Annotated in this window: 75 protein-coding genes, 1 tRNA gene and 4 pseudogenes (1 of these 80 cut by a window edge); 35 read left to right on the top strand and 45 right to left on the bottom strand. The window is 38.2% G+C overall.

Annotated elements, in window-relative coordinates; all coding sequences use genetic code 11:
• Nucleotides 1-87: 87 nt before the first annotated feature.
• The 3 genes from I5515_RS13550 to I5515_RS13540 all read right to left on the bottom strand — a co-directional run bounded on the left by I5515_RS13550 (nucleotide 88) and on the right by I5515_RS13540 (nucleotide 3673).
• On the bottom strand, nucleotides 88-1590 hold the full coding sequence (locus I5515_RS13550; protein WP_199967716.1) for a cation:proton antiporter: 1503 nt from the start codon (nucleotides 1588-1590) through the stop codon (nucleotides 88-90).
• A 230-nt stretch (nucleotides 1591-1820) separates the two neighbouring features.
• Nucleotides 1821-2720, bottom strand: a complete 900-nt coding sequence (locus I5515_RS13545) for a neutral zinc metallopeptidase (protein ID WP_199967707.1) — start codon at nucleotides 2718-2720, stop codon at nucleotides 1821-1823.
• A gap of 29 nt (nucleotides 2721-2749) precedes the next feature.
• Nucleotides 2750-3673, bottom strand: a complete 924-nt coding sequence (locus I5515_RS13540; protein WP_199967705.1) for a DUF808 domain-containing protein — start codon at nucleotides 3671-3673, stop codon at nucleotides 2750-2752.
• Nucleotides 3674-3879: 206 nt separating this feature from the next.
• Here I5515_RS13540 and trpS point away from each other — a divergent pair, with 206 nt between their 5' ends.
• Complete coding sequence (gene trpS / locus I5515_RS13535) at nucleotides 3880-4893, top strand: tryptophan--tRNA ligase (RefSeq protein ID WP_199967703.1); 1014 nt, start codon at nucleotides 3880-3882, stop codon at nucleotides 4891-4893.
• A gap of 408 nt (nucleotides 4894-5301) precedes the next feature.
• Here the strand turns inward: trpS and sucD are convergent, their stop codons facing one another.
• The 10 genes from sucD to sdhC all read right to left on the bottom strand — a co-directional run bounded on the left by sucD (nucleotide 5302) and on the right by sdhC (nucleotide 16954).
• On the bottom strand, nucleotides 5302-6192 hold the full coding sequence (gene sucD, locus I5515_RS13530) for a succinate--CoA ligase subunit alpha (RefSeq protein WP_003655479.1): 891 nt from the start codon (nucleotides 6190-6192) through the stop codon (nucleotides 5302-5304).
• 14 nt (nucleotides 6193-6206) lie between these two features.
• A complete protein-coding gene (gene sucC / locus I5515_RS13525; RefSeq protein ID WP_003655470.1) occupies nucleotides 6207-7373 on the bottom strand; it encodes an ADP-forming succinate--CoA ligase subunit beta in 1167 nt (388 codons plus the stop codon).
• 146 nt (nucleotides 7374-7519) lie between these two features.
• Complete coding sequence (lpdA, locus tag I5515_RS13520) at nucleotides 7520-8953, bottom strand: dihydrolipoyl dehydrogenase (RefSeq protein ID WP_199967701.1); 1434 nt, start codon at nucleotides 8951-8953, stop codon at nucleotides 7520-7522.
• A 61-nt stretch (nucleotides 8954-9014) separates the two neighbouring features.
• Nucleotides 9015-10205: a 2-oxoglutarate dehydrogenase complex dihydrolipoyllysine-residue succinyltransferase gene (odhB, locus tag I5515_RS13515; protein WP_003655463.1), complete on the bottom strand. Its 1191-nt coding sequence runs from the start codon at nucleotides 10203-10205 to the stop codon at nucleotides 9015-9017.
• On the bottom strand, nucleotides 10205-13045 hold the full coding sequence (locus I5515_RS13510; RefSeq protein ID WP_004639167.1) for a 2-oxoglutarate dehydrogenase E1 component: 2841 nt from the start codon (nucleotides 13043-13045) through the stop codon (nucleotides 10205-10207). Before I5515_RS13510 ends, odhB begins: the two co-directional genes overlap by 1 nt.
• Nucleotides 13046-13202: 157 nt before the next feature.
• Entirely contained in the window at nucleotides 13203-13331 is a 129-nt protein-coding gene (locus tag I5515_RS13500) for a hypothetical protein (protein ID WP_002116082.1), read from the bottom strand.
• A 283-nt stretch (nucleotides 13332-13614) separates the two neighbouring features.
• A complete protein-coding gene (locus I5515_RS13495) occupies nucleotides 13615-14325 on the bottom strand; it encodes a succinate dehydrogenase iron-sulfur subunit (RefSeq protein ID WP_003655458.1) in 711 nt (236 codons plus the stop codon).
• A 14-nt stretch (nucleotides 14326-14339) separates the two neighbouring features.
• On the bottom strand, nucleotides 14340-16175 hold the full coding sequence (sdhA, locus tag I5515_RS13490; protein WP_005310063.1) for a succinate dehydrogenase flavoprotein subunit: 1836 nt from the start codon (nucleotides 16173-16175) through the stop codon (nucleotides 14340-14342).
• Between the two features lie 12 nt (nucleotides 16176-16187).
• Nucleotides 16188-16553: a succinate dehydrogenase, hydrophobic membrane anchor protein gene (sdhD, locus tag I5515_RS13485; protein WP_003655454.1), complete on the bottom strand. Its 366-nt coding sequence runs from the start codon at nucleotides 16551-16553 to the stop codon at nucleotides 16188-16190.
• Complete coding sequence (gene sdhC / locus I5515_RS13480; RefSeq protein WP_003655453.1) at nucleotides 16553-16954, bottom strand: succinate dehydrogenase, cytochrome b556 subunit; 402 nt, start codon at nucleotides 16952-16954, stop codon at nucleotides 16553-16555. Before sdhC ends, sdhD begins: the two co-directional genes overlap by 1 nt.
• Nucleotides 16955-17451: 497 nt before the next feature.
• Here sdhC and I5515_RS17675 point away from each other — a divergent pair.
• Both I5515_RS17675 and gltA read left to right on the top strand, forming a co-directional pair.
• Nucleotides 17452-17532 (top strand): annotated as a pseudogene (locus I5515_RS17675) (hypothetical protein); the annotation flags it as partial.
• A gap of 365 nt (nucleotides 17533-17897) precedes the next feature.
• Nucleotides 17898-19172, top strand: coding sequence for a citrate synthase (gene gltA, locus I5515_RS13475; protein ID WP_004789414.1), 1275 nt, complete (start codon nucleotides 17898-17900; stop codon nucleotides 19170-19172).
• A gap of 79 nt (nucleotides 19173-19251) precedes the next feature.
• Here the strand turns inward: gltA and I5515_RS13470 are convergent, their stop codons facing one another.
• Nucleotides 19252-19737: a DUF1289 domain-containing protein gene (locus I5515_RS13470; RefSeq protein WP_199967699.1), complete on the bottom strand. Its 486-nt coding sequence runs from the start codon at nucleotides 19735-19737 to the stop codon at nucleotides 19252-19254.
• A 111-nt stretch (nucleotides 19738-19848) separates the two neighbouring features.
• Between I5515_RS13470 and I5515_RS13465 the strand changes: the two genes are divergently transcribed.
• The gene (locus I5515_RS13465; RefSeq protein ID WP_199967697.1) at nucleotides 19849-20781 is read left to right on the top strand and encodes a rhodanese-related sulfurtransferase; all 933 of its coding nucleotides are present in this window, start codon (nucleotides 19849-19851) and stop codon (nucleotides 20779-20781) included.
• A 125-nt stretch (nucleotides 20782-20906) separates the two neighbouring features.
• On the opposite strand, the gene I5515_RS13460 is transcribed toward I5515_RS13465, so the two are convergent.
• Together I5515_RS13460 and I5515_RS13455 are read right to left on the bottom strand one after the other, a co-directional pair.
• Nucleotides 20907-21431 carry a YecA family protein gene (locus tag I5515_RS13460; RefSeq protein WP_199967695.1) on the bottom strand — a complete coding sequence of 175 codons (525 nt, stop codon included), beginning with the start codon at nucleotides 21429-21431 and terminating at the stop codon, nucleotides 20907-20909.
• A gap of 74 nt (nucleotides 21432-21505) precedes the next feature.
• The gene (locus I5515_RS13455; RefSeq protein ID WP_002116495.1) at nucleotides 21506-21712 is read right to left on the bottom strand and encodes a PA3496 family putative envelope integrity protein; all 207 of its coding nucleotides are present in this window, start codon (nucleotides 21710-21712) and stop codon (nucleotides 21506-21508) included.
• Nucleotides 21713-22070: 358 nt separating this feature from the next.
• Between I5515_RS13455 and rpoD the strand changes: the two genes are divergently transcribed.
• From rpoD to I5515_RS13425, 6 genes are all read left to right on the top strand, one after another.
• Nucleotides 22071-23954 (top strand): RNA polymerase sigma factor RpoD, encoded by a 1884-nt coding sequence (rpoD, locus tag I5515_RS13450; protein ID WP_199967692.1) that lies wholly within the window; start codon nucleotides 22071-22073, stop codon nucleotides 23952-23954.
• 97 nt (nucleotides 23955-24051) lie between these two features.
• Complete coding sequence (locus I5515_RS13445; protein WP_002116017.1) at nucleotides 24052-24339, top strand: YbeD family protein; 288 nt, start codon at nucleotides 24052-24054, stop codon at nucleotides 24337-24339.
• Nucleotides 24340-24543: 204 nt separating this feature from the next.
• Nucleotides 24544-25197: a lipoyl(octanoyl) transferase LipB gene (gene lipB, locus I5515_RS13440; protein ID WP_199967690.1), complete on the top strand. Its 654-nt coding sequence runs from the start codon at nucleotides 24544-24546 to the stop codon at nucleotides 25195-25197.
• 80 nt (nucleotides 25198-25277) lie between these two features.
• Entirely contained in the window at nucleotides 25278-25811 is a 534-nt protein-coding gene (locus tag I5515_RS13435; RefSeq protein WP_199967689.1) for a hypothetical protein, read from the top strand.
• A 1-nt stretch (nucleotide 25812) separates the two neighbouring features.
• The gene (locus I5515_RS13430) at nucleotides 25813-26997 is read left to right on the top strand and encodes an iron-containing alcohol dehydrogenase (protein WP_199967688.1); all 1185 of its coding nucleotides are present in this window, start codon (nucleotides 25813-25815) and stop codon (nucleotides 26995-26997) included.
• 266 nt (nucleotides 26998-27263) lie between these two features.
• Nucleotides 27264-28649: an APC family permease gene (locus tag I5515_RS13425; RefSeq protein ID WP_199967687.1), complete on the top strand. Its 1386-nt coding sequence runs from the start codon at nucleotides 27264-27266 to the stop codon at nucleotides 28647-28649.
• Between the two features lie 37 nt (nucleotides 28650-28686).
• Here the strand turns inward: I5515_RS13425 and I5515_RS13420 are convergent, their stop codons facing one another.
• The gene (locus tag I5515_RS13420) at nucleotides 28687-29247 is read right to left on the bottom strand and encodes a flavodoxin family protein (RefSeq protein WP_199967686.1); all 561 of its coding nucleotides are present in this window, start codon (nucleotides 29245-29247) and stop codon (nucleotides 28687-28689) included.
• Nucleotides 29248-29363: 116 nt separating this feature from the next.
• Between I5515_RS13420 and I5515_RS13415 the strand changes: the two genes are divergently transcribed.
• Nucleotides 29364-29738, top strand: a complete 375-nt coding sequence (locus I5515_RS13415; protein WP_199967679.1) for a winged helix-turn-helix transcriptional regulator — start codon at nucleotides 29364-29366, stop codon at nucleotides 29736-29738.
• A gap of 67 nt (nucleotides 29739-29805) precedes the next feature.
• Here the strand turns inward: I5515_RS13415 and I5515_RS13410 are convergent, their stop codons facing one another.
• The 7 genes from I5515_RS13410 to rplU all read right to left on the bottom strand — a co-directional run bounded on the left by I5515_RS13410 (nucleotide 29806) and on the right by rplU (nucleotide 35592).
• Nucleotides 29806-30279: a tRNA (cytidine(34)-2'-O)-methyltransferase gene (locus tag I5515_RS13410; protein WP_002116042.1), complete on the bottom strand. Its 474-nt coding sequence runs from the start codon at nucleotides 30277-30279 to the stop codon at nucleotides 29806-29808.
• 44 nt (nucleotides 30280-30323) lie between these two features.
• Nucleotides 30324-31697, bottom strand: coding sequence for a siroheme synthase CysG (gene cysG / locus I5515_RS13405; RefSeq protein WP_199967677.1), 1374 nt, complete (start codon nucleotides 31695-31697; stop codon nucleotides 30324-30326).
• A gap of 67 nt (nucleotides 31698-31764) precedes the next feature.
• On the bottom strand, nucleotides 31765-33036 hold the full coding sequence (gene serS, locus I5515_RS13400; protein ID WP_199967675.1) for a serine--tRNA ligase: 1272 nt from the start codon (nucleotides 33034-33036) through the stop codon (nucleotides 31765-31767).
• A gap of 118 nt (nucleotides 33037-33154) precedes the next feature.
• Nucleotides 33155-33955, bottom strand: coding sequence for an RsiV family protein (locus I5515_RS13395; protein ID WP_199967672.1), 801 nt, complete (start codon nucleotides 33953-33955; stop codon nucleotides 33155-33157).
• A 114-nt stretch (nucleotides 33956-34069) separates the two neighbouring features.
• Nucleotides 34070-34765, bottom strand: a complete 696-nt coding sequence (lolA, locus tag I5515_RS13390; protein WP_199967670.1) for an outer membrane lipoprotein chaperone LolA — start codon at nucleotides 34763-34765, stop codon at nucleotides 34070-34072.
• 239 nt (nucleotides 34766-35004) lie between these two features.
• Entirely contained in the window at nucleotides 35005-35262 is a 258-nt protein-coding gene (rpmA, locus tag I5515_RS13385) for a 50S ribosomal protein L27 (RefSeq protein ID WP_003655414.1), read from the bottom strand.
• 18 nt (nucleotides 35263-35280) lie between these two features.
• Nucleotides 35281-35592 carry a 50S ribosomal protein L21 gene (gene rplU, locus I5515_RS13380; RefSeq protein WP_199967668.1) on the bottom strand — a complete coding sequence of 104 codons (312 nt, stop codon included), beginning with the start codon at nucleotides 35590-35592 and terminating at the stop codon, nucleotides 35281-35283.
• A gap of 443 nt (nucleotides 35593-36035) precedes the next feature.
• Between rplU and sdsA the strand changes: the two genes are divergently transcribed.
• The 8 genes from sdsA to I5515_RS13340 all read left to right on the top strand — a co-directional run bounded on the left by sdsA (nucleotide 36036) and on the right by I5515_RS13340 (nucleotide 46719).
• Entirely contained in the window at nucleotides 36036-37013 is a 978-nt protein-coding gene (sdsA, locus tag I5515_RS13375; RefSeq protein WP_199967740.1) for an All-trans-nonaprenyl-diphosphate synthase, read from the top strand.
• 14 nt (nucleotides 37014-37027) lie between these two features.
• The gene (locus tag I5515_RS13370) at nucleotides 37028-39088 is read left to right on the top strand and encodes a site-specific recombinase (protein ID WP_199967666.1); all 2061 of its coding nucleotides are present in this window, start codon (nucleotides 37028-37030) and stop codon (nucleotides 39086-39088) included.
• Nucleotides 39089-39271: 183 nt separating this feature from the next.
• The gene (locus I5515_RS13365; RefSeq protein ID WP_199967663.1) at nucleotides 39272-39883 is read left to right on the top strand and encodes a phosphatase PAP2 family protein; all 612 of its coding nucleotides are present in this window, start codon (nucleotides 39272-39274) and stop codon (nucleotides 39881-39883) included.
• A gap of 39 nt (nucleotides 39884-39922) precedes the next feature.
• Nucleotides 39923-41173, top strand: coding sequence for a multidrug efflux RND transporter periplasmic adaptor subunit AdeI (gene adeI, locus I5515_RS13360; protein WP_199967661.1), 1251 nt, complete (start codon nucleotides 39923-39925; stop codon nucleotides 41171-41173).
• A 12-nt stretch (nucleotides 41174-41185) separates the two neighbouring features.
• Nucleotides 41186-44362, top strand: coding sequence for a multidrug efflux RND transporter permease subunit AdeJ (gene adeJ / locus I5515_RS13355; protein ID WP_199967659.1), 3177 nt, complete (start codon nucleotides 41186-41188; stop codon nucleotides 44360-44362).
• Entirely contained in the window at nucleotides 44362-45816 is a 1455-nt protein-coding gene (adeK, locus tag I5515_RS13350) for a multidrug efflux RND transporter outer membrane channel subunit AdeK (protein WP_199967739.1), read from the top strand. Before adeJ ends, adeK begins: the two co-directional genes overlap by 1 nt.
• Nucleotides 45817-45926: 110 nt before the next feature.
• Complete coding sequence (locus I5515_RS13345) at nucleotides 45927-46277, top strand: YbjQ family protein (protein WP_199967657.1); 351 nt, start codon at nucleotides 45927-45929, stop codon at nucleotides 46275-46277.
• A gap of 7 nt (nucleotides 46278-46284) precedes the next feature.
• A complete protein-coding gene (locus I5515_RS13340) occupies nucleotides 46285-46719 on the top strand; it encodes a YbjQ family protein (protein ID WP_199967654.1) in 435 nt (144 codons plus the stop codon).
• Here I5515_RS13340 and I5515_RS13335 read toward each other — a convergent pair.
• The 3 genes from I5515_RS13335 to I5515_RS13325 are packed head-to-tail and all read right to left on the bottom strand — an operon-like array spanning nucleotide 46716 to nucleotide 48716.
• The gene (locus tag I5515_RS13335; RefSeq protein ID WP_199967653.1) at nucleotides 46716-47150 is read right to left on the bottom strand and encodes a nuclear transport factor 2 family protein; all 435 of its coding nucleotides are present in this window, start codon (nucleotides 47148-47150) and stop codon (nucleotides 46716-46718) included. The two genes, I5515_RS13340 and I5515_RS13335, sit on opposite strands and share 4 nt — an antisense overlap.
• Nucleotides 47151-47204: 54 nt before the next feature.
• Nucleotides 47205-48011: an SDR family NAD(P)-dependent oxidoreductase gene (locus I5515_RS13330; protein ID WP_199967651.1), complete on the bottom strand. Its 807-nt coding sequence runs from the start codon at nucleotides 48009-48011 to the stop codon at nucleotides 47205-47207.
• Between the two features lie 27 nt (nucleotides 48012-48038).
• Complete coding sequence (locus I5515_RS13325; protein WP_199967643.1) at nucleotides 48039-48716, bottom strand: hypothetical protein; 678 nt, start codon at nucleotides 48714-48716, stop codon at nucleotides 48039-48041.
• Nucleotides 48717-48912: 196 nt separating this feature from the next.
• Between I5515_RS13325 and I5515_RS13320 the strand changes: the two genes are divergently transcribed.
• On the top strand, nucleotides 48913-51810 hold the full coding sequence (locus tag I5515_RS13320) for a valine--tRNA ligase (RefSeq protein ID WP_199967634.1): 2898 nt from the start codon (nucleotides 48913-48915) through the stop codon (nucleotides 51808-51810).
• A 186-nt stretch (nucleotides 51811-51996) separates the two neighbouring features.
• Here the strand turns inward: I5515_RS13320 and I5515_RS13315 are convergent, their stop codons facing one another.
• From I5515_RS13315 to I5515_RS13305, 3 genes are all read right to left on the bottom strand, one after another.
• The gene (locus I5515_RS13315) at nucleotides 51997-52599 is read right to left on the bottom strand and encodes a hypothetical protein (protein WP_199967627.1); all 603 of its coding nucleotides are present in this window, start codon (nucleotides 52597-52599) and stop codon (nucleotides 51997-51999) included.
• A 184-nt stretch (nucleotides 52600-52783) separates the two neighbouring features.
• Entirely contained in the window at nucleotides 52784-53788 is a 1005-nt protein-coding gene (locus I5515_RS13310) for a molecular chaperone DnaJ (RefSeq protein ID WP_199967626.1), read from the bottom strand.
• A gap of 124 nt (nucleotides 53789-53912) precedes the next feature.
• On the bottom strand, nucleotides 53913-54818 hold the full coding sequence (locus I5515_RS13305) for an AEC family transporter (RefSeq protein WP_199967625.1): 906 nt from the start codon (nucleotides 54816-54818) through the stop codon (nucleotides 53913-53915).
• Between the two features lie 115 nt (nucleotides 54819-54933).
• On the opposite strand from I5515_RS13305, the pseudogene I5515_RS13300 reads away from it, so the two are divergent.
• Nucleotides 54934-55248: pseudogene (locus I5515_RS13300) on the top strand (LysR family transcriptional regulator); the annotation flags it as partial.
• 466 nt (nucleotides 55249-55714) lie between these two features.
• Nucleotides 55715-57436, top strand: a complete 1722-nt coding sequence (locus I5515_RS13295; protein WP_199967738.1) for an acyltransferase family protein — start codon at nucleotides 55715-55717, stop codon at nucleotides 57434-57436.
• 2 nt (nucleotides 57437-57438) lie between these two features.
• Here the strand turns inward: I5515_RS13295 and I5515_RS13290 are convergent.
• Nucleotides 57439-58011 (bottom strand): annotated as a pseudogene (locus I5515_RS13290) (AEC family transporter); the annotation flags it as partial.
• A gap of 115 nt (nucleotides 58012-58126) precedes the next feature.
• Between I5515_RS13290 and I5515_RS13285 the strand changes: the two are divergent.
• From I5515_RS13285 to I5515_RS13275, 3 genes are all read left to right on the top strand, one after another.
• Nucleotides 58127-59011 carry a LysR family transcriptional regulator gene (locus I5515_RS13285; protein WP_199967621.1) on the top strand — a complete coding sequence of 295 codons (885 nt, stop codon included), beginning with the start codon at nucleotides 58127-58129 and terminating at the stop codon, nucleotides 59009-59011.
• A gap of 303 nt (nucleotides 59012-59314) precedes the next feature.
• Entirely contained in the window at nucleotides 59315-60502 is a 1188-nt protein-coding gene (locus tag I5515_RS13280; protein WP_199967615.1) for an ammonium transporter, read from the top strand.
• A gap of 256 nt (nucleotides 60503-60758) precedes the next feature.
• Complete coding sequence (locus I5515_RS13275) at nucleotides 60759-61454, top strand: phosphatase PAP2 family protein (protein WP_199967613.1); 696 nt, start codon at nucleotides 60759-60761, stop codon at nucleotides 61452-61454.
• On the opposite strand, the gene I5515_RS13270 is transcribed toward I5515_RS13275, so the two are convergent.
• The 6 genes from I5515_RS13270 to I5515_RS13245 form a co-directional block, all read right to left on the bottom strand.
• On the bottom strand, nucleotides 61455-62789 hold the full coding sequence (locus I5515_RS13270) for an ATP-binding protein (protein ID WP_199967612.1): 1335 nt from the start codon (nucleotides 62787-62789) through the stop codon (nucleotides 61455-61457). It lies immediately after the preceding gene.
• A 29-nt stretch (nucleotides 62790-62818) separates the two neighbouring features.
• Nucleotides 62819-63487 carry a response regulator transcription factor gene (locus I5515_RS13265; protein ID WP_199967611.1) on the bottom strand — a complete coding sequence of 223 codons (669 nt, stop codon included), beginning with the start codon at nucleotides 63485-63487 and terminating at the stop codon, nucleotides 62819-62821.
• Nucleotides 63488-63501: 14 nt separating this feature from the next.
• Nucleotides 63502-65151, bottom strand: coding sequence for a phosphoethanolamine transferase (locus I5515_RS13260; RefSeq protein ID WP_199967609.1), 1650 nt, complete (start codon nucleotides 65149-65151; stop codon nucleotides 63502-63504).
• A gap of 181 nt (nucleotides 65152-65332) precedes the next feature.
• On the bottom strand, nucleotides 65333-66658 hold the full coding sequence (locus I5515_RS13255) for a DcaP family trimeric outer membrane transporter (RefSeq protein ID WP_199967607.1): 1326 nt from the start codon (nucleotides 66656-66658) through the stop codon (nucleotides 65333-65335).
• Between the two features lie 273 nt (nucleotides 66659-66931).
• Entirely contained in the window at nucleotides 66932-67123 is a 192-nt protein-coding gene (locus tag I5515_RS17635) for a hypothetical protein (protein WP_199967737.1), read from the bottom strand.
• 73 nt (nucleotides 67124-67196) lie between these two features.
• Nucleotides 67197-68450, bottom strand: a complete 1254-nt coding sequence (locus I5515_RS13245; RefSeq protein ID WP_199967605.1) for an MFS transporter — start codon at nucleotides 68448-68450, stop codon at nucleotides 67197-67199.
• A gap of 128 nt (nucleotides 68451-68578) precedes the next feature.
• Between I5515_RS13245 and I5515_RS13240 the strand changes: the two genes are divergently transcribed.
• The 4 genes from I5515_RS13240 (at nucleotide 68579) to I5515_RS13225 (ending at nucleotide 71636) form a co-directional block, all read left to right on the top strand.
• Nucleotides 68579-69205 (top strand): lysophospholipid acyltransferase family protein, encoded by a 627-nt coding sequence (locus I5515_RS13240; RefSeq protein WP_199967603.1) that lies wholly within the window; start codon nucleotides 68579-68581, stop codon nucleotides 69203-69205.
• 67 nt (nucleotides 69206-69272) lie between these two features.
• A complete protein-coding gene (locus I5515_RS13235) occupies nucleotides 69273-70190 on the top strand; it encodes a patatin-like phospholipase family protein (protein ID WP_199967601.1) in 918 nt (305 codons plus the stop codon).
• Nucleotides 70191-70294: 104 nt separating this feature from the next.
• Complete coding sequence (locus tag I5515_RS13230; RefSeq protein ID WP_199967594.1) at nucleotides 70295-70756, top strand: NfeD family protein; 462 nt, start codon at nucleotides 70295-70297, stop codon at nucleotides 70754-70756.
• Between the two features lie 25 nt (nucleotides 70757-70781).
• The gene (locus I5515_RS13225) at nucleotides 70782-71636 is read left to right on the top strand and encodes an SPFH domain-containing protein (RefSeq protein ID WP_199967593.1); all 855 of its coding nucleotides are present in this window, start codon (nucleotides 70782-70784) and stop codon (nucleotides 71634-71636) included.
• Between the two features lie 69 nt (nucleotides 71637-71705).
• Here the strand turns inward: I5515_RS13225 and I5515_RS13220 are convergent, their stop codons facing one another.
• From I5515_RS13220 to prpF, 3 genes are all read right to left on the bottom strand, one after another.
• Nucleotides 71706-72074: an MmcQ/YjbR family DNA-binding protein gene (locus I5515_RS13220; RefSeq protein ID WP_199967592.1), complete on the bottom strand. Its 369-nt coding sequence runs from the start codon at nucleotides 72072-72074 to the stop codon at nucleotides 71706-71708.
• Nucleotides 72075-72131: 57 nt separating this feature from the next.
• Entirely contained in the window at nucleotides 72132-73043 is a 912-nt protein-coding gene (locus I5515_RS13215) for a polyprenyl synthetase family protein (protein ID WP_199967736.1), read from the bottom strand.
• 165 nt (nucleotides 73044-73208) lie between these two features.
• Nucleotides 73209-74396, bottom strand: coding sequence for a 2-methylaconitate cis-trans isomerase PrpF (prpF, locus tag I5515_RS13210; protein WP_199967591.1), 1188 nt, complete (start codon nucleotides 74394-74396; stop codon nucleotides 73209-73211).
• Between the two features lie 379 nt (nucleotides 74397-74775).
• On the opposite strand from prpF, the gene I5515_RS13205 reads away from it, so the two are divergent.
• A complete protein-coding gene (locus tag I5515_RS13205; protein WP_199967590.1) occupies nucleotides 74776-76131 on the top strand; it encodes an amino acid permease in 1356 nt (451 codons plus the stop codon).
• A 75-nt stretch (nucleotides 76132-76206) separates the two neighbouring features.
• Nucleotides 76207-76279: transfer RNA gene (locus I5515_RS13200), tRNA-Arg, on the top strand.
• 12 nt (nucleotides 76280-76291) lie between these two features.
• Here I5515_RS13200 and I5515_RS13195 read toward each other — a convergent pair.
• The 3 genes and pseudogenes from I5515_RS13195 to I5515_RS13185 form a co-directional block, all read right to left on the bottom strand.
• Nucleotides 76292-76618: pseudogene (locus tag I5515_RS13195) on the bottom strand (protein deglycase HchA); the annotation flags it as partial.
• Nucleotides 76619-76788: 170 nt separating this feature from the next.
• The gene (locus I5515_RS13190) at nucleotides 76789-77799 is read right to left on the bottom strand and encodes an NAD(P)H-quinone oxidoreductase (RefSeq protein WP_199967735.1); all 1011 of its coding nucleotides are present in this window, start codon (nucleotides 77797-77799) and stop codon (nucleotides 76789-76791) included.
• A gap of 345 nt (nucleotides 77800-78144) precedes the next feature.
• Nucleotides 78145-78963 carry an undecaprenyl-diphosphate phosphatase gene (locus I5515_RS13185; RefSeq protein ID WP_199967589.1) on the bottom strand — a complete coding sequence of 273 codons (819 nt, stop codon included), beginning with the start codon at nucleotides 78961-78963 and terminating at the stop codon, nucleotides 78145-78147.
• A 349-nt stretch (nucleotides 78964-79312) separates the two neighbouring features.
• Between I5515_RS13185 and I5515_RS13180 the strand changes: the two genes are divergently transcribed.
• Nucleotides 79313-80113 (top strand): PaaX family transcriptional regulator C-terminal domain-containing protein, encoded by an 801-nt coding sequence (locus tag I5515_RS13180; protein WP_199967587.1) that lies wholly within the window; start codon nucleotides 79313-79315, stop codon nucleotides 80111-80113.
• 106 nt (nucleotides 80114-80219) lie between these two features.
• Nucleotides 80220-81212 (top strand): fatty acid desaturase family protein, encoded by a 993-nt coding sequence (locus tag I5515_RS13175; protein WP_199967585.1) that lies wholly within the window; start codon nucleotides 80220-80222, stop codon nucleotides 81210-81212.
• A gap of 42 nt (nucleotides 81213-81254) precedes the next feature.
• On the opposite strand, the gene I5515_RS13170 is transcribed toward I5515_RS13175, so the two are convergent.
• The gene (locus I5515_RS13170) at nucleotides 81255-82289 is read right to left on the bottom strand and encodes an AraC family transcriptional regulator (protein WP_199967583.1); all 1035 of its coding nucleotides are present in this window, start codon (nucleotides 82287-82289) and stop codon (nucleotides 81255-81257) included.
• 164 nt (nucleotides 82290-82453) lie between these two features.
• On the opposite strand from I5515_RS13170, the gene I5515_RS13165 reads away from it, so the two are divergent.
• A complete protein-coding gene (locus tag I5515_RS13165) occupies nucleotides 82454-83152 on the top strand; it encodes an NAD(P)H-dependent oxidoreductase (RefSeq protein ID WP_199967581.1) in 699 nt (232 codons plus the stop codon).
• Nucleotides 83153-83749: 597 nt separating this feature from the next.
• The gene (locus tag I5515_RS13160; RefSeq protein ID WP_199967579.1) at nucleotides 83750-85180 is read left to right on the top strand and encodes an OmpP1/FadL family transporter; all 1431 of its coding nucleotides are present in this window, start codon (nucleotides 83750-83752) and stop codon (nucleotides 85178-85180) included.
• A 59-nt stretch (nucleotides 85181-85239) separates the two neighbouring features.
• Here the strand turns inward: I5515_RS13160 and thrH are convergent, their stop codons facing one another.
• Nucleotides 85240-85337 carry the final stretch of a bifunctional phosphoserine phosphatase/homoserine phosphotransferase ThrH gene (thrH, locus tag I5515_RS13155; RefSeq protein WP_003655338.1) on the bottom strand. Its footprint extends 520 nt past the window's final position, so only the last 98 of its 618 coding nucleotides appear in the window; its start codon lies beyond the right edge, outside the window — the gene reads right to left on this strand; the stop codon is at nucleotides 85240-85242.

Below are 85337 nucleotides of genomic sequence, written 5' to 3'. Positions count from 1 at the left end.
AGAAAAGAAATGGCTCTAGTTAATATTTTACTATTACACTAAAGCCTTATTTTTTTAATTTAAATTAAAAACATTTTTAATGTTTATTTAAAAATTATCTGGACTCTCAAAACGTTTTACTTCTTGTAACTTATTTGGGTCATGCATAGTCGCAATACCATCTTCAGTTTTTTGGTCTACAAGAATATCAGGATTAAAAACTGTAATCGTTTCTCTGCCTAAGGCATCTTCACCTACGACATACTGAAACCCTCTTCGATTCATTTTATGACATAGCCTTTGATAGAATCCTTTTAGACCTTCCGTTTCTTCATTAGGGTTATAATAAAAAGCATTCATGACAGCTGGTAAACCAAGACCACAGACTATGCCGGATAACAATACACTGATAAATGTATAACCAATCAAGATACTACTATAAGGACTCAGCGCCGGGATATTGGCAACCGCCAAAATCAATGCAAGTGAAATCCCCCCTCGCACTCCACCCCAAGATAAAATGGTCAGGCTACCATTATAACTTTTCATTTTCCGCATGTTCGGGAAAAAGGCAAAAGCCATAAAGTTGGCTGCAAAACGAGAGATATGAAGAATAAAGAACGCAACAATACCGCCTAAAATCAGGCTAAAGTTTAAATCAAGGATAAATAACTCAAGTCCAATTAAGGTAAACAGGAACGAATTGATAATACCTTCTACCGTATGCCAGAAATGATTAACTTCCTGAATCTCTCGTTCTTCACGTATTTCTTTCCACTTATTACCAACGATTAAACCGCCAATTACACAGGCAATTGGTGCAGATGCATGAGCAAAAAGTGCAACTAGATATGCTCCACTCGCAAGTAAAGCTGTAGTTAAAATGAGAGATTCCATTTCGTGTTTACCACGTAATAGACGTAACACCCCTACCCCAAAAGCCCAACCAATACCAACAGCGACAACAATCTCATAGAGCAAAGCTTCCAAAGTAGCCATCAATGAGAAATGTTCGCCTTGTAAAACGTTCAATAGAGTCATGAATAATGCAATACACATCGCATCATTAAATAATGACTCTCCTTCTAGTTTAACAATTAGATGATGTGGTGCACGAATTGAACTCAGTACACCTTTGATTCCGATCGGATCGGTTGCCCCTAAAGCTGCACCCAAGAGTAATAACACTAAAATCGGTACATGGTATCCAACAAGCAATTGGAACCCATAAAGCAAGCCACCAAATAAAACGGCGCAAATTACTAAGGCAATGGTGGCCAAAATACTAATTTGTTTCCAGTAACTTCTTAAATCTGAAATCTTAAATTTAAGTGCGGAAGAAGTTAGAATAAAGCAGATCACGCCATTAATTAAAAAATCATAAAAATCGATATGACGTACCGCTTCTTCAATATTATGAATATTAATGGTAATAAACTGATTACCGTTTAGGAGGCTAGCCCCCCACTGTAAGATAAAGACAAAAATTGCCGAAACCAAAGGAACACCAATGGCTTGAGGGAAACCCAAAATACGTTTATTAAAAATCGTGGTTGCTATTGATAGTGCAAAAACCACAGTAAATGCTTGTAGTAGAAAAAAATTACCCATGAATACCCTTCTTCTGGGTCAACGACCAAATAAGAAAATTTTGCTAGGTCGACCAAACTAAACAAAATGTAGGCATTAATAATGCCATGATCATAAAAAATGAAAATTCGGATGCAAGTTTAACGAATTAAATGAACAATCTATCGATCTGTTAAATTTCTTAACATTATTTATAGTCAAAAGGATGAGCTTGGTTAATCGTTACTTTTAACAAGCTCATCCTTGTAGGTTTAGATTGAATTATTAAAAGTATCACATTGATTGATATCACCAGACTTTAAGCCCACTTGAAACCAATGCATCCGCTGCTCACTCGTACCATGGGTAAAGCTATCAGGCACAACTTGTCCAGTCGAACGTTTCTGTAAATAATCATCGCCAATTTTTTGAGCTGCATCCATCGCTTCTTCAACATCTCCGGATTCTAAAAACTGAGTACGTTGTTGATTATGATTTGCCCATATACCCGCTAAACAGTCAGCTTGTAATTCTTGGCGAACAGATAGCTGGTTACCTTCTCTTTGACTGGCTTGTGCACGAGCTTGTTGCACTTGCGAAGAAATACCAAGCAACGTTTGAACATGATGGCCTACTTCATGAGCGACAACATAGGCTTGGGCAAAATCCCCTGCCTGATCTTGACGAGAAAGCTCTGATTTATTTTGCTCACCCGATATACCCATTTGCTCACGCATATCTTTAAAGAATTCAGTATCAATATAGACCTTTTGATCTGCAGGACAATAAAATGGTCCCATTGCAGATTGAGCAGTACCACAACCTGAACGAGTCATTCCACTAAATAAAACCAACTTTGGCGGCGTATAAGTTTTTCCTAACTGTTTAAATATAGGTGTCCACGTATCTTCTGTATCAGCCAATACAGTTCCAACAAAATCTGATGCTTCTTTTTGCTCAGGTGTTAAACTTTCTGGTGCAGTTGAATTTGACTGTTGTGAAGCAGTAACTTGCTGCGTTGCCTGATAAGCCATTTGTGGATCAACGCCAAAAAATTTCCATGCGACAAATGCTACGACCAAACCAATAATACTAATACCACCTGCTTTAACACCGCCCCCACCTCGACGGTCCTCAACATTGGTACTGACTCTACGATCTCTCCAACGCATAACTTCCCTCTTCTTTTCAAATGGCCTGATTAATCAGAAGCTTTTGGCCACATTTTCTGTATTAAACTCACCACAAGCAACACAACTGCACCAGCAATCATTCCAATCGCAAAGTTCATTAATGTCGGTGTTAAAGCACCAATAATATTTCCTACAGCAGGTATAGTTTCTACATGATCAACCGTATCTTCAGTAATATGATGAAGTAAAGGAATCGTATGGTTAATAATCCCTCCACCTACTAAAAACATTGCAATAGTTCCAACAATAGAAAGTAGCTTCATTAAAAGAGGAGCAAAAGCAAGTAAACCACGTCCCAAAGATTGCTTAAAAGAAGCAGCTTGTTTTGTTAAATATAATCCCAAATCATCAATCTTAACAATCACACCAACCAAGCCATAAACGCCAAGTGTCATCACAACTGCAATAATGCTGAGTACACTTACTTTAGTCACTAACGTAGCAGTAGCCACCGTCCCTAAGGAAATAACAACAATTTCAGCTGATAAAATAAAATCTGTTCGAATAGCTCCTTTTACTTTCTCTTTTTCAAAAGTTGCCAGATCTAACTCTTCATTATTAAATTCTTTTTCTGCTTCCTCAGAGGTCGAAGCTTTTCTATGCATAATCGTATGAAGAACTTTTTCCACGCCTTCATAACATAAAAATAAACCACCTAGCATCAATAACGGGTTAATCAGCCAAGGAGCAATAATACTAATTAATAATGCTAAAGGCACTAAAATAAGTTTATTAACTAAAGAACCTTTCGCGACTTTCCACACAATAGGTAATTCACGATCTGCACGTACGCCTGTTACTTGCTGAGCATTTAAAGCCAAATCATCACCCAAAACACCAGCAGTTTTCTTTGCTGCCATTTTGCTCATTAAAGCGACATCATCTAAAATTGTTGCAATATCATCTAGTAATAAAAGTAAGCCACTTGCCATTTCTTATCCAAGTTTGTATTTATCTGGCTATTGTAAGATGAAACTTTCCAATTTCTGTAATTTTACTGAATAAATTCACATTATTATTTTAAGAAAGTTTAACCAATTGCTGACGAAATTTTTTTATTTCCCGTACAATAATGCCAATCTTTTATATTACAGGGCTTACTATCCCTGATTAAGCCAATACGATAGTGGAATAAATAATGAGTAATGTTGATCAGCGTCCAATTATTTTGACAGGCGACCGCCCAACCGGACAACTTCATCTTGGGCATTTTGTCGGTTCTTTGCGTTCTCGTGTAGGTTTACAGGATAGCCATCATCAACATCTCTTATTGGCAGATGCGCAAGCATTAACAGACAATGCAGATAACCCAGATAAAGTCCGTCGCAATATTCTAGAAGTTGCTCTAGATTATTTAGCTGTAGGTATTGATCCAACCAAAACCACAATTTGTGTTCAATCATGCTTGCCAGCACTGAATGAGCTCACCATGCTCTATCTTAACTTCGTGACGGTTGCACGCTTAGAACGTAACCCGACCATTAAGTCTGAAATTCAAATGCGTGGTTTCGAGCGTGATATTCCGGCTGGTTTCCTCTGCTACCCTGTTGCACAAGCAGCTGACATTACTGCTTTCAAAGCAACGGTGGTTCCAGTGGGTGAAGATCAGATCCCAATGATTGAACAAACTAATGAAATTGTACGTCGAATCAACCGTCAAATGGGTCAAGATCTTTTACCTGAATGTAAAGCTTTACTTTCAAATATGGCACGTTTGCCTGGTTTTGATGGTAAGGCAAAAATGTCTAAATCATTAGGCAATACTATTGTTTTAAATGCTTCTGATAAAGACATCAAGAAAGCTGTAAATGCAATGTATACAGACCCAAATCATCTTCGTATTGAAGATCCAGGTCAGGTTGAAGGAAACATTGTATTTACCTACCTAGATGCATTTGATACAAATAAAGAAGAAGTTGAAGAATTAAAAGCACATTATCGTCGTGGCGGTCTAGGTGATGGAACAGTTAAAAAACGTCTTGAAGGTGTTTTAAAAGAGCTAATCACACCTATTCGTGAACGTCGCGAAGAACTTGCTAAAGATCCTGACTACATTATGGATGTTTTACGCCAAGGCACAGATAAATGCCGTCTTATCACTCAACAAACCTTAGATGAAGTTAAAGACGGTTTAGGATTATTTAAATTCTAATCTTTTTAAAAACTAAAAGCCCTTCGGGGCTTTTTTTATACTTATTTAATCCATCACATTAACTTTTTAGAATTACTAATGTGTCCATTGTTATTCACATGCTTTTACCCTATTAACGTGAAGTAACACTTATTAACGCTAATAGCGATGAAGAATTTCTTAACTATCTATATTATTCATTATGTAGGTTACATCATATGAACCTCACGACATTTCTCCTTAAACCGAAACTGTTTTTACAGATTCGTTGTTCTACGCAATGATAACCCCAATCATTGCGTATTTTTTTGCTTAAATATTTTGTTTTCTTTAGAAATTTTATTTTTTGATTACTTATTTTATTTAATAGATAAAAAAACACCGCATCATTTTCAGATGCGGTGTTTTTTAAGATTCAAGATAAAGCGATTAAGCTAAACCTTTCTCTTTTAGAACTTGCAACATTGTTGAACCAAGCTCAGCTGGGCTACGAGTGTAAGCCATTCCCGCGCGTTCAAATGCAGCGAATTTCTCTTCAGCAGTACCTTGACCACCAGAAATGATCGCACCAGCGTGACCCATACGCTTACCTTTAGGTGCAGTTACACCAGCAATGTAACCTACTACAGGCTTAGTCACGTTAGATTTGATGAATTCAGCAGCTTCTTCTTCCGCTGTACCACCGATCTCACCGATCATGATGATTGCATCAGTATCTGGATCGTCTTGGAACAATTGAAGAGCTTCGATTTGGTTCATACCTGGGATTGGGTCACCACCAATACCGATACAAGTAGACTGACCTAAACCAAGCTTAGTTGTTTGAGCAACAGCTTCATAAGTCAATGTACCTGAACGTGAGATGATACCAATACGACCTGGTTGGTGAATGTGACCAGGCATAATACCAATCTTACATTCACCTGGAGTGATCACGCCTGGGCAGTTAGGACCAACTAAACGAGTACCGTTACCGTTAGTTTCTAAGTAGCGTTTAGCTTTAAGCATGTCGATTGTTGGAACACCTTCAGTGATCACAACGATTAGACCAACACCTGAATCAACCGCTTCAACGATAGAATCTAAAACGAATGGAGCTGGTACATAAATTACAGATGCATCTGCATTTGTTTCACGTACAGCTTCTTTCATTGTGTTGAATACTGGCAAGTCAAGGTGAGTAGTACCACCTTTACCTGGAGTAACACCACCAACAACTTTTGTACCGTAGTCTAAAGCTTGTGCAGAGTGGAAAGTACCGTTTTTACCAGTAAAACCTTGTACCAATACTTTAGTGTCTTTATTAATTAATACGCTCATGATTGATACTCCCCTTACGCTTTAACTGCAGCTACAACTTTTTCTGCAGCATCAGACAAGCCGTTTGCAGAAATTAATTTCAAACCAGATTCATCAAGTAATTTAGCACCTAACTCAGCGTTGTTACCTTCTAAACGAACAACAACTGGAACAGTTACGTTTACTTCTTGAACCGCTGCAATAATTGCTTCAGCAATCATGTCACAACGTACGATACCGCCGAAGATGTTAATTAAAACACCTTGTACAGATGTATCAGCAAGGATGATTTTGAACGCTTCGATTACGCGCTCTTTAGTTGCACCGCCACCAACGTCAAGGAAGTTTGCAGGCTGACCACCATAAAGTTTAATGATGTCCATAGTTGCCATTGCAAGACCAGCACCGTTAACCATACAACCAATGTTACCTTCTAAAGCAACATAGTTAAGATCAAATTCAGATGCTTTTAACTCACGCTCATTCTCTTGAGATTTATCACGTAAAGCAGCAACTTTAGGTAAACGATAAAGCGCGTTAGAGTCGATACCAACTTTTGCATCTACACATAAAATATCGCCATTTTCACGAACTGAAAGTGGGTTAATTTCAAATAATGCAAAGTCATTTTCAACAAATGCTTGGTAAGCAGCAGCCATAATTTTAACAAACTGGCTGATTTGCTTGTCTTTCAAACCTAAAGCAAACGCAACTTCACGCGCTTGGAATGGTTGTAAGCCAACTAATGGATCAACTTCAACTTTGATAATTTTTTCTGGAGTTTCTTCTGCAACTTTCTCGATTTCTACACCACCTTCTGTAGAAGCCATGAAAGTAATACGACGGCTAGAACGGTCTACAACCGCGCCCAAGTAAAGCTCACGCTCAACTGGGTATACGTCTTCAGCAACAATAATGCTGTTTACTGGTTGACCATTTGCATCAGTTTGATACGTTACAAGACGAGTACCAATAATGTTATTTGCAAACTCGATAACATCTTCTTTAGATTTTGCAACTTTAACGCCACCAGCCTTACCACGACCACCAGCATGAACTTGCGCTTTCATTACCGCAAATTTACCACCAAGCTGTTCGAATGCAGCAACTGCTTCGTCTGCATTGGTTGCCAAGATACCTTCTTGTACCGGCATACCATATTCTTTCAATAACGCTTTAGCTTGATACTCATGTAAGTTCATTTAGTTACCTACTTAACTTTGTTTGTTGTCTTCAATTTGCACAACATTCTCATGTTGTATATGCAAATTGCTGTCTACTCTATCACCTTGATGTTTTTTTAATCACACCATCAAATGTGAAAAAGAGCGGAGAACCGCTCTTTATTTTATTTACGCTTACGTTGAATCGCGTGAATTGCACGACCATCTACAGCAAGTGCAGCTTCATGAACAACTTCAGAGAATGTTGGATGACCAAATGTCATTAACTGAAGATCTTCAACAGAAGATACAAATTCAAGTGCGATCATACCTTGGTGTACGATATCAGATGCAGCAGGTCCAATGACATGCATACCTAATAAACGGTCAGTTTTTGCATCAGCAACGAACTTAACGAAACCAGCACCTTCACCCGCAGCTAAAGCACGACCATTTACAGCAAAACCGAATTGACCAGTTTTAACTTCATGACCTTTTTCTTTAGCTTGTTCTTCAGTTAAACCAACCCATGCCGCTTCCGGATGTGTATAGATAACAGAAATGATTGTGTCATAGTTCACTTGAGCTGCATGACCGTGAATACGCTCAACAGCCATTACACCTTCTTCCATTGCTTTATGAGCAAGCATTGGACCACGAACTAAGTCACCAATTGCATATACACCTTCTACAGAAGTTGCACAGTAATCATTTACTTCAACAAGACCACGTTCAGTCAATTTAATGCCTGAATCATCAGCCAATAAACCTTCTGCATAAGCTTTACGGCCTACACAAACGATTAATTTATCAAAAGTCTGAGTTTTTTCTTCGCCACCTTGAGTGTATTTAACAGTCACTTCACGACCATTAACTTCAGTACCAGCAACTTTAGCGCCAATACGAATATCAAGACCTTGCTTAGTTAAAAGTTTTTGGTAGTCTTTTGCCAAAGCTTTATCAGCCATTGGTAAAAATGCATCCATTGCTTCAAATACAACAACTTCAGAACCAAGACGACGCCAAACAGAACCAAGCTCTAAACCGATTACACCAGCACCAATAACACCTAAACGTTTAGGTACTTCTGGGAAGTTCAATGCGCCAGTTGAATCAACAATAATATCTTGATCTACAGGAGCTACTGGAATATTTACAGGTACAGAACCAGATGCAAGAATCACATATTTAGGTTCTAAAACTTGAGTCTCACCTTCGTGTGAAACAAACTCAACTTTTTTACCAGCAAGTAATTTACCAGTACCTTTTAACCACCCAATACCATTGCCTTTAAGCAATTGATCGACACCGCCAGTTAATTGGTCAACAACTTTGTCTTTACGAGCAAGAAGCTTAGCAAGATCAAAATTCACTTCACCTGTAGTAATACCGTGATCAGCTAAATGATGCACTGTATCTTCATAACGATGTGAAGAGTCAAGTAATGCTTTAGAAGGAATACAACCTACGTTTAAGCATGTACCACCTAAAGATGGCTTACCGTTGTGAATACGTTTTTCGATACAAGCGACTTTAAAGCCTAGTTGAGCAGCACGAATTGCAGCTTCATAACCACCAGGACCACCGCCAATAACAACAAGATCAAATTGTTGAGACATTGTTTATCTCCATGGTCCGAGATAGAGGATCGCTCTATCTCGGTAATATTATTCGAAGAAATTAAAGATCAAGGATGAGTTTAGCTGGTTCTTCTAACAATTCTTTGATTGCTACCAAGAAACCTACTGCTTCTTTACCATCGATCATACGGTGGTCATAAGAAAGTGCTAAATACATCATTGGCAAGATTTCAACTTGACCATTTACAGCCATAGGACGCTCTTGGATTTTGTGCATACCCAAGATACCAGTTTGCGGCTGATTCAAAATTGGAGTTGAAAGTAATGAACCGAAAGTACCACCATTAGTGATAGTGAAAGTACCACCAGTCATTTCTTCGATAGATAATTTACCATCGCGCGCTTTAGCAGCATAAGCACCAATACCTGCTTCAACTTCTGCATAGCTCATACGATCAGTATCACGTAATACTGGAACAACAAGACCACGATCAGAAGATACTGCAACACCGATGTCATAGTAACCGTGATAAACAATATCATCGCCATCAATTGAAGCATTTACCGCAGGATAGCGCTTAAGTGCTTCAGTTACAGCTTTAACAAAGAATGACATGAAGCCTAAACGAGCACCATGGCGTTTTTCAAACGCATCTTTATATTGCTTACGCAATTCCATGATTGGCTTCATGTTAACTTCGTTAAATGTAGTTAACATTGCAGTTTCTTGAGTTGCAGAAAGAAGACGCTCAGCTACACGCTTACGTAAACGAGTCATTGGAACGCGTTTTTCGATACGCTCACCAACAGCTACGCTTAACGGAGTAACGTTAGCAGCTGGTTTAGTTTGATGGTTTGCCACATCTTCTTTAGTGATACGACCACCGCGACCAGTACCTTGTACGTCAGCAGCAGCAATACCAGTTTCAGACAAAGCTTTACGAACTGCAGGAGCTTGACCAGATACAGCTTCAGTGCGCTCAACAACAGGAGCTGCACCAGCTTGAGTTTGAGCAACTGCTTGCTCTACTGCAGGAGCAGCCGCTGCACCAGCACCAGCTTCAAACTGAGCAATCACTTCGTCAGAAAGAACTGTATCGCCTTCACCTTTAATGATTGCAACTAAGCTACCATCTGCAGGAGCAACCACTTCTAAAACAACTTTGTCGGTTTCAATATCACAGATTACTTCATCACGTGATACAGGTTCACCCACCTTTTTGTGCCAAGTTGCGATGGTTCCATCTGCAACAGACTCTGGGAATACCGGTGCTTTAATTTCGGTTGCCATTATTGAGAATCTCCTGATTGTTCAGCTTCGATTGCCAATGCATCATTAATTAGCTGAGCTTGTTGTTTTGCATGCAAGTACGGTGAGCCACAAGCTGGTGCAGCAGAAGCTTCACGACCTGCAAAACTGATACGGATTTGTTTGCCAGATTTTAAGATATCGTCGTATAAACGAGGTGCGATAAATAACCAAGCGCCTTGGTTCTTCGGCTCTTCTTGTGTCCAAACAAGTTCTTTCACGTTTGGATATGCAGCCAAGATTTCCGCAAGACGTTGTTCTGGATACGGATATAACTGTTCAATACGTACGATTGCGACGTTAGTTAAGTTTTGTTCACGACGTTTTTCGAGTAAGTCGTAATAAACTTTACCGCCACAAAGTACAAGACGAGTTACATCTGACTTGTTAATTTGATCGATTTCGTCAATTACAGTCTGGAATGAACCATTTGCAAGCTCTTCTAAAGTAGAAGTAGCAAGTTTATGACGAAGTAAAGATTTCGGTGACATCACGATCAATGGCTTACGAATTGGGCGTACAGCTTGACGACGTAATGCATGGAAAATCTGTGCAGGTGTCGTTGGAGTGATCACTTGCATGTTATCTTCAGCACATAACTGTAAGAAACGTTCTAAACGAGCTGACGAATGCTCTGGGCCTTGACCTTCGAAACCGTGAGGTAACAACATTGTCAAACCACAAACACGTTCCCACTTAGTCTCGCCAGAAGCAATAAACTGGTCAATTACAACCTGAGCACAGTTTACGAAGTCACCAAATTGTGCTTCCCAAATAATTAAGCTCTTAGGAATTGTAGTTGCATAACCATATTCAAATGCAAGAACAGCTTCTTCAGATAATAAAGAATCGTAAATTGCAAAACGAGGCTGGTTTTCTTTGACATTGCAAAGTGGAATATATGTTGAACCATCTACCTGATTATGCAATTTTGCATGACGGTGTGAGAATGTACCACGCCCAACGTCTTCACCAGTAATACGAACAAGGTAATCTTCATCGATCAAGGTTGCGTAAGCTAAAGTTTCAGCAGCGCCCCAGTTCAATGCAATTTCACCAGTTTGCATTTTCACACGATCTTCAATTACTTTTTGCACTTGACGCTGCATAACAAATCCTTCCGGAAGTTTGCTCATGCCCTCGCCTAATTCTTTTAAGCGATTTAAGTCAAATGAAGTATCCCAATCGTCTGTGTAGTCATGGCCCAAATATGGCGTCCAATCAACAAACATTTTCGTATTTGGTTCAAGTACTAAAGCATTTGCCACATGGTTTCCGGCTTCTAAATCTGCACGGTAATCTTCAACCATTTGGTCTGCTTCAGCACGATCAATTACTTTTTGTTGAACAAGCTGATCTGAATAGAGTGTACGAGTTGTTGCTTTTTTAGCAATCACTTGATACATCAATGGTTGTGTACCAGATGGCTCATCTGCTTCGTTATGACCACGACGACGGTAACAGAACAAGTCAAGCACAACATCTTTACGGAATTCGTGACGGAAATCATGTGCTAATTGAGTAGCAAAGATTACTGCTTCAGGATCATCGCCATTCACATGGAAGATTGGCGTCTGAATCATTTTTGCAACGTCAGTACAATATTCAGTAGAACGCGCATCACGTGGATCAGAAGTTGTAAAACCAACTTGGTTGTTCACGATAATGTGTACAGTACCACCAACCGTATAGCCACGAGTTTGTGACATCTGGAAGGTTTCCATGTTCACACCTTGACCTGCAAATGCAGCATCCCCATGAACAATTACTGGTAATACATCATCACCGCCGATGTCTCTACGACGCACTTGACGTGCACGTACAGAACCCTCAACTACAGGACCAACGATTTCCAAGTGAGATGGGTTAAATGCTAATGCCAAGTGAACTTCGCCACCTGGAGTCATTACATTACTTGAGAAACCTTGATGGTATTTAACGTCGCCAGAACCTTTCTTATGAATAGCTTTACCTTCAAACTCGCCAAACAAGTCTGCAGGGTTTTTACCCATAATATTAACAAGAAGATTTAAACGGCCACGGTGTGGCATACCAATAACAACTTCTTTACAACCAACAGCACCAGCACGTTGAATGATTTCATTCACCATAGGAATAAAAGATTCACCACCTTCTACACCAAAGCGTTTAGCACCAACGTATTTATTACCTAGGAATTTTTCAAGCCCTTCTGCAGCGGTTAAACGCTCCAAGAACCCTTTCTTTTGATCATTTGTAAAATTAAGCTGACCACGAACACTTTCAAGACGTTGTTGAATCCAACGTTTTTCTTTTGTATCCACGATATGCATATATTCAACACCGATTGAACCACAATAGATTGCTTCCATTGCTTCAATCATTTCAGCAAGCGTTGCTTCGCTTTTGCCAATCTCAAGATTGCCTGTGTTGAATACTGTGTCTAAATCTGATTTGGTTAAACCATGTGCTGAAAGATCTAAATCAGGAATATCTTCACGCTTAGCAAGACCTAATGGATCTAATTTAGCTTTTTGATGTCCACGATTACGATAAGCAGCAATAAGTTGTAAAACGCCAATTTGACGACGTTCATGCTCAGTACTTACCGTACTTTGTACAACAGGTTGAACACGATTAGCATTACGTCCTAGTAATAGGAATTGCTCACGCACAGCGCCGTGTGGTTGGTCACCCTTTGGATATTTATCGAAATATTGGCGCCAGTCCTCAGCTACAGAGGTTGGGGAAGACAGGTACTGCTCGTAAAGTTCTTCAATATACGCTGCACTATCAGCGGAAAGTTCAGTGTCAAGACGCAATGCGTCAGCAACTTCTTGCATTTGTGGACCCATTTCCTATTGCAAAAAATATTACAGGCTGCCTTTTAAGCACACCCATGATGCATAATGCCAAATTGGTAAAAAAGGCATTACTTACCCAACAGGTCTTTAAGACCATGGGGCGTCATACTACCTAGAGAGGAAACTCCATAGGTAATTAATGAATCACAACACCCTCAATGGCATCATCACTCACCTTATACTCGATTAAAACCGAGCAATTTTTTGCAAATCTTTTTAGAAAAATTAACTTTAAAATTAACTTTTCTAAAATGACTTTAACCATAAAAATTAAGCACAGATCTAAGATCGTGCTACTTAAATTAATTTCACTAGTATACGCTTTTTTCACCTATAACTTTGTGGCAAATCGTATCATGTTCTTAACGAACGATTGATTTTTTTGACACATACCACCTATAAACTGGCGAAATACATATGCGATTTTATCTTTTAATATATGGTGCAATATATAAAAACCTCATCTTTTTCGACCAAAGTCTAAAGTTTACATTATAAAGTTAAAAAAAAACGCACATCAAGGATGTGCGCTTTCTATTTGTGCAGAATTAACCCGCTTGATCTAATAGCATATTACGGATGTGACCGATTGCTTTTGTAGGATTTAGACCCTTAGGACATACTGACACACAGTTCATAATACCTTTACAACGGAACAAACTGAATGGATCGTCAAGACGAGACAAACGGTCTGCAGTAGCAGTATCACGAGAATCAATAATAAAACGGTATGCATTCAACAATGCTGAAGGACCCAAGAACTTGTCAGGGTTCCACCAGAATGATGGACATGAAGTTGAACAACATGCACAAAGAATACATTCATACAAACCATTTAAGTGTTCACGCTCTTCTGGAGATTGTAAACGCTCTTTAGGTGGAGCTGGTTGGTTATTGATCAAGAATGGCTGAATCTTGTCATATTGATCATAGAATTGGTTCATATCAACAACCAAATCTTTAACCACCGGCAAACCTGGTAATGGACGAATTACGATTTTCTCTGGTAAATCATTCAGGTTTTCTAAACAAGCCAAACCATTTTTACCATTGATATTCACACCATCCGAACCACAAATACCTTCACGGCAAGAGCGACGGAATGTTAACGTTTCGTCTTGAACTTTCAATGCAAGTAATGCATCAAGCAACATACGGTGCTTATCAGTCAATTCAAGCTTGAAAGTTTGCATGTACGGCGCTTTATCCTTATCAGGATCATAGCGGTAGATTTCGAATGTACGAGTACCTCTACTCATCTTTATACTCCCGATTAGAATGTACGTGGTGCTGGCGGAATTGCATCAACAGTCAACGGTTTGAAGCGCACTGGCTTATATTCCAAACGGTTATCTGATGAATACCATAACGTATGTTTCATCCACTCATCATCACGGCGACCGTATGAATAAGTTGGGTGATCAGCTGGTAATTCATAATCAACTACAGTATGCGCACCACGACACTCTTTACGCGCAGCAGCTGAAATCAGAGTTGCTTTTGCAACTTCATACAAGTTTTCAACTTCAAGTGCTTCAACACGTGCAGTGTTAAATACTCTAGATTTATCTTTCAAGTGAATATTACGCACACGTGGCTCAAGAGCAAGAATCTCTTTTACACCCTTATCAAGCAATGCTTGAGTACGGAATACACCAGCGTGATCTTGAACGATATCACGAATTGCATCAGCAACTTCTTGAGCATTTTCACCAGAAGTTGAGTCATCCAACTTACGTACACGAGCTAATGTTTGCCCCAATACATCTGTTGGAAGCGGTGCATATTCATCACCATGATGCTTAGTTACGTAATCGATAATGTGCTCACCAGCAGCTTTACCAAATACAACCAAGTCAAGAAGTGAGTTAGTACCTAAACGGTTTGCACCATGCACTGATACACAAGAACATTCGCCAATTGCATAGAAACCTTTTACAGGTTTAGTGTAGTTGTCTGTACCCACTTCAGGTAAACACACCTGACCATGCATATTCGTAGGAATACCACCCATTTGATAATGGATTGTTGGTACTACAGGAATCGCTTCTTTTGTGATATCAACGTTCGCGAATTTTTTACCAATCTCAAATACAGATGGTAAACGCTTCATGATTGTGTCAGCACCCAAGTGAGTCATATCAAGTAAGATATAATCACCTTTTGGACCACAACCACGACCTTCTTTAATTTCTTGGTCCATAGAACGTGAAACGAAATCACGTGGAGCCAAGTCTTTTAAAGTCGGTGCATAACGTTCCATGAACGGTTCGCCGTCTTTATTACGAAGGATTGCACCTTCACCACGACAACCTTCAGTCAACAATACACCAGCGCCCGCAACACCCGTTGGGTGGAATTGCCAGAACTCCATATCTTGCAATGGAATACCAGCACGAGCAGCCATACCAAGACCGTCACCAGTGTTGATATAAGCATTTGTTGATGCACGGTAAACACGACCAGCACCACCAGTAGCAAATAATGTCGCTTTTGCTTGGAATACTGAAATGTTACCAGTTTCTTGGTCAATCGCTGTTACACCAAGAACATCACCAGCTTCGTTACGGATCAAATCAAGAGCGATCCACTCAACGAAGAATTGAGTGCCCATTTTCACGTTGCTTTGATAAAGCGTGTGCAATAATGCATGACCTGTACGGTCGGCAGCTGCACAAGCACGTGGAACTGGTTTATCACCATAGTTAGCAGAGTGACCACCGAACGGACGTTGGTAAATTGTACCGTCCGCGTTACGGTCAAACGGCATACCCATGTGTTCAAGTTCATACACAACTTTTGGTGCTTCACGACACATAAATTCAATTGCGTCTTGGTCACCTAACCAGTCAGAACCTTTTACTGTATCGTAAAAATGGAAATGCCAGTTATCTTCTTGCATATTACCTAACGACGCACCGATACCACCTTGAGCAGCTACAGTGTGCGAACGTGTCGGGAAAACTTTAGTCAGTACTGCAACTTTCAAACCCGCTTGAGCGAGTTGGTAAGATGCACGCATACCAGAACCACCACCACCAACGATAACTGCATCGAAAGTGAGGTTTTGAATATTTGAATAATCTTCTTTAGGGGTTATCGCGCCCATGATGTCTTCCTATCAATTCGCCCAGAAAATCTGGATACCCCAGATTGCGTACACAAACACTGCAATAATGACAGCCGTCGTCAGTACAAGGCGTAAACCTTTCGCTGAAGGACCCATTTGACGAGTAGTGACATAGTCAGTAAAAACTTGCCACATACCAATCCATGCGTGTGCGATAAGCGATAAAATTGCCAATAAAGAAAAAATCTTCATTGGTAATGTCATCATGAAACCAGCCCATTGTTGATAGTCAAATCCGCCTTTGCAGAGAATCCAACCCAAAAGAACAACAGTATAGGCTGCTAGTACAACCGCACTTACACGCTGGATAAACCAATCACGAGAACCTGAACCAGTTAAACCTGTAGCACTTTTCATTAGAACATAATCCATACAAAGGCTGCGATAATGGCTACCACAGATAAGATCAATGAAATTGTCGCTGCAATACGACCACTTTGCAGTTCTTCAGCAAAACCTAAATCTGCAAGTAAGTGCTTCACTCCAGCAATAAAGTGGAATAATAAGCCGGCTACAAATACCCAAACGATAAAACGTACAAGGATATTTCCAAACACGACATTTTTAACGTAGTCAAATCCTTCTGGTGAAGATAATGATTTATCTAAAATCCATAATAGAACTGGTACTAATAAGAAAACGATGACACCTGATAAACGGTGTAAAATTGATGCAATAGCCACGGGTGAGCGTAAATTTACCGCTAACACCTGACCCATGGACAAATTGACAGGTCTGTTGCTTTTCACAGCGGGCATCCTGTAGGTAGAAACTCCGACCGGAGTTTGTTGAATTAATTCCAAGGAAAGCTGGCATTGTTAGGCAAGCACAGCTCATGCCTAACCTATAAACGACACTGAATTATAAAACGCGAAGTATCAAAATACAAACAATCAACTTTCCCATTTAAGCAAAAAACAATTAAATAAGAATCATTCACAATAATATCACCCTATTAACCCTATTAAAAAGGTATACATAGTTCCATCATGTTATTGTTTAAAATAACTTTTTATTTAATTTCATTTTTTCTGAAATTTCTTTTAAATAAGTAAGTTTTAGACTAAAGATAAAGTTATAAATTCATCATATAAATAGAAAAATGTTAGTAACTCCTCATATTTTCAATAAAAGCTACAATTCAAATAAGTAAACGTACTTATATTCAACCCAAATCAGTCAACCTAAAATACATTGGAGAAAGCAATTTTTACTAGAAATAAGAGTTTTTATTATTTTAATGCAGTTCAATTAGCTATTTTTTATACAATTAAACTTAAAAAAACAGCAATATTCTTTGTCACAACTCAATAAAAATAGAGTTTTTTTTGATTAGCAATTTGAAATTACACCATGAGTTTTATGATTTTTTTAATTGGATTGGCATTTTCTACCGACTTGTCATTTTTAATCTTAATTTAAAAATTTGCTTACAATTGTACTCATCCTTCATTTTTTTTCTGCACGTTCTTGTTGAATTGACTTATTATACGATCCCGATGCAGTGATTTTACTGACTTTTTTTGCTCGGGTCTGAATGACTAACTCTCTGTGGGATCGTCATTTTTTATCCATAAGTATAATTGACAAAATTTCAGTACTCACTAATCTTATAGCAAATTTTGACACCGTCTGATTCGCACATGAGAACATTAGGATTTCGGGTCAGATCAACATTCACCAGGACAGGAGATCTATTGAATGTCTGAAGCAAATGGCAAAAAAGCCGTATTACATCTTGATGGCAAAGAAATTGGATTACCAATCTACAGTGGCACTTTAGGTCCAGATGTAATTGATGTCAGCAGCATATTGAAAGAAGGTCATTTTACTTTCGATCCTGGTTTTATGGCGACAGCTGCATGCGAGTCTAAAATTACGTTCATTGATGGTGACAAAGGTATTTTATTACACCGCGGTTACCCAATTGATCAGTTAGCGACTCAAGCAGACTATCTTGAAACTTGTTATTTATTATTAAATGGCGAGCTCCCAACTGCTGAACAAAAAACAGAATTTGATGCCAAAGTTCGTGCTCATACTATGGTTCACGACCAAGTTAGCCGTTTCTTCAATGGTTTCCGTCGCGATGCTCACCCTATGGCAATCATGGTTGGTGTTGTTGGTGCATTATCTGCGTTCTATCACAACAACCTTGACATTGAAGACATCAATCACCGTGAGATCACTGCGATTCGTCTAATTGCAAAAATTCCAACACTTGCTGCTTGGAGTTACAAATACACAGTAGGTCAACCATTCATCTATCCACGTAATGACTTAAATTACGCGGAAAACTTCTTACATATGATGTTTGCTACCCCTGCTGACCGTGATTACAAAGTAAATCCTGTTCTTGCTCGCGCAATGGACCGTATCTTTACGCTTCATGCTGATCACGAACAAAATGCTTCTACGTCTACAGTACGTCTTGCTGGTTCTACTGGTGCAAACCCATACGCATGTATCTCTTCAGGTATTTCTGCACTTTGGGGACCTGCTCACGGTGGTGCAAACGAAGCAGTGCTTAAAATGCTTGATGAAATCGGTAGTGTAGAAAACGTTGCCGAGTTCATGGAAAAAGTAAAACGTAAAGAAGTTAAACTCATGGGCTTCGGTCACCGTGTGTACAAAAACTTCGACCCACGTGCTAAAGTCATGAAACAAACTTGTGACGAAGTTCTTGAGGCATTAAATATCAATGATCCTCAATTAGCGCTTGCTATGGAACTTGAACGCATTGCATTGAACGACCCGTACTTCGTTGAACGTAAACTTTACCCTAACGTAGACTTCTACTCAGGTATCATCCTTAAAGCGATTGGTATCCCAACAGAAATGTTTACGGTAATCTTTGCTCTTGCACGTACAGTTGGCTGGATCAGCCACTGGTTAGAAATGCACAGTGCACCATACAAAATCGGTCGTCCTCGCCAGCTTTATACTGGTCCGACTCAGCGTGATATCAAACGTTAATATTCGAAAGAAAATTAATGAAAAAAAGCTGCCTTCTGGCAGCTTTTTTATTGAGGTATATTCAATTCAATCTACAAACTTATTCTTCGTCAAACACACTTAATAAGTGATGACTAATTCCATCAGCTCGGAGCCAAGCCAACTCATAACTCGCTTTAGCCAAAGCTAAAACGCGCCTTTCAAATTCAACCCATATTATTTTAACTTGAGACTCTGAAATACCTAAACCACTTTCTGTTGCCAGATGCTTATTTTTCTCACATATTTTCAAGGCATGATAAAGTTTGCGACCTTTGCTCGCTCCTTCCATCAACCGAACACGTTTACTTAAAATAAAACCTTCTACATGCTGCAAATTTGCATGAGGCAACATAGGTACTAGAATTTGATTCAATTGATCATCTAAACGCTTCCATACAGCCAAACGTTGTTCTGCTGTATAAGTATTCCATTGAATCACCTCATGGTTAAAACGACGACAACCACGGCAAACCTGATCACCAAAAACTGTTGAACAACGCCCTGCACATGGGGTGAGAGAGAGCGTTCGATGATCACTACTCAAAACAGACTCCTTAAATAAACCATATACTTTTTATGGTTTTCTCGCTTATTACAAATTTTCGCGCTAAAATGTGCGCCTTAAATTTCTATCTTAATACATTTGGAGTTTTCCATGAACGCTACTGTAGAACAGCTTGCACCTGTAGAACAGCAAGCGACCGCAGATTGGGTTGTTGCAGCACTATATCAATTTAAAGAAGTTCAAGATCCTGCCGATCTTCAACAACGCTTATTAGACTTAGTGAAAACAATTAACCTTTGTGGAACTCTGATTGTAGCAGGTGAAGGAATTAATGGTACTGTTGCTGGCGACCGCGTAGCAATTGATAGTCTCTATCAATTTTTACTCAATGAAGGTTTTGCCTCTATGGAATACAAAGAATCCCATAGTTCTGACAAGCCTTTCCGTAAAATGAAAATTAAACTTAAAGAAGAGATTGTGACTTTAGGTGTTGAGGTTAAACCCCGCGATTTAGTGGGTCACTATCTCGATCCAAAAGAATGGAATGATTTAATTGCACGTGATGATGTAATTTTAATTGATACGCGTAATGACTATGAATATAAGGCGGGTACTTTCAAAGGTGCAATCGACCCTAAAACTGAGACATTCCGCGAGTTTCCAGAATATGTTAAAAAAGAGCTAGAGCAGCATAAAGACAAAAAAATTGCGATGTTCTGTACAGGCGGTATTCGCTGTGAAAAATCAACTTCTTTACTTCTTCAAGAAGGCTTCCAAGAGGTTTATCACCTCAAAGGCGGCATCCTTAAATATTTAGAAGAAACACCTGCCGAGGAAAGTTTATGGGAAGGTGAATGTTTTGTTTTTGATGGCCGGACTGCTGTAACTCACGGTGTTGAAGAAGGCGTAAATATTAAATGTCATGCTTGTGGTTGGCCATTAACGCCAGAAGAGTCTGCTTTAACAAGTTATGAACATGGTGTTTCTTGCGTGTATTGCATCGACAAAACGACTGAAAAACAAAAAGCTGGCTTCCGTATGCGCCAGTCACAAATTGCAGCGGCAAAGCGCAAACGATTATAAGTCACTATAACCAGTTTTCAAAAGGCACTTAGATTTCTAAGTGCCTTTTTTATCTTTATAAAATTAAATTTATTACAATAAAAAACGCCCTAGAAAGGACGTTATTTATTTAATTTTTTTAAAGCTTAATTTGGCGTATGATACATCAAGTATAATTCATTCAAATTATCTGGAATTTCTTCTGCCAGTTCATCCATTAGCTGTCCATTGCGACGGAAAGATTCCATCTGTGGATCTTCTTCATCAATTCCACTAAATACCATCATTGGTAAAGTTAAATCAATTAACTGTTCTTCATGTTCAGGAGCAAACCATGCCTCTTCATTTAAGAACATTGCATCAACAAATCCCACACTCCAGTCGCCTAAGCTAGATTCAACATCAGCTTCTTCAACTTCAAATGGAAATGCAATTCCATTTTCATTTGCTAAATCTTGTCGAATTGACTCTAACCACGCCTTGATTTGCTGAATAATTTCAGCAGGAACCTTCTTATGGTTATTATCAAATAGCTCATCTAACCAACGGTCAAACTGAGGGCCTACTGCAATTGCACACAGAAAACCATGAGTTGCAGCGAAATCTAGACCATACTCATTGTGGTCTCCATCTAGATATTCACTTAATTGGTCTAAATCTAACGCACTCATTGTGTTACCTGACTATAAAAAAGAAATCTACGATAGCATAGCATTTAAGCTGACGATGCCCTATTCAGATTTGATTAGTCTTCATCATCAAGATCATCATCGTCTAAATCATAATCAAAATCTTTCAACTCACGCTCTAAACGGCGTTGAGCTAATAGATCATCGATTAATCTACGTTTTTCTAATGATTCTTTCGCAGTGATTTTGCCTGATGACTCATCAAAACCGACATCATCATCATCACCGTAGTTATCATCTAGTTCAAAATCTGTAGAAGACACTAAAACTACCTCTAATGAAAAAATGTGAATGGGTCTAGGCGCTATTTATCTCTCTTACAGAATCATGTCAAGTTTTATTTATATTTTTTTCATTAAACTGCATATTTGTACTTTTTTTCACCCGAAAAATTGTGTATTTATAAAACTGAACTATTTTTTTGATCAAGAAAAAATTCTATGATCTTTTCGATGATTTAAGCTTGAAAAAAATGATTTTAGCCCAATATTCAAAAAACAGACGTGAATTCAAAGATATTTTTTATTTAACGGTTACCGATCAAAGCCAAAACATTTCAAGCAAATTGTGCTATCATGCACGGTTTTTCACTGCCACAGATTCAACGAAGAGTAAGCAAAGATGAGCGATATGCATTCCCCTACTTCTCAAGTAGCGGCTCTGATTAGCCGAGGCAAAGAACAAGGTTACTTAACTTACGCTGAGGTTAACGATCATCTGCCGGACTCGATTACTGAAAGCGAACAGATTGAAGACATTATTCAAATGCTTCAAGACGTTGGTATTCCTGTACACGAGCGTGCACCTGAATCTGACGATACCATGTTCGGTGAGTCAACTGACACAGCCGATGAAGTTGCTGAAGAAGAAGCTGCTGCCGTACTTGCATCGGTTGAAAATGAGCCTGGACGTACGACAGACCCTGTACGTATGTACATGCGTGAAATGGGTACAGTTGAACTGTTAACCCGTGAAGGTGAAATCAGCATTGCAAAACGTATTGAAGAAGGGATTCGTGATGTCCTTAATTCAATTGCGTATTGGCCAAATGCTGTTGAAGTTGTATTAAAAGAATATAATGATTTCTTGACTGGCGAACGTCGCCTTGCCGATATTTTATCTGGCTATCTTGACCCAGAAACTGACGAAGATATTCCTGAAGTTCTAGAAGAAGAAACAGAACTTGAGGAAGAAGAAACGCCAGCAACACCAGCAAAAGAAGTTAAGCTTGACGACGATGAAGAAGATGAAGAGTCTGAAAGCGATGATGATTCTGAAGGCGAGTCTGGTCCAGATCCTGAAGTTGCAAAAGTTCGCTTTAATGAACTTGAAGCAGCATGGACTAAAACCAAAGCTATTATTGAGAAACATGGTCGTAACAGCCCAGAAGCAGATGATGCTTTAGAAGCTTTAGCTACTGTGTTTATGATGTTTAAATTTACCCCACGTTTATTTGACATCATCTCTGAAATGATTCGTGGTACACATGAGCAAATTCGTGCCAACGAACGTGAAGTTATGCGTTATGCAGTACGTCGTGGCCGTATGGATCGTACTCAATTCCGTACCTCTTTCCCTAAGCAAGAATCTAATCCAGCTTGGTTAGATGAACAGATTGCTAAAGCTCCTGCTGAGATCAAGGCGCATTTAGAAAAGGTTCGTCCGGATGTTTTAGCATTCCAGCAAAAGATTGCAGATATTGAGAAAGAACTTAATTTAAGCGTTGCTGAAATTAAAGATATTTCTAAGCGTATGGCGATTGGCGAAGCAAAAGCACGCCGTGCTAAGAAAGAAATGGTAGAAGCCAACCTTCGTTTGGTAATTTCGATTGCGAAGAAATACACCAACCGTGGTTTACAGTTCCTTGACTTGATTCAAGAAGGGAACATTGGTTTGATGAAAGCTGTAGACAAGTTTGAATATCGTCGTGGTTATAAATTCTCGACTTATGCAACTTGGTGGATTCGTCAGGCGATTACCCGTTCGATTGCCGATCAGGCTCGTACAATCCGTATCCCTGTGCATATGATTGAAACGATTAACAAGATCAACCGTGTATCTCGTCAATTGTTACAAGAAATGGGCCGTGAACCAACACCTGAAGAATTAGGTGAACGTTTAGAAATGGACGAAGTTAAGGTTCGTAAGGTACTTAAAATTGCCAAAGAACCGATTTCAATGGAAACGCCTATTGGTGATGATGAAGATTCGCATCTTGGTGATTTCATTGAAGATCAAAACATCACTTCTCCAATTGATGCTGCGACTTCAGAAGGCTTAAAAGAAGCAACACGCGAAGTACTTGAAAACTTAACTGAACGTGAAGCAAAAGTATTGAAGATGCGTTTTGGTATTGATATGCCAACCGATCACACATTAGAAGAAGTGGGCAAGCAGTTTGACGTAACACGTGAACGTATTCGTCAGATTGAAGCGAAGGCGTTGCGTAAATTGCGCCACCCTTCTCGTTCTGAACACTTACGTTCTTTCTTGGAAAATGACTAAGTTTTGAAAGCTTGAAATTTCAAAACCAAGCCCCATTTAATAGAAAGAGCTATAAACGCCTGCGATAATGCAGGCGTTTCAAATCATGAGGTAACTTATGTTAGACCGCACTCCATCTCGCGAACTACAAGAACATCTTTGGGTATTTCCGATGGATTATCCAATTAAACTTATTGGCGATGCGGGTGAAGAATTACGTGTTGCTGTAGTTGATATTTTGGTAAAACATTTTCCAGACTTCGACCACTCAACACTAAAAGTTCAAGAATCTCGCACCGGCAAGTATCATTCTTTAACAGCACAATTACGCTTTGAAGAATTAGAACAAGTTCATGCACTTTATGCTGACTTGGCTGCTTGTCCGCAGATCAGAACTGCGCTTTAATTTTAAGTTCTTCAATCAATACCACAGTCAGACATTCTTACTGTGGTATTTTTTTGGAAATTTCTAAGCCAACCACCTTCGAAAAAACCATACAAATATTTAGAATTCCTCTTATAAAATCCTTTAAAATTACGAAGTTTTCGGCTTCTATCTTGCAGATATTAACTGGGCACCGCATAAACCAACTTATAGGAATATCTTGTGATGAGCCTTGATAAACCCAACTTGATCATTCGGCAATGGAACGATTTACAAGATTATCAAAGCAAATTTGAAACCATGAAACTCTTAACAAACGAGCGTGATCAAGATACGCCTGATGAGTTATGGTTACTTCAACATCATAATGTCTTAACACAAGGCCAAGCTGGCAAACCAGAACACATTCTCATTTCATCGGACATTCCGGTCGTTCAAACTGACCGCGGCGGGCAAGTGACTTGGCATGGACCAGGGCAATTTGTGGCTTACTTCATGTTTGATCTTAATCGGCTAAAATGGAACGTACGTACATTGGTCAGTTTTGCTGAACAATTTATGATAGATATTTTAAAAAAATATGGAATTGAAGCTTACGCCAAGCCCGATGCACCTGGTGTATATGTAGATGGTCGTAAGATTGGTTCCTTAGGCTTTAAAATTCGTCGTGGCCGTAGTTACCATGGATTAGCACTCAATCTAGATTGTGCATTAGATGGATTCCAGACCATCAATCCTTGCGGCTATGCAGGCTTAGAAATGGTACGCATACAAGATTTAGTGACTCCTTATCCATCATTTGGCCAACTTTGTCAGGACTTTATTGAGTATATTAAGGCCTCTGGTCACTTTAATGACCTTAAAGTCAGATTTGAATAAATGACTTTAAGATGGAATAAAAATAGATTAGAGTAAATACTCTAAAATTGCTTTTACATAATTTTAAGAAGGGATAGCAAGTGATTTCGACAAAAGCTGTAAAGCCCACTCTGCAACTTGCCTACGTTAAGCTTATGATGGATGTCATCGGACGTGGCTTAGTCATGGCAAGTCAGGTAGATAATGAAATACAAGAGGAAATCTCTAAATTTCCAGTTCACTTTGTAATTTCAATGAATGTTTTTCCGAATGGACCAGCATTTTTTGCACGAGTGACAGAAGATAAGCAATTAGAGCTACTTAAAAGACCTGAAAAAAAACCAGACTTAACTATTACCTTTAAGCATGTAACTCATGCATTTTTGGTTTTCTCTTTTCAGGAAAGTACAGCTCAAGCATATGCTCATGACCGTATGATTGCAGATGGAGATGTATCAGCAGGGATTCGCTTTGTTCGTTGCTTAAATAGAATGGAATCTCTTATTTTACCAAAATTGGTAGCATCACTCGCAGTTAAAGAATATCCAACCGAACTCACCCTAAAAGAAAAATTTAACGAAGCTGCCAATATTTATTTAAAAGTAGCCAAGTCTTACTTCAAGCGGAGCGCATAACATGGCCAAACCATATTACGAATTTTTTTGTCCTGTAAAAGTTATTGCTGGCAATACTGCGATAGAACATATTCCGTTTGAACTTGCGACATTAGGTGCAAAGCGTCCTCTTATCATTACTGATAAAGGCGTCCGTGCTAATGGTCTGCTAAACCCTATTGAAGCTGCATTTAGTACGACTGATGCTGTCATTGGCCATGTTTTTGATGATGTTCCGCCAGACTCAAGTCTTGAAGTAGTGCGACTTGCAGCAGAAGCTTATCGTACCAATAAATGTGACGCGATTATTGCTGTGGGTGGTGGCTCTGTTATCGACACCTCTAAAGCAACGAATATTTTAGTCTCAGAAGGTGGCGATGACCTTCTTCAATATTCTGGTGCACATAACTTACCAAAACCCTTAAAACCATTTTTCGTGATTCCAACAACTTCTGGCACAGGTTCAGAAGTTACAATGGTTGCGGTTGTTTCCGATACACAAAGGAATGTGAAGTTAGCTTTCACTTCTGCATATTTAATGCCACATGCTGCGATTTTAGATCCACGCATGACCCTTACCCTACCTCCGCATTTGACAGCAATGACAGGTATGGATGCTTTAACACATTGTGTAGAGGCTTATACATGCTTAGGTGCAAATCCAATAAGTGATGCCTATGCAAGTGCTGGAATTAAAAAGATCAGTGAAAATCTATTTGATGTTTTAGATAACCCAAGTGACTCACAAGGGCGTTTAGAGCTAGCGCAAGCTTCAACGATGGCAGGTATTGCATTTTCTAACTCAATGGTTGGCCTGGTCCACTCTCTAGGACATGCTTTAGGTGCTGTTGCTCACCTGCCCCACGGTTTATGCATGAATTTATTCTTACCTTACGTGCTTGAATATAACAAGCAAGTAAATGGTCAGAAAATTGGCGAGTTATTATTACCACTCGCTGGTGCAGATATTTATGCACAAACCCCAGCAAGCCAGCGCGCAGACAGAGCAATTGCGACCATATTAGCAATGCGTGATCGCTTGTTTACTTTAACGAAGTTACCACGCACTCTACGTGAAACAGGTAAAGTAACCGAAGCACAGCTTGATGAATTGGCAGAAAAAGCACTAAATGATGGCTCAATTATTTATAACCCGAAAGAAGCAAGCTTAAAAGATATCCGAGATATCTTAGAAAAAGCTTGGTAATTCGATAAGTTAAACTCCAAAAAATCTCATAAAGGTCTGATTTATATATTAAATCAGACCTTTTTTATGATTAAGAATTTTTATTCATTATTTTATTTGGAATATATGGCAAAAAATTTGCTAAAAAATAGATGAAAGTACTGACAATTTATATCAATTTAGGATAGATTGGCGCACTTTATCTTTTTCTGTAGGGGGGATCGTTCGTCTCAAACGATCCTTAACACCAAGCTGATCCTTGATCAACGATTATGAGGATAACGCCGTTGACAAATTTATCTGGGACTAAACCAACAGGCACGCTTCAAAAGAATCTTGTGCTTTGGCATATTGTTATTATTGGTTTAGCTTACATTCAGCCATTAACGTTATTTGATACTTTTGGTTTAGTGTCAGAACGCAGTAGCGGTCATGTACCAACTTCCTACATTTTTGCATTAGTCGCAATCTTATTAACATCGATCAGTTATGGACATATGATTAAGCGCTACCCTTCTTCTGGGTCGGCCTATACGTATGCTCAAAAATCAATTCACCCTAATGTTGGCTTTATGGTGGGTTGGTCTTCTTGGTTAGACTATCTACTGTCACCGCTTGTTAATATTATCTTGGCAGATATTTATCTAAGAGCTCTTTTTCCAGGAGTAAATAACTGGTTATGGGTGATTGGTTTAACAACACTTATGACTGTTATTAATTTATTTGGTGCACGGTTTGTTGCACGTTTTAACAGTACGATTGTTGTTATTCAGCTTGGCGTAATTTTTTATTTTGTTTATCAAGTATATACCTTACTTACTCAAGGTGTATATGCAGATGGAACTTTAAATCCAGATAAAGCAGCGTTGTGGTCATTAACTCCTTTTTGGAACGATATGACGTCTGTCAGTTCTTTAATTGCTGGTGCGACCGTACTCTGCTTCTCTTTTACGGGTTTTGATGCTTTATCTTCTCTTGCTGAAGAAACAAAAGATGCAGAAAAAACGTTACCAAAAGCTATTTTTTCTACAGCATTACTTGCAGGTATTATTTTCATTGTAAGTACTTACTTCATCCAATTATATTTTCCAAGTAACCCAAACACGTACTTTAAACCTTTAGATGAATCACAACCTGTAATGGTCGCTGCAATTGGTAGTCTAATGTTTAAAACTTTGGTTTTATATTTTGCTGTAGTCGCTGTAATGGCATCAGGTATTTCTGCCCATGCGGGTGTATCACGTTTAATGTATGTGATGGGACGCGACGGAGTCATTAACAAGAAATTATTTGGTCATATCAGCCCAAAATTACATACCCCAACTTACAACATTATTATTGTTGGTGTAGTTGCTTTATCTGCTGGCTTTTTAGATCTTGAGCATATTGTTAACTTGATTAGTTTTGGTGCTTTAACTGCTTTTAGTTTTGTTAACTTCTCTGTGATTTCTCGCTATGCATTAAGAGATGGCAAGAATAAAACGCTTAAAGACATTATTAATTATATTGCTATACCAACGCTTGGTTTTGCCAGTGTGTTTATGATGTGGTTAGAGATTGATAAGCTTGCCTTACAAATTGGCTTGGCTTGGGCCGTTATTGGTGTAGGTTATCTTGCCTACAAAACCAAAGGCTTCAAATATAATGCTCCGCAACATAACGAACATGAGTAATAAAAAAGGCGCTTTAAGCGCCTTTTTTATGTTCAAATTAACCAAAAATTTTATTCACAATACTTTGTACACGTTGAGCATAAAGTTTTGCTGTTTCAAGATCGCCTGTCGGAACTTCTTCCGCACTTGCATCTGAAGGCGATTGAACTAAAAGCCCTACTGAACCACCTAAGTTATTTACATCTTCACGTGTTGCGGTTTTTGTATTTGCTGGTAACAAACCAAGACTCACCCAAATCCCGCCATGCTGTGATGCTAAAGTTTGTAATTGGATAAGAGTTACTTGTTTATCCCCATTTAAACTCGCGCTGTTTGTGAAACCTGCAAATACTTTATCTTGCCAGCCACGTGTAAACCATACTTTTGAAGTTGCATCAGCAAACTTTTTAAACTGCCATGGCGCTGTTCCCATATAAGTTGGAGCACCAAAAACAATCCCCTTTGCATCATTTAATGTCTGCCAATCTTGATCAGTAATATTCCCTTCCTGATCAATCTGGATAATCTCAGCATTAATCTCGTTTGCAAACGTTTCAGCAACAACTTTTGTGTGACCATAACCAGAGAAATATACAACCGCGATATTAGAGTTAGACATGGGAGAAAACCTTTGTTTTATTAAATTCCACCTTATGATATATTTTAGAAACTAGGTGTCAATTAGTTACTAGTTGGTAACTAGTGTAATTTTTCAAAAAATTATAGGTAAATGGTATGAATGAATGTCTAAAATATAATATTTTTCAACAACATTGCCCTGCTCGTTTATTTTTTGAAAAAATTGCAGATAAATGGGTTCTATTAATTTTAAACGTTCTTGAAGAAGAAACTCAACACTTCAATTTGCTCAAAAAGAATATCCAAGGCATTTCACCTAAAGTCTTATCACAGAAGTTAAAAATGCTAGAGAGAGACGGTTTTATCGAGCGTAACATCCAAAATACATCTCCAATTCGCGTTGATTACTCACTCACCTCTTTAGGGCAAAATGTAGCTGCAATGGCGTTCCAATTAAAGGAATGGGCTGAAACAAACATTGAACAGGTTTTAGCAGCACAAATCATCTATGACGAAAAACTACCAGAATAAGCTTAAGTAAAATTAAACAAAAAAATAAGGCCATTAATGGCCTTATTTTTTTTAAAAATTTAATAACTTATCCCAAGTTTTTAAAACCTTGCTGACGCCATGCTTCATAAACAATGACGGCTGTTGCATTAGACAAATTTAAACTTCTTGAGTTTTCAGCCATCGGTAAACGAATCCATTGTTCTTGTGGAAACATTAGGCGAACATGCTCAGGCAAACCACGCGTTTCTGGTCCCATCAATAAAGCCACAGGTCGATTCAAATCGACTGTATGTGGAGTCGCTGAGCCTTTAGTGGTAAGTGGAAAAACATGCTCAACACCTTTAGCTTTTAAGTCTGCAAGGCATAGTTCAATATTGTCCCAAATTTGCATACGTGCCCATTCATGATAATCAAGGCCTGCTCTTTTGAGCTTTTTATCATCCAACTCAAAACCTAGAGGTTTGACTAAATGTAACTGCGCACCCGTATTAGCACATAAACGAATGATATTGCCTGTATTAGCAGGAATTTCAGGCTCGTATAGGACGACATGAATCACAAATTTTCTCGACTTTTAATAACAAACAATAAATTCAGATGAACTTATTGCCATTTTAACTGTTCACGTAAACTCACCACTTCACCAATAATGGTTAAAGTCGGTGCAACGATATGATGTTCAGACACTTTAGTCGCAATATCGGCTAATGTTCCAACGATAACTTTTTGTTCCGGTGTCGTTCCTTTAGAGATTAAGGCTACTGGCATATCAGCACGTTGACCATGAGCAATAAGTTGCTCACAAATGCGCTCCAAACCAACCAATCCCATATATAAAACTAAAGTTTGATTTTTATAAACCAGCTCATTCCAAGGCAGTTCAGGTGAACCTTCTTTTAAATGCCCAGTTAAGAAACGTACACTTTGTGCATAATCACGATGAGTTAATGGAATGCCTGCATAAGCTGAACAGCCTGATGCTGCGGTTATGCCCGGTACCACCTGAAAAGTAACATTCGCCTCAACTAGCTCTTGAATCTCTTCACCACCACGCCCAAAGATAAACGGATCACCACCCTTTAGACGACAAACACGCTTTCCTTTTTGAGCGTATTCAACCAGTAAAGCGTTAATGCCATCTTGTGGTACGGAGTGATTTGAACGTGCTTTCCCCACATAAATTTTGGTCGCATCACGACGGCAAAGCTCTAAGATGGGTGCAGACACCAAACGATCATAAATCACGACATCTGCTTGTTGCATAAGACGCAATGCTTTTAATGTTAGTAGCTCAGGGTCACCTGGTCCAGCCCCTACCAAGTAAACCTCACCTTTGGGTGCTGTCCACTCTGTTAAGGCTTGTTGAATCAAATCATTTGCCACGTCCAAATTGTCATTAAAAACTTGTTCTTTTAATGGACTGGCATATAAATTTTCCCAAAAGATCCGACGCTCGTCTGGATTCGAAATTTTTGCTTTTACCTGCTTACGCCATTGACCTGAAAATTCAGCCAATTTCCCCATGCCATGAGGAACAATCGTTTCTATTTGAGTACGAAGTTGTCTAGATAAAACTGGCGATGTGCCATTTGAAGCTACAGAAATAATTAATGGAGAACGGTCAATAATGGCAGGAACCATAAAACGACAGTGTGGGATATCATCAACACTATTTACCAATAAATTCCGTGCTTCACATTGTTCAAAAACCGTTTTATTCACTTCTGCATTATTAGTCGCAGCAATCACTAAGCGGTAAGGCGTATTTAACACCTTTTCAACAAAGGGCTCGGCAAAATATTGGCCTTCTGTCGTTTTGACTAATTGCAAAAGCGGCTCTTCAATTACTGGAGCAATAATATCGATTATCGCTCCAGCTTTAGCTAAAAGATTTGCTTTGCGCAATGCGATATGCCCACCACCCACAATCAGACAACGTTGCTGTTGCAACTTTAAAGAGATTGGAAAAATATCCACTTTAAACCTCTACATTAATCATCTGATTATGTTTAAGCAAAAACTATGCACAATTTAAATGCAAAGCTTAATCAATAAATGTTAAACCACCCATATATGGGCGTAATACTTCTGGAATCTCAATAGAACCATCTTCACGTTGGTAATTTTCCATTACAGCAAGCAAAGTACGTCCAACTGCAAGACCTGAACCATTTAATGTGTGCACTAATTCAGTCTTCTTTTGATCCATTCTGTAGCGCGCTTTCATGCGACGTGCCTGAAAATCACCCATATTAGAACAGCTTGAAATTTCACGGTAAGTATTTTGACTTGGAACCCAAACTTCTAAGTCGTAAGTTTTAGTCGCTCCGAAGCCCATATCACCACCGCAGAGCAAAATTTTGCGGTATGGCAAACCAAGTGCCTGCAAAATGCCCTCTGCATGTGCAGTAAGCTCTTCAAGCGCCTGCATAGAGGTTTCAGGTTTAACAATTTGCACCATCTCAACTTTATCAAACTGATGCTGACGAATTAAACCGCGTGTATCACGACCATAAGAACCTGCTTCACTACGGAAACATGGTGTATGCGCAGCATATTTTAAAGGCAAGCGCTCGGTATCAATAATCTCATCACGAACGAAGTTAGTAACAGGAACTTCTGCTGTAGGAATGAGGTAATATTCTTTCTCGCCTTGAAGTTTAAATAAGTCTTCTTCAAATTTTGGTAACTGACCAGTACCACGAAGTGAATCAGCATTTACCAAATAAGGTACATAAGCTTCTGTATAGCCATTCTTTAAAGTATGAGTGTCAAGCATGAACTGCGTTAACGCACGTTGTAAACGCGCTAAAGAGCCCTTTAACACGCTAAAACGTGAGCCAGTCAATTTAGTAGCAGTTTCAAACTCTAAACCGCCCATCCACTCGCCTAAATCAGTATGATCTTTGATTTCAAAATCAAACTGACGAGGTGTACCCCATTTTGAGATTTCAACGTTATCATCTTCATTTTTACCAGCAGGAACAGATTCATCTGGTAAGTTAGGGAGGCTAAGCGCTTTTTGCTCAATCTCGTTTTGTAGCTCTGACAAAGCAACTTCAGCAGCTTTGATTTCATCACCAATGGCTTGCATACGTGCCATGATTTCAGAAGCATCGCCACCAGATTTTTTAATCTGACCCACTTGTTTTGCACCGGCATTCCGTTCTGCCTGCAATTTTTCAGTTTTTGATTGCAAGTCTTTACGGCGAGTTTCTAAAGAAGCCCATTCTTGAACATCTAATTGAACACCACGTTTTGCCAAAGCCGCATTAACGGCTTCAATATTATTTCTGAGTAACTTAGGGTCGATCATAATCAATCATAATATGGGTAAAAAACTGGCTATAGTGTAAGGCCTTCACACTAAAAAATATAGTGATCATCTTCATAACGAATAGCTTTCACACAATTGTTAGAATAGATCACCTATTTTACAAGTTATAGTTTGGCACACTCGGCAAATACTCAGGTTTAATGAACTTAGCTGCCTCAGAATATGGCAATGTTAATTCAGTCATTCCTTCTGCATAAGAAGCCAACTCATAAATTGGATAGACAAAAACAATCCCATTTACGCCATAGTAGAAATTATCACTTAATTGCAGTTTTTCACGGTTAATATTGTGTTCTTGAAGCCAATTTGTATTCGCATCAAAAAGTGCATCAACCAACTGCTTTTCAACATCTGTTTTAATGAGCTCAGCAACAGTAATGTGCTTTTTATTTAATAAATCAAAAGTCACAAATTCTTGATGAGACATACCATGCGCTGCACCAGCAGAATAGGAATAGGTCTGTAATGCAAAAGTTGCAAGATTATAATTTTGTCCTAAATAGCGGACATAAATTGCGCTTTGACTCGACCGTGGCTCACCTTCAGGCACCTCTACAGGTTTATCAGCCAAGTTTGCAAAAGCATTCGGATCTGCTTTCTTTATACGATTGGTAAAATAATCATTAATCCACTTCTGATTGGTTTGTACTGTTTGGAAATCATACTCTGTACAACCATCCTCAAGACAAACTTTAGACTTTGGCAATTTTACTGGGATTACTTTTGCCTGAATTACAGGAACACCAACCTCTTTAGTTTCTTTAATCTTAACACTTGAAGCGACCTGCTCCTCTTTAGCTGCCGATTTTGGTTGGCAACCACTCACAATTGCTATTGCAGCCATTAATGGAAGAATACAAATAATTTTTTTATCGTAAAGTCGCATAATAATCCCCATGAATTTACCTCTATCACTATACAAAGCGTAAGAATAAGACGGGGTTAAAAAATGTATCTATCTCTCTAATATAAAAAAAGCTACCTTGAAAGGTAGCTTTTTAATGATGATTAATTACTGGTCAATAACATCTGTACCTTTTGGTGGCGTAAAGTTAAACACAGATGCTGGAATTGAAGCATTCACTTTCACGTTATTAAATTTCACATAAGTGGTTTGACCCAAAGAGTCTTGCAATACCATCAGGGTTGGCGCTTTGTTTGCACCAAAACTAATCGTTAAGCTTTGGAAAGCCCCATCTTCTTTTTTCGGGAACAAAGTGAAATATAATTTAGATTTATCCGGCTGAGTCACTCGGTAAGACTTCATGATTTGATTAGTATTACCAGAGAGTAATAAAGCAGGCGTATCTGCTACTTGTGAATCTAAGCTTTGGCGTACAGCTTGTTGTAGATCTGGGTCGTAAATCCAAACTGTTTTTCCGCTCGTTACAATCGTTTGTTTAGCCGGACTCACAGTTTCCCAATAAAATTTCCCTGGACGCTCAACTTTCATTGAACCTTTAAATGTCTGGTTCATATGCTGGGCACTTAGACCCTTTTTCTGTGCCACAGTTTTTGTATTGGCTTTAGTTGTTTGTTCAAAATCAGCAGTCAAACGCTGTAATCCTGATAACTGATTTACCAAGTTCCCAATAGCCTGTTGCTCCGGTGCTGCTACAGGCGCAGCAAACACTGTAGTACTCATTACAGGAGCAAGCACTGACGCGCTAAGTGTAATAGCACACATAGTTTTACGAAGCATATTCATGTCATCACCTTTTAGTTGCTGTAAGACAACTTGCTTTCTTTCAAAATTATGAAAATTAGCAAGCTCTTAATTCAAGACTCATATTAACCGACAAACTCGGTGCTAATCATTGAGAAAATAAGATATTTTGTTATGTTATTCATATTGTTTGTAGAATTTCATTCATCATGATGAAGGTAAATCAGATTAAATTCCATAAAAAAAGCCCACAAAATGTGGGCTTTTTTTGAAGCTAAAACTTATACAGTTTCAACTTTTACGTAGCGACGGCCAAATTGACCTTTCACTTCGAATTTTACTACGCCGTCAGCAGTAGCAAATAAAGTATGGTCACGGCCCATACCAACATTTGCACCAGCGTGGAACTCAGTACCACGTTGACGAACGATGATGTTACCAGCAGTTACAGCTTGACCGCCGTAAATTTTAACACCTAACATTTTTGGGTTTGAATCACGACCGTTCTTCGTCGATCCACCGGCTTTTTTAGTTGCCATGTCTCTTACTCCTCGTGATTAGCCTGAAATACCAGTAATTTTCAACTCAGTGAACCATTGACGGTGACCTTGTTGTTTACGGTAGTGTTTACGACGACGCATTTTGATAATGCGGATTTTGTCGTGACGACCATGACCAACCACTTCTGCAGTTACTTTAGCGCCAGCTATAACTGGAGCACCGATTTGAATGCTGTCACCGTTTACAACCATTAATACATCATCAAATGTAATAGTCGCGCCAGATTCAGCTTTCAATAATTCAACTTTAAGGGTTTCACCCTCAACTACACGGTGCTGTTTACCACCGCTTTGGATTACTGCGTACATAATGTACTCCAATTAGCCCGTGTCGTCGTGCCGATAAGGGATATATCGATCTTAAAACGTTCGCCACTGGGGTTATATAAGGGGACAGATTTTAAGTGAAATTTGATCAAACGACAAGTATTTTCTATTTATCAGTGATGCCTACTACCCTGTTTTTACAAAATCAACAGGCAGCTTAGGTGGGAATTTAGCAGTTTTCATTGATTCTGAATGAAAATTAAAATACAGTTCCAGACACAAATTGCGACAAGAACAAGTTGTATTAATGCTGATGTCATTAAATTTATTGTTTTGCCGGAAATATGATGTTTTGCTTAAATAAAGAACAAAGAACGCATAAAGACAATAGAAATGATTAATATCAGCCACTTGTTCACCTGTGCAACACGCCTTTAATTGTTACACTAATGCCACTTATCTACCAATACGGGGTTTTTCTTCATATGGTCATCGATTTCAAGCAAGACATTCTTGCGCCTGTTGCCTCAGACTTTGCTGCGATGGATCACTTGATTAATGAAGGAATTAGCTCAAAAGTCGGTTTAGTCATGTCTGTCAGCAAACATGTTGTTGAAGCTGGCGGAAAACGTATGCGCCCAATCATGTGTTTACTTGCAGCACGCGCTTGTGGTCTCGACAATATGCAAAACGCACAACGTCTGGCCGCAATCATTGAAATGTTGCATACCGCGACCTTAGTCCATGATGATGTTGTAGATGAATCTGGTCTTCGTCGTGGCCGACCTACAGCAAATGCGACATGGAACAATCAGACAGCCGTATTAGTTGGTGACTTCCTCATTGCACGTGCTTTCGATTTACTGGTCGATTTAAACAATATGACTTTATTGAAAGACTTTTCAACAGGTACATGTGAAATTGCTGAAGGTGAAGTATTACAACTTCAATCGCAACATCAGCCCGATACAACAGAAGAAACTTATTTAAAAATTATTCACGGTAAAACTTCTCGTCTGTTTGAACTCGCTACAGAAGGCGCTGCTATTTTAGCTGGACAAGAAACGTATCGCGAGCCATTGAGATTATTTGCCGGTCATTTTGGTAATGCATTCCAAATTATTGATGATATTTTAGACTACACTTCAGATGCTGAAACATTAGGTAAAAATATTGGTGATGATTTAATGGAAGGTAAACCAACTTTACCGTTAATTTCAGCATTAGCGCACTCAACAGATGAAGAGCATGCGATTCTTCGTCGCAGTATTGCAACTGGTGGCGTCGATCAATTATCTCAAATCATAGAAATTGTACAGAAGTCTGGCGCTTTAGATTATTGCCACCAACGTGCCCAAGAAGAAACAGAAGCCGCACTGCAAGCTTTATCAAAGCTACCCGATACACCATATCGTCAGGCTTTGATTAACTTAACTCAGCTTGCGTTACATCGAATACAATAGATATTATCTTGCCTATGCATATAAATTTCTCAGATCATTTTTTAAAAATACAGAAACAGCTTGAGGATACTCAAGCTGTCATTGACGAAAATCTACTCATTGAGTTAGTCAATGACATTCGCCCATCCGATCCTCATAATACGGATGAGATTAAGCAAAAAATACAGGCTTTAATTGAAAGCCTATTACGCACACCTACAGCCCCCTTTCTACTGCAAACTTTTTTATTACGTCTCATTAATCGTTATAAGCAAGTCAGCTTATATGCCGATAGCGGAATTTTGTCTTTAGATGGTTTCTGGAACCAACTGGGGCAAAGACTCGGAGCACATTTTTTACCGTTAATCGAAGATGCAAGCCAACTCAAAATATTAATTGGAAGAATTTTCTATTTAGAAAGTGACAAAATTTGGCTTAATAACATTGATGATGAAGATTGGGAAAATTTATTCAGTCTTATTGGACAAAGCCAAAGTAATGTAGACGAAAAGCTTGTCATTCAAAATGAAATGATTAAAGCAATTACCGTCTTATCTTATCGAATTAGTGGAATTGGCCTTTATCCTGAATTTATTAATGCCCAACCAGAATTAACTGAATATGAATCACCATTTTTAGTTCAGAACCGCGAAATTATTGAATTTATCGAAAAGTACAAAAAACAAGAACTCTCTGAACATGAAATTGCAGTTACTTCCCCTCCGGACGCATCACAAGCATTTGTTATGCTGGAACAGTGTCGGGATGTGGTTTTAAAGATTCGCCGTGCCACCAAAAGAATTGGTGTCAGCTTAAGTTTGACTTATTTATTATCTTTACTTGAGCAGTGTCTCGACCGAATTGAATTACTACTTTATTTGGTTGTAGATAACACTAAAGGAAAATATGTTTCTTTAGGGCATCTTATTTCCGATTTAACAAAAGCGCACTACAGTGAAAAAAGTGTTCGCTCTTTATTAAGTACGACAAGTGAACTTATTGCATTTCAAGTCACTGAAAATGCCAGCCGAACAGGTGAGCATTATGTAAGTACCGACACAAAAGGTTTCTGGGGCATGTATAAGGCTGCCGCTGGAGCGGGTGTCATTATTGCATGCATGGCATCTTTAAAAATTCTTGCAGCAAGAATGACGATGGCTCCGCTCATGCAAGCCTTTACTTTCAGTATGAATTATTCTTTAGGATTCATTCTAATTCATGTTCTGCATTTCACAGTTGCAACCAAACAACCTGCAATGACTGCTGCGGCCCTCGCTGCAACAGTACAACAGCGTAAAGGCTCTAAAACAGCTCAAATTGCAGAGTTAGCAGCCCTTATTATTAATATTATTCGAACACAATTCATTGCTATTTTAGGCAATATTTCAATTGCGATTCCTACTGCTGCACTCATTACTTTTGCTTGGCAGTTCTATCTTGACGAGCCTTTATTAACTCATACTAAAGCAACTTATTTGTTGCACAGCTTAAATCCTTTCACCTCTTTGGCAGTTCCGCATGCAGCCATCGCTGGAGTTTGCTTATTTTTGTCAGGTCTCATTGCTGGATACTTCGATAACATGGCTGTTTACCGCAAAGTCGGTCCCCGCCTAAAAGCACATCGCCGTTTAGCAAACTGGTTTGGACAAGATCGCCTCAACCGTTTTGCTGAATATATTGAGCGAAACTTAGGAGCTTTAGCCGGTAACTTCTTATTCGGGATTATGCTAGGCAGTATGGGTACCATAGGCTTTATTCTAGGTTTACCTTTGGATATCCGTCATATTGCTTTCGCCTCAGCTAACTTTATTCAAGGCTTAATGACAATTAACGGCAGCCCAGATATCGGATTGATTATCGTGTCCTTTCTAGGCGTATTATGTATTGGTCTGACTAACTTATTCGTTAGTTTCACCTTAACCATTATCGTGGCACTACGGGCACGTCGAGTTCGCTTCGAACAATGGAAACCTTTAGCCAAATTGGTAATGACTCATTTCCTCACTCGCCCAAGTGATTTTTTCTGGCCTCCAAAACAACCATTAGAACTTGAAGAAAACACTCAATCAAATGGTGGAAAAAAAGCAGAACATTGATTTTTTTGCTTTGTACACAAAATGTGAGTTCCGTCAATTTTGTTGTGATTGTTTTTCCAAATGTTAAAAAAAATTCAAAATGAATTTACGATGGTCTATCAGGCTTGAAAAAAAGTGTACTGGCAAGTACACTTTTAACGGCTTTCAGTAGTGGACACTGCTTGAATAAGCAAAGGTATATACATGCCCTATATATTGCTTTTTATTGGTTGTATTTTTTTAGGATTAGGTATTCTTGGTCTGTATGTACCAAGATTTCAATCTTTGGATCTTCTCGCTGTTCAAATTTTGAGTGAACATCGTTCAGATTATCTTAACCATATTACGATCTTTCTTGCACGTATAGGTGGTATGCCTTTTGTATGTTTTTTATCCTTTCTGGTATGTATATATTTAGCATGGTATAAAAAATATATTACTGTTATTTTCATTAGCATGGGGGTTATTGGCAGTATCACCATGGGTTGGCTGCTCAAGTGGTGTGTTGACCGACCAAGGCCTCCACAGGCATATCATATTGTCGAAAGTTATGGTGCATCGTTCCCAAGTGCACATAGTGTTTATGCATCAACACTAGCTTGTCTGGCAATATTAATTTTATGTCATAAACGCAACATTAACTCTCCTTACATCATTTTGATCTCCTGTTTTTGGTTTATCTGCATGGGACTTTCAAGAGTGTATGCTGGAGTTCATTTTCCAACAGATGTACTTGCCGGTTGGGGCATAGGTTTTATTTGGATTGCCCTGCTTTGGCTCTGGTTATCACAAACACAAAGTAGGTTAAATAGATAACAAATATATTTTTAGATTTTATCTAAACGAGGTGGAACAATGATGTCGGCTAAGCTTTGGGCTCCTGCCCTTACTGCTTGCGCATTAGCAACAAGTATCGCACTTGTTGGTTGTAGCAAAGGCTCCAATGAGAAACAGCAAGCTGCTGCTACTCAGAAAATGCCGCCTGCTGAGGTAGGTGTTATTGTTGCTCAACCACAAAGTGTTGAACAAAGTGTTGAACTTTCTGGTCGTACTTCAGCATATCAAATTTCTGAAGTTCGCCCTCAAACAAGTGGCGTGATTTTAAAACGCTTGTTTTCTGAAGGAAGTTATGTTCGCGAAGGTCAAGCTCTATATGAACTTGATTCACGAACTAACCGTGCAACGCTTGAAAATGCAAAAGCATCACTTTTACAACAACAGGCAAATCTAGCTTCACTACGTACTAAGCTAAACCGTTATAAGCAACTTGTTTCGAGTAACGCTGTATCAAGACAAGAATATGACGACTTACTTGGTCAGGTTAATGTTTCCGAAGCACAAGTTTCTGCTGCGAAAGCTCAAGTAACAAATGCAAATGTAGATCTTGGTTATTCTACAATTCGCTCACCAATTTCTGGTCAGTCTGGACGTTCTTCTGTAACAGCTGGTGCTTTAGTCACTGCAAACCAAACTGATCCTTTAGTGACAATTCAACAGTTAGATCCAATCTATGTTGACATTAACCAGTCTAGTGCCGAGTTATTACGCTTGCGTCAACAACTCAGCAAAGGCAGCTTGAACAACAGCAACAACACAAAAGTGAAGTTGAAACTTGAAGATGGTTCAACGTATCCGATTGAAGGTCAATTAGCTTTCTCTGATGCGTCTGTTAATCAGGATACAGGAACGATTACTTTACGTGCCGTGTTCTCAAACCCGAACCATTTGTTGCTTCCAGGCATGTACACAACTGCACAGATTGTTCAGGGTGTAGTTCCAAATGCTTATCTGATTCCTCAAGTAGCAATTACACGTTTACCGACAGGCCAAGCAATTGCTATGACTGTTAATGCAAAAGGTGCTGTTGAGAGCCGTCCTGTTGAAACTTCAGGTGTTCAAGGACAAAACTGGATTGTGACTAACGGTCTTAAAGCTGGTGATAAAGTTATTGTTGATGGTGTTGCCAAAGTTAAAGAAGGGCAAGGAGTCACAGCAAAACCTTACCAAGCTCAACCAGCAAACCCTCAAGGTGCAGCTCCAAATGCTACAAAACCGGCTCAATCAGGTAAACCTCAAGCAGAACAGAAAGCATCTTCAAATGCATAAGGGGTAGATTGAATGGCACAATTTTTTATTCATCGCCCCATTTTTGCGTGGGTGATTGCATTAGTCATTATGTTGGCGGGTATTCTCACGCTCACAAAAATGCCTATTGCGCAGTATCCAACGATTGCACCACCAACAGTTACAATTGCTGCAACTTATCCTGGTGCATCAGCTGAGACTGTTGAAAATACTGTAACCCAGATCATTGAACAACAAATGAATGGTCTAGATGGTTTACGTTATATTTCATCTAACAGTGCGGGTAACGGTCAAGCATCTATTCAATTAAACTTTGAACAAGGTATTGACCCAGATATTGCACAGGTTCAAGTTCAAAACAAACTTCAATCTGCAACTGCTCTTTTACCTCAAGACGTTCAACGTCAAGGTGTAACGGTTACAAAATCTGGTGCAAGCTTCTTGCAAGTTATTGCATTCTATTCGCCAGATAATAGCCTTTCAGACTCAGACATTAAAGATTATGTAAACTCGTCAATTAAAGAACCACTTAGCCGTGTTGCTGGTGTTGGTGAGGTAACGGTCTTTGGTGGTTCATACGCAATGCGTATCTGGCTTGACCCTGCAAAACTAACTAACTATCAGTTAACGCCAAGTGATATTGCGACTGCTTTACAAGCGCAAAACTCACAAGTTGCTGTAGGTCAATTAGGTGGAGCACCAGCGGTACAAGGTCAAGTGCTTAACGCAACAGTGAATGCACAAAGTTTGCTGCAAACACCTGAGCAATTTAAAAATATCTTCTTAAAGAACACAGCATCAGGTGCTGAGGTTCGTTTAAAAGATGTTGCTCGTGTAGAGTTAGGTTCTGATAACTATCAGTTCGATTCGAAGTTTAATGGTAAACCTGCGGGCGGTCTTGCAATTAAAATTGCAACTGGTGCTAACGCACTTGATACCGCTGATGCTGTTGAACACCGTTTAGCTGAATTACGTAAGAACTACCCTGCGGGTCTACAAGACAAACTGGCTTATGACACTACTCCATTTATTCGTCTTTCAATTGAAAGTGTTGTACACACATTAATTGAAGCGGTAATTTTAGTGTTCATTGTCATGTTCTTGTTCTTGCAGAACTGGCGTGCAACCATTATTCCTACACTTGCTGTACCTGTTGTTGTATTAGGTACATTTGCTGTCATTAATATCTTTGGATTCTCAATTAACACCTTAACCATGTTCGCCATGGTATTGGCAATTGGTCTTCTGGTCGATGACGCTATTGTTGTAGTGGAAAACGTTGAACGTGTTATGAGTGAAGAGCATACCGATCCGGTCACGGCCACTTCACGATCAATGCAACAGATTTCTGGCGCGTTAATTGGTATTACAAGCGTATTGACAGCGGTATTCGTACCGATGGCTTTCTTTGGTGGTACAACTGGTGTGATCTATCGTCAATTCTCGATTACCCTTGTAACAGCAATGGTCTTATCGTTAATTGTAGCGTTAACCTTCACCCCTGCACTTTGTGCAACAATTTTAAAACAGCATGATCCTAACAAAGAACCAAGCAATAATATTTTTGCTCGTTTCTTCAGAGGATTTAACAACGGTTTTGACCGCATGTCGCATAGCTACCAAAATGGTGTTAGCCGCATGCTTAAAGGCAAAATCTTCTCTGGTGTACTTTATGCTGTAGTAATTGGCCTATTAGTGTTTTTGTTCCAAAAACTCCCATCTTCATTCTTACCAGAAGAAGATCAGGGCGTGGTCATGACACTTGTTCAATTACCACCAAATGCAACGCTTGACCGTACAGGTAAAGTGATTGACACCATGACAAATTTCTTCATGAATGAAAAAGATACAGTGGAATCTATTTTCACCGTTTCAGGTTTCTCATTCACAGGTGTTGGTCAAAATGCTGGTATTGGCTTCGTTAAGTTGAAAGACTGGAGCAAGCGTACATCACCAGAAGCTCAAATTGGTGCATTAATCAAGCGTGGTATGGCATTAAACATGATCATTAAAGATGCATCATATGTTATGCCATTACAGCTTCCTGCAATGCCTGAATTAGGTGTAACTGCCGGATTTAACTTGCAGCTTAAAGATTCAAGTGGTCAAGGCCATGAGAAACTGATTGCCGCACGTAACACGATTTTAGGTTTGGCATCACAAGATAAACGTCTTGTTGGTGTACGTCCAAATGGTCAGGAAGATACGCCTCAGTATCAAATTAATGTAGATCAGGCTCAAGCTGGTGCCATGGGCGTTAGCATTGCAGACATTAACAACACTATGCGTATTGCATGGGGTGGTTCATACATTAACGACTTCATTGACCGTGGTCGTGTGAAAAAAGTTTATGTTCAAGGTGACTCGGGTAGCCGTATGATGCCTGAAGACTTAAACAAGTGGTATGTACGTAATAGCAAAGGTGAAATGGTACCGTTCTCTGCATTTGCTACTGGCAAATGGACCTATGGTTCTCCTCGTCTTGAACGTTATAACGGCGTGTCATCGGTTAACATTCAAGGTACACCTGCACCTGGTGTAAGTTCTGGTGACTCAATGAAAGCCATGGAAGAAATTGTTGCCAAGTTACCATCTATGGGCTTGCAAGGTTTCGACTATGAATGGACAGGTTTATCACTTGAAGAACGTGAATCTGGTGCTCAAGCTCCATTCCTCTATGCACTTTCATTGTTAATCGTTTTCCTTTGCTTGGCTGCATTGTATGAAAGCTGGTCTATTCCGTTCTCGGTTTTACTGGTGGTACCACTCGGTATTATTGGTGCAGTCGTATTAACTTACGTGGGTATGATTATTAAAGGAGATCCAAATCTCTCAAATAACATTTACTTCCAGGTAGCGATGATTGCGGTAATCGGTCTTTCTGCGAAAAATGCGATCTTGATCGTTGAATTTGCTAAAGAGCTTCAAGAGAAAGGTGAAGACCTACTTGATGCAACTTTACATGCTGCAAAAATGCGTTTACGTCCAATTATCATGACCACCCTTGCCTTCGGTTTCGGTGTACTTCCACTTGCCCTTTCAACAGGTGCTGGTGCCGGAAGTCAGCACTCAGTCGGCTTCGGTGTACTTGGTGGCGTACTCAGTGCAACGTTCTTAGGTATCTTCTTTATCCCTGTATTCTATGTGTGGATTCGTAGTATCTTTAAGTACAAACCAAAAACCATAAACACTCAGGAGCATAAATCGTGATGCAAAAAGTATGGTCTATTTCAGGTCGTAGCATTGCGGTATCTGCACTTGCGCTTGCTTTGGCAGCTTGTCAAAGCATGCGCGGCCCAGAACCAGTCGTGAAAACCGATATTCCACAGAGCTATGCATATAACAGCGCTTCTGGTACATCTATTGCTGAACAGGGCTATAAACAGTTCTTTGCTGACCCGCGTTTGCTTGAAGTAATTGACTTGGCTCTTGCCAATAACCGTGATTTACGTAAAGCAACGCTCAATATTGAACGTGCTCAAGAGCAATATCAGATTACGAAGAACAACCAGCTTCCAACAATCGGAGCAAGTGGTAGTGCAGTTCGTCAGGTTACGCCAAGCCGTGATCCGAATAACCCCTACTCTACTTATCAAGTAGGCTTGGGTGTAACTGCTTATGAGCTTGATTTCTGGGGTCGTGTTCGTAGTCTAAAAGATGCTGCTTTAGATAGTTACCTTTCAACACAAAGTGCGCGTGATTCGACTCAAATCAGTCTGATTAGCCAAGTTGCTCAAGCATGGTTAAATTACTCGTTCGCAACAGCGAATTTAAGACTTGCAGAGCAAACACTTAAAGCACAGCAAGATTCTTACAATCTAAACAAAAAACGTTTTGATGTGGGTATCGACAGTGAAGTTCCATTACGTCAGGCACAGATTTCAGTAGAAACTGCGCGTAATGATGTAGCGAACTACAAAACTCAAATTGCTCAAGCACAAAACTTGTTGAACTTGCTAGTAGGTCAACCAGTTACACAAAACTTGTTGCCAACACAACCTGTAAAACGCGTTGCTCAACAAAATGTGTTCACTGCTGGCTTACCGAGTGACCTGTTAAATAACCGTCCAGATGTAAAAGCAGCTGAATATAACTTAAGCGCTGCGGGTGCGAATATTGGTGCTGCAAAAGCGCGTTTATTCCCAACCATTAGCTTAACGGGTTCAGCTGGTTATGCATCAACTGACTTAAGTGATCTATTTAAGTCTGGTGGTTTTGCATGGTCAATTGGCCCAAGCTTAGATTTGCCAATCTTTGACTGGGGCACACGTCGTGCGAATGTAAAAATTTCTGAAACTGATCAGAAAATTGCATTGTCTGATTATGAAAAATCAGTTCAGTCTGCGTTCCGTGAAGTCAATGATGCGCTTGCAACTCGTGCCAATATTGGTGATCGTTTAACAGCACAGCAACGTCTGGTAGAAGCAACTAACCGCAACTACACACTTTCAAATGCCCGCTTCCGTGCAGGTATTGATAGTTACCTGACTGTTCTTGATGCACAGCGTTCATCTTATTCAGCAGAACAAGGTTTGTTATTGCTTCAACAAGCAAACTTAAACAACCAAATCGAGTTGTACAAAACTCTAGGTGGTGGTTTAAAAGCGAACTCTTCAGATACAGTGGTTAATCAACCATCAAGTGCTGAACTTAAAAAGCAATAAGTTTTAAATAAACTATTTATAAAAGCTCACTTCGGTGGGCTTTTTTTATTGCAACTCAACTAGATATTTTTTATCTTGGAACCTTAAGAAATGTAGATTGATAAAAAACAATGTTATTGAGTAATTTAGAAAGTGTTCCAGGCTATCAGATTTTAAAACAGCTAGATGTTGTTTATGGAAGTACAGTCCGTAGCAAACATATGGGCCGTGACCTCATGGCAAGTTTAAAAAATATTGTGGGTGGCGAACTTACAGGTTATACCGAGTTATTAGAAGAATCCCGCCAAGAAGCGATGGATCGCATGATTGCCAAAGCTCAGCAGCTTGGTGCTAATGCAATTGTCGGCATTCGTTTTTCAACTTCTAACATTGCCCAAGGTGCTTCTGAATTATTTGTATATGGCACAGCAGTGGTTGTACAGCCTCAAGCAACAAATCTACCCGACCCATTTAGTGCATAGGTAGAAAATGGAAAATCTTATTTTTCAGCTTGTTATTTTTCTAATTCTTTTCAGTATTGGTTGGGGTTTTGGACGCCATATTGAACAAAAACACTTGAAAGAACTTTTAGAAAAAGAGCAACAGTTGGCGCATATTAGAATTGATACGAATCGTTTTGCGAGGAGTGATCAACTGGGCCATTTCATTAGTGGTAATGTGGTCATTTCTCATGATTACTTTAAATATGTATTGGCATCCATTAAGAATGTTTTGGGTGGCCGCCTCACCAGTTATGAAAGTGTGGTTGAACGTGCTCGCCGTGAAGCCATTGTCCGTTTAAAACAACAAGCACAGACCGCAGGAGCTAACCATATTATGGGAGTTCGGCTGAGTACAACCGAACTTGGTATGCAAGGTGGAATGGTCGAAGTATTTGCCTACGGTACAGCGGTCAAAGATTAGCACTGCCCTATAGCAGAAAAATGAATGCGTGGATTGCCAATATTTTTAGTTAAATGTTGGCAAATTCCAGTAATTTTCCAACTGCCCTGTTGTTTTGCCAAAGTGAAGTAATAGCGGCCAAAAGAATGAAAATAATCATTTTCCGAAAAACGGTAAATTTGATAATTACATTCTAACCATGCTTGATCTTGTTCAATCCGAATAATTGGATTACTCAAATTATGCTGTAATCGTAAATGGGATAAAGCTTGCTGCCGAGAACCTTTATAGTCATGACAAGACACAACACACAAAGGCTCTCCTCTAAACTGAAAATAGTCCACCTCAAGTTGATCGGCCAATAACTCATCAAAAGCGTCCCAATTTTTCTGATCAAAGACCAATTGAAAACGCGTGATGACCTCTAAAATACGGTGATAATCTTGATCCATGGTGAACCTTCTATGTGGGTTTTTCCATCAATTTAGCACGGCGAAATCTCTTTTTTATTTCACTTTTGTTTTTCGTATCATTTTATAGAGTAATTTTGGTGACATCCGAGAAACCATCACACCCAATTTTTCCTTGGTCCCACCCACTACTATATATTCTTGTCCTTGCATTAACGCCTTAACTGACTGTTCTGCAAATACATCTGCCTCTAAACCATTCTCGATAGCCTCATCTTGATGACCTTGAGGTTGCCCAGCACCATTTAGCGCATTGAACGAAACGTTAGTTTTTACAAAGCCTGGGAAAATAACAGAAACTTCAACACCCTGATCTGCAACTTCTGCTCGTAAGCTATTAGCCCACATATGAATTGCAGCTTTAGCAGCCGAATAACTTGCACGGTATTGAGTACCTAATAGCCCTGCTACACTAGAGACAAATACAACTCGGCCAGACTTTTGTTTTAGCATGGTCGGAAGCACAGTTTTGGTTAATGCCACTTGTGAGAAATAGTCGACTTCCATAATGGCTCTTTCTGTTGCCATGGTGGTGTCTTCGATTAAAGCGCGTTGGCTCAAACCTGCATTATTAACGAGCCAGTCAATTCGCCCTTTTGCTTTTAAAATCTGCTCGTAAGCTTCTTGAACTTGCTTTTCATTAGTAATATCTGCAACCACAGACAAATGATGATCTGGGTTCAATAAACCAACCCGAACCTCTTCTAACTCTTCAAAACGACGCGAAGTCAAAATCACTTCTGCCCCTTGCAAAGCCAACTCACCAGCTAAGGCCTTACCCAGACCAGAAGATGCTCCCGTAATCCATACCACTTTATTTTGCAAAGTATCAAGTTTGGCCATGCTTTATGTTCCTATTATCTTTTTAAATTATGCTGCTTGATGCATGAAGGCCAAAAAGTGGTTGATATAATGAGTTGCTGTGGTCTGATCGACCTGTGTACCTAACTTTTCCAAACGTTTATAGCCCAAATGCGTCGTCATGTTGATCACCCCATTTAGGGTTTTATCGACAACTAAGTTAAATTTTAAACGTTTTTTAGGTTCACGTACTAGGCTTGTTACGCCTAAATCTACAATTTGTATTAAGGTTTCAAAAGCTGCCGCGATACTTTGCATATTACCATCACGAATTTGCTCCTTAAGGTTTTGAGCTTGTTGTACGAGCTGGAGGGTAACTGGATAGGTAATATAAATTTGCTGCCCTCGTTCTTTCATTAGGGCTGTCATGTAGTCAACTAAAGGTAAAAGACGCTCATTTCCAAAGAATGAAACCGACCAAGGCATATATTTACGAAAAGTCTCTAAAACCTGCTGAACCACTTTTTCAGATTCAGCCTGCTGTTTTGGAGACATGGTGGTACTTCCTTGTCCTTGCTGCAAAAGTACCGAAAAAACCTGCTCAATAATTTCACAAGAAAGATCAGAGAGTACATCGCCTAAGGGTTTTGCCTGACTTTGGCTTACTCCATCATGCAGTTTCTGCCGAATAGCCTCAAATTGTGTATAAGTTGAATCGGAAATTTTCAAAAAAACTTCATAACTCATGAGCAACATCCTTTTTCAATTCTTTTGTAATTTTTGTGCCGTGTGCATACACGATTAAATTGTGACCCATCTTTCATAAATCTACCGTTTTTTGAAAAAAATACAAAACCGTTTATCTGTTTTCAGCACATTAATTTCGAGGCATTTTTTTGCTACAATAGGTGCAATTTTTTATGCATATTCGATCTAAGCTACTATGACTGACGCTCAAACCGCTCAAAATATTGCGACCACGTACGATCCAACCGAGATCGAAAAGAAGTGGTACCAAACGTGGGAAGAACAAGGTTACTTCAAACCTTCTGGTCACGGTGAATCATTCTGTATCATGATTCCACCACCAAACGTCACAGGTAGTTTGCACATGGGCCATGGCTTTAACAATGCCATTATGGATGCCCTTACCCGTTATAACCGTATGATGGGTAAAAATACTTTGTGGCAACCGGGTACAGACCATGCGGGTATTGCAACTCAAATGGTTGTTGAGCGTCAACTTGGCTTACAAGGTGTAACTCGTCACGATTTAGGCCGTGAAAAGTTCATCGAAAAAGTTTGGGAATGGAAAGAACAATCTGGCGGCACGATTACTAAACAAATTCGTCGCTTAGGTTCTTCGGTAGACTGGTCACGTGAACGCTTCACGATGGATGAAGGTTTATCAAACGCAGTTAAAGAAGTCTTCGTTCGTTTGCACGAAGATGGTTTAATTTACCGTGGTAAGCGTCTTGTAAACTGGGACCCTAAACTTCAAACTGCTCTTTCTGACCTTGAAGTGGAAAGCAAAGAAGAAAAAGGCTCACTTTGGCACTTTAAATATTTCTTTGAAGACAAATCAGTTAAAACTCAAGATGGCAAAGACTATCTAGTTGTTGCAACGACTCGTCCTGAAACTTTACTTGGTGATACTGCGGTTGCTGTTCACCCTGAAGATGAGCGTTATGCACACCTTGTTGGTAAAAACATTGTATTGCCAATTACGGGCCGTTTAATTCCGATCGTTGCTGACGATTACGTTGAAAAAGACTTTGGTACTGGCTGTGTAAAAATTACCCCTGCTCATGACTTTAACGACTATGACCTAGGTAAACGCAATAGCTTGCCAATCATTAATATCTTCAACAAAAATGCCGAAGTTTTAGGTGAGTTTGAATATATTGCAAAAGCTGGCGAACAAATTTCTAAAACCATTACTGCACCTGCGGAATACGCTGGTTTAGAACGTTTTGCAGCACGTAAAAAGTTAGTTGCGGAAGCGGAAGCTGAAGGCTGGTTAGATCAAATCCAACCGTATGACTTAAAAGCTCCGCGTGGCGACCGTTCAGGCGTGATCATTGAGCCATTACTCACTGACCAATGGTACGTAAAAATTGCGCCTCTTGCTGAACCTGCAATTGAAGCAGTTCAAGATGGCCGTATTAAGTTTGTTCCAGAGCAGTACAGCAACATGTACATGGCGTGGATGCGTGACATTCAAGACTGGTGTATTTCACGTCAGCTTTGGTGGGGTCACCGTATTCCAGCTTGGTACGATGCAAATGGCAATATCTATGTAGGTCGTAACGAAGAAGAAGTTCGTACAAAAAACAACCTTGCTGCTGACGTTGAACTTAAACAAGACGAAGATGTTCTTGATACATGGTTCTCATCTGCACTTTGGACTTTCTCAACTTTGGGTTGGACTGGCGACGACAAAAAAGATGAACTAAATGATTTCCTTAAAACCTTCCACCCAACAGATGTGTTGGTGACTGGTTTTGACATCATTTTCTTCTGGGTTGCCCGCATGATCATGATGACCCTACACTTCATGAAAAATGAAGATGGTTCATCTCAAGTTCCATTTAAGACTGTTTACGTTCACGGCTTGGTACGTGATGGTGAAGGTCAAAAAATGTCGAAGTCTAAAGGTAACGTACTTGACCCATTAGACTTGATTGACGGTATTGATTTAGAAAGCTTAGTTGCTAAACGTACAACTGGCCTAATGAACCCGAAAGATGCAGCGAAGATTGAAAAATCAACGCGTAAAGAGTTCCCAGAAGGCATTAATGCTTATGGTACTGACGCAGTTCGTTTCACGTTCTGTGCACTTGCAAACACTGGCCGTGACATCAAGTTCGACTTAAAACGTGTTGAAGGCTACCGTAACTTCTGTAACAAAATCTGGAACGCAACTCGTTTCGTTCTGATGAATGTTGAAGGTCAAACTGTTGGTCAACAAGCGCGCCCAGATCTTTGGGAACTTCCAGAACAATGGATCATGAGCCGCCTACAAAAAGCTGAAGCTGCTGTACATCAAGCGTTTGCAACTTACCGTTTAGACCTTGCTGCTCAAGCGATTTATGATTTTATCTGGAATGAATACTGTGACTGGTACGTTGAGTTAACTAAACCAGTCCTTAACGATGCAGAAGTTGCAGAAGAGCGTAAAGCTGAAGTACGTCGTGTATTACTTGCAGTAATGGAGGCTTCATTACGTTTGGCTCATCCATTAATGCCCTATTTGACAGAAGAAATCTGGCAGACTCTTGCACCAATGCTTGGTCAAGGCGGCCCAACGATTATGACTGCTCAATACCCTATTCCTGAGCAAGCAAAAATCAACGAACAAGCTGAAGCAGATATGCAATGGCTTCAAGGTTTGATCGGTGCGGTACGTAACATTCGTGGTGAGTTGGGCTTAGGTAATGCGCGCTTGTTGCCAGTATTACTTCAAAACACGTCTGACGCTGAACGTGAACAAATCATTCGTATTGAAGCATTGTTCAAAGCTTTGGCTAAAGTTGAAAGCATTGAATTCTTGAATAAAGACCAAGAACCACCTTTGTCTTGCTCTAGCGTTGTTAGCCATGCATCGGTATTTGTACCAATGAAAGGCTTAATTGACCCTAAAGCTGAGCTTGCTCGTTTGCAAAAAGATTTAGACAAAATCCAAAAGCAACATGATCAAATCGCGGGCAAACTTGCAAACGAAGGCTTTGTATCTAAAGCACCAGCAGCGGTTGTTGAAGGTGAAAAAGCGAAGCTTGCTGAGTTTGCTGCTCAGTTAGAGAAAGTTAAAGCGAATATGGAACAAATTGCTGCACTTTAATGCAGTGATCTGATTCAAAAAATCCCCTCACTTGAGGGGATTTTTATTGGAAATAATTACAACTTAGTTCAGAAAGACATATATTTTCAAGCTTTGATATAAACCTATTAGATAACCAAGTCAAATATTGATCAAAAATATAAATTCAATAAAATCTTAACCTATTAATTTAATGTATTAAAAATATCAATCAATTTTATACACACTAAATAATAGTTTTCCATTTGCAGAGATTGCCCAATATAAGTGATCATTTTTCTGACTTTCTTCTAAAATAATAAATTTATCTTGCTGGCAAACTTGTTCAACTAAACCAATATTTTTTTCTGCACCATATACATTAAAAGAATCATGTCTTTCAAAATCATCATGATCCCTTAGCAATTCAGGTGGTTGAACATAATGAATGTTGGAGTTAAATGTTTTCCAACGTTTTTTTATAGTTGGCTTAATACATTCAACTGTTAAATAGGTAATTTTCTTCTGGCCTTGCAACTGCTTTTTAGATAAAAAATTTACTTTAGTTTTATTATCTAAGGGATAGACTACAATCCAATAACCATCGTCAGATGAATCTAGCCTTTGATAAAAAAATATTGATTCTGTCAGATTAGGAAAGATTTTATGATCATATAAAATACTATTTTTCAATCTTTTCTTATTTAAACTCTCTTCAAAAAAATTATCCGCCATACATACTAAAAAAATTATTACAATTAAAAAACTTACAATTGAAATAAAGACATAAATTACTAACATTAAAATTATACTTAAAAATTTTTTTAGCATAAAAACTCAACTTCAAAACTAGAAAAGGCCCCCATAGGCCTAATTTCTTACAGCTATATTTAAATAGCCCCCAATTTTTTAAAATTCCCCAAATCATCACTACTAATCTCACAGCACCATATAAATTCTGAAAGTTAATTATTGGTGTTATTAATTAATAATTTTAGAGAGTTTGCCAAAGAAACTAAAGCACCCCATGCCCCAACAACATCTCTACTCCACTCACTTTTTTCATGTGCTTTAAACGCTCCTTTTCCCACTTCAATTGCTGCTTTAACTCAGCGCAGTCCGCATCTACAGTTTTATAAACATCACTAATGTGTACATGTTCTACTTTTACAGTCTTCGCTAACTGAAAAGAATCCAAAATCTCAGCAATTTGGCTTTCAAGCTGCTGACTTTGTGCATCCAAAGCCAGTTTATAAAACCGCAACTGCTCAGTAGATAGTTCTTTAGCGCCTAGCCCTTTATTCTGTTCAAGCTGTAACTGGAGTTTCAGTAAGTAAAACAAATCCTGCTTTTCGTAGGCCTGACTTACTTGTTGAAACAACTCAGTTTTTTCCTGTTTCTTTATTTCTTCCTGCTCACGGTCTGGGTGAATCATCGCGGCAATTTTTAAATAGACTGTTTTGAGTGACTGGGCTGCCATTTGCTCAGCTTGTTCCCGTTTTTGTTGTTGTCTTTGCTGTTTGGCTTGTTCCCGCGCTTGTTGTTGCTCGGCAGCATACTGTTCAAAGTCTTCTTCTAACTCTGCACTTTCATCGTATTCAGATTTTATTGACTGAGCTTTTTTATTCTTTTTTACTGACTCCCCCGCATGTTGCTGATAAAAGGTATCGATCTGCTTCACTAACTCCAATTGTTCAGCAGACAGCATTTTGGAGCGCTTCAACATACGTGCAAGCTGGGCAATTTTTTCATCTAGTTGTTGCATATCCGCTTTGGAAAACTCATGGCTATGCAACATATTCCAAAGTTGATCCAACTGTTGAAATAAGACTTCATGTAAATCGCTATACACAGGCATCAGTTTTTGCCGAATGTGCTGTTGAATCTCAGCTTGTGCATTTTGCCATGTGCTCAGGCTAACTTTTTGCTGTTCTATTTTATCAATCAGGCGATTCAGTTTTTTCTGCTGTGCAGACGGTTCAGACCTTTGCTGCAAGCTCACTTTGAGATCAAAGGACATACCCATCCACCTGAAAAAGAAAAAAGTGTAGCAATAATCAGATAAGGAAGGTAGCAAAGCATTCCTTAACTCAGAATCAGCCTATTCATTTTTAGAATAGAATACGACTTATCTAAGTTATACCTTAAGAAATCCACCAAATCACTAATGGTAAAGTCACGGCAGCACACAAGGTTTGAAAGCTAATCACGGCTGCCATGAGCTGACTATCGCCGCCCAAAACTTTAGTTAAAATGTATGAAGCTGAAGCAGTCGGTAGCGCAAAGAAAATGACTAAAATTTGTATTTGTAAGTTTGGTAAACCAAACCACATGCAGACCGCGTAAGCCAAAGCAGGCACTGCTAAAAGTCGTGCAAATGTGTCTGCTGCCAACACCACAATGTCTTTTTTAATTTGCATAAACTGTAAAGCTGCACCAACACATAACAAACCCAAGGGCAAACTAGACACTGAAAAAAGCTTAATAAACTGAGTAAAGCCTTCCCAAATCGGGATATGAAGCGCATTGACTGTTGCCCCGACTACACATGATGCAATTAAAGGGTTTTTAAGGAGTGCAATCAAAACAGGTTTAATTGCCATGTGTTCTTTAGAAGTTAAAGCAAGCACCGAAATAACGTTTACCAGTGGAATGCAAAGCGCCAATAAAATTGCCAGAATTGCCATTCCTTCACTTTTAAAAAGCGAAGTCACTAAAGCCAAACCAATATAAGTATTAAAACGAACCATACTTTGTACATGCACACCAAAACGTGCAGGTGGTATGTGCCAAAACATTCGGAGTATGTATAAAAAGACGGTTACAGCAAAAACCACAATCAACATCGCAATAATGGCTGTACTCAAACTTTGTAAGTCAATTTTCGCGGTTGATAGCGTACTGAAAAGTAAAGCGGGAAATAAAATATAGTAATTAAGCTTCTCTGCCCCCGCCCAAAACTCATCGCTAAAAAAACGATATTTTTTGAATAAGTATCCCGATGCAATTAATGCAACTAAAGGAAAAAGAGATAAAACAATGCTATTCATTTCTTTACTCGAGTTTTGTTGAGGCTTGCTGTTTGGCAACTACCTTGGCTTACTCATATATTAAAGATAATGAAAACTCATGATAAAATGAGTTTTTACTCATAATAAGTACAACATGACATTTACCCAGCTTGAAATTTTCGCACTTATTGCTGAACTAAAAAGCTTTACGGCTACTGCAGAAAAGCTGGGAATTTCACAGTCGGCAGTTTCTCATGCACTGAAGTCATTAGAACAACAATGGGGCATTAACCTCATTTCAAGAACTCAAAGTGATATTGAACTCACCACGACAGGTCAGCAGTTATTGACCCATGTAAAAGAACTATTGAGCATTTCCCATACTTTGGAAAAAGAAGTGGCTGCAATTCATGGTTTAAACGAAGGCACATTACATATTGGCTCTTTTAGGGCTTCATCCTCTATTTTTAGGAGGTACTAAGTAAAGAAAATTTTTAAAGCTAAAAAATTCCTATATTATCATTTATAATCAAACATTTACACCAAAAAATTCATTTATATTATCGAATAATTTTATATTTAATTTGGGGTTGCTGATAAAAAATTAGATTTTAAGGAGCAATTTGAGAGTGTGAAAAATACTAAGAGTAGAGAACTAAGTTAATTATTGACACTTGAACTACAGTCTGCCCCAATTTTTGACTAGCATTGCGCATTTCGTCAATATAAAGAAAAACTGCTTTAGTCTTGGTAACTTTATGAAACTGACTATATACTGCTTTAACTGTATTAGTTGTATAAATAGGTTTTTAATCACCATGAAATACTTGAAATAAGCTGATATATGTGTTTATTATGTGCTATAAATTTTTAAAACTAAAATATTATGAATTATAGACCAGATATAGATGGCTTAAGAACTCTAGCAGTATTACCTGTCATTTTTTTTTCATGCAGGATTAAATATTTTTAGTGGTGGATTTATCGGTGTAGATATTTTCTTTGTAATAAGCGGTTATTTAATAACAACAATTATTCTATCTGAACTTAAAAATGATAAATTTTCTATTATAAACTTTTATGATAGAAGAGCAAGAAGGATTTTACCCGCATTATTTTCTGTAATGTTACTTAGCTTAGTTACAGGATATTTTACAATGATGCCTGATGAGTATAAAAACTTTGGGCAATCTCTTGTAGCTACTACATTATTTTCAAATAATATTTTATTATCATTAACTAGTGGTTATTGGGATTTATCAAGTGAATTTAAACCACTACTTCATACTTGGAGTCTTGGCGTAGAAGAGCAGTATTACATTATAACTCCTATATTATATATATTCGCATGGAGGTTTTTTAAATACAAGATTCTTTGGATGTTTATATTAATATTTTTTAGTAGTCTTTTTTTTGCTGTTTGGTTTGTTAATAAATCTCCAAATATAGCTTTCTATATACTACCGACACGTGCTTGGGAAATAACCCTAGGAGGTAGCTTAACAATTCTACTTAATAAAAAAATAATTAACAATAAAAACTTTATCTCCTGCAACATATTAAGCTTTATAGGAATATCTCTTATATTAATATCAATATTTACATTTAATAATACAATTTTATCTCCTAGTTATTACCTTTTACTACCTACTATTGGGACTTGTTTAGTTATTGTTTTTTCAAAAGAAAATACTATAGTATATAAGTTATTAAGTCTTAAACCAATAGTATTTATTGGTTTATTAAGCTACAGCCTATACCTTTACCATCAACCAATTTTTTCATTATTAAGAATATATTCTATTAAAGAACCAAGCACATTAACCTTTGTGACTACTATATTCTTTATATTCTTTATATCTTATATATCTTTCAAATATATAGAAACTCCATTTAGAAATAAAAAAATCTTTTCACAGAATGTAGTTTTTTCACTAGCAATTATAGGAAGTCTTTTTTTTATAATTTCTGGAGTTATTTTAAATAAAAATTATGGAATTCCAGGTCGCATATTTGATCACAATATAAAAATAGAAGACCTTGATAAACGAATATACAATGAAAGAATATACTCATTTAAAAAGAAAATCTTTAGTAGTGATTCAAGGAAAAAATTATTAATTGTAGGTAATTCATTCGGCAGAGATTTCATCAACATAGTATTAGAAACATTCAAAACTAACAATGTTGAGATAATTTATAGAGATGACTTTCTTGAATGCATTAATCCATCTGAAAAACTATATTATCAAGCAAATATAATTGTTTTTTCTTTCAATCATGAATATTCTAAAAAATGTGTGGATTTAAATATTAAATATACTTATCAAAATCAGAAAAAATTATATTACATAGGGATTAAAGATTTTGGTTACAATTTAAATTGGTTGATCCGTTTACCTAAAGAAGATCTAGCAAATCAATATAATCCAATTTCAGAAAAATTTATTAAAATGGATAATGACATGAGTAATATAATTCCATCAGAAAATTACATTTCATTATTAAAACCCATATTAGTTGGAAATAAAATTCCAATTACAGATGACCAAGGTCTAATGTTAAGTACAGATAGAGCACATTTAACCAAATATGGTGCTATATATTTTGGAAACAATATTATAAAAAGCACCTCATTTGCAGATATATTCAATTAAATAAGCTTAATAAACTGAGTAAAGCCTTCCCAAATTGGGATATGAAGCGCATTGACTGTTGCCCCGACTACACATGATGCAATTAAAGGGTTTTTAAGGAGTGCAATCAAAACAGGTTTAATTGCCATGTGTTCTTTAGAAGTTAAAGCAAGCACCGAAATAACGTTTACCAGTGGAATGCAAAGCGCCAATAAAATTGCCAGAATTGCCATTCCTTCACTTTTAAAAAGCGAAGTCACTAAAGCCAAACCAATATAAGTATTAAAACGAACCATACTTTGTACATGCACACCAAAACGTGCAGGTGGTATGTGCCAAAACATTCGGAGTATGTATAAAAAGACGGTTACAGCAAAAACCACAATCAACATCGCAATAATGGCTGTACTCAAACTTTGTAAGTCAATTTTCGCGGTTGATAGCGTACTGAAAAGTAAAGCGGGAAATAAAATATAGTAATTAAGCTTCTCTGCCCCCGCCCAAAACTCATCGCTAAAAAAACGATATTTTTTGAATAAGTATCCCGATGCAATTAATGCAACTAAAGGAAAAAGAGATAAAACAATGCTATTCATTTCTTTACTCGAGTTTTGTTGAGGCTTGCTGTTTGGCAACTACCTTGGCTTACTCATATATTAAAGATAATGAAAACTCATGATAAAATGAGTTTTTACTCATAATAAGTACAACATGACATTTACCCAGCTTGAAATTTTCGCACTTATTGCTGAACTAAAAAGCTTTACGGCTACTGCAGAAAAGCTGGGAATTTCACAGTCGGCAGTTTCTCATGCACTGAAGTCATTAGAACAACAATGGGGCATTAACCTCATTTCAAGAACTCAAAGTGATATTGAACTCACCACGACAGGTCAGCAGTTATTGACCCATGTAAAAGAACTATTGAGCATTTCCCATACTTTGGAAAAAGAAGTGGCTGCAATTCATGGTTTAAACGAAGGTACGTTACGTATTGGGTCTTTTGGGGCATCATCATCCATTTATCTATTGCCTGAAATTTTAGAAATCTTTCGGCAGCGCTACCCTAAAATCGAAATTTATATTGATGAAGGTGAAGATAAAGAAGTTGCTCAGTGGTTATTAGAACGGCGCATAGAAGTCGGTTTTTTGATTATGCCAGATGAGCGATTCGATACGTTTCCCTTAATTGAAGACCGTTTTGTTGCCCTAATTCCGAGTAGTTACCCGCTCGCGCAACAACTCTATATTGATCCAGCACACCTAGAAAACTGCCCATTTATCATGACAATGGCGGGTAGTAGGCATCAGGTCGAATTAATTTTAAAAAACTTTAATGTGAAACCAGACATCAAATTTTATGTGTCACAAATTCTAAGCATCGTGAGCATGGTTCACAACCAGTTAGGGGTTTCAATTGTATCGGACATGGTGATTACCAAAGAATTACTCTCACTCTATCCAAACGTAGTTAAACGCCCTTTTAAACCGAATCTTAAACGTTCTATTGGACTCGCAGTAAAAAACAAGAAGCATATCAGTCCAGCCGTTAAAGCATTTATTGAAGTTGCTCAAGCAGTTTGGTCAGATCATTAAATGAATACGGATAATTTTTAGAAACTTAATAACGAGCCATTTCAGGTCATTTTATCGCCGCATTACATGACTTTTATTATAAAAAAGCTCTATAACTGCTCTATTTCGAACAAATTGATGCACCACCTATCATCAATGCTCACCATTTAACTCCAAATTGGTGCGCTTATTGCATATTCATTTTTATGCAATTGAGTTTGTTTCGACAAACTTAGGTTTTTAGATTCCTTAAGTCTATTTTGGTGCAATTTACAGACCCAGATTTGTTCCAAAATGGAATTTAGCACTTTTTTCGAGCATGCTATGCAAAATGTAGATCTATTTTTCTTATTACTTGGTGCAGTTTTGGTTCTTGCCATGCACGCAGGTTTTGCATTCTTGGAACTTGGTACGGTACGCCATAAAAATCAGGTGAACGCACTGAGTAAAATTCTGACTGATTTTGCCCTCTCTGCAATCGCATATTTCTTTGTTGGCTACTACATTTCTTATGGTCAGCATTTCTTCCATGATGGTACAAGCCTCGCAAGTGATCATGGCTACAACCTCATGCGTTGTTTCTTTTTACTCACATTTGCTGCGGCTATTCCTGCCATTATTTCGGGTGGTATTGCTGAACGTGCAAAAATGCGTTCTCAAGCCATCGCAACACTCGCTTTAGTTGGTCTGGTTTATCCATTTTTCGAAGGGATGGTCTGGAACGGTAACTACGGTCTGCAAAAATGGTTAGAAACGACCTTTGGCGCAGCTTTCCATGACTTTGCCGGTTCAGTCGTAGTACACGCGATGGGCGGTTGGATTGCACTTGCTGCAGTTATTTTATTAGGGGCACGTTCTGGTCGTTATAAGAAAGATGGTCGTGTAAGTGCTCACCCACCGTCTTCTATTCCATTTTTGGCACTTGGTTCATGGATTTTAATTGTTGGCTGGTTTGGCTTTAATGTCATGAGTGCTCAACGCCTTGATGCTATTTCTGGCCTAGTTGCGATTAACTCACTTATGGCAATGGTGGGTGGAACCATTACAGCAAATGCGATTGGAAAAAATGACCCCGGTTTCTTACACAACGGTCCACTTGCTGGTTTAGTGGCAATCTGTGCGGGTTCTGACATTGTTCATCCCATAAGTGCGCTTGTGATTGGAGGTGCAGCTGGAGCAATGTTTGTGTATCTATTTACCTACACACAAAACAAACTCAAAATTGATGATGTGTTAGGTGTATGGCCATTACATGGCGTATGTGGTGCATTCGGTGGTATTGCAGTGGGGCTATTCGGCCAAAAGTGGCTTGGCGGTTTAGGCGGTGTTTCATTCTTCTCGCAACTGATTGGTACATTACTCGCGATTTCCATTGCGCTCGCTGGTGGCTTTATTGTTTACGGCTTACTTAAAGCAACCATTGGCATTCGTTTATCTCAAGAAGATGAGTTTAGAGGTGCAGACTTATCTATTCATAAAATTTCTGCAAACTCTGAAGAAGGTATGTTCTAACTCAACAATTGATAAGCAGGATCAAAATATCCTGCTTATCAATACGCTCTATAAATAAAATTTTAAATAAAACACTTACTATTGATTAAAAAGTATGCTTTCAATTCGTTACTCAATCAATTTAGACTGCTGAAAAATATATTAATTTTAATATTATTTTAAGATTAACAAATAAAACCCTGTTTAGTTTAAGAACAGTTTAAGTTTTATTTTATGTAATGCCTTCAACTCACACTCAAATTGATGCTACATCGCAATGAACCACCAAAAACAATTTTTTCAACTTCAACTTATTTTTCTTACCCTTAGTTTTTTTATACTTTTATTTATATTTCCAGTAGGTGGGAAAATTGATATGTATCTCATCCATCCTTGGATGGATTCAACAGGTCATTTCTTTAATCGGGACAATTGGTATCTGGTAAGGGTTAACCATGAAATCATAAAACAAATCATCACCACTGTGTATGTCATCTTTTTAGGTCTGTGGATTGCGTCATTCAAAGTAGAAAAATTGAAGATTTATCGCTGGCAATATGGCTATATGTTTTTAGTGAGCATGATTGGTAGCGGTGTAGTTGGCCTATTAAAATCACAATCTGCACATGCTTGCCCTTGGAATATGGTTCATCCGACTGCTTTAAGTTATGTGTGGGATTTTACTGCTACCCATGGTCATTGCTTTCCAGGCGGTCATGCAAGCGCAGGCTTTATTTTAATGACAGGTTTTTTTGTTTATCGTCTTGAGCAACCTAAACGTGCTTATTTTTATCTCATTGCTGGCATCATCTTAGGCTTTATGATGGGCTGGGGACAAATGATGCGTGGCGCTCATTTCCTTAGCCACAATTTATGGACAGGTTGGGTGGTTTGGGCAGTAAATATCTTATTTTATAAGATTTGTATTCACCGCTTTGAGTTTGAAAAACGAATCAAACAAGAACTTGCTTAATCAAGTTCTTGTTTCATGAATATGTAGAACTTTAGGAAGTTTAACCAGAACAGAAAGTCCACCAAGTTCTAAACTTCTATCTAATGTCAAAGTTCCGCCTAAACGCTGAGTCGCTCGGTCAACAATAGATAAACCTAAGCCACTGCCTACTTCAAGGTGGTGGTGTACACGATAAAAACGTTTTAAAACTTTATCATAATGTTCAGGGTCAATACCCGCACCGCTATCTTCAATTTGTATACATGCATCGCCATCTATAGCAGTAAAAACTGAAATATTAATCATTCCTTCATGAGGGGTGTATTTGATTGCATTATCAATTAAGTTAAAAATAATCGAGTGTACTGTTGGCTCTACACTATGCATTTCAATAGGTTCATTACGAACAAATCCTAGGTCAATATCTTTTTGCATAGCTAAATTAACAAGCTGTTCAACACAATTTAAAGCGACATCATTGAGTTGAAAAGTTCTGGTCGGTTCAATCACACTTAAAGAAACATCTTGTTTAGCCAAAGCCAAAAGCTGTGTAACCAAATGCTGAATTCGTGCTAATCCTTTACTCAGGTTTTGTAACGATGCATGCTCAGGAAATTGACTGATTAGAATTTTAGTTTGTAAATTTAAAGCTGTAACAGGAGTTCTTAATTCATGAGCCGCATCTGCAATAAACTGTTTCTGTTCATTTTGAGCTTTCGAAATACGCTCAAACAAACGGTTCATTTCATCAATAGTAGGCAAAAGCTCTTGAGGATAGTCTACAACTTCAATTGGCGTTAATTCTTCCGAATCTCGTTCCTTCAACTCATTTTTAAAGTCATCTATCGGTTTTAGACCTCGACCAATAATTGCGGCTAAAGCAAAAATCGCAAATGGCAAAATAATTAAATACGGAATAAACATACTTCCTGCTAGCTCCAAAGCAAAAGCTTCACGAACATGCTCTTGTTGACTGACCTGAACCTGATAATCTTTTAAAGGCACAACATAAGTTCTCACCACACCTTGGCTAGTTGTATGCGAGTAAAAACCAGCTTGTGTGACGGGTGGAACTAATAAATGTAATTGGTGAGATAAATGGGCCTGATCTTTATAAGCCCAAATATCTAAGAATAAATCTTCTTCATGATAAGTTCTGTGTAAATCGAACTTACTACTTACTGTTTTTAAAGGGTATGCAGCTGTTCGCTCTGCTAAATACTGCATTTGAGTATCTAAAATTTCATCAACTTCTTGAAGTGCGACCTTATAGGCACTAAAAATTAATATACAACCTAAAATGACACTGAAAATTGAGGTGCCCCAAATCAGTCGTTTCTTTAATGAATAATGCACTTTATGAAGTTCCAAAATTTAAGCGAGAATTATCCTAAGCGGTAACCCAACCCTCTAATAGTTCGAATAAAGTCTTTCCCGAGTTTAGCCCTCAAGTGGTGTACATATACTTCAATCGTATTACTAGTCACTTCACTATCGAAGTCATATAACTTATCTTCAAGATTCGCTTTAGAAAAGATTTTATTTGGGTGGCTCATCAAAGGAATAAGAATCGCCCATTCACGATTCGACAAGTCGATCCGTTGGCCTTTAAAGGTTGCAATATGCTGTTCAACATTTAAAACCAGATCACCACTTTGTAAGAGTTGCTCATGGTTAGCAAGCTGAGCTTCTACCCCACTACGGCGCAATAGAGCATGAATACGAGCAAGTAATTCATCAAATTCGTATGGTTTAATTAAGTAATCATCTGCACCGTGGTTTAATCCATCTACACGATTTTGTAACTGGTCTCGTGCCGAAATGATTAAAACTGGAGTCACGGCTCTTTGACGAATCTGCTTTAAGACCTGCATGCCATCCATCATAGGCAAACCTAAGTCTAATAGAATGATATCAAACTTATTTTTAGCCAATTGAGCCAGACCATCTAAGCCATTATTGACCCACTCCACCTCAAATTGATGATATTGCAGCAACGTTATCGTTGACTCAGCAATCATAAAATCATCTTCAATCATCAGGATTTTTGTCATGTTCTAGGCTCGCTTTAATTCACATGGGCACAAGAGTGCAACATGTCCAGTTGAGGGTTGATGACCTGAGTTTTTACATCCAGCAGACTTAACAAACTTGGGAATAAATTATCCTGACTTAACTTTTGTTTTGTTTGTTGGTTTAAACAATTTACTTGAGCAAGATTCTGTTGTTTCCAACCATCAGAGAACCACATAATCATTGGTATATGTGTTTGTTGAGTCGGCGCGATTGAGTAAGGTGCACCATGTAAATACATACCATGCTCACCAGTTGACTCACCATGATCAGATAAATACCAGAAACCAGTTTGATAATTCGATACTTCTTTTAAAGTATTAATCATTTGGTTTAATACATGGTCTGTATATACGATTGTATTATCATAGCTATTCACTAATTCGGCTGGTGAACAACCCTGTATCGCATTAGTATCACAAGTTGGTTTAAATGGTTGATATCCCTGAGGTGCACGCTTGTAATATGCTGGTCCATGACTACCCATCTGATGCAATACTACTAAACGTGGACGCTTATCATCTGTCGGAATAGAAGCTAAATATTGCTTTAAGCTATCAATGAGAATGTCATCAAGACATTCACCATCTTTACACCACTTTTGCTTTAAATCTTCTGGAATTTGATATTGTTCAACGCGATCACATGCACCTTTACAACCCGAGTTATTATCAATCCAAGTGACCTGATAGCCTGCACGTTTTGCAATATCAAGTAATCCTTCGCGATGACTTGCTAAATGCTCGTCATAATCAGAACGTGGCATACCTGAGAACATACAAGGCACCGAAACTGCCGTTGCAGTACCACATGAACTCACTTGCGAGAAGTTTAAAATATCTTGTTTAGAAAGTTCAGGATTCGTATTTTTTGCATACCCATTGAGGGAGAAACTTTCAGCACGTGCAGTTTCACCAACCACAAGTACCATGAGTTTAGGTAAACCTTTTTGAGTTTGTTGAACTTGTTGAGCATCTTCACCATATTTCACAAGGGGAAGGTTTTTCTTTGGCGCTTTTTTACGATAATAAGACATAACCGAAGAAATAGTATTCTGCGGAGAAATCATGCCTTTTAAATCACGGTGCTCTCTAAAGATTGCTGCAAAATCAACATAATATGTAAATAACAAACCACCTATAACTGCAAACGCAATGGCAATTGAGAGTACCTTTTTAACTAAAAGCGGAAGTATTTTTTCTTGTTTGAATTTTACCTGTGTAATTAAAATAATAGGTAAAACGACAAAGAAAATAGTCCAGAATAGAAAACGCAAAGAGAGTAAATCTGTAGCTTCTGAGACATCTGTTTGTACAATATTTTGAATTTGGTCAGGTGAAACAATGACACCTAAAGTATTTACAAAGTACGAGCTAAAACCACCAATAAATACCAACAAAATGGCAAAAATTTTAGCCGTCCATTTCCAGTTTAGAATTTGTAAAATCGCATAATAAGCAGCAATGAGAATAACCACTGTAGCTGCTAGGAATAGACTTGCTTTAATACCTAAATATGGTGTCAACAGGTGAACTTTCTTATAAAAACCAATATTTAGAATTGCGCCTAACCAAACGGCTATAATGAAATTGAACATAAACAGGGAAATCTGCTTATTTCTTAATTTAGAAAAAAAACTCAGCATCTCTGGTTACTACGACCTTTTTTTATGATGTTCTAATGTAAAAATTGAAACTTAAAAATGACTTAAATAAAAAATGATCTATGACAGAAATCTTAAAAAATACTTATTTTAAAGTTTTTTATAACAAAAAGACGAGGTTAAATTTAACCTCGTCTTTTTTATTCTTAACTAAATATTGTTCTTAGAAACTATATTTAGCCATTAAACCAATACGGTTATCTTTATAAGACTGGCCAGCAAATGTTTCACGCTTACCATTTACATATTCAAGACCTAAATCAATTGGTTTAACAGGTGAATAGATGACGTTGATCCATGCTTGTTGAACTTTTTCATTGCCAGCTGTATATGCTTTAGCATAGTCAGTACCGTCATCAGCAAACTCTGCGCCATACGCTAAAGTTGAACGTAAGTTAGGTAAAATTTTATAAGTACCACCTACTTGCACAGCAACAAATTTATTTTGCTCAATGCTGTTGTTTACCAAAGTATAGGCAGCGTTACTACCATATAAATAGCTATTATCACCAACTACATATGATGCATCAGCAAACAGTTTTAAAGGATCAGAAACTTTAAAGTCTGTACCTGCAGCAATACCCCAACCAGTTTTATTATCCTTACCAGTTGGCGATTTATAATTTTCAACTAATGCACGAGCTGATGCAGAACCTTTACCATCTGCATAACCTTGAGTAATTTTAGCAGTCAATACAGGTAAACTATATTTAACGCTGTCATTTAACCAGTTACCACTTGTATCTTGTTTACCATTAAGAGCTGTACTATCACCTTTTTCAGCAGAAACAAACAATTGTGTAGTTGGTCCTAACTTGTAGTTATAACGTACTTGAGGCACACGTTTAGTACCACCACCAACGTTTGTCGAGAAGTCGATCATTTCTGGTGCATGGTTAGCCAAGAAGTTAGACGTTGTTTGACCAAATAACCAGTCGTTATAAGTTACATAAGCATGACGAATACGCAATGAGCCATTTGAATCTGTTGTAGAACCAGCAAAATCGACTTCGAGTTTACCACCTACTTTAGCATCGCCAACAGGCGTATTAAAATCTAAACCAAGGCGTGTAGTTTTAGCAGTCGCACGTAATTTATCTTTTGTTTTACCATCAGTCTTACTAACATCACCAAAATCATTATCCGCACCTTCGATAATGTAGTTAGCATCACCACGAACAAAACCATAAAGGTTCACATCAGCGCCCGCTTTAGATTTAAATCCTGCCAACGGTGAAACTGGTGCAGCAACTGGTTGCGCCTTAACTTCAGCGAGTTGAACTTGCTGTTGTTGCTGTACTTGCTGTTGTTGTTGCTGTACTTGGCTTTGTTGTTGAATTAAAGCTTTTAAAGCCTCAACTTCTTTACGAAGCTGTTGAATTTCCGCTTTATCGGAAGTTGCAGCATGTGCCCCACTCATCATTAAAGCTGTTACTGTAAGAGCTAAACTTTTAACAACGAAAGATTTACGATTAAGGAATAGATCCATCAAAAACTCCAAAAAATATATTTTATGTTGCTTATCCATGCCAAGTTGATTCGTGTGACCATTAAGCACTAAAGAATCAACCATCCTCCAAATTTGATTGCATTAATTTTATTACCGCAATCAAAACCAATTTTAACGCTGGGTAAGATTAAAAAATTCCAGACCAGAAGGATGAAAATATACTTTTGGTTACAGAAATTTTACCTTAGCTTCATGTTGTAACGAATCCTACACAACTCTCTTATCTTATAGAATCATTAAATCGTTATTTCATTATTCTTTTTTAGACTTTAGGCTAATATCCAATCTAATTGAACATTTTTTTGCCTGTCTAAGTTGATTCACATGATTTTTCTTGTTAACCAAATCCATTTTTTCTCCTTTTGGTCTCCATTTTCTCCCCAAACAAGATGGCATAATTAATAGAGCATTAAAATAGCTAAAAACATACATTTTTAAAAATATAGACAAAGGTATTAGATACAGCTTAGATCACTACTTAAGTGACATTAACCTTCTCTATTTCATTTAGTTAACATTATTTTTCTTGTAGTTTTGCATGTTTCCAGAGGTAAATAGGAAGCAAAGTAACAACGGCAATAATGACAATAGCTATCAAATAATGGAAATAACCAAACACATCTCCAAGCACACCACTAAAACTGTAAAGAAGCCCACTCACAGTCGCCATGACCGAAACCTGAAAGGTAAAGTCTGTACCCGCATATTCTTTTCGGCTGTAATGCATGACTAAGGTCAACATCACCACCAGTAGCATTGCCGAGAATGCATCCTCTAAAGCATTTATGATGTACACAATCCAGATATTTAACTGAATTTTCTGTTCGTAGGTGTAAGCTAAATAGGTATAAGCCACTAAGCTCATGATTTTAAATACTGAAAAAATAATTAATGCTGTTGGTCTCGAAAAATATTTAAGCATCCCGCCTGCTATGGCTGCACCAATTAATGCAGCAACAGCCCCAAGCATCGTGATATAAACACCAATTTGGGTAAAGCTTAATCCCATATCAACCATTAAAGGTTTGAGTAATGGTCCAGCAAAACCATCTGCAACTTTAAAAGTGACTAATACTACTAGCCAAGTGCGAAGTTCTTTATTTTGAGTGAAATAACTCAAGTAAGCTTTAATCTGGGTTAAAAGTTTCTGTGAATTACTCTGAGTAGGTAAATGTATTGGATGTGCCGGTTCATTAAAAAATAAAACTGGTAATGTGTTTAAAAAGACCAAAGCCGCTAATAGTAAAAAAGTAGATTGCCATGTCAACCAGTCTAAGCACCAAAGTACGGCACCACCTCCAACGATAAAACCTAGTCGGGAACCAACCACCTGAAATGTATTCCCCCAATGTTGCTGGTCATGTTGCAATAAATTAACCGCCAAAGCATCGGTCGCAATATCTTGAGTCGCTCCAGTTAGGTTCATTAAAAGAAGCGAAATAAAAAAGGCAAATAGATAAATGGGCTGGTCTAAAGCTTGAATAGGGAAAAAAGACAAAATGCAAAGTACAGCCACAGTCAAAAACTGAGTAGGAAGAATCCAACTACGGTAATGCCCTAATCTGGAAAGTGCATGGCGATCAACCCACGGCGCCCAAAATATCTTAATCGACCATGGCAGCATTAATAAACCAAAACCACCAATATGAGCCAGTGAAACACCTTGCGCTCTTAAAATGACGGGTAATGCATGCGTCATAAACCCTACAGGCAAACCTTGTGCCCAATACAAGGAAAAGAGCAAAAGATAAAGATTCTGCTGCCGAAACATATATACCTACTTTTTATTTCTTTAATAAGGAATAACATCAAATGTCATGTTGTTCTTACATTTTGCCAATGAAGCATATATTTCAAAAGACTAAGATAAAACAAGGATAAGTTAAAATTTAAAAAAATATGGATCAACATTTCCCTAACCTACCTCATTTGGTACCTCAACGCGGTACAGCGTTAAGCCGAGTACTATTTAAAAAACTTTTTTTAGCGCAAGGTTGGACCATTGAAGGCGAAGTTCCTAATTTTCCAAAAGCAGTTGCGATTATCTCACCTCATACTTCAAATATTGATGGATGGTATGGGTTTCTTGCTATTTTCGGATTAGGCATTCAAATTACGGTATTAGGTAAAGATGCTTTATTTAAGCCACTATTTAAACGAGTTTTAGATTGGGCAGGAGTCATTCCTGTTAAACGTGATACAGCAAATGGACTGACTGAACAAGTGGTTGCCACTATTCAAAAATATGACAAAATCTGGATTGGGATGGCACCAGAAGGTACACGCAAAAAAGCAAAAAAAATGAAAAGTGGTTTTTATCATATTGCTGCAAAGGCCCATATTCCTATTGTGATGTTTTCTTTTGATTATGATCATAAAACTATTCACTGCTTAGGCCATTTGGACCCAAGTGGAAATTATGATGAAGATCTACAAAAGATTTTTGATCGCTATGAAGGGAAAATTTCCCCAAAAAACCGTAATTGGCTTGCAGAACCTTTACAAAATCTAGTGAAAAAAACCTAGCAAAAATTGAGCGAATCTGGTCTTATGACCCCCTCTTAATTTATCTCGACATAGATTATTTTTAAAGATGAAAATTGCTCAATTTGCCACTATTGGATTTATCTCTCTAGCCCTATTCGGCTGTGATAAATTTAGCAAAACACCAACGCCGACTACCTCAATTAAAGCCCGTGAACCAGTAATTGCGCTTGCTTTAGGTGGCGGTGGAGCAAAAGGATTTTCACATATTGGTGTGATCAAGGTTTTAGAGTCTCATGGAATTAAGCCTAAAATTGTAACGGGTACTAGTGCTGGTAGCTTTGTTGGAAGTATCTATGCCAGTGGGCAAACACCTTATCAACTGCAAAGTCTGGCTTTGAAATTACAAGAGTCTGATATCCGTGATTTAACTCTTAACCGTCAGGGTATTATTCTCGGACAAAAGTTACAGGACTACGTTAACCGTAATGTGGGTAACAAACCGATTGAGAAGTTCCCAATCCGTTTTGCGGCAGTTGCAACTCGTCTTGATAATGGTCAAAAGGCAGACTTTATTAAAGGTAATGCAGGCCAAGCAGTACGTGCCTCTTGCAGCATTCCAAATGTATTCGTCCCAGCCACTATCGGCAATCAAAAATACATAGATGGCGGCTTAGTCAGTCCAATTCCTGTTAAAACAGCTCGGGATATGGGTGCAGATATTGTGATTGCAGTTGATATTTCTGCGCGTCCTGCAGGTAATCGCCCAGCCAATATGTGGGGTTTACTTGATCAAACCATTAATATTATGGGTCAACAAAGTATTAATGAAGAACTCAAGCAAGCCAATGTGGTTATTCAACCTAAAGTTGGGCATTTAGGTGCACTCGATTTGAAATCAAGCAATGAAGCTATTTTAGAAGGTGAAAAAGCTGCTCAGGCACAAATACGCCAAGTTGAAACCGCAATTGCGAACTTCAAAAAATCTCCAGCCGCATTCAAGCCAGCACCACGCCCTAAATTCTAATTGGGGTGGTTTTTTTCTATCCACATTTCCCTTCATCTGCTACAGTGGTAAAAGTGATATTGAGTCACTTTTACTCACATAAAGATATATAAAAGAGCAGATCTATGGAGTTTGTTGTACAACCTTGGCATTGGTTTGTATTGGGTATCTTACTTATTCTTTCTGAACTGATCCTCCCTGCCTTTGCGGCACTCTGGTTTGGTATTGCCGCCATTATTGTGTGCGTTCTCTATTGGTTATTTCCAGACATTAGCCTCACAACACAAATTGTATTGTGGATAATCCTATCAGTGCTATGCACTATTCTTTGGTTCAAATTTATTAAACCCTTATCGATTGATAAAACAAAAGCGGGATTACCCCGTGAAGCAACGATTGGTCAAATTGGAATGGTGATTCAAACTGGTCTAGACCATGATCAAATTATTGTTCGCTTTCCAATGCCTATTTTAGGGGCCGATGAGTGGAATTGTCGAAGCACCACTCCTGTTAAAGTGGGCGATCGAGTCAGAGTTATTGACATTTCGGGTAATGACTTAATTGTTCAAACCCACGGTACTTCATAAACATTAAAGATAAAGAGAGGGTATTATGCCAGTCGGTACTATTATTGTTTTAGCCTTTTTGGCTTTTGTTGCTGTTACTATTTTTAAAGGGGTCCGTATTGTTCCCCAGGGCTACAAATGGATTGTCCAACGTTTAGGTAAATATCACACCACCCTTAATCCGGGGCTTAATTTTGTGATTCCCTATATTGATGACGTGGCTTATAAAATTACCACCAAAGACATTGTGCTAGATATTCCATCACAAGAAGTAATCACACGTGACAACGCCGTATTACTCATGAATGCTGTGGCATATATTAACTTAACCACACCAGAAAAAGCAGTATATGGTATTGAAAACTATACATGGGCCATTCAAAACCTTGTACAAACCTCATTACGTTCTATTGTTGGTGAAATGGATCTAGATGATGCATTATCTTCACGCGATCACATTAAGGCTAAATTAAAAGCCGCTATTTCTGATGATATTTCAGACTGGGGCATTACCTTAAAAACAGTCGAAATTCAGGACATCCAACCTTCTCATACCATGCAAGCTGCCATGGAAGAACAGGCTGCTGCAGAACGTCAACGTCGTGCTGCTGTTACTAAAGCAGATGGTGAAAAACAGGCTGCTATTTTAAGTGCAGAAGGTCGTTTAGAAGCATCACGTCGTGACGCAGAAGCTCAAGTTGTTTTAGCTGAAGCATCTCAAAAAGCGATTTCAATGGTGACCAGCGCGGTGGGTGATAAAGAGATTCCGGTTGCTTACCTTTTGGGTGAACAATATGTTAAAGCGATGCAAGATATGGCGAAATCAAATAATGCCAAAACTGTGGTTTTACCAGCCGATGTCTTGAATACAATTCGCGGTATTATGGGAAAGCATAATTAATTTAATGACTTCAAATAAATAATTAAATTAAACGGTGAAGATCATGTCACCGTTTTTTTATGTTTTATATTATTGGTTTTTTAGTCTTTTCTGATCTTTCAAGGGTAGCTTCTTTACGACCAAATCATAAGAATCTTGAATTAAATCTTGAAGTAAATCACTTGTTAAATCCTTATGTGGTTTAATCGAAATCCAGTGTTTTTTATTCATGTGATAACCCGGAATAATAAATGAATAAAGCTCCTGATATTCCTGACTTTTATAAGGATCGCATTTGACATTAATCATTTTGACGCCTGCCACTTCCGTTGTCAGCATGAATATTTTTTCTAAGATTTTGAAAACTTCATACTCTGGCCCAAATGGATGGGTCTGTTGGCTAAATGGAAGGTTTCTCGCAATTTCAATTGCTTTTTGATGGAGTTGTTCACCATTCATTTTTTATCCCTTATTCATTTCACATGAATAGATGTTATGCATATTAATTTAATATTATTAGTTCGTGCGCGCTAAAAGAAACTGTGAAATCTCCACTAATTCTTTTGCATTATCACCAAAATGGGCTAAGGCCTCAAAAGCTTGATCATGCAATTCATTAGCATAGATTTGTGCTTGTTCCAGCCCCATTAAAGCTGGATACGTCGACTTTTGTACTTGCTCATCCTTACCTGCAGTTTTACCCAAGGCTTCAGTACTCGAAGTAATATCAAGAATATCGTCTAATACCTGAAAAGCTAAACCAATAGTCTGGCCATATTGGCGTAATTTTGGAATTGCTTGATCTGTTCCAGAAAAAATAGTGACTGCACCCATCATAATGGCAGCCTGAATGAGTGCACCAGTTTTATTACGATGAATATTTTCAAGTTCGTCTTGAGCAATTTGTTTAGCTTCAGCTTGTAAGTCTAAAACTTGCCCACACACCATTTTAGAAGTGGCTGTTGCTAGAATCTGGATTTGTTTTAATACAATAGCGGCATCGGTGCCCTGCCCTTGTTCATCGAACAAACGGCTACCTAAAACCTCAAAAGCCATTGATTGTAAAATATCACCTGCAAGCAAAGCAGTATCTTCACCAAACGCCACATGACAAGTTGGTTGTCCACGGCGAAGCAAATCATTGTCCATACAAGGCAAATCGTCATGAGCCAGTGAATAACAATGAATGAGTTCGACTGCAACCGCAGCACGACGTGCAGCAGCAAAATTTGGATTGGCTTGTAAAGAGGCAGTTGCATAACACAAAGCTGGACGTACACGTTTTCCACCAAGCATTACTGCATGATGTACTGCACTTTTTAAAGGCTCTGGAATTGAAAACGCGGCCAATGTCGTCAATAAATCTTGTTGAATACGTTGTTGAGCTTGTTTTAAAACATCCGCATTAACTTGAGAGAGTGATGACACAGTCGCCTCGATAAAATCAGTATAGAGAAATTTTATTGAATGTAATGAAGCATTCATGCGTTACATCATACACGATTCACTACGAAAAGTGGTTGATGAGTTTTTGAAGGCAACCGTAAAAAAGCCTCTACATGATTGAGAGGCTTTTTCTTTACTTAATGACTTTTAGAAACTGTCACCAGGAACACGTACCCAACCTTCCATTAACACACGCGCACTACGGCTCATAATAGCTTTTTTCACGACCCATTGATCATTAACAAATTCTGCTTGAGCACCAACACGCAATGTTCCAGATGGATGACCAAAACGTACCGCTTCACGTTCGCCACCACCTGCAGCTAAATTTACTAAAGTACCTGGAATAGCTGCTGCCGTACCGATCGCAACTGCTGCTGTTCCCATCATCGCATGATGTAATTTACCCATCGACAAAGCACGAACCAGTAAATCAACATCACCCTCTGAAACTGGCTTACCACTTGAAGCGGTATAGTTTTTAGGCTTAGAAACAAAAGCAATTTTGGGTGTGTGCTGACGCGCAGCTGCTTCCGAAATATCTTTAATTAGGCCCATCTGTACCGCACCATATGCACGAATTTTTTCAAAGCGTGCCAGTGCAGTTGCATCACTATTAATATGATCTTGTAATTCTGTGCCTTGGTAACCTAAATCTTCTGCATTTAAGAAAATAGTTGGAATTCCAGCATTAATAAATGTCGCTTCAAAACGACCAATATCAGGTACATCTAGTTCATCAACCACGTTCCCTGTAGGGAACATATCACCGCCGTCTTCGCCATCATCAGCCGGATCTAAAAACTCAATTTGAACTTCAGCGGCTGGAAAAGTTACTCCATCAAGCTCAAAATCACCTGTTTCTTGGACCTGACCATTTGTTATTGGCACATGAGCAATAATGGTTTTCTGGATATTCTTTTGCCAAATTCGAACAGTACATAAGCCATTTTCTGGAATACGATGTGCATCGACCAAGCCATTTGAAATCGCAAAAGAGCCAACAGCAGCAGTTAAATTACCGCAGTTACCACTCCAGTCTACAAAAGCCTGATCAATTGAAACCTGACCGAATAAATAATCTACATCATGCTCTGGCTGAGTACTTTTAGCGAGAATAACAGTTTTGCTGGTACTCGAAGTGGCTCCCCCCATCCCATCAATTTGTTTTCCATATGGGTCTGGACTACCAATTACACGTAATAAGAGCTGATCTCGTGCTTGTCCTGCAACTTGGGCTTTTTCCGGCAAATCATCAAGCTTAAAAAATACACCTTTACTGGTTCCACCACGCATATAAGTTGCTGGAATTTTAATTTGCGGTACTGAGCTCATATCAACTGTTATCCTTACTATTATGTTCTTCTATATCAAAACAAGCATTCTTGTTTTACCCTTCTCTTCATCTTAAATTGTTTTAAGGCCAAGAGATAGCGCTCTGCTTTATACATCAATCGTATTGACGAGAGCATATTTTGAGAATTTAGCAATATGCTTGCAATGACTTAATCTAAGCAAAATCTAAGAAAAAAAGTCTATATGAAATTATATTTTTTAGAACACTTTTCACTCTATATTGAAATATTAAAATCAAACCAATGATTTTAAACACATTTTAAGATTACCTTTTAGTCACTGCTTATTAATTTGTAGTCTAGGCTAAAATAACTCCATCTATTAGAATAATTTACTTATTCATTGTGAGTGAAGACCTTTGACCAACGAATCTTCTACACTGCAACGAGGACTAAAAAATCGACATATCCAATTAATTGCTATGGGTGGAGCAATTGGTACCGGATTATTTTTAGGCTCGGCGCAAGTGATTCAATCTGCGGGACCATCCATTATTTTAGGATATGCCATTGGCGGCTTAATCGCGTTTTTGATTATGCGTCACTTGGGAGAAATGATTGTTGAAGAACCTGTTGCAGGATCGTTCAGCCATTTTGCTTATAAATATTGGGGGAAATTTCCTGGATTTTTAGCTGGATGGAATTATTGGATACTCTATGTTCTGGTTGCGATGAGTGAACTCACCGCTGTTGCCAAATATATTAATTATTGGTGGCCCCATATCCCAGCATGGACTTCTGTCTTATTTTTCTTTGTCGTGATTACAGCCGTAAACTTAACTAACGTTAAATTTTATGGTGAATCTGAATTTTGGCTTGCCATTATTAAAGTAACTGCGGTCATCTCTATGATCATCTTTGGCCTTTATTTGTTGTTTACAGCAGATGTGGGTTCAAGCATTTCATTTAGCAACCTGTGGACACATGGCGGATTTTTTCCAAATGGCTTTAGTGGCCTGTTCTATATGTTAGCTTTCTTAATGTTCGCTTTTGGCGGCATTGAGCTAATTGGTATGGCAGCAGCGGAAGCAAAAGAGCCGAAAAAAACTATTCCAAAAGCAATCAACCAAGTTGTTTTTCGTATCTTGATTTTCTATATCGGTTCACTAACAATTTTGCTTTCATTAGTGCCATGGAACCAGTTAGATCTTGGTGGCCTCGACAAAAGCCCATTCGTCATGATTTTTAGCCAAATGGGAATTGGTTGGGCTGCGCATTTACTTAACTTTATTATTTTAACTGCTGCTTTATCTGTTTATAACAGTGGTATGTTCGCAAACAGCCGTATGCTATACGGTCTAGCTCAACAAGGTAACGCTCCAAAAGTTTTCAAAAAAGTAAACAAACAAGGTGTACCTGTTCCAGCTGTATTGCTTTCTGCATTATTAATTTTTGGCTGTGTACTGTTGAACTACTTTGTACCCGAAGATGCATTAAGTCACTTAATGTATATCGTCGTTGGTGCACTAGTATTGAACTGGGCAATGATTAGTTTGACTCACCTTAAATTCAGATCAGCAATGAAAGCAAAAGGTGAAACAACTCACTTCCCTGCACTTTGGGCACCATTTAGTAACTATTTGGTTTTAGGCTTTATTGCAGTTGTTCTCTACATTATGTGGAGCCAAGGGTTCAAAGAATCTGTAATGATGATTCCAATCTGGATCGTTCTCATGTTTGTACTATTTAAATTATTGAATTCTAAAAAACAATAATTCTATATTTCGTACTTAAACACTAAAAAGCCCCTATTTCGATAGGGGCTTTTTTGTTTATAATCAGAAAATTATGCGCCCTTAGCTTAACTGGATAGAGCAGTTGCCTCCTAAGCGACCGACGTGGGTTCGAGTCCCGCAGGGCGTACTATTTAATGTATTAATCGTTCACTTCTGCCAACAACGTTTCAGCTGCAAGTTTGCCTAAATTATTTGAAGCCAGCGGGCTATCCCCTTTTAATAGTTTACGGTCTCTATGACATTGACCTGTAATGCCCTTATTTAAAATCTCGACACCAAGTTTTTCAAGATTTTCACCCACTAGCCAAGGTAAAGCACCAGGCATATAGCCAATATCAATATTTGCACCTTTATCTAAAGCATCTGGGAATACACAAATTTGATAGCCTTTAAAAATATAATTTTCAGCGTCTTCATCTACAGCAGCGGCCAATAATGCAGCAGGTCCATGACATAAAGTAATAATAATGTAAGAGCCAGTTGTTATTTCTTACTCAATGTATAGGTGAGGTCATAGAACTGATGCAATCTGCCAATAGAATTTGGCAATATTTATAGAGAAATAGGCAGACTTTAAAATTATAAAATTTAGTTTAGGCAAACCTGTCGTTCACCTAAACTTTAGTTATTAAGAATTTACGCATTCATTTCTAAAACGATCTTTCCGATGTGATCACCTTGCTCCATACACGCATGGGCACTTTGTACATCTGAAAAAGCATACGTTTTATAGATTTGAGGTAAACACTTACCTTGTGCCAATAATGGCCACACATGCTTATGCAAAGCTTTTGCAATCTCTGCTTTTTCTTGGCTATTACGTGCACGCATCGTTGAACCAGTAATCGTGGCGCGTTTTAAAATCAATTTTTGTAAATCAAATTCTTTCGCGATTCGACCGCCCATGAAACCAATAATGACAAGTCGGCCATCACGTTTTAATAGATTCAAATTTTTCTGGAAATAAGATCCACCAACAATATCTAAGATAACATCAACACCTTGGTCTTGAGTTTGTTTCAAAATTTCTTGCTCAAAATCTTGGGTTTTATAGTTAATTGCTGTCGTAACACCAGCTAATGCCTTCACCTTATCATCACTACCCACGGTAGCAAAAGTTTTAATCCCTAAAGCTTGGCAAATGGCTAAAGCTGTGGTTCCAATACCACTTGCTCCACCATGAATCAGGGCAGTTTCATCTTTCTTCAAACGGCCAATATCAAATAGATTTGCCCAAACCGTGAAAAATGTTTCCGGAATCGCAGCAGCTTGAGTAAACGATAAATTTTCAGGTATTGGTAATACTTGAGTCGCAGTTACCGCGCAGTATTCTGCATAACCGCCTCCATTGGTTAAAGCACAAACTTTATCACCAACTTTGAATTGATCGACTTGTTCACCAACTGCAACCACCACACCAGCGACTTCAAGTCCCGGTATTTGAGTAACACCCTTTGGCATCGGATATAACCCCATACGCTGTAAGAGGTCAGGGCGGTTAATTCCAGCAGCCTTTACCTCAATTAAGACTTCACCTGCTTGAGGTACCGGAATATTCGCATCTTGAACTTTTAGAACCTCAGGTCCACCAGGAGCCGTAATTTCAATAATTTTCATGGTTGTTGGAAGGGTCATAAAATGCTCCATGTTTGATTTATATTTCAAAATACTAATCTACGTTAAATAATTGAGGACTTGGGTGGAACGCCAAACAGTCGGTTAAATTCTCAGCTGAATGGGGAAGCACTGACATACCCCACTTTATAGGCTGCTTGTGCTGGAGCCAAGTGCAAAAATACATTGACCAAATGTTCTGTAAGATGATTTTGCGGCATAGTTTTATTGTGAGAAGTAATCTAATAATCAATATAACAATGAACCTAAAATGAAAACATCTGTCTTACGTTTACTTTGTATAAAGAGGTAATTCAAATCAATTTTTAGGCATAAAAAAACCTAGAACGCTCTAGGTTTTTCACTTCATCAGATTATTTAAGGTGATAAATTAAAGAACATCGCTGCAATCAGAATAATTACACCTAATGCAATTCGGTACCAAGCAAATACACGTAACGTATGACGCTCTACAAAAAGTACCAATGCTTTTACAACAAACAAAGCTGCAATAAAAGCGGCAACAAAACCTACCCCAATATTAATCATATTATCGGCGGTCAGTACGTCAGCATTTTTAACCAAGTCAAAAGTTGCAGCACCCAACATTGTTGGCATAGCGAGGAAGAAAGAAAATTCTGTAGCAGCTTTACGTGATAAGCCCGCAAACATCCCCCCCACAATAGTCGCACCTGAACGTGAAGTTCCCGGAATCATGGCAACACATTGAGCGAGTCCAACTAGAAGTGCTTGTTTAAAAGTAATTTTGGTTGCATCGAGTGTCTTATGTTCAAATTGTCTAGATTCAACCCAGAAAATAATGAGAGCACCAACAATTAAGGCAACAGCAACCACAATTGGGCTGAATAAAACACTTTTAATAAAGTCTACTGCTAAAACCCCAATAATGACCGCTGGGAAAAATGCAATAAGTACACTTATAGCAAAATGGCGTGATTCCACATCACCACTAAAGAACCCCTTAATCAAGTTAACAATTTTTTGTCGGTATAACCAGCACACTGCTAAAATAGCACCTAACTGGATTACAACCTCAAATACACGACCGCCGTCTGAATGGAAATCGATAATATGACCAAATAAAATTAAATGGCCTGTACTCGAGATTGGTAAAAATTCAGTTAAGCCTTCGATAAAGCCTAAAAACAGTGCTTTTATAACTTCAAAATTTTCCATCACTTGCTCAAAAAGTTAATCACTAGAAAGGTCTAAAAATTTGTTTTATATCATGTATAAACCATAATTTTGGTCTAGTTCATGCTCAATATCAGATCATTTCTAGCATTTGTGGTTATTGCCCTTAACAAAAGGCAGTTTATTTGAAGTGGAATAATGTATCACATCATCATGACAATCTTGGGTTAACTATCGTAAAAAGATAAACTTGATTAAGAAATAAAAAAAAATCTCATTTTATAGATAAAGATTTTTATGCTTATTTACCCTATAAATGATCTTAAAAAGACATTACAAAAACATGATATTATTTTTCTTACATGCAACTCATATCAAAAATTCTATCTGAATGAAAAATACCAAAATTAATGCACGTCATCTCATTGTCGATTTGTTTCTTTCTTCAGCCTATTCTCAGCTCACCATCAAACAAATATTAATTGCAGCCAGACTCTTTAATATGAGTGAAAATGGTATTCGTGTTGCCACTACACGCTTGTTAAATGAAGGCATGATAGAAAGTGTCGAGCGCGGTATTTATCAACTTTCGCCATCAACAAAAGAATGGGCAAAAATCATTCTGAACCGTAAAAATGGTATTAAACAAACCAAAGAATGGCAACAGCAGTATCTTGCCGTATTTACAGGAACCTTGGGTCGTATAGATCGAACTGCTTTAAAAAAGAGAGAGCGAGCATTGCGTCAATTCGGCTTTAAAGAACTTGAAACTAGTATTTATATACGCCCAGATAATCTGGCCTATACTTTTGATAAGACATGTGAAGAGCTCGTTTTAGCTGGTTTAGAAAAAGAAGCTAAAATTTGTACGATTCAACATTTCGACTCAAAAAGCCTTCAGATAATCCTCTCTTTATGGGATACCCAACAACTTGAAAAAAATTATGAAGTGTATAGCCAAGATATTCAGCAATGGCTTTTTGAATATGCAAATTTACCGCTAAATGAAGCAGCAGCCCAAGCACTCCTTTTAGGTAGAGAAACCATTGCTTTACTTATGAATGATCCTTTATTGCCCGCCCCGTTTGTAAATGAAAAGGCCCGCAATCAATTTGCTAAAAATGTACAACAGCTTGACTCTATTGGTCAGAAGCTTTGGAAAAAAGTATATAAACAAGAACTAAAATATTAATGAGCTGATTTATTTTTTTACAAACAAATATTTCACTTTTTAAATTTTTATAATTATATTTGTAATATAAAAGACAAATACCAAAATTTGATTTGGGAGAATAAAAATGAATGCACAGGTAAGTGTTACCGATCTATTTAGCAGAGAAGAAATACAGGAACTCACACAACCCTCAGATGCATATGGTGCTTGGGCGGTTGTAAGTACATGGGCTGTTATTGGTGGAACATTTGCTAGCTTAATTTTGATGTGGGACTACTTACCGAGTTGGGGCAAACTACTTGCTTGTATGCTTGCCTTAGCAATCTTGGCGGGTCGCCAGTTATGCCTAGCAATTTTGATGCACGATGCATCACATAAAAGCTTATTCAAAAATAAGAAAATAAATGACTTTGTAGGCGAATGGCTATGCGCCCGCCCAATCTGGAATGATCTACAAAAATACCGCATACATCATGTTCGTCATCATGCAAAAACATCTACCCCAGATGACCCCGATCTTTCTTTAGTTTCCGGTTTTCCTGTAGGCAAAAAATCTCTTACTCGTAAATTCTTGCGCGATTTAAGTGGTATGACAGGTTTAAAATTTAGCTTAGGTCGAGTGTTAATGGATCTCGATCTAATGAAATGGACTGTTGCCAATGACCAAATCTGGTTAGACCGAAGCAATAAACATCTTATTGACTATGCAAAAAGTCTGGTAAAAAACAGTACAGGAGCCATTGCAACCAACGCGGTGCTATATGGTGTTTTAAGAGCTTTTGGTCAACAACGGTTTTATTGGTTATGGCCTTTAGCTTATTTAACACCCTTCCCTCTATTTCTCAGAATCCGTTCTATGGCAGAACATGCAGGTATGCAAACCAGTAGTACTGCACTAACCAATACCCGCACCACACGTGCAGGTTGGATTGCGAGAAGCTTTGTGGCGCCTATTCATGTGAATTACCACATGGAACACCATTTAATGGCTTCAGTACCCTACTTCAAATTGCCACGTATGCATCGTCTATTAAGAGATCGTGGACATGTTCCTGTCCCACCTAGCTATTTTGAAGTGATTGAATCACTTTCATCAAAACAAGAATCATCAAATTAAGTTATGGTTAGAAGACCACTTTCAAATTTGTGGTCTTCTTAATTATTCACTTAGATCTAAATTCTTTAGTTTTAACTGAGTTTGATAATACTTCGGTGTCACTCCCATCCAACGTTTAAATGCACGAGTGAAATGGGATGTATCGGCATAACCTAAACTCAAAGCCACAGCTTCAATCGATAATGATTTATTTTTTAAAAGATTATGTGCGTGTTGCTTTCTGGTTAAATCAACTAATGCTGAGAAGCTCGTATTTTCGGTTGCCAAATATCGTTGTAAGCTACGCTCTGACATATTCATCATTTGGGCGACTTGCTTAACTTTTAACATTTCCCCCTGATTATTCATCAATAATTTTTTAATTACTTGGCTAATTTCTGCTTTCCATCCACTGCGTAACTTCAATTTATCTATATCTTTTTTACATTGTGCTTTCAATAAAGATGCCAGCATAGGGTCAGCCGTTAGTATAGGCCGCGATAAATATTCTTTTGGAAAAATCCAGACATTATGTTTTTGATTAAATAAACAATCTACGCCCAATTCATCTTTTAATTTTGAAAAACCGACGGGTTTAGGCATATTCAGTTTAACGGTACCTAAAAATGATAGCCCCGTTAAATGTTTCACGATTTGAACAAAACCCAATAACAAAAAAATAGCAGCATCTGGACTCAACTGAAAAGCTTTCAAAGGCTGACGTATAGACCAGTGAATATAATCTTGGTCTTGTTTTAACTCTGGTTTAAACGCGTCACAACGCGACCCGATAAATTGTTCAAGTATTTTTAAGGCTTCCTCTAAATTTCCACAAACCATGGCCGCCATACCCACCGAACCATAACAAGATGCTTTCATTTCGAGGGCTAAATAACTCGCCAATGCTGGCTCATGAGTAAGCTTAATTGCACGTTCAAGTAGCTTATTTAAAGTGTGAAACTCAACATACCAATAGGGTTTTTCTAATTGTTCTAATGTGATACTACTTCCATCTAAAAGCTGTTCACCAGAAATATTCCAGCGCTTAACCATATCAGCTAACAAATTAATATAAGTTCCGGGCAATTCTGGATTCATGAGCGTCCTACCAGACATCGTAATTGTGGCGTTAAATGGTAAAAACTGTCAGTTCTTGAACTATGCCACGTTTTCAAATTCAGGCATAGTCATTCAAGGGAAACTTGCTTGATTGCATAAAAGCATATTGCTACCAACTTTATTTTGAAGAGTAAAAGTGCCTTATGAATATTCTGATTGTTCATGCTCACCCAGAGCCACAGTCTTTTACAGCATCATTGAAAACGACAGCTCAGCAGACCTTTAAAAAGTTTGGTCATCATGTAGAAGTTTCAGATTTATATGCAATGCAATTTAATCCTGTAGCTTCCAAAGAGGATTTTTTAGAACTCAACCAACCTGATTATTTTAACTATGCATTAGAGCAAAGAAATGCCAGTAAAAATCAATTTCTAGCTCCTGACATTCAAGCAGAAATTGAAAAGGTAAAAAAAGCTGATTTAGTTATTTTAAATTTTCCACTTTACTGGACATCTGTGCCAGCAATTTTAAAAGGCTGGATTGATCGAGTATTTGTTTCAGGGCTCTTTTACGGCGGCAAACGTTTCTATAACCACGGTGGAATGAGCGGTAAAAAAGCCATGCTGTGTTTAACACTTGGTGGTAGAACCCATATGTTTGGAGAAAATTCTATTCATGGCCCAATTGAACATTATCTCTCCCCTATTCAACGCGGTACTTTAGCATATGCTGGTTTTGAAGTTTTACCGCCATTTATTGCCTACCATGTACCCTATATTAGCCAAGAAGCACGAGAAACTATTCTTGATGATTATGTAACGTATCTTACTCACCTCGACCAGCTTGAACCTTTGAAGTTTCCAAAACTTGAAGAGTTTGATGAAAAGTTATACCCACTCTAACAATGTGTTTTAGCTCTAAAAGTAAAATAGCCGAATCTATCTTGATATTTTCCGTTATTCTCTCATAGCAACTCCCAAACAGGCAGACTCAAACCATCCAAAAAATAGATCAAATGGTAAAAAAATAAGCCTAATTTTCGCTATGTAATTAAGAATATAAAACTGAATCAATAATATACAGATGTAGAAGAAATGGACTTATCAAGTAAAACTGATAACCAACACTCACTTCATGATCAATCAATTCATATTTTTACAAAAAAATCTTTGACCATTTTTCTGGGATTTGTGACAAAAATGTCAGTACAACAGTCATCACAAATAATAGATTAAAAATATAAATATCAATTAATTAAAACAATTTAACAATGAAATTATTCTTTCATATTTCATTCATTATTGACACTATTTGTATAAAAAATGAGTACTCTTCAGTTCATATAACAGATTTACTCTTATTGTAATTATGCTATTTTTGTTACATGGAGTTATCAAAGCTTTGAAACTTGTAATTAAAAGCTTTGAAGGCAACACAGTTTAAACGGTTTAACTCTGTTAATTTTAAAAAAATGTCTTGAAGTTCAAGGAAAGATTAAAATGAAATTAAAACATCTGAGCACTGCAATAATTTTAGCAACGCTGCCTGCAACTGGGGTTTTCGCAGCGGCTTTGGATCGCTCTGGACAATCAATGTCCGCATTTTTGCAGCCTGGTAACTATTTTGAAGCAGGTATCACTGCTTTAGATCCAACTGTAGAAGGTAAAGAAGCAGGATCAAGCGCAACACGTCGTCATATTGATGACATGGGTAATGATTACTACTTCCCAAGTGCTGCATTAAAATTACAACTCAACGATAAATTCTCTTTCGGTCTACTCTATGACCAACCATTTGGAGCGGATGCAGAATATTCAGGTAATAATGTATTCGTATCTCATCCAGGTACTGATACTGTTTTATCTGCAGCAGCTGTCGATGGCCTCGTTACTAAAAAAGCAACAGCCGCTTTAGAAGCCCAAGGCTTACCTGTTAATGACCAAACTTTAGCTTTAGCAAAAGGGCAAGTTCTAGCAAGTCCACAATTTCAACAACTTGCTGGTGCTCTTTCTGCAGCAAATAATTATTTAGGTAATGGTGGAACTAAAGTTAAAGTTGATACTCAAAACTTATCTTTTGTTTTTGGTTACCAGCCAACTCAAAACTTCAATTTCTACGCAGGTCCTGTATTACAAACAGTTAAAGGTAATGTAAGCTTACGAGGTCAAGCTTATAGCCTTTATAACGGTTATGATGCAAATATTAAAGAAACGACAGGCGCAGGTTGGTTAGTAGGCGCAGCTTATCAAATTCCTGAAATTGCACTTAAAACATCTGTAACTTACCGTTCTGAAATTGATCATAAAGTGGATATTAATGAAAATCTATCTTTATTAAATTTCCCAGGTCTTACTTCAGTACTTGCTGGTTTAGATGTTCCAGCTTCTAAACTTCAAGCGATTAACTCATCTGGTAAAACTACAATTACCACACCACAGTCTGTTAACCTTGATTTCCAAACAGGTATCATGGCTAATACTGTTGCGTTCGCCAATGTACGCTGGGTGAACTGGAAAGACTTCTCAATTCAACCATATAAATTTGGTAAAGTTTCAGAAGCTGTAGGCGGTCTTGTTGGTCGTCCAAATGGTTTTAACTTAGTTGAATATGCTGATGATCAATGGTCAGTGAATGCTGGTGTCGGTCGTAAGCTTAATGATAAATGGGCTGGTAATGTCTCTGTAGGTTGGGACTCTGGCGCTGGTAACCCTATAACGACATTAGGTCCAACAGAAGGTTACTGGAACGTAGGATTAGGTGTTCAATACAGTCCTACTCCACAAACATTCATTGCTGGTGGTGTAAAATACTTCTGGTTAGGTGATGCTAAAGCTCAAACAGGTGCTCAAGCTGGTACCGATCAATATGTTGCTGAGTTTTCTGACAACAATGCGATCGCTTATGGTTTAAAACTTGGTTATAAATTCTAAGTTTAAAAATCACCTCAAATAAAAAAGGCGCTTAAAGCGCCTTTTTTATTATTTATTTTTTAAGCAGGGATGCTACGTTTCGAAACTGAACGGATTGCTTCTTTTAAAGCATCATAGCCATGAATTGCAGGGAACTGTGGAAATTCAGCAATTACGT

This window comes from Acinetobacter calcoaceticus (genome assembly GCF_016508255.1).
Taxonomy (GTDB): domain Bacteria; phylum Pseudomonadota; class Gammaproteobacteria; order Pseudomonadales; family Moraxellaceae; genus Acinetobacter; species Acinetobacter calcoaceticus_E.
This window is presented reverse-complemented; position numbering and strand designations above follow the sequence as displayed.

Excerpts from the sequence above, each read along its gene's own strand:
- lpdA (WP_199967701.1), bottom strand. The coding sequence starts at position 8,953 with ATGTCTCAACAATTTGATCTTGTTGTTATTGGCGGTGGTCCTGGTGGT.
- I5515_RS13230 (WP_199967594.1), top strand. The coding sequence starts at position 70,295 with ATGGAGTTTGTTGTACAACCTTGGCATTGGTTTGTATTGGGTATCTTA.
- I5515_RS13260 (WP_199967609.1), bottom strand. The coding sequence starts at position 65,151 with ATGCTGAGTTTTTTTTCTAAATTAAGAAATAAGCAGATTTCCCTGTTT.
- I5515_RS13185 (WP_199967589.1), bottom strand. The coding sequence starts at position 78,963 with ATGGAAAATTTTGAAGTTATAAAAGCACTGTTTTTAGGCTTTATCGAA.
- sdhA (WP_005310063.1), bottom strand. The coding sequence starts at position 16,175 with ATGGGCGCGATAACCCCTAAAGAAGATTATTCAAATATTCAAAACCTC.
- I5515_RS13330 (WP_199967651.1), bottom strand. The coding sequence starts at position 48,011 with ATGGCCAAACTTGATACTTTGCAAAATAAAGTGGTATGGATTACGGGA.
- I5515_RS13365 (WP_199967663.1), top strand. The coding sequence starts at position 39,272 with ATGCCCTATATATTGCTTTTTATTGGTTGTATTTTTTTAGGATTAGGT.
- I5515_RS13395 (WP_199967672.1), bottom strand. The coding sequence starts at position 33,955 with ATGGGGATTATTATGCGACTTTACGATAAAAAAATTATTTGTATTCTT.
- I5515_RS13180 (WP_199967587.1), top strand. The coding sequence starts at position 79,313 with ATGAAAAATACCAAAATTAATGCACGTCATCTCATTGTCGATTTGTTT.
- I5515_RS13550 (WP_199967716.1), bottom strand. The coding sequence starts at position 1,590 with ATGGGTAATTTTTTTCTACTACAAGCATTTACTGTGGTTTTTGCACTA.
- sdhD (WP_003655454.1), bottom strand. The coding sequence starts at position 16,553 with ATGAAAAGTGCTACAGGTTTAACTGGTTCAGGTTCTCGTGATTGGTTT.
- I5515_RS13170 (WP_199967583.1), bottom strand. The coding sequence starts at position 82,289 with ATGAATCCAGAATTGCCCGGAACTTATATTAATTTGTTAGCTGATATG.
- I5515_RS13500 (WP_002116082.1), bottom strand. The coding sequence starts at position 13,331 with ATGGTTAAAGTCATTTTAGAAAAGTTAATTTTAAAGTTAATTTTTCTA.
- I5515_RS13245 (WP_199967605.1), bottom strand. The coding sequence starts at position 68,450 with ATGTTTCGGCAGCAGAATCTTTATCTTTTGCTCTTTTCCTTGTATTGG.
- trpS (WP_199967703.1), top strand. The coding sequence starts at position 3,880 with ATGAGTAATGTTGATCAGCGTCCAATTATTTTGACAGGCGACCGCCCA.
- lolA (WP_199967670.1), bottom strand. The coding sequence starts at position 34,765 with ATGAATATGCTTCGTAAAACTATGTGTGCTATTACACTTAGCGCGTCA.
- I5515_RS13415 (WP_199967679.1), top strand. The coding sequence starts at position 29,364 with ATGAATGAATGTCTAAAATATAATATTTTTCAACAACATTGCCCTGCT.
- I5515_RS13545 (WP_199967707.1), bottom strand. The coding sequence starts at position 2,720 with ATGCGTTGGAGAGATCGTAGAGTCAGTACCAATGTTGAGGACCGTCGA.
- I5515_RS13335 (WP_199967653.1), bottom strand. The coding sequence starts at position 47,150 with ATGGATCAAGATTATCACCGTATTTTAGAGGTCATCACGCGTTTTCAA.
- I5515_RS13420 (WP_199967686.1), bottom strand. The coding sequence starts at position 29,247 with ATGTCTAACTCTAATATCGCGGTTGTATATTTCTCTGGTTATGGTCAC.
- sucD (WP_003655479.1), bottom strand. The coding sequence starts at position 6,192 with ATGAGCGTATTAATTAATAAAGACACTAAAGTATTGGTACAAGGTTTT.
- I5515_RS13465 (WP_199967697.1), top strand. The coding sequence starts at position 19,849 with ATGAACGCTACTGTAGAACAGCTTGCACCTGTAGAACAGCAAGCGACC.
- I5515_RS13265 (WP_199967611.1), bottom strand. The coding sequence starts at position 63,487 with ATGACAAAAATCCTGATGATTGAAGATGATTTTATGATTGCTGAGTCA.
- I5515_RS13190 (WP_199967735.1), bottom strand. The coding sequence starts at position 77,799 with ATGGAGCATTTTATGACCCTTCCAACAACCATGAAAATTATTGAAATT.
- adeI (WP_199967661.1), top strand. The coding sequence starts at position 39,923 with ATGATGTCGGCTAAGCTTTGGGCTCCTGCCCTTACTGCTTGCGCATTA.
- I5515_RS13430 (WP_199967688.1), top strand. The coding sequence starts at position 25,813 with ATGGCCAAACCATATTACGAATTTTTTTGTCCTGTAAAAGTTATTGCT.
- I5515_RS13345 (WP_199967657.1), top strand. The coding sequence starts at position 45,927 with ATGTTATTGAGTAATTTAGAAAGTGTTCCAGGCTATCAGATTTTAAAA.
- I5515_RS13540 (WP_199967705.1), bottom strand. The coding sequence starts at position 3,673 with ATGGCAAGTGGCTTACTTTTATTACTAGATGATATTGCAACAATTTTA.
- prpF (WP_199967591.1), bottom strand. The coding sequence starts at position 74,396 with ATGAGCTCAGTACCGCAAATTAAAATTCCAGCAACTTATATGCGTGGT.
- I5515_RS13460 (WP_199967695.1), bottom strand. The coding sequence starts at position 21,431 with ATGAGTGCGTTAGATTTAGACCAATTAAGTGAATATCTAGATGGAGAC.
- I5515_RS13445 (WP_002116017.1), top strand. The coding sequence starts at position 24,052 with ATGTTAGACCGCACTCCATCTCGCGAACTACAAGAACATCTTTGGGTA.
- I5515_RS13220 (WP_199967592.1), bottom strand. The coding sequence starts at position 72,074 with ATGAATGGTGAACAACTCCATCAAAAAGCAATTGAAATTGCGAGAAAC.
- I5515_RS13280 (WP_199967615.1), top strand. The coding sequence starts at position 59,315 with ATGCAAAATGTAGATCTATTTTTCTTATTACTTGGTGCAGTTTTGGTT.
- I5515_RS13275 (WP_199967613.1), top strand. The coding sequence starts at position 60,759 with ATGAACCACCAAAAACAATTTTTTCAACTTCAACTTATTTTTCTTACC.
- adeK (WP_199967739.1), top strand. The coding sequence starts at position 44,362 with ATGCAAAAAGTATGGTCTATTTCAGGTCGTAGCATTGCGGTATCTGCA.
- I5515_RS13235 (WP_199967601.1), top strand. The coding sequence starts at position 69,273 with ATGAAAATTGCTCAATTTGCCACTATTGGATTTATCTCTCTAGCCCTA.
- I5515_RS13370 (WP_199967666.1), top strand. The coding sequence starts at position 37,028 with ATGCATATAAATTTCTCAGATCATTTTTTAAAAATACAGAAACAGCTT.
- I5515_RS13175 (WP_199967585.1), top strand. The coding sequence starts at position 80,220 with ATGAATGCACAGGTAAGTGTTACCGATCTATTTAGCAGAGAAGAAATA.
- adeJ (WP_199967659.1), top strand. The coding sequence starts at position 41,186 with ATGGCACAATTTTTTATTCATCGCCCCATTTTTGCGTGGGTGATTGCA.
- I5515_RS13310 (WP_199967626.1), bottom strand. The coding sequence starts at position 53,788 with ATGTCCTTTGATCTCAAAGTGAGCTTGCAGCAAAGGTCTGAACCGTCT.
- rpmA (WP_003655414.1), bottom strand. The coding sequence starts at position 35,262 with ATGGCAACTAAAAAAGCCGGTGGATCGACGAAGAACGGTCGTGATTCA.
- sdhC (WP_003655453.1), bottom strand. The coding sequence starts at position 16,954 with ATGCCCGCTGTGAAAAGCAACAGACCTGTCAATTTGTCCATGGGTCAG.
- I5515_RS13165 (WP_199967581.1), top strand. The coding sequence starts at position 82,454 with ATGAATATTCTGATTGTTCATGCTCACCCAGAGCCACAGTCTTTTACA.
- I5515_RS13305 (WP_199967625.1), bottom strand. The coding sequence starts at position 54,818 with ATGAATAGCATTGTTTTATCTCTTTTTCCTTTAGTTGCATTAATTGCA.
- I5515_RS13315 (WP_199967627.1), bottom strand. The coding sequence starts at position 52,599 with ATGCTAAAAAAATTTTTAAGTATAATTTTAATGTTAGTAATTTATGTC.
- sucC (WP_003655470.1), bottom strand. The coding sequence starts at position 7,373 with ATGAACTTACATGAGTATCAAGCTAAAGCGTTATTGAAAGAATATGGT.
- I5515_RS13320 (WP_199967634.1), top strand. The coding sequence starts at position 48,913 with ATGACTGACGCTCAAACCGCTCAAAATATTGCGACCACGTACGATCCA.
- I5515_RS13495 (WP_003655458.1), bottom strand. The coding sequence starts at position 14,325 with ATGAGTAGAGGTACTCGTACATTCGAAATCTACCGCTATGATCCTGAT.
- lipB (WP_199967690.1), top strand. The coding sequence starts at position 24,544 with ATGAGCCTTGATAAACCCAACTTGATCATTCGGCAATGGAACGATTTA.
- serS (WP_199967675.1), bottom strand. The coding sequence starts at position 33,036 with ATGATCGACCCTAAGTTACTCAGAAATAATATTGAAGCCGTTAATGCG.
- rpoD (WP_199967692.1), top strand. The coding sequence starts at position 22,071 with ATGAGCGATATGCATTCCCCTACTTCTCAAGTAGCGGCTCTGATTAGC.
- rplU (WP_199967668.1), bottom strand. The coding sequence starts at position 35,592 with ATGTACGCAGTAATCCAAAGCGGTGGTAAACAGCACCGTGTAGTTGAG.
- I5515_RS13240 (WP_199967603.1), top strand. The coding sequence starts at position 68,579 with ATGGATCAACATTTCCCTAACCTACCTCATTTGGTACCTCAACGCGGT.
- I5515_RS13285 (WP_199967621.1), top strand. The coding sequence starts at position 58,127 with ATGACATTTACCCAGCTTGAAATTTTCGCACTTATTGCTGAACTAAAA.
- odhB (WP_003655463.1), bottom strand. The coding sequence starts at position 10,205 with ATGGCAACCGAAATTAAAGCACCGGTATTCCCAGAGTCTGTTGCAGAT.
- I5515_RS13225 (WP_199967593.1), top strand. The coding sequence starts at position 70,782 with ATGCCAGTCGGTACTATTATTGTTTTAGCCTTTTTGGCTTTTGTTGCT.
- I5515_RS13160 (WP_199967579.1), top strand. The coding sequence starts at position 83,750 with ATGAAATTAAAACATCTGAGCACTGCAATAATTTTAGCAACGCTGCCT.
- I5515_RS13255 (WP_199967607.1), bottom strand. The coding sequence starts at position 66,658 with ATGGATCTATTCCTTAATCGTAAATCTTTCGTTGTTAAAAGTTTAGCT.
- sdsA (WP_199967740.1), top strand. The coding sequence starts at position 36,036 with ATGGTCATCGATTTCAAGCAAGACATTCTTGCGCCTGTTGCCTCAGAC.
- gltA (WP_004789414.1), top strand. The coding sequence starts at position 17,898 with ATGTCTGAAGCAAATGGCAAAAAAGCCGTATTACATCTTGATGGCAAA.
- I5515_RS13510 (WP_004639167.1), bottom strand. The coding sequence starts at position 13,045 with ATGCAAGAAGTTGCTGACGCATTGCGTCTTGACACTGAACTTTCCGCT.
- I5515_RS13340 (WP_199967654.1), top strand. The coding sequence starts at position 46,285 with ATGGAAAATCTTATTTTTCAGCTTGTTATTTTTCTAATTCTTTTCAGT.
- I5515_RS13325 (WP_199967643.1), bottom strand. The coding sequence starts at position 48,716 with ATGAGTTATGAAGTTTTTTTGAAAATTTCCGATTCAACTTATACACAA.